Origin of the sequence: Streptomyces sp. B15 (assembly GCF_018070605.1) — a bacterium.
In the GTDB taxonomy this organism is placed as follows: Bacteria; Actinomycetota; Actinomycetes; order Streptomycetales; family Streptomycetaceae; genus Streptomyces; species Streptomyces smyrnaeus.
This window is the reverse complement of the sequence record NZ_JAGPXJ010000025.1, coordinates 1-91,807: the sequence shown is the minus strand read 5'-3', so window position 1 is coordinate 91,807 and position 91,807 is coordinate 1. Positions and strand designations below refer to the sequence as shown.

76 protein-coding genes, 2 tRNA genes and 4 pseudogenes are annotated in these 91,807 nt (G+C 71.3%); 51 read left to right on the top strand and 31 right to left on the bottom strand.

Annotated features, from left to right (window positions below; all coding sequences use genetic code 11):
- Positions 1-80: pseudogene (locus tag KBY19_RS36500) on the bottom strand (IS5/IS1182 family transposase); the annotation flags it as partial.
- 45 nt (positions 81-125) lie between these two features.
- On the opposite strand from KBY19_RS36500, the pseudogene KBY19_RS36495 reads away from it, so the two are divergent.
- The 3 genes and pseudogenes from KBY19_RS36495 to KBY19_RS14470 form a co-directional block, all read left to right on the top strand.
- Positions 126-488 (top strand): annotated as a pseudogene (locus KBY19_RS36495) (UTRA domain-containing protein); the annotation flags it as partial.
- 298 nt (positions 489-786) lie between these two features.
- Positions 787-1,230 carry an ATP-binding protein gene (locus KBY19_RS14475; RefSeq protein WP_210965906.1) on the top strand — a complete coding sequence of 148 codons (444 nt, stop codon included), beginning with the start codon at positions 787-789 and terminating at the stop codon, positions 1,228-1,230.
- A gap of 100 nt (positions 1,231-1,330) precedes the next feature.
- Positions 1,331-2,059 (top strand): GntR family transcriptional regulator, encoded by a 729-nt coding sequence (locus KBY19_RS14470; protein ID WP_185017763.1) that lies wholly within the window; start codon positions 1,331-1,333, stop codon positions 2,057-2,059.
- Between the two features lie 10 nt (positions 2,060-2,069).
- Here KBY19_RS14470 and KBY19_RS14465 read toward each other — a convergent pair whose 3' ends face one another.
- Positions 2,070-2,324, bottom strand: coding sequence for a hypothetical protein (locus KBY19_RS14465; RefSeq protein ID WP_185017764.1), 255 nt, complete (start codon positions 2,322-2,324; stop codon positions 2,070-2,072).
- Between the two features lie 288 nt (positions 2,325-2,612).
- On the opposite strand from KBY19_RS14465, the gene KBY19_RS14460 reads away from it, so the two are divergent.
- Positions 2,613-2,759: a hypothetical protein gene (locus tag KBY19_RS14460; protein WP_210957392.1), complete on the top strand. Its 147-nt coding sequence runs from the start codon at positions 2,613-2,615 to the stop codon at positions 2,757-2,759.
- A 75-nt stretch (positions 2,760-2,834) separates the two neighbouring features.
- Here KBY19_RS14460 and KBY19_RS14455 read toward each other — a convergent pair.
- Positions 2,835-2,908, bottom strand: a tRNA-Pro gene (locus tag KBY19_RS14455).
- Between the two features lie 92 nt (positions 2,909-3,000).
- Positions 3,001-3,945: a metallophosphoesterase gene (locus tag KBY19_RS14450; RefSeq protein WP_210965905.1), complete on the bottom strand. Its 945-nt coding sequence runs from the start codon at positions 3,943-3,945 to the stop codon at positions 3,001-3,003.
- 172 nt (positions 3,946-4,117) lie between these two features.
- Between KBY19_RS14450 and KBY19_RS14445 the strand changes: the two genes are divergently transcribed.
- On the top strand, positions 4,118-4,582 hold the full coding sequence (locus KBY19_RS14445; RefSeq protein WP_185017766.1) for a GatB/YqeY domain-containing protein: 465 nt from the start codon (positions 4,118-4,120) through the stop codon (positions 4,580-4,582).
- A 181-nt stretch (positions 4,583-4,763) separates the two neighbouring features.
- Here the strand turns inward: KBY19_RS14445 and KBY19_RS14440 are convergent, their stop codons facing one another.
- Positions 4,764-7,115 (bottom strand): transglycosylase domain-containing protein, encoded by a 2,352-nt coding sequence (locus KBY19_RS14440; protein WP_099883208.1) that lies wholly within the window; start codon positions 7,113-7,115, stop codon positions 4,764-4,766.
- Positions 7,116-7,460: 345 nt separating this feature from the next.
- On the opposite strand from KBY19_RS14440, the gene KBY19_RS14435 reads away from it, so the two are divergent.
- Positions 7,461-7,811 (top strand): WhiB family transcriptional regulator, encoded by a 351-nt coding sequence (locus KBY19_RS14435; RefSeq protein ID WP_099883209.1) that lies wholly within the window; start codon positions 7,461-7,463, stop codon positions 7,809-7,811.
- Positions 7,812-8,079: 268 nt separating this feature from the next.
- Here the strand turns inward: KBY19_RS14435 and KBY19_RS14430 are convergent, their stop codons facing one another.
- Both KBY19_RS14430 and KBY19_RS14425 read right to left on the bottom strand, forming a co-directional pair.
- Entirely contained in the window at positions 8,080-9,573 is a 1,494-nt protein-coding gene (locus KBY19_RS14430) for an ArsA family ATPase (RefSeq protein ID WP_210965904.1), read from the bottom strand.
- A 155-nt stretch (positions 9,574-9,728) separates the two neighbouring features.
- The gene (locus KBY19_RS14425; RefSeq protein WP_210965903.1) at positions 9,729-10,727 is read right to left on the bottom strand and encodes an ArsA-related P-loop ATPase; all 999 of its coding nucleotides are present in this window, start codon (positions 10,725-10,727) and stop codon (positions 9,729-9,731) included.
- Positions 10,728-10,839: 112 nt separating this feature from the next.
- Here KBY19_RS14425 and KBY19_RS14420 point away from each other — a divergent pair, with 112 nt between their 5' ends.
- The 4 genes from KBY19_RS14420 (at position 10,840) to KBY19_RS14405 (ending at position 13,394) form a co-directional block, all read left to right on the top strand.
- Positions 10,840-11,001 carry a DUF4177 domain-containing protein gene (locus KBY19_RS14420; protein WP_003975360.1) on the top strand — a complete coding sequence of 54 codons (162 nt, stop codon included), beginning with the start codon at positions 10,840-10,842 and terminating at the stop codon, positions 10,999-11,001.
- Complete coding sequence (locus tag KBY19_RS14415) at positions 10,998-11,462, top strand: RidA family protein (RefSeq protein ID WP_099883212.1); 465 nt, start codon at positions 10,998-11,000, stop codon at positions 11,460-11,462. Before KBY19_RS14420 ends, KBY19_RS14415 begins: the two co-directional genes overlap by 4 nt.
- A gap of 223 nt (positions 11,463-11,685) precedes the next feature.
- A complete protein-coding gene (locus KBY19_RS14410) occupies positions 11,686-12,567 on the top strand; it encodes an NUDIX hydrolase (protein ID WP_210957396.1) in 882 nt (293 codons plus the stop codon).
- A complete protein-coding gene (locus tag KBY19_RS14405; RefSeq protein WP_099883214.1) occupies positions 12,564-13,394 on the top strand; it encodes an MBL fold metallo-hydrolase in 831 nt (276 codons plus the stop codon). The genes KBY19_RS14410 and KBY19_RS14405 overlap by 4 nt, the downstream gene beginning before the upstream one ends.
- Positions 13,395-13,491: 97 nt before the next feature.
- On the opposite strand, the gene KBY19_RS14400 is transcribed toward KBY19_RS14405, so the two are convergent.
- A complete protein-coding gene (locus tag KBY19_RS14400) occupies positions 13,492-14,166 on the bottom strand; it encodes a Crp/Fnr family transcriptional regulator (protein WP_019355551.1) in 675 nt (224 codons plus the stop codon).
- A gap of 265 nt (positions 14,167-14,431) precedes the next feature.
- Between KBY19_RS14400 and nth the strand changes: the two genes are divergently transcribed.
- From nth to KBY19_RS14385, 3 genes are all read left to right on the top strand, one after another.
- Positions 14,432-15,565 carry an endonuclease III gene (gene nth / locus KBY19_RS14395; RefSeq protein ID WP_210965902.1) on the top strand — a complete coding sequence of 378 codons (1,134 nt, stop codon included), beginning with the start codon at positions 14,432-14,434 and terminating at the stop codon, positions 15,563-15,565.
- A gap of 128 nt (positions 15,566-15,693) precedes the next feature.
- Positions 15,694-16,362 carry a CoA pyrophosphatase gene (locus KBY19_RS14390; protein ID WP_099886682.1) on the top strand — a complete coding sequence of 223 codons (669 nt, stop codon included), beginning with the start codon at positions 15,694-15,696 and terminating at the stop codon, positions 16,360-16,362.
- 218 nt (positions 16,363-16,580) lie between these two features.
- Complete coding sequence (locus tag KBY19_RS14385) at positions 16,581-17,780, top strand: MarP family serine protease (RefSeq protein ID WP_099883216.1); 1,200 nt, start codon at positions 16,581-16,583, stop codon at positions 17,778-17,780.
- 181 nt (positions 17,781-17,961) lie between these two features.
- Here the strand turns inward: KBY19_RS14385 and KBY19_RS14380 are convergent, their stop codons facing one another.
- The 6 genes from KBY19_RS14380 to KBY19_RS14355 all read right to left on the bottom strand — a co-directional run bounded on the left by KBY19_RS14380 (position 17,962) and on the right by KBY19_RS14355 (position 26,678).
- Positions 17,962-18,147, bottom strand: coding sequence for a hypothetical protein (locus KBY19_RS14380; RefSeq protein ID WP_099883217.1), 186 nt, complete (start codon positions 18,145-18,147; stop codon positions 17,962-17,964).
- Between the two features lie 186 nt (positions 18,148-18,333).
- The gene (locus tag KBY19_RS14375; RefSeq protein WP_210965901.1) at positions 18,334-19,278 is read right to left on the bottom strand and encodes an alpha/beta fold hydrolase; all 945 of its coding nucleotides are present in this window, start codon (positions 19,276-19,278) and stop codon (positions 18,334-18,336) included.
- Positions 19,275-19,745: a phage holin family protein gene (locus KBY19_RS14370; RefSeq protein WP_099883219.1), complete on the bottom strand. Its 471-nt coding sequence runs from the start codon at positions 19,743-19,745 to the stop codon at positions 19,275-19,277. Before KBY19_RS14370 ends, KBY19_RS14375 begins: the two co-directional genes overlap by 4 nt.
- A gap of 252 nt (positions 19,746-19,997) precedes the next feature.
- Entirely contained in the window at positions 19,998-21,413 is a 1,416-nt protein-coding gene (gene nhaA, locus KBY19_RS14365; RefSeq protein ID WP_210965912.1) for a Na+/H+ antiporter NhaA, read from the bottom strand.
- 249 nt (positions 21,414-21,662) lie between these two features.
- Positions 21,663-23,630: an acetate--CoA ligase gene (gene acs / locus KBY19_RS14360; protein ID WP_210965900.1), complete on the bottom strand. Its 1,968-nt coding sequence runs from the start codon at positions 23,628-23,630 to the stop codon at positions 21,663-21,665.
- A gap of 408 nt (positions 23,631-24,038) precedes the next feature.
- The gene (locus KBY19_RS14355) at positions 24,039-26,678 is read right to left on the bottom strand and encodes a bifunctional SulP family inorganic anion transporter/carbonic anhydrase (RefSeq protein WP_210965899.1); all 2,640 of its coding nucleotides are present in this window, start codon (positions 26,676-26,678) and stop codon (positions 24,039-24,041) included.
- A 262-nt stretch (positions 26,679-26,940) separates the two neighbouring features.
- On the opposite strand from KBY19_RS14355, the gene KBY19_RS14350 reads away from it, so the two are divergent.
- Positions 26,941-28,182, top strand: coding sequence for a hypothetical protein (locus KBY19_RS14350; RefSeq protein ID WP_210965898.1), 1,242 nt, complete (start codon positions 26,941-26,943; stop codon positions 28,180-28,182).
- A 244-nt stretch (positions 28,183-28,426) separates the two neighbouring features.
- Here the strand turns inward: KBY19_RS14350 and KBY19_RS14345 are convergent, their stop codons facing one another.
- The gene (locus KBY19_RS14345) at positions 28,427-29,431 is read right to left on the bottom strand and encodes an ATP-binding protein (protein ID WP_185017775.1); all 1,005 of its coding nucleotides are present in this window, start codon (positions 29,429-29,431) and stop codon (positions 28,427-28,429) included.
- A 106-nt stretch (positions 29,432-29,537) separates the two neighbouring features.
- On the opposite strand from KBY19_RS14345, the gene KBY19_RS14340 reads away from it, so the two are divergent.
- Positions 29,538-30,413, top strand: a complete 876-nt coding sequence (locus KBY19_RS14340; protein ID WP_099883224.1) for an oxidoreductase — start codon at positions 29,538-29,540, stop codon at positions 30,411-30,413.
- Positions 30,414-30,930: 517 nt separating this feature from the next.
- On the opposite strand, the gene KBY19_RS14335 is transcribed toward KBY19_RS14340, so the two are convergent.
- A complete protein-coding gene (locus KBY19_RS14335; protein WP_185017777.1) occupies positions 30,931-31,776 on the bottom strand; it encodes an HAD family phosphatase in 846 nt (281 codons plus the stop codon).
- A gap of 453 nt (positions 31,777-32,229) precedes the next feature.
- On the opposite strand from KBY19_RS14335, the gene ssd reads away from it, so the two are divergent.
- The 7 genes and pseudogenes from ssd to KBY19_RS36485 all read left to right on the top strand — a co-directional run.
- The gene (gene ssd / locus KBY19_RS14330; RefSeq protein ID WP_210965897.1) at positions 32,230-33,447 is read left to right on the top strand and encodes a septum site-determining protein Ssd; all 1,218 of its coding nucleotides are present in this window, start codon (positions 32,230-32,232) and stop codon (positions 33,445-33,447) included.
- Between the two features lie 35 nt (positions 33,448-33,482).
- Positions 33,483-34,871, top strand: coding sequence for a TadA family conjugal transfer-associated ATPase (locus tag KBY19_RS14325; RefSeq protein WP_307843513.1), 1,389 nt, complete (start codon positions 33,483-33,485; stop codon positions 34,869-34,871).
- Positions 34,868-35,926 (top strand): type II secretion system F family protein, encoded by a 1,059-nt coding sequence (locus KBY19_RS14320; RefSeq protein ID WP_099883238.1) that lies wholly within the window; start codon positions 34,868-34,870, stop codon positions 35,924-35,926. Before KBY19_RS14325 ends, KBY19_RS14320 begins: the two co-directional genes overlap by 4 nt.
- A 179-nt stretch (positions 35,927-36,105) precedes the next feature.
- Positions 36,106-36,777 (top strand): type II secretion system F family protein, encoded by a 672-nt coding sequence (locus KBY19_RS37230; protein ID WP_307843512.1) that lies wholly within the window; start codon positions 36,106-36,108, stop codon positions 36,775-36,777.
- Between the two features lie 135 nt (positions 36,778-36,912).
- Entirely contained in the window at positions 36,913-37,110 is a 198-nt protein-coding gene (locus KBY19_RS14310) for a DUF4244 domain-containing protein (protein ID WP_247690980.1), read from the top strand.
- A 106-nt stretch (positions 37,111-37,216) separates the two neighbouring features.
- Complete coding sequence (locus tag KBY19_RS14305) at positions 37,217-37,552, top strand: TadE family type IV pilus minor pilin (RefSeq protein WP_210957401.1); 336 nt, start codon at positions 37,217-37,219, stop codon at positions 37,550-37,552.
- A pseudogene (locus KBY19_RS36485) lies at positions 37,536-37,853 on the top strand (Rv3654c family TadE-like protein); the annotation flags it as partial. The gene KBY19_RS14305 and the pseudogene KBY19_RS36485, both read left to right, overlap by 17 nt.
- Before the next feature lie 101 nt (positions 37,854-37,954).
- Here the strand turns inward: KBY19_RS36485 and KBY19_RS14295 are convergent.
- Positions 37,955-40,349, bottom strand: a pseudogene (locus KBY19_RS14295) (DEAD/DEAH box helicase).
- Positions 40,350-40,740: 391 nt separating this feature from the next.
- Here KBY19_RS14295 and bldG point away from each other — a divergent pair.
- From bldG to KBY19_RS14270, 5 genes are all read left to right on the top strand, one after another.
- Positions 40,741-41,082: an anti-sigma factor antagonist BldG gene (bldG, locus tag KBY19_RS14290; protein WP_016473000.1), complete on the top strand. Its 342-nt coding sequence runs from the start codon at positions 40,741-40,743 to the stop codon at positions 41,080-41,082.
- Positions 41,083-41,216: 134 nt separating this feature from the next.
- Positions 41,217-41,801, top strand: coding sequence for an ATP-binding protein (locus KBY19_RS14285; protein ID WP_099883242.1), 585 nt, complete (start codon positions 41,217-41,219; stop codon positions 41,799-41,801).
- An 807-nt stretch (positions 41,802-42,608) separates the two neighbouring features.
- Positions 42,609-45,044: a sodium-translocating pyrophosphatase gene (locus KBY19_RS14280; RefSeq protein WP_099883243.1), complete on the top strand. Its 2,436-nt coding sequence runs from the start codon at positions 42,609-42,611 to the stop codon at positions 45,042-45,044.
- Between the two features lie 424 nt (positions 45,045-45,468).
- Positions 45,469-46,041 carry a small secreted protein gene (locus tag KBY19_RS14275; protein ID WP_210957403.1) on the top strand — a complete coding sequence of 191 codons (573 nt, stop codon included), beginning with the start codon at positions 45,469-45,471 and terminating at the stop codon, positions 46,039-46,041.
- Between the two features lie 164 nt (positions 46,042-46,205).
- Positions 46,206-47,843 (top strand): methyltransferase, encoded by a 1,638-nt coding sequence (locus tag KBY19_RS14270; RefSeq protein WP_210957404.1) that lies wholly within the window; start codon positions 46,206-46,208, stop codon positions 47,841-47,843.
- A 23-nt stretch (positions 47,844-47,866) separates the two neighbouring features.
- On the opposite strand, the gene KBY19_RS14265 is transcribed toward KBY19_RS14270, so the two are convergent.
- Positions 47,867-48,292 (bottom strand): DUF2752 domain-containing protein, encoded by a 426-nt coding sequence (locus tag KBY19_RS14265; RefSeq protein ID WP_185017782.1) that lies wholly within the window; start codon positions 48,290-48,292, stop codon positions 47,867-47,869.
- Positions 48,293-48,346: 54 nt separating this feature from the next.
- Positions 48,347-48,742, bottom strand: coding sequence for a TM2 domain-containing protein (locus tag KBY19_RS14260; RefSeq protein WP_180289719.1), 396 nt, complete (start codon positions 48,740-48,742; stop codon positions 48,347-48,349).
- Positions 48,743-48,981: 239 nt separating this feature from the next.
- Between KBY19_RS14260 and topA the strand changes: the two genes are divergently transcribed.
- The 5 genes from topA (at position 48,982) to KBY19_RS14235 (ending at position 58,645) form a co-directional block, all read left to right on the top strand.
- Positions 48,982-51,882: a type I DNA topoisomerase gene (gene topA / locus KBY19_RS14255; RefSeq protein WP_210965896.1), complete on the top strand. Its 2,901-nt coding sequence runs from the start codon at positions 48,982-48,984 to the stop codon at positions 51,880-51,882.
- 134 nt (positions 51,883-52,016) lie between these two features.
- Positions 52,017-55,400 carry a dTMP kinase gene (tmk, locus tag KBY19_RS14250; protein WP_247690975.1) on the top strand — a complete coding sequence of 1,128 codons (3,384 nt, stop codon included), beginning with the start codon at positions 52,017-52,019 and terminating at the stop codon, positions 55,398-55,400.
- A gap of 146 nt (positions 55,401-55,546) precedes the next feature.
- Complete coding sequence (locus KBY19_RS14245) at positions 55,547-56,758, top strand: DNA polymerase III subunit delta' (protein WP_210965895.1); 1,212 nt, start codon at positions 55,547-55,549, stop codon at positions 56,756-56,758.
- A gap of 85 nt (positions 56,759-56,843) precedes the next feature.
- A complete protein-coding gene (locus KBY19_RS14240) occupies positions 56,844-58,487 on the top strand; it encodes an alpha/beta hydrolase (protein WP_210965894.1) in 1,644 nt (547 codons plus the stop codon).
- 84 nt (positions 58,488-58,571) lie between these two features.
- A tRNA-Thr gene (locus KBY19_RS14235) sits at positions 58,572-58,645 on the top strand.
- Between the two features lie 314 nt (positions 58,646-58,959).
- Here KBY19_RS14235 and KBY19_RS14230 read toward each other — a convergent pair.
- Both KBY19_RS14230 and KBY19_RS14225 read right to left on the bottom strand, forming a co-directional pair.
- Positions 58,960-59,622 carry a response regulator transcription factor gene (locus KBY19_RS14230; protein ID WP_210957406.1) on the bottom strand — a complete coding sequence of 221 codons (663 nt, stop codon included), beginning with the start codon at positions 59,620-59,622 and terminating at the stop codon, positions 58,960-58,962.
- Entirely contained in the window at positions 59,619-60,824 is a 1,206-nt protein-coding gene (locus KBY19_RS14225; protein WP_247690974.1) for a sensor histidine kinase, read from the bottom strand. The genes KBY19_RS14230 and KBY19_RS14225 overlap by 4 nt, the downstream gene beginning before the upstream one ends.
- Positions 60,825-60,957: 133 nt before the next feature.
- Between KBY19_RS14225 and KBY19_RS14220 the strand changes: the two genes are divergently transcribed.
- Together KBY19_RS14220 and KBY19_RS14215 are read left to right on the top strand one after the other, a co-directional pair.
- Positions 60,958-61,869: an ABC transporter ATP-binding protein gene (locus KBY19_RS14220; RefSeq protein ID WP_210965892.1), complete on the top strand. Its 912-nt coding sequence runs from the start codon at positions 60,958-60,960 to the stop codon at positions 61,867-61,869.
- Entirely contained in the window at positions 61,866-62,741 is an 876-nt protein-coding gene (locus tag KBY19_RS14215) for an ABC transporter permease (protein WP_210965891.1), read from the top strand. Before KBY19_RS14220 ends, KBY19_RS14215 begins: the two co-directional genes overlap by 4 nt.
- 308 nt (positions 62,742-63,049) lie before the next feature.
- Here KBY19_RS14215 and KBY19_RS14210 read toward each other — a convergent pair whose 3' ends face one another.
- Both KBY19_RS14210 and KBY19_RS14205 read right to left on the bottom strand, forming a co-directional pair.
- On the bottom strand, positions 63,050-63,823 hold the full coding sequence (locus KBY19_RS14210) for a CPBP family intramembrane glutamic endopeptidase (protein ID WP_185019468.1): 774 nt from the start codon (positions 63,821-63,823) through the stop codon (positions 63,050-63,052).
- Positions 63,824-64,017: 194 nt separating this feature from the next.
- Entirely contained in the window at positions 64,018-64,992 is a 975-nt protein-coding gene (locus tag KBY19_RS14205) for a S9 family peptidase (protein WP_210965890.1), read from the bottom strand.
- Positions 64,993-65,070: 78 nt separating this feature from the next.
- Here KBY19_RS14205 and KBY19_RS14200 point away from each other — a divergent pair, with 78 nt between their 5' ends.
- The 5 genes from KBY19_RS14200 (at position 65,071) to KBY19_RS14185 (ending at position 70,587) form a co-directional block, all read left to right on the top strand.
- On the top strand, positions 65,071-65,622 hold the full coding sequence (locus tag KBY19_RS14200; protein ID WP_210957409.1) for a helix-turn-helix domain-containing protein: 552 nt from the start codon (positions 65,071-65,073) through the stop codon (positions 65,620-65,622).
- A gap of 276 nt (positions 65,623-65,898) precedes the next feature.
- Entirely contained in the window at positions 65,899-66,024 is a 126-nt protein-coding gene (locus tag KBY19_RS37225; RefSeq protein ID WP_282103021.1) for a hypothetical protein, read from the top strand.
- Positions 66,025-66,083: 59 nt separating this feature from the next.
- Complete coding sequence (locus KBY19_RS14195) at positions 66,084-68,129, top strand: NADH:flavin oxidoreductase (RefSeq protein WP_210965889.1); 2,046 nt, start codon at positions 66,084-66,086, stop codon at positions 68,127-68,129.
- Positions 68,130-68,167: 38 nt separating this feature from the next.
- The gene (locus KBY19_RS14190; protein ID WP_180289722.1) at positions 68,168-69,442 is read left to right on the top strand and encodes an aromatic ring-hydroxylating dioxygenase subunit alpha; all 1,275 of its coding nucleotides are present in this window, start codon (positions 68,168-68,170) and stop codon (positions 69,440-69,442) included.
- On the top strand, positions 69,439-70,587 hold the full coding sequence (locus KBY19_RS14185; protein WP_210965888.1) for a hybrid-cluster NAD(P)-dependent oxidoreductase: 1,149 nt from the start codon (positions 69,439-69,441) through the stop codon (positions 70,585-70,587). Before KBY19_RS14190 ends, KBY19_RS14185 begins: the two co-directional genes overlap by 4 nt.
- Here the strand turns inward: KBY19_RS14185 and KBY19_RS14180 are convergent.
- A complete protein-coding gene (locus tag KBY19_RS14180; RefSeq protein ID WP_247690972.1) occupies positions 70,552-71,112 on the bottom strand; it encodes a hypothetical protein in 561 nt (186 codons plus the stop codon). The two genes, KBY19_RS14185 and KBY19_RS14180, sit on opposite strands and share 36 nt — an antisense overlap.
- Entirely contained in the window at positions 71,055-71,249 is a 195-nt protein-coding gene (locus KBY19_RS36475) for a hypothetical protein (protein WP_247690971.1), read from the bottom strand. Before KBY19_RS36475 ends, KBY19_RS14180 begins: the two co-directional genes overlap by 58 nt.
- Before the next feature lie 192 nt (positions 71,250-71,441).
- Here KBY19_RS36475 and KBY19_RS14175 point away from each other — a divergent pair, with 192 nt between their 5' ends.
- Positions 71,442-72,356: a LysR family transcriptional regulator gene (locus KBY19_RS14175; protein ID WP_210965887.1), complete on the top strand. Its 915-nt coding sequence runs from the start codon at positions 71,442-71,444 to the stop codon at positions 72,354-72,356.
- 90 nt (positions 72,357-72,446) lie between these two features.
- Here KBY19_RS14175 and KBY19_RS14170 read toward each other — a convergent pair whose 3' ends face one another.
- From KBY19_RS14170 to KBY19_RS14160, 3 genes are all read right to left on the bottom strand, one after another.
- Positions 72,447-73,835, bottom strand: a complete 1,389-nt coding sequence (locus tag KBY19_RS14170; protein WP_099883265.1) for an SPFH domain-containing protein — start codon at positions 73,833-73,835, stop codon at positions 72,447-72,449.
- Positions 73,832-75,601, bottom strand: coding sequence for an SPFH domain-containing protein (locus tag KBY19_RS14165; protein ID WP_099883266.1), 1,770 nt, complete (start codon positions 75,599-75,601; stop codon positions 73,832-73,834). The genes KBY19_RS14170 and KBY19_RS14165 overlap by 4 nt, the downstream gene beginning before the upstream one ends.
- Before the next feature lie 225 nt (positions 75,602-75,826).
- The gene (locus KBY19_RS14160) at positions 75,827-76,318 is read right to left on the bottom strand and encodes an FBP domain-containing protein (RefSeq protein WP_210965886.1); all 492 of its coding nucleotides are present in this window, start codon (positions 76,316-76,318) and stop codon (positions 75,827-75,829) included.
- Between the two features lie 70 nt (positions 76,319-76,388).
- Here KBY19_RS14160 and KBY19_RS14155 point away from each other — a divergent pair, with 70 nt between their 5' ends.
- The 7 genes from KBY19_RS14155 to KBY19_RS14125 all read left to right on the top strand — a co-directional run bounded on the left by KBY19_RS14155 (position 76,389) and on the right by KBY19_RS14125 (position 84,046).
- Entirely contained in the window at positions 76,389-76,979 is a 591-nt protein-coding gene (locus tag KBY19_RS14155; protein WP_099883268.1) for a TetR/AcrR family transcriptional regulator, read from the top strand.
- A 103-nt stretch (positions 76,980-77,082) separates the two neighbouring features.
- On the top strand, positions 77,083-78,267 hold the full coding sequence (locus KBY19_RS14150; protein ID WP_099883269.1) for a GDSL-type esterase/lipase family protein: 1,185 nt from the start codon (positions 77,083-77,085) through the stop codon (positions 78,265-78,267).
- Between the two features lie 96 nt (positions 78,268-78,363).
- Complete coding sequence (locus KBY19_RS14145; protein WP_099883270.1) at positions 78,364-79,023, top strand: DUF1326 domain-containing protein; 660 nt, start codon at positions 78,364-78,366, stop codon at positions 79,021-79,023.
- Positions 79,020-79,862 carry a DUF2182 domain-containing protein gene (locus KBY19_RS14140; RefSeq protein WP_210957412.1) on the top strand — a complete coding sequence of 281 codons (843 nt, stop codon included), beginning with the start codon at positions 79,020-79,022 and terminating at the stop codon, positions 79,860-79,862. The genes KBY19_RS14145 and KBY19_RS14140 overlap by 4 nt, the downstream gene beginning before the upstream one ends.
- A 154-nt stretch (positions 79,863-80,016) precedes the next feature.
- The gene (locus KBY19_RS14135) at positions 80,017-81,684 is read left to right on the top strand and encodes a tannase/feruloyl esterase family alpha/beta hydrolase (protein WP_307843511.1); all 1,668 of its coding nucleotides are present in this window, start codon (positions 80,017-80,019) and stop codon (positions 81,682-81,684) included.
- An 85-nt stretch (positions 81,685-81,769) separates the two neighbouring features.
- Positions 81,770-83,191: a hypothetical protein gene (locus KBY19_RS14130; protein WP_099883272.1), complete on the top strand. Its 1,422-nt coding sequence runs from the start codon at positions 81,770-81,772 to the stop codon at positions 83,189-83,191.
- A 357-nt stretch (positions 83,192-83,548) separates the two neighbouring features.
- Positions 83,549-84,046, top strand: coding sequence for an ANTAR domain-containing protein (locus KBY19_RS14125; RefSeq protein WP_185017796.1), 498 nt, complete (start codon positions 83,549-83,551; stop codon positions 84,044-84,046).
- A gap of 18 nt (positions 84,047-84,064) precedes the next feature.
- Here KBY19_RS14125 and KBY19_RS14120 read toward each other — a convergent pair whose 3' ends face one another.
- Positions 84,065-84,505: a hypothetical protein gene (locus KBY19_RS14120; RefSeq protein WP_185017797.1), complete on the bottom strand. Its 441-nt coding sequence runs from the start codon at positions 84,503-84,505 to the stop codon at positions 84,065-84,067.
- 472 nt (positions 84,506-84,977) lie between these two features.
- Here KBY19_RS14120 and KBY19_RS14115 point away from each other — a divergent pair, with 472 nt between their 5' ends.
- Positions 84,978-85,883 (top strand): SigB/SigF/SigG family RNA polymerase sigma factor, encoded by a 906-nt coding sequence (locus KBY19_RS14115; protein ID WP_210957414.1) that lies wholly within the window; start codon positions 84,978-84,980, stop codon positions 85,881-85,883.
- A 114-nt stretch (positions 85,884-85,997) separates the two neighbouring features.
- On the opposite strand, the gene KBY19_RS14110 is transcribed toward KBY19_RS14115, so the two are convergent.
- Positions 85,998-86,648 carry a phosphoribosyltransferase gene (locus KBY19_RS14110; RefSeq protein ID WP_210965885.1) on the bottom strand — a complete coding sequence of 217 codons (651 nt, stop codon included), beginning with the start codon at positions 86,646-86,648 and terminating at the stop codon, positions 85,998-86,000.
- Between the two features lie 69 nt (positions 86,649-86,717).
- Entirely contained in the window at positions 86,718-87,386 is a 669-nt protein-coding gene (locus tag KBY19_RS14105) for a dienelactone hydrolase family protein (protein ID WP_180289723.1), read from the bottom strand.
- A 333-nt stretch (positions 87,387-87,719) separates the two neighbouring features.
- Between KBY19_RS14105 and KBY19_RS14100 the strand changes: the two genes are divergently transcribed.
- The 3 genes from KBY19_RS14100 to KBY19_RS14090 all read left to right on the top strand — a co-directional run bounded on the left by KBY19_RS14100 (position 87,720) and on the right by KBY19_RS14090 (position 91,703).
- Complete coding sequence (locus tag KBY19_RS14100) at positions 87,720-89,213, top strand: CitMHS family transporter (protein ID WP_099883277.1); 1,494 nt, start codon at positions 87,720-87,722, stop codon at positions 89,211-89,213.
- Between the two features lie 127 nt (positions 89,214-89,340).
- Positions 89,341-91,017 carry a sensor histidine kinase gene (locus KBY19_RS14095; protein WP_099883278.1) on the top strand — a complete coding sequence of 559 codons (1,677 nt, stop codon included), beginning with the start codon at positions 89,341-89,343 and terminating at the stop codon, positions 91,015-91,017.
- On the top strand, positions 91,014-91,703 hold the full coding sequence (locus tag KBY19_RS14090) for a response regulator (RefSeq protein WP_099883279.1): 690 nt from the start codon (positions 91,014-91,016) through the stop codon (positions 91,701-91,703). The genes KBY19_RS14095 and KBY19_RS14090 overlap by 4 nt, the downstream gene beginning before the upstream one ends.
- Positions 91,704-91,807: the final 104 nt, after the last annotated feature.

Here is a 91,807-nt window from a genome sequence, read left to right as displayed (position 1 = left end):
AGCTTGCCGAACTGGCGCGGGCTCAGCCCGCTGAACGGGGCTATCCAGGAGGGCTGCGACGCCGTGATCACACCAGACACGGCAAGATCATCTCACCCCTGACCAGCAGTTACGGGACAACGCTTAGGGCGGTTCATCGCCGGAGGGTGACGAACAACCAGTCGGGCCCGATCACGCTGTCTACCTCCTGGTTCGGGCCAGACGTGGGGGAGCGGGCACCGAAGCTCCGGGATGCCGACCGCATCCAGGAAGGCACGCTGATGTACGTCGAGAACATGACGGGGCGACAGGGGAGTTACGCAGAGGACCGCATGTGCGCGCGCCTGGCCACTGACGATGAGGCGTCTGATCTCGCGCTCACACCTGGGTCTGCGGTGCTGATCGTTCATCACGTCGTCTACGACCTGCGGGACCGGCCGTTGGAGTTCGCCGAGGCGACGTATCCGCCCGAGCGGTGGGCGTTCGAGCAGGGCTACCCCCTCAACTGAGCTGCCCCTGCGGGCAGATGTTGACGAAGTGCTTGCGCGACCGAAGTGGCTAATGCCAGTATCCACTGAAGTGGCTAATGCCACTTCAGATGGAAGGAGCGCGAGGCATGAGCCGACGGCGACAGGGGTTAGGTGAGGCCGCTCGGTCGGCACCTTCCTGCGGGTGCCGGGGCCGGGGATGGAAGTTCGTCAGCCCTCGTTCCGCCGTGGCCGCCTCTGTGGCTGACGGACATGCTCGCGCCACTCGCAAACGGCGCTGTCTGGACTGTGACGGCACCGGTAGGGAGTAGGTGCGCGAATGGGCGAGACCGCTGGCAACTACACCGCACGCGCAGAGCCGGAACCGCTCGGCTCCATGACGCTGTATCCCGTCCCCGAGTCGGTGTCGCGAGCGCGGCGCTGGTTCCGCAAGTTCATGGCACGTCACGACCTGGCGTGCTCGATGGACGACTGCGTTCTCATGATCTCGGAGCTGGTGACGAACGCGATCCTGTACGGCGAGTCCGAGGAGCCATGGCGTGTACGGGTGGAGTGGTGGCGCGAGGGCGAAGCCCTGCGGGTCGATGTCCATACCCCGGGCTTCCCGCTGGCCGTACGGCTGCGCCACCCTGTCGCAGATGAGGCACACGGCCGTGGGCTGGGCCTGGTCGACGCGCTGTCCGACTCGTGGACGGTGATCCCCAGCCGCTTCGGCGGCACGGCTGTCTCGTTCCGCGTCGACGCCGGGTTCAAGCCTTCCTGACCGAGAGATCAGCCTGACCGTGCACCGTCCTACTCTGGCGGGAGAAGTGTCGGTAGGCTGGTTGACAGGTTGACTTGCCGGATTCGATGAGGCTGGGGATATGGCGTATGAAGTGGCTGCACCGAAGTACGTGCGGTTGGCTCAGACGCTCCAGAGCCGTATCGAGGACGGCACGTACCCTCCCGGCACGCGGGTGCCCAGTGAAAATCAGCTCGTTCAGACCTTCGGTATGTCTCGGCCGACCGTCGTTCGCGCTCTTGAGCTGCTGAAGCGGGACGGCTGGCTGGAGTCTCGTCAGGGCTACGGCACGATCGTGCGAGGTCAGCCCGAGGCCATTCAGAGGAAAGACCAGCGAGGGCGGCAAGCGCTGGAGCGGATCGAAGCGCGTACACCTGGTCGACTGGTTGAGGTGGGGGAAGTGCCCGCCCCGTCCCGGGTCGCCAGCTTGCTCGGGATTCCGAAGAAGAGCACTGTGCTCGTCCGCCGCCTCCTCGTCGAGGATGAGGGAGAGGCCGTCGAGCTGGTCTCCTCGTACTTCCCCCCGTCCTTCGCTGACGGGACCGACCTGGCCGAGGCTTCGCCTCTGTCGGATGGCCTGCGGGAACACCTTGAGTCCCGCAAGCGGGTGCGTTTCGACCACCTCACCGAACGCGTCTCGGCGCGTATGCCGCTCCAGGAGGAGCGGAACCTCCTCTCGGTGCCCAAGAGGGAGCCAACGCTGAGCGTGCTTGTCGTAGCGCGGGACGCTGCGGGACAAGCGTTGCAGGTTATGGACGTATTGCTACCCGCTGACCGCCAGGAGCTGGAAGATACCTACCGGCTGGACTGACCTGTGAGCCTCACTCCCGCGGTCGCCGTTTGGCGAGTCGGTACACCCCGTACGTGGCGACCAGGATGAAGTCCACGGCCGCCCAGATGACGATGATCAGACCCACCCCGATCGCCGTCCCGGCATCAGCGGCGTCCTTGCAGTCCTGAAGTTCCATCCCGGTAAGCCCTCGGCACTGAGCCGGGGTGCCGCTTCCCGACATTCCTCCGGCGATGATCCAGATCAGGAAGATCAGCTGCACTGCCAGAAAGAACCAGAGGAACACCCTGTGCCTCTTTCTGGGCGCTCTGAGCTGGGCCTCTGGCTGGTCGGGACCTGGCGGCCTAGCGGACGGCTGTTGCTCCGCTTGCTGCTCGGGGGCGCTCCTTTCCCGGTTCGGCGGAGGCCCTTCCGTGTGCCGGGTGTGACGAGCCTTGTTCATGGCCGCTACCTCCTCAGTTGCCTCCACTTCCAGATTGCTACTGCTGATTGGGCTCACGAAACTTGACAAGTCAACTTGATAACTCGGTCTGCGAGCTTGCTACGTCTTCGGCACTCCGAGATCGCGGTCACGATGGAGGTCTACACGCACGTGCCCTCGGCCGAGACGCGGCGGGCGCTGCGGAAGCTCGGTACGGCCCTCGGGGGCCAGAGCTCCCAGGAGCCGCAGCCGGGGGAGGACGACGAGGGGTCGGCCGGAGAGGATCAGCGGGAGTCGTAGCGGTTGCTGTACTCCGCTGCTGTACGCACGTCAGAGGGCCCAGTGCAACTATCACACTGGGCCCTCTGACCTCTGTCGGGGTGGCGGGATTTGAACCCACGACCTCTTCGTCCCGAACGAAGCGCGCTGCCAAGCTGCGCTACACCCCGAAGCAACGACGACTACTTTAGCCCAGGTGAGCGCTGAGGCGAAATCGGGTTTCGAGGGGGACGGGGGAGGGCCGGAGGGGAGGGGCTGTGGGTCAGGTCTCGCGGGGGGTGAGGGTGAGGAGGGTGGCCTCCGGGGGGCAGGCGAAGCGGACGGGGGTGTAGCGGTTGGTGCCGCAGCCCGCGCTGACGTGGAGGTAGGACTCGCGGCCGCCCGTGCGGTGGGTGGAGAGGCCCTTCACGCGGTCGGTGTCGATGTCGCAGTTGGTGACGAGGGCGCCGTAGAAGGGGATGCAGAGCTGGCCGCCGTGGGTGTGGCCGGCCAGGATCAGTGGGTAGCGGTCCGCGGTGAACGCGTCGAGTACGCGCAGGTACGGAGCGTGTACGACGGCGAGGGAGAGGTCCGCGTCGGCTTCGGGGCCGCCGGCGACCTCGCCGTAGCGGTCCCGCTTGATGTGCGGGTCGTCCAGTCCGGTCAGGGCGATCTCCTGGCCGCCGTCCAGTTTGAGGCGGCCCCTGGTGTTGGTCAGACCGACCCAGCCGGCGGAGTCGAAGGCGTCCCGCAGCTCTTCCCACGGGTTGTGGACGACGCCGACGGCCGGGGGATTCCCGTTCAGGCCGTGCTTGCCGGTCGCCTTCTCCATGAGGTACTTGGCGGGGTTGCGCAGCTTGGGCCCGTAGTAGTCGTTCGAGCCGAAGACGTAGGCGCCCGGGTACTCCATCAACGGGCCGAGGGCGTCGAGGACTTCGGGGACGCCCTCGGGGTCGGAGAGGTTGTCCCCGGTGTTGATGACGAAGTCGGGCCGCAGTCCGGCCAGCTCCTGCAGCCACCGCCGCTTCTTGCGCTGGCCGCAGACCATGTGGATGTCGGAGATCTGCAGGACGCGCAGCGGGTGCATACCGGGAGGTAGTACGGGTACGGAGACCCGTCGCAAGCGGAACGAACGTACTTCGACACCCGCCGCGTACCCGACGCAGGCCGCGCCGAGCGCTGTGATGCCGACAGCTGTCTTCAAGGGGATCCGGTATCGCGCGCGCATGGCCCCATGGTCGCAGAAGCGGAAGCCCGGTCGCAGATCTGGGAGCTCGGCCCGCAGGCCCCTGTGGAGGCGCCGGCGCAGCCCTTTGAAGCCTTGCCGCGGGCCGGGCCGGAGAGCCGCTCGGTACGGATATGGGGGGCGGTCGGCGGGGCGATCCTGGCACACTGACCCCATGACCACGCTCAAGTCCCGGCTGCAGGACGACCTGACCGCAGCGATCAAGGAGCGCGACGAGCTCCGTTCCGCCACTCTCCGGATGACCCTTGCCGCGATCACGAAGGAGGAGGTCGCGGGCACCAGCGCGCGCGAGCTCTCCGACGACGAGGTGCAGAAGGTGATCACTCGCGAGGCCAAGAAGCGGCGTGAGGCGGCGGAGGCGTTCGCGGGCGGGGGCCGTACCGAGCAGGCGGAGCGGGAGCGGGCCGAGGGCGAGGTGCTGGCGGACTATCTGCCCAAGCAGCTGACGGACGAGGAGCTGGACGCGCTGGTCACCGAGGCCGTCGAGGAGGCCCGCGCTTCCGGTGCCGAGGGGCCGAAGGCGATGGGCGCCGTCATGAAGATCGTGAACCCGAAGGTCGCGGGCCGCGCGGAGGGCGGCCGGGTGGCGGCAGCCGTCAAGAAGCGGCTGGCGGGCTGACGGGTCCCGGTCGGCGGGACGGCCGGCCGTTCTGGTCGCCCCGGCAGCTCGGGGCCCATGAGGGGGCCGCGGATTTGGAGCCCTCCGGGGTGACCGTGGAGACGACCGTACGAGATGTGTAAGGGGCGCCCTCCCCCGGGAGGGCGCCCCTTACACGTGGGCCGTCGGCCCTGTGCGCGTGCTACGGGAAGCCGCCGGCACCCGCGTCCCAGCCGCCTCCCCCGTCGGCGCCACCACCGTCGGCACCGCCGCCTCCGTTGCCGCCTCCGTTCCCGTTGCCGCCGGGCCAGCCGCCGCCCCCGATGCCGCCGGGGTCACCGGTGCCGCCCGGGGTGCCGCCGCCTCCCCCGATGGCGTCACCGCCGCCGATCACGTCCGGCGGTACGGTCACGTCCGGCCACGGGTCGGGCGGTTTGTTGTCTCCTGCGTCGTCGTCGGGTTTCGGCGGGGACGGGGGCTTGGAGGGCGTGCGGGGCTTCTTGCCGCCGTCCCGGATGGGCACGTGGTGGAAGTCCGGCGCGGCCTCGCCGGCCAGTGCGCCCGCCATCGCGTCCCGCCAGATCGGACCGGGTACCTCGCCACCGAAGACCTTGTCGTAGGGGCGTCCGCCGATGGTGATGTCGACCATCCGCACCCGGTGCTCCGGGTCGCCGACCCAGACGGCGCCGGACATGTTCGGGGTGTAGCCCACGAACCAGGCGGCGTAGCGCTGGTCGGTGGTACCCGTCTTGCCGGCGCTGTCGCGGCCGCTGAGGCCCGCCTTCTTACCGGTGCCGTCCTCGACCACGCCGCGCAGCAGCGAGTTGACCGTGTCGGCGGTCTTGGTCTTCATCGCGCGCTTGCACGACGTCTTGGGGACGTCCAGCTTCTTGCCCTGCGCGTCGGTGATCGACTCGATGGCGACGGGGGTGCAGTGCACGCCGCGGTTGGCGAAGGTGGCGTACCCCTCGGCCATCGTCAGCGGCGACATCTCCTGGGTGCCGAGCGAGATCGACGGCACCTGGTCGATCTTCTTGCCGTCGGCGCGCTCGATGCCCATCTTCTGCGCCATGTTCGTCACCGGGCAGATGCCGATGTCGCTTATCAGCTGGACGAAGTAGGTGTTGACCGACTTCGCGGTCGCCTCCTTCATCCGGTAGGGGCCGACCTCGCTGCTGTTCTCGTTCTCCACCGGGGCCTTGCCGCGCCACTTGCCCTTGCACCTGTCGACCGGCGAGGGGTACTGCATGCGGTACGGGGAGGAGTAGGACTTGTAGGGGCTCATCCCCTTGTCCAGTGCGGCCGCGGCGATCACGGGTTTGAACGTCGACCCCGGCTGATAGCCGGCGCCGCCGCCCATGGACCTGTCCACCGAGAGGTTTATCTGCGTCTCGTGCTTCTGGAAGCCGTACGGGCGCGACTGCCCCATGCCCAGGATCTTTCCGGTGCCCGGCTGCACTATCGTCGCGGCGGTGGCGACCTTGTCCGACTTGTTCACATGGGACTCGATCGACTTCTGCACCGACCGCTGCGCCTTCGGGTCGAGCGTGGTCTTGATGGTCAGGCCGCCCCGGTTCCACCGCTTGGCGCGCTCTTTGCGGGTCTTGCCGAACGTCTCGTCGTTCAGGAAGACCTCGCGTACGTAGTCGCAGAAGAAGCCCGCGCCCATGGTGGCGGTGATACAGCCGTTCTTGGGGCGGCTGACGTCCAGCCCGAGCGGCTTCTTCTTCGCGGCCTCGGCCTCCTTGCGGGTGATGTCTTTGTGCGAGGCCATCTTGTTGAGCACGATGTTGCGCCGCTTGGTCGCCTCGTCCTCATGGATGACCGGGTCGTACCGGCTCGGCGACTGGACGATGCCCGCCAGCAGTGCGGACTGCTCCAGGTTCAGGTCCTTGGCCGACTTGGAGAAGTAGCGCTGTGCGGCCGCTTCGACGCCGTACGCCTGCTGGCCGAAGAAGGTGATGTTGAGGTAGTTCTCCAGGATCTTCTTCTTGCCCAGCTCCTCCTCGACCTGGATCGCGTACTTCAGCTCCTTGATCTTGCGGCCGATGGTCTGCTGAGTGGCCTGCGCGACCTTCTCCGGGTCGTTGCCGGCCTCCTCGACGAAGACGTTCTTGACGTACTGCTGGGTGAGCGTCGAGGCGCCCTGGGAGACCTGGCCCGACTGCGCGTTGCGGTTGAGCGCCCGCAGTACGCCCTTGAGGTCGACGGCGCCGTGCTGGTAGAAGCGCGCGTCCTCGATGGCGACGATCGCCTTGCGCATGTGCGGCGAGATGTCCTTGAGGTCGACGACCGTGCGGTCGCGGGAGTAGACCTTGGCGATCTCGCCGCCCTCGTTGTCCAGTATCGTCGTGCGCTGGCTGAGCGGTGGGCGCTTGAGGTTGACCGGCAGCTCGTCGAAGCCCTCGACGGTGCCTTTGGTCGCCAGGCCGAGCGTCCCGACAGCGGGCAGCGCGAGCCCGGCCATCACCATCCCCGCCAGCACACTCACGCCGACGAACTTGGCGATCTGCTGGGGCTTGCCGACTCCGCTGCCCGCGCGCTTCTTAGCCATGAGTAAGAGCGTACGACGTGACGGTGTCAGGGCACCGGTGGGGAAGCGTGGCAAACGCCGGACAGGGCCGCGCGGGGTCGCCTAAGCTGCGGTCGTTGTCACTCTGACACCTCCCATCACCCCTCATCACCCCCCGCTTCCTCCACTCAGAGTCTCCGCAGTGCTTCCGACTCACTCCGTTGGGTGATGTGGCGCGCACGCATAGTCCGTTCGGGCCATTCAAGATTGGGCCCGAAGGGGGTGTTGCGTGCTGTGCGCTCTTCCGTAACGTCCTCAACTGGCAACGGTGAATATGCCGTTCGCCGCCGTGGGGGAGCCTCGATTCGGGAGAGGACGGCACCGGCAATGAGCTGGGTAACAGACTGGAGCGCGCAGGCTGCCTGCCGCTCTACGGATCCGGACGAACTGTTTGTGCAGGGCGCCGCGCAGAACCGCGCGAAGGCCGTGTGCACGGGCTGCCCGGTCCGCACGGAATGTCTCGCCGACGCTCTGGACAACCGCGTGGAGTTCGGAGTGTGGGGAGGAATGACCGAGCGTGAGCGGAGAGCCTTGCTGCGCCGCCGCCCGACGGTCACCTCCTGGCGACGCCTGTTGGAGACGGCGCGCTCGGAGTACGAGCGCAGCACCGGAGTGGTGCTGCCGGTCGATGTGGAGCTCGAGGCGGACGAGCACGAACGGTACGCCGCGGTGGGCTGACCATCTGGCGGAACGGTACTGCGGTACGCCGAACGGTGCCGCGGTACGCCGAACGGTGCCGCGGTACGCCGAGCGTGCTGCGGTAGGTGGAGCGGTACCGCGCATGCGGAGCGGTACCGCGGAACGGAGACGCCGCGCCGGGTCCCGGCCTGATGGCCTCGGCCTCCTGTGGTCGGCGGACGAGCTGCCACCTCGTGCGCCGCGTCGGTGCTGCCGTGTGCCCGGGCGGCCCGGCGGACGAGTGCGGTCCGGGCGGCGCAGTGCGCGGTCAGTCCGTGCCGGTGGAGGAGCGGCGGTGCTGGTCGGCGAGGCGCCCGCCGATGGTGCGCAGGCTGTCCAGATCGTGTACGTCACCGGGCAGCGCGGTCACCTGGGCCAGCGGCACGTCCGGGTGCAGCGCCGTGAAGCGGTCACGGGTGCGCCGCTCGCGGGCCAGCAGCCGCATACGGTCGGCGTGCAACCGCAGCAGCCCCGCAGCCAGCACGGCGACGTCTTCGTCGTCGCCGGTGGCATCCGGAGCGGACGCGCGGTCGGCCGCCGATCGCGCGTCAGGGATCGTTCGCTCTGTCGTCTCGGTCGTCTCGTTCCCCCCAAGTGTGGTGACGGACCGGGCTGGACCGGGACTCTCGGAGGCGGGGGAGCCGTCCTCGGGATCCGCTGGACCGGCCGATGGAGCGTCGCGATCCAGAATCTTCCCCCGCCGGCGATCCACAATGCCGCCTTCTTCAAGATTTTCGGCCGCCGCGACGGCCCGCTCGGCGCTCAGTCCCGCCGCGTCGCTGTCGTGCACCCGGTTGAGCACCAGCCCGGCCAACGGCATCCGGTCCGCGGCCAGCCGTTCCACGAAGTAGGCGGCCTCGCGCAGGGCGTCCCGTTCCGGCGCCGCGACGACGAGGAAGGCGGTGCCGGGGGCCTGCAGCAGCCGGTAGGTCGCGTCCGCGCGGGTGCGGAAGCCGCCGAACATGGTGTCCATGGCGGCCACGAAGGTCTGCACGTCCCGCAGCAGGCCCGCACCCAGCAGTTTGTTGAGGGCGCCGGTGAAGAGGGAGAGCCCGGCCATGCCGAGGTTCACCACCTTCATTCCGGCCCGGCCGCCGACCCGGGCCGGCGCCATCATCAGCTTGATGAACTTCCCGTCCAGGAACGAGCCGAGGCGCTTGGGCGCGTCCAGGAAGTCCAGTGCGGAGCGGGAGGGCGGGGTGTCGACGACGATCAGGTCCCACTCGTCGCCGGCGCGCAGTTGGCCGAGTTTCTCCATCGCCATGTACTCCTGCGTACCGGCGAACCCGGTGGAGAGCGACTGGTAGAACGGGTTCTCCAGGATCGCCTTGGCGCGGTCGGGGTCGGCGTGCGTCTCGACGATCTCGTCGAACGTGCGCTTCATGTCGAGCATCATGGCGTGCAGTTCGCCGCCTGCGGCCTTGTCGATGCCGGGGACCTCGCGCGGGGTGTTGTCCAGTTCGGACAGGCCCATGGACTGTGCGAGCCGCCGTGCGGGGTCGATGGTCAGTACGACGGTCCGGCGGCCGCGCTCGGCGGCGCGTACGCCCAGGGCCGCGGCCGTGGTGGTCTTGCCGACGCCTCCGGAGCCGCAGCAGACGACGATCCGTGTCGTCGGGTCGTCCAGCAGAGGGTCGATCTCCAGCGCTTCGGCGTCCAACACGTCGGCGTTCGGTACCTCGACGTCCGGCACGTCGGCGTCCGGCACGTCGGTGTCCGGAGTGTCGGCGTCCGAAACGTCGGCGTCCAGCGGCGTGGCCATGGATGCCTCTCCTTCCCCGAAGGTCGCGGGTGGCACGGGCGTCTGCCGCGCCTTGGGAGTTCGCGGTGTCCCGGCGGTTCGCAGTGGCCGCGGTGTCTCGGCGGTCCGCGGTGGCTTGGAGGGCCGCTTCCGCGGGGTCTGCGCGGGGTCTGGGCTCACGGGCGCGCGCCGTCCGTCCCGGACGTCTGCCATTGGCCGCGCAGCTCGCGGGCGAGCCCGTACAGGCCCGCGAGCTCGACGCCCTCGCTGAGCAGACCGAGTTCCCGCACCGGCAGCCCCTGCGCGGACAACTCCGCGCGCAGTCCGCGCTCCAGCTCCACCCGCTCGGCGTGCTCCCTGCCCTGCTCCAGCAGCGGGGCGACGAGACGTTCGGCGCGTCCTCCACGGCGCGCGCCCCCGAGCCCGGCGCGTGCGAAGGCGCGCGCTATCTCGTCCGTGCGCTCATGGGCCGACAGCAGCTGCTCCTCGCCCGGCAGCTGGGGGCGCACCATGTTGACCACGACGGAGGTGGCCGGCAGCCCCGTGGCCCGTAGCTCGGCGATGCCGTCGACCGTCTCCTGGACCGGCATCTCCTCCAGCAGCGTCACCAGATGCACTGCCGTCTCCGGCGACTTGAGGAGGCGCATGACGGCCTGCGCCTGGTTGTGCACGGGGCCCACCTTGGCGAGCCCCGCCACCTCCTCGTTGACGCCGAGGAAGCGCGCGATGCGGCCGGTGGGCGGCGCGTCCATCACCACGGCGTCGTAGACGGGTCGCTGCCGCTTGTCCCTGCGGCGCACCGCCTCGCACGCCTTACCGGTCAGCAGTACGTCCCGCAGGCCGGGCGCGATGGTGGTCGCGAAGTCGATGGCCCCCAGTCGTTTGAGGGCGCGGCCGGCGCTGCCGAGCTTGTAGAACATCTGGAGGTAGTCCAGCAACGCCCGCTCGGCGTCGATGGCCAGTGCGTACACCTCGCCGTTGCCGTGGGAGACGGCGATCTTCCGCTCCTCGTACGGCAGCGGCTCCGTCTCGAAGAGTTGTGCGACACCCTGGCGGCCCTCCACCTCGACGAGCAGCGTCCGTCGGCCGCCGTGTGCCAGGGCCAGCGCGAGTGCGGCGGCGACCGTGGTCTTACCGGTCCCGCCCTTGCCGGTCACTACGTGAAGCCTGCTCACGGCTGGGAGCCTAATTCGTTGCCCGGGGCTCCGGCGAGACCGGTCGTCGTCGGCCGTCCGGCCAGTGCTCGCGGCGTCCCCGCGCGCGGCTGTGTTCGTTAGGGTCTTCCCCATGACGAAGTGGGAATACGCAACCGTGCCGCTCCTTGTGCACGCGACCAAGCAGATCCTCGACACCTGGGGCGAGGACGGCTGGGAACTGGTCCAGGTCGTACCCGGGCCGAACAACCCCGAACAGCTGGTGGCCTACCTGAAGCGGGAGAAGCAGGCGTGAGCGCGGCCGAGGACAAGCTAGCCCAGCTCGGACTGGCCCTGCCCGAGACCGCCACCCCCGCCGGGGCGTACGTACCGGCGGTGCAGAGCGGCCGGTACGTGTACACCGCGGGCCAGGTTCCGCTGGTGAACGGCACCCTTCCGACGACCGGCAAGGTCGGCGCGGAGGTCACCCCCGAGGAGGCGAAGGACCTGGCGCGGACGGCGGCGCTGAACGCACTGGCCGCCGTCAAGTCCGTGGCCGGGGACCTCGACCGGATCGCACGCGTCGTCAAGGTCACCGGTTTCGTCGCCTCCGCACCGGACTTCACCGGCCAGCCCGGCGTCATCAACGGTGCCAGCGAGCTGCTGGGCGAGGTGCTGGGCGCCGCCGGCAAGCACGCCCGCAGCGCGGTGGGCGTCGCGGTGCTGCCGCTGGACGCGCCGGTCGAGGTCGAGATGCAGGTCGAGCTCACCGACTGAGCCGGCCCGCTGGAGTCGATGGAGGGGTACTCCTGCTTGCCCGCCGCGAACTCTTCGGCCGAAGGTGCTCAGCCACGGCCGGGACGAGTGACGGTATCGAGCCCACCGGCTGAGGTGGGTGGGTCCGGTACCGCCGGTCAGCCGGTTGTCAGCCGGTCAGCCGGTTGTCAGCAGGGCAGGAGTGCCTCTCGAACATCGGGACGGTGAGCCGTAGCATCCGGCCATGTCGTCCTCGTCGTCCGAACCGCCTGCCGGGAACGGTCAGTGGTACCCGTCCGAGTGGCCCGAGCGCATCCGCGCCCTGGCCGCGGGCGAACTGACCCCGGTGACGCCGCGCAGAGCCGCCACCGTGATGCTCCTGCGGGATTCCCCCGAGGGTCCCGCCGTCCATATGCTGCGCCGCCGTGCCTCCATGGCGTTCGCGGGCGGTGCGTACGCGTATCCGGGCGGCTCCGTCGATCCACGGGACGCCCGCGCCGTCGACGCCGCCGGGCCGGCGGCCATCTGGTGGGCCGAGCGGCTGGGCACCGACGAGGCCACGGCACGGGCGATCGTGTGCGCGGCCGTCAGGGAGACCTTCGAGGAGTCCGGCGTCCTGCTGGCCGGCCCCGACCCGCGCACCGTGGTCGCCGACACCACCGGCGAGGACTGGGAGGCGGACCGCGCCGCACTGGTCGCCCGCGAGCTGTCCTTCGCCGACTTCCTCGACCGCAGAGGGCTCGTCCTGCGCGATGATCTGCTGGGTGCCTGGGCCCGCTGGATCACGCCGGAGTTCGAGGCCCGGCGCTACGACACGTACTTCTTCGTCGCCGCCCTCCCGGAGGGCCAGCGCACCCGCAACGCCTCCACCGAGGCCGACCGCACCGTCTGGGTGCGCCCCGAGGACGCCGCGGCGGGCTACGACCGGGGAGAACTGCTGATGATGCCTCCCACCATCGCCACCCTGCGCCGGCTGACGCCGTACGGGACCGCCGCGGAGGCGCTCGCCGCCGCGGCAGAGCGCGACATGGCGCCCGTACTGGCACGGGCCCGCTTGGAAGACGGTGAGATCGTGCTCAGCTGGCCAGGACACGACGAGTTCACCAAGAGGATCGATCCCGCATGACCGACGCCGAAGCACTTCCGGGCCGGCCGCGAGGCGGCGCCATCGACGGCCAGGCGTCCCCCCGCGCCTACTGCGTGCTGGCGCCCAACCCGTCCCCCATGACGCTGGACGGCACCAACACCTGGATCGTCGCCGAGCCCGGTTCCGACCGCGCCGTCGTCATCGACCCGGGCCCGCTGGACGAAGCACATCTGCGCAACGTCATCGCCACCGCCGAACGGCAGGGCAGGCGGGTCGCACTCACCCTGCTCACCCATGGCCACCCGGACCACGCCGAGGGCGCCGCACGGTTCGCCGAGCTGACGGGCTCACCGGTCCGCGCCCTGGACCCGGCACTGCGACTGGGCGACGAGGGGCTCGGTGCCGGGGACGTCATCACCACGGGCGGCCTGGAGCTGCGCGTCGTCCGCACGCCAGGGCACACCGCCGACTCGCTCTCCTTCCACCTGCCCGCCGACGCCGCCGTGCTCACCGGCGACACGGTGCTGGGGCGCGGCACCACGGTCGTCGCCCACCCGGACGGCAGGCTCGGCGACTATCTCGACTCGCTGCGCTCGCTGCGCTCGCTGACCGTGGACGACGGCGTCACCCGCGTACTGCCCGGCCATGGGCCCGTGCTCGACGACGCACCGGGCGCGATCGAGTACTACTTGGCCCACCGCGCGAAACGGCTCGCCCAGGTGGAGACGGCTGTCGAACAGGGGCACCGGACGGCGGCCGACGTGGTGGCCCATGTCTACGCGGACGTGGACAGATCGCTGTGGCCCGCAGCCGAGCTGTCGGTACGGGCGCAGCTGGACTATCTGGTCGAACACGGACTGGTGTGAGCTGCCCGTGGCCCAGGCCCAGGCCCAGCCCAGGGCCACGGTCATGGCAAGGACGGGCCACGGTCATGGCAAAGGCGGGGGCCTCGGCCAGCTGTGCTCAGCGCGAGCGCTTCGCCAGTCGCTCGATGTCCAGCAGGATCACCGCGCGGGCCTCCAGCCGCAGCCAGCCGCGCCCGGCGAAGTCGGCCAGCGCCTTGTTCACCGTCTCGCGGGAGGCGCCCACCAGCTGGGCAAGCTCCTCCTGGGTCAGGTCGTGGACGACGTGGATGCCCTCCTCGGACTGCACGCCGAAGCGGCGCGACAGATCCAGCAGCTGCTTGGCCACGCGGCCGGGCACGTCGGAGAAGACCAGGTCGGACATGGAGTCGTTGGTACGGCGCAGCCGCCGGGCGATGGCCCGCAGCAGTGCCGAGGCCACCTCGGGACGGGCGTTCAGCCAGGGCTGCAGGTCGCCGTGGCCCAGCCCCAGCAGCCTGACCTCGGTCAGCGCCGAGGCCGTCGCCGTACGCGGGCCCGGATCGAACAGGGACAGCTCCCCGATCAGCTCACCGGGACCGAGCACCGCGAGCATGTTCTCCCGGCCGTCCGGGGAAGTGCGGTGCAGCTTCACCTTGCCTTCGGTCACCACGTAGAGGCGGTCACCCGGGTCACCCTCGTGGAAGAGGGCCTCGCCGCGAGCAAGCGTCGTCTCCGTCATGGAGGCGCGCAGCTCAGCGGCCTGCTCCTCATCGAGCGCCGCGAAGAGCGGGGCGCGCCGCAGAACGTCGTCCACGAGTTCTCTCCTTGTCGACCTGCCCATGGGGTCCGTGGAACCCATGATGCCGGACGGTGAAACCATGCGATCAGTCACAGCAATCAGTCACAAGTTTGACGCACGCATGCTGTGCCTCCCAACGCGGGGCGCGCTAGGGCCCTGGATCCACCGCGTGTGCCACGAATGTCGGTGGCCCCCCTTACGCTGGCCGAGTGTCCAATACCCCGGGAAGCGCACGGACAGAGAGGGGGCTGGGCGGGTGACGGCAACAGAGGATTCTGCTGTGAGCGAACACGAGGCGGAGTCGGCGGAGGCGCCGGCGAAGGCGGCTGCCAAGAAGGCTCCGGTGAAGAAGGCGGCCACGAAGAAGGCGGCTACGAAGAAGGCCGCCGAAGCCGCCAGGAAGGCTCCGGGGAAGAAGACCGCCACCGCGAAGAAGGCCCTGGCCAAGAAGAGCCCCGCCAAGAAGGCTCCCGCGAAGAAGGCCGCCACCGCGAAGAAGGCCCCCGCTGCCGCGACGGCGGCTGCCAAGAAGGCGGCGTCCGGGAGCAGGCCCGAGTCGCAGGCGTCGAAGGCGAAGCGCGCCGCGCAACTGAACGAGGCGCTGGCAGAGGTCTACTACTACGCGCACCCCGAGCTGGATTTCGAGAATCCGTTCGAGCTCCTGGTGGCCACCGTCCTCTCCGCGCAGACCACCGACCTGCGCGTCAATCAGACGACGCCCGCCCTCTTCGCCGCGTACCCCACTCCCGAGGACATGGCGGCGGCCAACCCGGAGGAGCTGGAGGAGCTGATCCGTCCCACCGGCTTCTTCCGCTCCAAGGCGAAGTCCCTGCTGGGTCTCTCGGCGGCGCTGCGGGACGACCACGGCGGCAAGGTCCCCGGCTCGATAGACGAGCTGGTGAAGCTGCCCGGCGTGGGTCGTAAGACGGCGTTCGTGGTGCTCGGCAACGCCTTCGGTGTTCCGGGGCTCACTGTCGACACCCACTTCGGCCGACTGGTGCGGCGCTGGAAGCTCACCGACCAGACGGACGCCGTGAAGGTCGAGCAGGAGATCGACGACCTGCTGCCGGAGAGCGAGTGGACGATGTTCTCGCACCGCACGATCTTCCACGGCCGCCGCATCTGTCACTCACGTAAGCCCGCCTGCGGCGCCTGTCCGATCGCGGAGCTGTGCCCCTCCTACGGCGAGGGCGAGACGGACCCGGAGAAGGCGAAGAAGCTGCTCAAGTACGAGATGGGCGGTCAGCCCGGGCAGCGTCTCAAGCCCCCGGCCAACTACCCGGGCACCCCCGCCCCACCGCTGCCCTCGCGCGACCCGGGCGCCGGGTCGCCGACGACCGGGCCTGGATCCGGGACCGGGGCCGGATCCGAGCCTGGTACGGGGTCGGACGCCGCTGCCGGAGCGGCCCGGTGACGGGTGCCGGTCAGTCCTCGGACCAGGCGGCGGATCGCAGGGCACCGGAGGCGGCGGAGTCTGCGGACCATCGGGCGGCCGACCGCGGGGCTGCGGACGGCTGGGCGGTGGGCCGCCGCGCGGCCTCGGTGTCGACAGAGGTCAGCGGCCGGGGCCTGCCGCAGTGGCTGACCCCCGTGCGGGACGCGGCGGAGACCGTCGAGGCGAGCCAGCTCAGCCGGTACCTGCCGCCGCCCGACGGCGGAGGGCGGCCCTCCGCCGTGCTGGTGCTCTTCGGGGAGGGCTCGCACGGTCCTGAGCTGCTGCTGATCGAGCGCGCCTCCAGCCTGCGCTCGCACGCCGGACAGCCCTCGTTCCCCGGCGGGGCCCTCGACCCGGAGGACGGCGATCCGCAGGGGGACGGCAGGCTGCGGGCCGCGCTGCGCGAGGCCGAGGAGGAGACGGGGCTCGACCCCTCGGGCGTTCAGGTCTTCGGCGTACTGCCCAGCCTCTACATCCCGATCAGCGGCTTCGTCGTCACGCCGGTGCTCGGCTGGTGGCGCCGTCCCACGCCGGTGGCGCCGGTCGACCCGGCGGAGACGGCCCGCGTCTTCACCGTCCCGGTCTCGGACCTCACGGACCCGGCCAACCGCGCCATGGCCGTGCACCCGGCCGGGCACGTGGGACCCGCCTTCATGGTCGGCTCCGCGCTGGTGTGGGGGTTCACGGCCGGGCTGATCGACCGGATCCTGCACTACGCCGGGTGGGAGCGCCCCTGGGACCGGGACCGCCGGGTCCCGCTCGACTGGCACGCTTGACCCTCATATCGGTGGCACGCGTGACCGTCGCATCCGCGCGCACATGAGACGGTGTCTCTTCCGCTCTCCTGGACGGCCCCGCACGGGTGCCGCCGGAGCAAAGCGCGTGGGCGGCTCCCGCACGGGCGCCGCCCGGATCCGGCGCGGACCGTGCGCGGGGCACTGGCGAAGAGCGGTGGAAAGGACTGCCGAGATGGACCCGAGGCGAGGCTGATTCGGTGAACGTGCTGGACGTACTGCTGATCGTGGCTGCCGTATGGTTCGCGATCGTCGGCTACCGCCAGGGCTTCGTCGTCGGCATCCTGTCGGTTCTCGGGTTCCTGGGGGGCGGCCTGGTCGCACTGCTGGTGCTGCCGCTGCTCTGGGACGAGTTCACAGGGGGCGACCGGCCGGGAACGGGGTTGGCGATCGGTGCCGTGATCATTGTGATCATCTGCGCCTCCGTCGGCCAGGCCCTCACCACGCATCTGGGCAACAAGCTGCGGCAGTACATCACCTGGACGCCGGCGCGGGCTCTGGACGCGACGGGGGGCGCGCTCGTCAACGTCCTCGCGATGCTGGTCGTGGCCTGGCTGATCGGCTCCGCGCTGGCCGGTACGTCGCTGCCGACACTGGGCCGGGAGGTACGCGGCTCCAATGTCCTGCTCGGCGTCTCGCGCGTGATGCCGCAGCAGGTCAACACGTGGTTCGCCGATTTTTCCTCCGTTCTGGCCAAGAACGGCTACCCGCAGGTCTTCTCACCCTTCTCCGACGAGCCGATCCGCGATGTCCGGCCGCCCGACCCCGAGTTGGCGGGCAGCCCGGTCGCACAGCGGGCCAAGCGCAGTATCGTCAAGGTCGTGGGTACGGCACCGAGCTGCGGTAAGGAGCTGGAAGGCACCGGGTTCGTCTTCTCACGCGGCAAGGTGATGACGAACGCGCACGTCGTCGGGGGTGTCCGCCACCCGACCGTGCAGGTCGGCGGCGAAGGGCAGCGTTACCGCGCCCGGGTGGTGCTCTACGACTGGAAGCGCGACATCGCCGTTCTCGACGTCCCCGAACTGCAGGCTCCCGCGCTGCGCTTCGCCCAGCAGGACGCGGCCGGTGGCGACGGCGCGATCGTGGCCGGGTTCCCGGAGAACGGCGGCTACGACGTGCGTTCGGCCCGGGTGCGGGGCCGCATCCAGGCCAGCGGCCCCGACATCTATCGCCGGGGCACCGTCGACCGGGACGTCTACTCGCTCTACACCATGATCCGGCAGGGCAACTCCGGTGGCCCGCTGCTCACCCCGGACGGCCGCGTCTACGGTGTGATCTTCGCCAAGTCCCTGGACGACGACCGCACCGGGTACGCCCTCAGCGTGGACGAGATCCGTCAGGACATCACCCGTGGGCGCACCGCCCAGCGCACGGTCAACAGCCAGGGCTGTGCGATCTGACCGGACCGGCGAGCGCCGCTGGGTGAGCCCGCACCGTGCGGGACGCGGGTGCCGTAGGAACGTAGCGCCGCGGAAGACGGGTGCGCAGGTGCCGCAAGTACGCGGGTGCGCAGGTGCCGCGGAACGCAGGTGCCGCCGAACGCGGCTACGTGCCCAGGTGACCGAGCGGGCTCGGGCGGGATCAGGAGCGGTTGTGCCGCAGTCTCGCGCCGACCCAGCGTGCGCGGCGACGCAGGATGCGGGGGATTCCCAGCTCGGCGTCGGCGGGATGCAGCCGGGCCATGGCGCGCGGGGAAGCCTGGCCGCGCGGGTCCCTCGAATGGCTGCGGTTACGTGCCACGTCACGGAAGTCGTGCGTCAACCCCATACCCGGGTCCCTGCCCCCACCTCATGGTCAGTAATCGCCCGCCACCGCCTCGATCGGCCTATGCGGCGGGCACATGTACGGACCGTCCGGGCGCCGCGGCCCGCAGCCCGTGCCGACCGGTGGGCCGCTCGGCCGCTCGGCCGCTCGGCCGGTCGGCCGGTCGGCCGGGCAGACCGATCCGATAGGTCAGCGGTCCGGCTCCGGGTCGCTGAGCCAGTGCACCAGTTCGGAGGTGAAGGTCTCCGGGTCCTCCTCGTGCGGCCAGTGCCCCAGACCGTCGAAAAGCCGCCAGCGGTACGGCGCCTCGACGTACTCACCCGAACCCGCCGCGCTCCGCGTCCGCATCACCGGATCGAGCGAACCGTGCAAGTGCAACGTCGGCACCCGCACCGGCCGCTTCATCCGGCGGTAGAACTGCAGCCCGTCCGGCCGCGCCAGCGACCGCACCAGCCACCGGTACGGCTCCACCGAGCAGTGGGCGGTGGAGGGTACGCACATCGCGCGCCGGTAGTTCTCCACCGCGAGGGCGCCCGTGTCCCCCGCGGGTCCCGGCGGCTTGGGGCCGGCCCAGTCCCGGACCAGCCGCTCCACCAGCGCGCCCCCGTCCGCCACGAGCTGGCGCTCCGGAAGCCACGGCCGCTGGAAGCCCCAGATGTAGGAGCTGGCCGCCGTCTGCCGTACGTCGCCCAGCATGGCGGCCCGCCAGCGGCGGGGGTGCGGCATCGAGGCGACGACCAGGCGGCGGATCAGCTTGGGCCGCATGACCGCCGCCGTCCACGCCAGGTAGCCGCCCAGGTCGTGTCCGACCAGTGCGGCGTCGGGCTCGCCCAGTGAGCGGATGACACCGGTCACATCGAGCGCGAGGTTGGCCGGGTCGTAGCCGCGCGGCGTACGGTCGCTGCCGCCCACCCCGCGCAGGTCCATCGCCACGGCCCGGTAGCCGGCGTCGGCCAGCGCGGGCAGCTGGTGCCGCCAGGCCCACCAGTACTGCGGAAAACCGTGCAGCAGCAGCACCAACGGGCCCTCGCCCATCTCGGCGATGTGGAATCGTGCCCCGTTGGCGGCCACATCCCGGTGCGTCCAGGGGCCCTCGGGACGGATCACGGCCGCGGGACTGTCTGCGAGCGTCATACGGACGAGCGTGTCACACCCTGCAGCTGCGGACGCTCCGTCGCACCGTTCTCCCCCGCGCGGGGGTGCGGCTTGGCGTGCGAGAGGACAGCAGCGCTCTGTTTGGCGGAGGCCACGGACTTCTGCGGGCTCTTGCTCTTGGAGACCTTCTTGAACTTCGCCAGCGCCAGCAGCAGCAGAAGCAGCGCGAGTGCGATGAAGGCGCCACCGACGATCAGGAACGACCAGGCCAGGCCCAGCCCGAGGTTGTGGATACCGAAGGCGGCGGCGAAGCTCAGCACGGGCAGCGCGAAGAGCAGCAGGACCCCCGCGACCAGGGCCGCGCCGCTGCCCAGTACGCCGCGCTTGACGTCCTGTCGCAGTTCGGCCTTGGCCAGTGCGATCTCGTCGTGCACCAGTGCGGACATCTCCGCTGTGGCCGCTGCGACCAACTGGCCCAGGCTGCGGCCGTCGTCGGCTGCGCTCATCGCTGTCTCTCCCTTGCGGTAGTGAGGGGCCCGCCGAGGAGCGGGCCCTGGACTTCCCGGGTTTCGGGAACTTCCTGACTCCGGAGCTTCCTTCCCGGAGCTTTCCGGCTCCGGACCCTTCCGGTTCCGGAGCTGCTCGGCTCCGAAGCCTTCCGGTTGCGGAGCTTCATCACTCCGGTCCCTCCTGGTCCAGGAACTTCCCCGGTTTCGGGACTTCCCAGCTTCCCCTGGCGGTAGCCGGTCAACCTCAGATCATGCCGGACCATCGTCCGCCACGTCGTGGCGAGTGGTCACCTCGGCGAGCCTGCGGTGCTCGGCCGCCTTCGCCTCGTACAGCGCCGCCATGCGCAGATGGAACTCCGGGTTGCCCTCCTCGTACACATCGGGGACGCCGTCGCCGTCCTCGTCCCGGTCCTCGGCCTCCACCAGCGAACGGTACTTACGGGCCCGCACCTTGAGCACGATTCCCGCGAAAACGGCTGCCAGCAGGGAGCCGACCAGTACGGCTGCCTTGGCCTCGTCGGCGAGCACGGCGTCGTCGGTGAAGGCCAGCTCGCTGATGAGCAGGGAGACGGTGAAGCCGATGCCGGACAAGGCCGCGATGGCCAGTACGTCGGCCCAGCCCAGCTCCCGGTTCAGCTCCGCCTTGGTGAAGCGCACCGCCGCCCACGCGCCGCCGAAGACTCCGAGCGTCTTGCCCGCCAGCAGACCGAACACCACGCCCAGCGTCTCCGGCTGGGTGAACACGTCGGTCAGCGCCCCGCCCGACACCGTCACGCCCGCCGCGAAGAGCGCGAAGAGAGGCACCGCGAGTCCCGCCGAGAGCGGCCTGACCAGGTGCTCGATATGCGCGGCCGGTGACGTCTCCTCACCCGGCCGCAGACTGCAGCGCAGCATCAGCCCCATCGCGACCCCGGCGACCGTGGCGTGCACCCCGCTGGCGTGCATCAGCCCCCAGATGACGAGGGCGAGCGGCACGTACACGTACCAGCCGCGTACCCCCCGGTGGTGCAGGAACCAGAAGACGGCCAGCCCGGCGACCGCGCCCGCCAGCGCGCCGAAGCTGATGCCCGCCGAGTAGAAGACGGCGATGATGACGATGGCACCCAGGTCGTCGACGACCGCCAGGGTCAGCAGAAAGGCACGCAGCGCGGAGGGCAGCCCGGTGCCGAGCACGGCCAGCACACCCAGCGCGAAGGCGATGTCGGTCGCCATCGGGATCGCCCAGCCGCCCACGTCACCGCCGCCACCTGCCGCGAAGGCCACATAGACCAGCGCGGGGACGACCATCCCGCACACCGCCGAGACGATCGGCAGCGCGGCGGCCCGCGGGTCGCGGAGCTCGCCCGCGACCAGCTCCCGCTTGAGCTCTATCCCCGCGACGAAGAAGAAGAGGGTGAGCAGGCCGTCCTTGGCCCAGTCGGCGACCGAGAGATGCAGGTGGAGCGCTTCGGGGCCGAAGTGGAAGCCCTTGATGTCGTCGTAGAAGCCGCTCGCGCCGGTGTTGGCGAGCAGCAGGGCGACGATCGCGGCCGCCAGCAGCAGGGTGCCGCCGACGGTTTCGGTGCGCAGCGCGTCCGCGAGGAACTTGCGTTCGCCCAGCGGAAGCCTGCCGAGAAAGACGGAGCGGCGGCTCTGGCCGCTGTCGGGGTCGTGCTGCGGGGGCAGGGGGTGCGGCGGAGTGATGGCGGGCCTCCAGAAGGTGGCATGGACACACCTGTGGTGTGTGCCGACCAGACTTCCCGGCTCGCCCCTACGTCTTGGCAAGTTCTTTACGTGCCCCTGCAAGCCTAACCAAACGAGTGAGGGGCAACCCGGTCCGGTGGCCGGGTGCCCCTCGGTGAGCGGGCATCCGGCCACCGGACCGGATGCCCTCGGCGAGCGTCCAGGTGGCGCCGCTCGCCCCGCGCCGGAGCGTCAGTCCTCGCTGGGCGCGCTCGGCAGCTTGGACTGGATGAGATCCATCACCGAGGAGTCGGTGAGCGTCTGGGTGTCACCCAGCGTCCGGTTCTCCGCCACGTCCCGCAGCAGCCTCCGCATGATCTTGCCGGAGCGGGTCTTGGGCAGCTCCGCGACCGGCAGGATGCGCTTCGGCTTGGCGATCGGGCCGAGCTGCTTGGCGACGTGCGCCCGCAGCTCCTCGACCAGCTCGTCGCCCTCCGCCGCGTCGCCGCGCAGGATGACGAACGCGCAGATCGCCTGGGTCGTCTGCGGGTCGGTCGCCCCCACGACGGCCGCCTCGGCCACCTTCGGGTGGGACACCAGCGCCGACTCGACCTCGGTGGTGGAGATGTTGTGCCCGGAGACGAGCATCACGTCGTCCACCCGGCCGAGCAGCCATACATCGCCGTCGTCGTCCTTCTTGGCACCGTCGCCCGCGAAGTACTTGCCCTCGAACCGCGACCAGTAGGTGTCCAGGAAGCGCTTGTCGTCGCCCCAGATCGTGCGCAGCATCGACGGCCACGGCTCGGTCAGCACGAGGTAGCCGCCGGCGCCGTTGGGCACCTCGTTCGCCTCGTCGTCCACGACCGTCGCAGCGATGCCCGGCAGCGGCACCTGCGCCGAGCCCGGCTTGGCCTCGGTGACGCCAGGCAGTGGGCTGATCATGATGCCGCCGGTCTCCGTCTGCCACCAGGTGTCGACCACGGGGGTGCGGTCGCCACCGATGTGGTGCCGATACCACACCCATGCCTCGGGGTTGATGGGCTCGCCCACCGAACCGAGGATCCGCAGCGATGACAGATCGAACTTCGCGGGGATGTCGTCGCCCCACTTCATGCTCGCGCGGATCGCGGTCGGCGCGGTGTAGAGGATGGTGACGCCGTACTTCTGCACGACCTCCCACCAGCGGCCCTTGTGCGGCGAGTCCGGCGTGCCCTCGTAGAGCACCTCCGTGGCGCCGTTGGCGAGCGGTCCGTAGACGATGTACGAGTGCCCGGTCACCCAGCCGACGTCGGCGGTGCACCAGAACACGTCGCTCTCCGGCTTGAGGTCGAAGACCGCGTGATGGGTGTAGGCGACCTGCGTGAGGTAGCCGCCGGTGGTGTGCAGGATGCCCTTCGGCTTACCCGTGGTACCGGAGGTGTACAGGATGAACAGCGGGTGCTCGGCGTCGAAGTCCTGCGGTGTGTGCTGCTCGGACTGCCGGCCGACCACCTCGTGCCACCACAGGTCGCGCTCCTCGTTCCAGGAGATGTCCTCCTGGCCGGTCCGCTTCACCACCAGCACGTTGCGGACCTTCTCGGTGCCCGGACGGGTCAGCGCCTCGTCGACGGCCGGCTTGAGCGCGGACGGCGCGCCCTTGCGATAGCCGCCGTCGGAGGTGATGACCACCCGCGCGTCGGCGTCCTCGATCCGGGTCGCCAGCGCGTCCGCCGAGAAGCCGCCGAAGACGACCGAGTGCGGGGCGCCGATTCGGGCGCACGCCAGCATCGCGACGACCGTCTCGGGAATCATCGGCATGTAGATGGCGACCCGGTCGCCGGCCTGCACGCCCAGCTCCGTCAGCGCGTTGGCCGCCTGCGAGACCTCGCGCTGGAGGTCCGCGTAGGTGAGCGTACGGGTGTCGCCCGGCTCACCCTCGAAGTTGATGGCGATGCGGTCGCCGTTGCCGGCCTCCACATGGCGGTCGACGCAGTTGTAGGCGACGTTGAGCTTGCCGTCCTTGAACCACTTGGCGAACGGCGGGTTCGACCAGTCCAGCGTCTCGGTGGGCTCGGTCCCCCAGCTCAGCCGCCGTGCCTGCTCGGCCCAGAACCCCAACCGGTCGGTTTTCGCCTGCTCGTACGCCGCAGCGGTGACATTGGCGTTCGCGGCCAGCTCGGCGGGCGGAGCGAACCTCCGCTCCTCCTTGAGCAGGTTGGAGAGGGAAGGACTCTCGTTCATGTCGGCTCCCGTCGGCAAGTGGTGTAGACCAATACCTGTAACTGCATGCTTAGTGATCGCGGGAGCCCGGTCAACCCCCAAGCGATCCTGGCACCTCGGACCCTGCTGGGTACAGCCGCCTTCAGGGAGTCGTTGCGTGTCGCCTCCCGGAATTCTCAACTGGGGCGCACAGCGGGGCGTGCGACGGTGTTCGTGGGGTGACCGCAGTGGTATGCGCAGCAGGGAGCCTGGGCGGGACAGCATGCCCGGAGCGCCGCGCCGTGAGCGCACCGGCAGCGCACTGGCAGCGCGCCCGGAGTGGGGAAGGTGGCACGCCGGGAGCAGGGCGGCAGCAGGGGACGGAGCAGGCCGGGGGGCGCGCCGACAGGAGGGCGGGAGCGGCCCGGTGACGGGCCGCTCCCGCCGCCGTCAGGCGGTGACCGGGTCGGCTCTGACGGCGGTGAACACCGGCTCGGATCCGCGTACGTCGGCAAGCGTGGTGTCCAGCATGTAGGTCTGTGCCTCCCCGACGTGGAAGTACATACCGTGCAGCTCCAGCGTCCCCTCGCGCAGCCGCCGGTCCACACATGAGTGCGCTGCCAGATGCTCCAACTGCTGGAGGACATTGGTCAGACAGAGCGCCTCCAGCTCGTCGGCCGTCTCCCGGTCGGCGAGGCGCGGCGCGGCCCGCCCCGAGGCCCGGAGCCGTTCCAGGCTGGGCCGGCCGTGCCGCAGCCAGCGGCCGAGCGGGGTCGCGTCGGCGCCCGGGGCCGCCGGAGGGCCGTTGCGCAGCGCCTGCATGGCGCCGCAGCCCGAGTGTCCGCACACGGTCACCGATTCGACCCGCAGCACGTCCACGGCGTACTCGATCGCGGCTGCCACCGACTGGTCGCCGCTCTCCTCACCGGGTGGCGGGACGAGATTGCCCACGTTGCGGACGGTGAACAGGTCGCCGGGGCCACTCGAGGTGATCATGCTGGTGACCAGCCGTGAGTCGGCGCAGGCGAGAAACAGCTGCGAGGGCCGCTGCCCCTCGCGGGCCAGCCTCGCCAGTTCGTCCCGTACGAGGGGAGCCGTGGTGCGCTGGAAGTTGCGTACCCCGCCCAGCAGTTGACCGCGCCGGGAGTGGGAGCGGGTGGGGGAGTGCGCGTGTGCGCGCTGCCTCGCCCCGGCTGGTTCGAACGTCCCGGCCCTGGCCGTTTCGCCATCGACCGCGATCACCCCCGACGTCGTGGCCGTCCCGACGGTGCCGACGGTGCCGACGGTGTGGGCTGTGCCGACGGTCGCGCCCGTGCCGGCGTTCGCTGCCGGTCCAGTCGCCCGAGTCGCCTCAGGCGAGTCGGGGCCGGTCGGCGGGGCGTGGTGGCCGCGCGGGCCGTCGCCCGGGGCGCCATCGTCGTCCCGGCACCCGCCGGACACGGGGCTGCCATGGGTGCCGTCCGTTCCGTCGGCCGGCGGGCGGGTGCACTGGTGGTTGCGCCAGGGCGTCCATGGAGTGCAGGTGTGCGCTTTGGACGGCTCCCCGATCTCCTGCCCCGCACGACCTCTGACCTCCGCATCGCCGCCCGTGGCCGCGTGGGCGGTCCGCCAGTCCTCCAGCGCCTCGTACGCCGCGTGGTCCATGAACGATCCCTCCAGTTCCACCACTGCCTCGGCCCTCTCGGGGACCTGCGCCAGCGCTCGGCTCAGCCGGGGCACCGCCAGAAACGTCAACTGCCCCCGTACCACCACCCGGTAGGCCTCGGGCCGGGGGGAGGTGGGACCATCGCTCACGGGGCGCTCCACGGTGATCCGCGCCCAGGCCAGCCGGTGCAGCGCCACGGCCACCGCCACCGCGATCCCGAGCCCCACTCCCTCCAGCACGCCCAGCAGCACCACCGCCACTGCCGTCGCGCCGAACACCAGGGCCTCACCGTGGCGCGCCACGGTTCTGATGTGGCCGGGGTTGATCATCCGCACGCCCACCACCATCACCAGCGCCCCCAGCGCCGCGAGCGGGATCAGCTCCAGCACTCCCACCAGCAGTCCGGCCGCCAGCAGCACCCAGACTCCCTGCAGCAGTGCCGACTTCCGGCTGGTCGCCCCGGCGGCGATGTTCGCCGAGCTCCGCACCGCGACGCCGGTGACGGGCAGTCCGCCCAACCCGCCTGACACCGCGTTCGCCACGCCGTGTGCGCGCAGTTCCCGATCCAGGTCGCTGCGCGGCACCCGGTGCCCGGGGCCGCGTGTGGCCGCGAGTTTGTCGGCGGCGACGGCCGACAGCAGGGCCTGGACGCTGGCCACCAGGGTGAGCGTCAGCACGGCCGTGCCCAGCCCGAGCACCGGGCCCTCCGGCAGTTGGGGCAGCGCGTGCGAGCGCCAGGAGGGGAGGTCGACGCGGGGCAGCCGCATGTCCGACAGCACCGCGGCGAGGGTGGCGAGGCCGATCGCCGCGAGCGCGGCCGGCACTCTTCCGGTGACTGCGCCGAGCGCTCCGCCGTGCTCCTTCAACCGGGGCCAGGCCAGCAGGACCACAACGGTCAGCGCGCTGACCGAGAGAGCGGCCGGCTGGAGAGAGGTGATGCGCCCGGGCAGCTCGAGGGCGTTGGTGAGCGGTGAGCTGTCCGGATCGCCCCCGAGCATCACATGGAGTTGCGCGAGCGCGATGGTGGCGCCGATCCCGGCCAGCATCCCGTGCACGACCGCGGGGCTCACGGCGAGGGCGGAACGCGCGATCCGTAGGGAGCCGAGACCGATCTGGGCCAGCCCTGCCAGGATGGTGATCGCACAGGTGGTCCGCCATCCGTAGCTCTGGATCAGCTCGGCTGAGATCACGGTCAGCCCTGCCGCGGGACCTGTGATCTGCAGCGGAGCTCCGCCGAGCCAGCCGCAGACCAGCCCGCCCACCGCCGCCGCCACCAGGCCGGACTGGAGCGGGGCCCCGGCGGCCAGCGCGATACCGAGGGAGAGCGGTAGCGCGATCAGGAACACCGTGACGGACGCGGACAGGTCGGCGGTCCAGCGCTGACGTGCGTCGGAGTGGGTCGGGCGGGCGGTCGGTCCGGTGCACACAGGGGTGCGGTGGGGCATCGCGACTCCTCCCGAGGGTCGGCACCGTTCGTGATCGTCTGATTACTCCCAGGTGGAAGTAAAAGAACAGTAATGCCAAGTAAAGCCTTGGCGAAGCGCGGAGTGGCGTCTGGCTGCTCGTGTTCCACCCATCGAGTGAACGGTGCCGAAAAAGCCGCTTGTCCTATTTGTCTTATTAACGTCTCATGTCACTTTTATCGGCGTGGCAACGCCGGTCCCGCCCGGTGACCGACGAGACAAGGCGAGAGGACGAGGTGAGCCGATGGCAGCCACGCGAAGAAGACCCGCTCTCACCACCGCGGTCCCGGCGGCACTGGTGCTGTCCCTGGCCGCCGCCGCATGCTCCGGGGGCGGCGAGGCGCAGCGGCCGGAGCAGTCCCCCGGCGGGGCGCCGCAGGCCCGGCCTCAGGTCAAGCCGCAACTCCTGGGGGACGGTTCGACCTCGCTGACGGGGCGGCAGCCCTTCCAGCCGACCCCGCACAAGCTGGCGCCGGGCAAGAAGCCCCCGCAGTTCGTCGTCTTCTCCTGGGACGGTGCCGGCGAGGACAGCAAGAAGCTCTTCTCCCGCTTCCGCAAGGCGGGCAAGAAGTACGGCGCGGCCCAGACGTACTTCCTCAGCGGCATCTACACGCTGCCGGAGGACGAGGCGAAACGTTACTCCCCGCCCGGACACCCGCCCGGCGCGTCCGACATCGGCTACCTCAAGGACAAGAACGTGCGTGCCACGCTCCGCCAGGTCCGCAAGGCCTGGCTGGACGGCAGTGAGATCGGCACCCACTTCAACGGCCACTTCTGCGGTCCGGAAGGTGTGGACTCCTGGTCCGTCGAACAGTGGAAGAGCGAGATCGAGCAGGCCCGCTGGTTCGTCCAGAACTGGAAGACGACCACCGGCTGGAAGAAGGCCCGGGCGCTCCCGTTCGACTACAAGCGGGAACTGGTCGGCGGCCGTACTCCTTGTCTGGAGGGCCAGGAGAACCTGCTGAAGGCGGCCGGCCAGATGGGCTTCCGCTACGACTCCAGCGGCAACGGCACACAGGTGTGGCCGGACAAGCGGCACGGCCTGTGGGACCTGCCGCTGCAGCAGGTTCCCGTCCCCGGGCGGGGGTTCGAGACCCTCGCGATGGACTACAACTTCCTCGCCAACCAGTCCGGCACCGTCGACGGCCCGGTGGAGAAGCGGCCCATGTGGAAGCGCCAGATGAAGAACGGCCTGCTGCAGGGCTTCCAGCGCGCCTACGAGGGAAACCGGGCGCCGATGATCATCGGTAACCACTTCGAGGACTGGAACGGCGGCATCTACATGGACGCTGTCGAGGACGTCATGAAGACGGTCTGCCGCAAGGGCGGCGTCCGCTGCGTCTCGTTCCGCCAACTCGTCGACTGGCTGGACGCACAGGACCCGCGCATGCTCGCCAAGCTGCGCGCCCTGGAGGTGGGGGAGAAGCCGGCGGGCGGCTGGCGTTCCTTCCTCGCAGGTACCTCGACGGCAGCGAAATCAAGCTGACCAGTGTCCCCGTTCCGGGCAGCCGGAGCGGCCCGGAACGGGGACCGGCGGCCGACGCACAACGTCCAGCAGGTGCGCGCATTCTCGGTCGACGCGGCGGTTTACGGTCGACGGGATGAACCTCCGGCCGACGCGATGACTGCCGGCTGCCGAGCACACTCGTGCTCGGGGCCAGGCAGCCTCGGCAGCTTGACGAACGGTTGGCGGGCGGTCGGCGAGAGGTCAGCCGGTGGTCGGCGAGCGGTCAGGCAGGCTGGACAGCGGCAGCGGTCGCGGCTTCCGGGTGGTCCTCGCTCAGCAGGAACGAGGGGTCCACCTGGGCGGCGAGGTCGGCACCGGTCCTGGCATTGCCCCAGCTCTCCGCGTTCCGCAGATGGAAGTGGACCATCTGCCGGGTGTAGCGCTCCCAGTCGCGCAGTTCGTACGAGGCGTCAGCCGTCTCGTAGAGCGCGGCCAGGGAGCGGGAGTTCTCCTCCTCCAACTCGGCGAAGGGGCGGGGGCGGCCCTTCTCCATGGCACGCACCCAGTCGGAGTGGCCGAAGGTCGCCAGCAGGTCGTCGCCCACTTCCTGGCGCAGGAAATCCACGTCATCCGCGCTCTGCACCTTGTTGCCGACGACCCGCAGCAGGACGCCGAAGTCCCGCGCGTACTCCTTGTACTGCCGGTAGACGGAGACGCCCTTGCGGGTCGGCTCGGCCACCAGGAACGTCATGTCGAAGCGGGTGAACATCCCGGAGGCGAAAGAGTCGCTGCCCGCCGTCATGTCGACGACCAGGTACTCCTCGCGACCGTCGACGAGATGGTTCAACAGCAGTTCCACCGCGCCCGTCTTGGAGTGGTAGCAGGCCACCCCCAGGTCCGACTCGGTGAACGGCCCCGTGGCCAACAGCCGGACGCTTCCGCCGTCCAGTGCGACAGGCCGCGCACAGGCGTCGTAAACCGGGTTGTCCTCTTGCAGGCGGAGCAGCCGGGAGCCCTCGCCGGGGGGCGTCGTTTTGATCATCTTCTCGGTGGAGGCGATCCGCGGGTTGCTGCCTCGCAGGTATTCCTTGATGAGCGGCAGGTTGGCACCCATGGCGGGCAGTGCGGCGGCCTCGGCGTCGTCCAGCCCGAGCGCTGCGCCCATGTGCTGGTTGATATCGGCGTCGACGGCAACCACGGGTGTGCCCCGGGCGGTGAGGTGGCGCACGAACAGTGAGGACAGCGTCGTCTTGCCGCTGCCGCCCTTCCCTACGAAAGCGATCTTCATGTTCAATAGCGTAAGCCGCCGGCGGGGGTGGATCGGCGGCAGGGAGTGAAGAAGACCACTCGATCGTGGGGTTGGGGCGCCCGGCCGGGTGCGTAGGGTCGTACGCATGAGTAGCACTGCTCGCCCCGAGGACGGCGGCACGCCGAAGACCTCCGCGCCCGGCACCTCCGCAGCCGACCCGCTGGCCCCCCTCGCCGCGCTGCCGGGCGTTCCGGAGGCCGTCGAATCCGTGCGCAAGTCGGTCGACCGGGTCTACGGGCACCGCATCATGCGCCGCCGCAGCAGCGAAGTCAGTGCGGAGGCCGCGCTGCGCGGAGCACGCGCCACCGCTGCTGTGGAAGGCGTCGACTGGGCACTCGAAGAGGTGCGCCGTCGCAGCGACTTCGGCGCCGAGTCCGAGGCCCGTACGGTCGGCGCGGCGCTCCGCGTCACGGCCGAGGCCGGACATCTGCTCGACATCTGGCAGCAGTCACCGCTTCGCGTACTGGCCCGGCTGCATCTGGTGGCGGCCGGCGGTGTGGCGCCCGAGGGCACGGTCGGCCGCCCACGGCGGCCCGGAGAGCCGGTCGACGGGCCGGACCTGGGCCTGGAGCTTCCAGGAGCGGACGAGGTCGCGGCCCGGCTGGAGGGCCTCGCACAACTCGTCACGGGCAGCACCAAGGCCCCGGCCCTGGTCACCTCGGCAGTGGTGCACGGTGAACTGCAGGTGCTGCGACCCTTCGGCTCGTACAACGGGCAGGTCGCGCGGGCCGCCGAGCGTGTGGCGCTGGTCGGCAGCGGCTTGGACCCGAAGGCCATCTGTCCGGCCGAGGTGGGCCATGCGGAGCTGGGCCGCGAGGCGTATCTGACGGCCCTGGCCGGCTATGCCTCGGGAACACCCGAAGGGATGACCGAATGGATCGCGCACTGCGGACGGGCGATCGAGCTCGGCGCGCGGGAGAGCGCAGCGGTCTGCGAGGCGATGCAACGGGGGGCGGCCTGAGGGGCTGGTGCCCGGAGACCCCGGAGGTCCTGTGGCCCTGAGGGAATCCGAGTGGCCGCTGGGCATCCTCGGCAGAGCAGGCCCGGACGCCCGCATGGCAGTGGGACGACGGAAGAATGCGGCGGCCCCGCCACAGCGGGCGGGGCCGTCACTGGCATGTCCACCGAGTTACCAGTGCGTGCTCTCACATTCCGTCCGGACGTCAGGGTGGGACTTTGCCCGTCCCTGACGGGACCTGCCCGATCGCGGGCTGTGCGTCGCGTGGGTACTCGGTATTCATGCATCCGGTCCGTGGGGCCATATGCGTGAAACGGGATCCTCTCGGATGCCGTCGGTCTCGCGGGCCGTTGTCTCCTTTGTACTCCGCGCGGGAGTCGAACGGAAGCCCTGTCCGCAGATCTTTACTTTTGCCCTCAACTACGGGCGTACGCCTTGAAACCAGACATCACTCAGCAAACCGCGGTGAGGCCCCGCGAGTGGCGTCAGTAGAGCCTGGCGAGGGCGTCGCAAGGGGTGGTCAGAAGGGGCGGAAGGGGGAGGTCGGGCGCCGCCGGTTGTTGAACCAGACGAACCCGGCTGTCGCCGCGGCGGCCCCCACCGCGACGGCTGTCAGCGCCAACGCCGGGCGGGACGGCATCGAGAGCGAGGGGATGCGCTGCTTGAGCCGGACGGGCCGGGAGAACGTCAGCACCGGCCAGTCCCGGGTGAGTGCTTCCTTGCGCAGTGCCCGGTCCGGATTGACGGCGTGCGGGTTGCCGACGGCCTCCAGCATCGGCAGGTCGGTGACCGAGTCGCTGTAGGCGTAGCAGCGCGCGAGGTCGTACCCCTCGGACTCCGCCAGCTCCCGGATGGCCTCCGCCTTGGTCGGGCCGTAGGCGTAGTACTCGATCTCCCCGGTGAAGCGGCCCTCCTCGACGACCATCCGGGTGGCGACCACGCGGTCGGCACCGATCATCCGGCCGATCGGTTCGACCACCTCGGCGCCCGAGGACGAGACGATCACCACGTCACGCCCTGCCAGGTGGTGCTTCTCGATGAGGGAGGCCGCCTCGTCGTAGATGATCGGGTCGATCAAGTCGTGGATGGTCTCCGCGACGATCTCCCTGACCTGCTCGACGTCCCAGCCGCGGGCGAGCCCGGACAGGTACTCGCGCATCCGCTCCATCTGGTCGTGATCGGCGCCTCCGAGAAGATATACGAACTGCGCGTAGGCAGTCCGCAGCACTGCGCGGCGATTGATCAAGCCACCTTGGTAGAAGGACTTGCCGAAGGTGAGCGTGCTCGACTTCGCAATGACCGTCTTGTCCAGATCGAAGAAGGCGGCTGTCCGAGGCATCGCGAGATTTTCCACGTCTCTGAGCATAGGCGCCCACCATTCGGCGTAAGCTGGGGCGCGTGGGTTTGCCTGAGAAGGCTCTCGGGTACACCATGGAAGTCACGGATCGTTCGCGACCGTGCTAACCCGGCCCGACTCCTCCCCCCCCGAGTCGGCCGTGGGGACGACCCCCGCTCTCCCCCCCGGCGGGGGTCGTCGCATGTCCGGAGGGTGTTTTCCGCCTCGGTCCGCAGTGGCCGGGGCTTTTTTGATCTTCCGGTACCGGACTCCCCGATTCCTCAAAATTGTAACAGAGTGTAATCAAAGGGCTGCTCTCCGATAGTCACTGGTTTGGGTGAGCGAGTTATTCACAGACTCAGGGCTGTCCACAGATTTCGACCATGATCCACAAGTTTTTCCGGTTCGCTGCACCGTGAATCCCGTCGGCGTCCGCAACCGTTTGCGGACGCGAGTGCCCAACTGACGGGGAGGGGCCGGAGCATGGCCGAAAACATTCTGATTGTCACCGAGGACGAGGAACTTCTCGATGACCTACTGCGACTGTGCGCAGCCGCCGGGACGGAGCCACACGTCGCGCACGGCGGCCCGACGAGCCGGGCGGGGTGGGCGGCCTGGAGCGGCGCTGCCTCCTGGGAGCGGGCACCCCTGGTGCTCGTCGGCGACGACTGCGCCGGCGCCACCGGTTTCGGCGACACCCCGGACCCCGGACACACCCCGGACCCCGCACACGCCCTTGGCCCCGGCGCCGCCCCTGCCTCCGGACGCGACGGCACGGCGAGCGCGGGTGGAGCGGTGCCACGGCGGCCGGGAGTGCTGCTGGTGGGACGGGACTGGGACGACCCCGGCGTTTGGGAGCGCGGCGTCCGCGTCGGTGCCGAGAGCGTCGTCCTGCTGCCCGACGCGGAGAACTGGCTGACTGGCCGCATCGCCGATGCCCTGGAAGGAGTCGGTCAGGCGGCGCTGACGGTCGGGGTCGTCGGCGGGCGGGGCGGAGCCGGAGCATCCACGCTGGCCTGCGCCCTGGCGCTCACCGCAGCACGCGCCGGAGAACGCACCACGCTCATCGACGCCGATCCGCTCGGCGGTGGCCTGGACATCCTGCTGGGCGCGGAGCGGACACAGGGTTTGCGCTGGCCGGACTTCGTGGAGTCCCGGGGCCGGGTAGGCGGCGCGGCTCTTGCCGAATCCCTGCCGCGCTCGCACGACCTGAGCCTGCTCAGCTGGGACCGGAGCGATTGTGCCCTGGTCCCCGCCGACGCCATGAAGTCGGTGCTCTCCGCCGCGCGGCGGCACGGCGGCGTGGTCGTCGTCGACCTCCCCCGGCAGGTGGACGAGACCGTCGCGGAAGCCCTGGTGCAACTCGACCTCGGGCTGGCCGTCGTCCCGGCCGAGCTGCGCGCGGTCGCAGCGGCGCACCGGGTGGCGGCCCGGACGCAGCTGGTGGTCCGCGATCTGCGGGCGGTGGTGCGTCCCCCCGGCGGCCCCCAGGAAGCCCGCGGCCACGGCTCCGGGCTGGACGACGCGGAGGTCGCCGGTCTTCTCGGGCTGCCACTGGCCGGGGAGCTGCCCTGGGAGCGCGGCCTGCTGGAGGACATCGACCGGGGCAGGCCGCCCGGCTCCGCGAAGGGCGGCCCGCTGGCCCGCTTCTGCGGCGGCTTCTGGGAGCACGTGCTCAGCGGGGGAGGGGTCGCGGCGTGACCGGCGTGGACAAGAACTTGCGGGGCACCGTCGCGGTGCCGGGCGCGGCGCCGCCGTCCACGGACACCACAGGAGCGGGCACTCGGCTGCTGGATTCGGTGCGGCGCAGCCTCGCCGAGGCCGGAGCCGAACCGACCCCGGCGCGGGTGGCAGCCGTACTGCGGGCACAGGGACGGCTGATGGGAGACAGCGCGGTGCTGGGCGTCGTCGAAGCTCTGCGTTCCGAGCTCGTCGGAGCCGGCCCGCTGGAACCACTGCTGGCGGACCCGGAGGTCACCGACGTGCTGGTGACCGCTCCCGACCAGGTTTGGGTCGACAGGGGGCGCGGCCTGGAGCTCACCCGGGTGCGTTTCCCCGACGCCGCCGCCATCCGCAGACTCGCGCAGCGGTTGTCGACCTCGGCAGGACGTCGGCTCGACGACGCCCGCCCCTGGGTCGACGCCCGACTCCCGGACGGCACCCGGCTGCACGCGGTGCTGCCTCCGGTGGCGGTGGGCTCCACCTGCCTGTCCCTGCGGGTGGTGCGCCCCCGGGCGTTCGGCCTGGACGAACTCGTCGCCGCGGGGACGGTGCCACCCGGCGGAGAGCGGCTGCTGCGGGCTGTGCTGGACGCCCGGCTCTCCTTCGTCGTCAGCGGTGGAACGGGCTCCGGCAAGACGACACTGCTGTCCACCCTGCTGGGGCTGGTCGGCCCGGACGAACGCATCGTCCTCGCCGAGGACTCGGCGGAGCTGCGCCCCGACCACCCCCACGTGGTGCGACTGGAGGCACGCCCGGCCAACCAGGAGGGCGTGGGCCGGGTGGAACTGCGCGACCTGGTACGGCAGGCGCTGCGCATGCGGCCCGACAGGCTCGTCGTGGGAGAGGTACGGGGGCCGGAAGTGACGGACCTGCTGGCTGCTTTGAACACCGGCCATGAGGGCGGCTGCGGCACCGTGCACGCGAACGCCGCCACCGATGTCCCGGCCCGCCTCGAGGCCCTGGGCAGCACCGCGGGACTCGACAGGGCGGCGCTGCACAGCCAGTTGGCGGCGGCGCTGGATGTGATCGTGCATCTGGTCCGGGGACGCGACGGCACCCGCCGGATCGCACAGATCCATGTGCTGGAGCGGGATGCCGCCGGGCTGGTGACGACGGTACCGGCCGCCGTATGGAGCGGCCCGCACGACCGTCGGAGCGCAGCCGCAGCCAACGGATTCGTACCCGAACGAGGCTGGCGGCGACTGGAAGAACTGTGCGCACGGCGCCACGCCGACGACGGCGGGGGCAGCGTCCTCCCTCCCACCGACGTCCCCACCGACGGCGGCACCGACAGGCGGTCGCCTGCGGGAGTGGTCGGCGAGTCGGCCCGTGCACGGAGTGGGGCGGCAGCGGGGCCGTGGCAGCGGTGGGCAGCGGCGCCATCTCAAAGGAGCGTTCGATGACGGGGGCGATCGGCGGAACGGCCGGGACGGAGCCCGCTGTGGCATACGCCGCGTACGCGGCGATGGTGTGCGCGGGGGCAGCGGCCTGGTTGATGACGGGACGGCAGAACGGAGTGCGGCGGGCAAGGCTGTTGCTCGCGGGCGGAGGGGAGGCAGCGGCACGACGGTCGGCCTTCGAGCCGCCCGGCTGGTGGCGGCAGGCCACTGCGGCGACGCGTCGCCGCCTGGGCGAGCGGGCCGGTCCCGAGTGGTGGTGTCTGCCGGCAGGACTCCTGGTGGCACTGCTGGGGCGGTCGTGGATTCCGCTGTTGGCCGCGCTGGCCGCTGTTCCCCTGGTGCGCAGCCGACTGCGGCGGCGCGCCGCCGACCGGGCGGCCCAGGAGCGCGAGGGAGCCGTGGTGGAGCTGTGCGCGGCAGCGGCGGGGGAACTGCGGGCGGGACGGCAGCCCGACGGCGCGCTGCTGGCAGTCGACCGCACAGTGGTGCGGCGCTTCGGGGACGAGGGCGCAGCGGTTCTGGCCGCGGCCCGGTTCGGCGGTGACGTACCCGGGGCGCTACGGCAGGCGGCACTGCTGCCCGGCGCCGAGGGGCTGGCCGGGGCAGCAGCCTGCTGGCAGGTGGCGGTCGAAGGCGGGGCGGGTCTGGCCGAGGGGCTGGAGAAAGTGGCCGCAGCAGTGCGCGCCCGAGGAGAGCAGCGCGAGGAGTTGCGGACACAACTGGCCGGTCCCCGCTCCACCGCACTGGTGCTCGCGCTGCTGCCCGTCTTCGGACTGGCCATGGGCGCGGCCATGGAGGCCGATCCGTTGTGGATCCTGCTGCACACCCCTGCCGGTTTCCTCTGTCTGACGGTCGGACTGTTGCTGGAGTGGGCCGGGCTGCTCTGGGTCGCCCGCATCGTGCGCTCCGCCGAAGGCGCCGAGGAACCTGGAAAGACGAGCGAGGCGAAGCCGACGGACCACGGCGCGAAGCCGACGAGGGACGGGGCGGTACCGACGAAGGGCGGGATGGCGTCGACGGAGCGAGCGGCGGGCCCGACGGGGAGTTGGTCGGGGTGAGCGTCGGGTGGGCGGAGGTTGTCCCCAGGGTGTGGATGTGGGGCCCGGCCGTAGTGGCGGTGCTGGCGACGGCCTGGTGCGTGCGGGGGGTTATGGAGGTGGTCCAGCGGGAGAGGGCAGTACGCCGACGAGCACATCTGGTGTGCGGTCCGGCGAGGGAAGCCGCGAGGGGAGGCGTGGTGGCGGGGGAGCCACCGGGCCGGGGCCGCTGGTGGGCGGCCGGACGGAAGTGGGAGGCAGCGCTGGGGACGAGGCGGGTGCGGGAGGGCGCGGGCGTCGCTGGTTCCGGGGTGCTGGGGGTGTTGTTGATCGGTGGCCCGGTGGGGTGGGTGATGGGCGGTGCGGCTGCCTGGGGCACCTGGCGATGGCTGCGGCGGCAGGCCGATGCGGAGGACGCCCGGAGCGCGGCGGAGCGGGCCGCCGAGGCGCAGCTGCCGTTGGCCGCGGAGCTGATGGCCGCCTGCCTGGCGGCGGGTGCCGGCCCGGAACGAGCGGCGGAGGCCGTCGGGGGCTCGCTGGGAGGCACGTTGGGAGATCGGCTGGTGCGGGCCGCGACGGAGCTGCGCCTGGGTGCCGAACCGGCGCTGGTGTGGGGCCGGTTCGCGGAACGGCCGTGGGGAGTGCAGTTCGCCCGGTGCATGGAGCGGGCGGGGGTGGCCGGGGTGCCGGCGGTGGAGTCCGTGACCCGGCTGGCGGCCGAGCTGCGCGGCGGTCGGGCGCGGGCCGCCAGCAGCCGCGCGCGACGGGCGGCGGTGCTGGTCACCGGGCCCCTGGGGCTGTGCTTCCTGCCGGCGTTCCTGACGGTCGGTGTGGTGCCCGTACTGCTGGGGCTCGCACGGTCGCTGTGGTGAGCCTGCCGGAAGAACGCCGGAACCAGATCGGCAGCAGACGCCAGCGGGCCGACGGCAGATCAGCAGAAGAGCCGGCAGAAGAGTGGCAGAAGAGCCGGGTGTGAAGTGAGGAAGGACATGGCGGTGTTGGCGAAGATGCGGCGGCGGTTGCGGGAGAGGGCCCGGGCGGCACGGAGGGCATGCGGGGACAGGGGGATGAGTACGGCGGAGTACGCGATGGGCACGCTCGCGGCGGTCGCCTTGGCCGCGGTGCTCTACAAGGTCGTCAACAGCGGCCCGGTGGGTGCCGAGTTGCAGGGGCTCGTCGAGCGGGCACTCCGTGCGCCGTTCTGAGCGGACCGTGGCCGGTGACGTCGGCCCCGGAGACGTGGGCCGGGGCCCGGGTCGGGACGTGAGGCGGGGCGAACGGTTACGGAGGAGCGATCCGTGCGCGGGCTATGTGACCGCCGAGGCGGCCGTGGTGATTCCGGCACTGGTGCTGCTGGTGGCCGGGCTGCTGTGGGGGCTGATGGCCGCGGTGTCGCGAATCCAATGTGTGGACGCTGCACGAGCCGGGGCCCGGGCGGCGGCCCGGGGCGAGCCCGAGGGCGCCGTGGCGCGAGCTGTGCGGTCGGCGGGGCCGCCCGGTGCCCGGGTGGAGATGACGAGGGAGGGCGAACTGGTGAGGGTCGCGGTGCGGGCGAGAACGGTCGGCCCGGGACCGCTGACGGTGGAGCTGCGGTCGGAGGCGGTCGCCTTGGACGAGAGGAGGGCAGGGGGTGGCGAGGCTCCGTAGCGACCGGGGGTCGGCCTCGGTGTGGGCGGCGCTGAGCGTGGTGGTGCTGTGCGGAGTGTTCGCGGCGGTGCTGGGGTTCGGACAGGCGGTGTACGTACGGCACCGGGCGGGTGCCGTCGCCGATCTGGCGGCGCTCGCGGCAGCCGAGCGGGCGGCGGCGGGCCCCGCACGGGCCTGCGCGGCGGCGCGCCGGGTGGCGCGGGCACAGGATGCGCGGGTGGCCCGGTGCGCGGTCCGGGGAGAGGTCGCGGACCTGGACGCGGGGGTGCGCTGGGGTCCGTACAGCTCACGGGTCCGGTCCCGCGCGGGCCCGGCCGACGAACCGCGTGACGGTCCGCCCCAGCGGGGCGACGGCTCGGAAGGCGAGCTCGGGGACGGTTCGGCCGGGGTGGAGGAGGGACGTCAGGTGGCGGAGCGGAGAAGCTCGGTGAGGAGCCGGATGGCGCCGCGCTTGTGGAGTGGGTCGTTGGCGTTGCCGCACTTGGGCGACTGGATGCAGGAGGGGCAGCCCGCCTCGCACTCGCAGGCGGCGATGGCGTCACGGGTGGCGGTCAACCACGCGCGGGCGGTGTGGAAGGCCCGTTCGGCGAAGCCGGCCCCGCCGGGCTGGCCGTCGTAGACGAAGACGGTGGGAAGGAGGGTGTCGGGATGCAGGGCGATGGAGACACCGCCGATGTCCCAGCGGTCGCAGGTGGCGAACAACGGCAGCATGCCGATGGCGGCGTGCTCCGCGGCGTGCAGCGAGCCGGCGAGGATCTCCGGGTCGATCCGGGCGGCGTCGAGCTGGTCCTCGGTGACGGTCCACCACACGGCGCGGGTGCGCAGGGTGCGGGGCGGCAGGTCCAGCTTGGTCTCGCCGAGCACCTCTCCGGTGATCAGACGGCGGCGCAGATAGGAGACGACCTGGTTGGTGACCTCGACGGAGCCGAAGCACAGCCGGGCCTCGCCCCAGGGGACCTCGGCCTCCGTCTCCAGCACGGCGAGCGAGGTGGTGGCGCGGGCCATCGTGGTCCAGGGCGGGCTGGCTTCCTCGACGAGCGCGGCGCGGTCCTCGAGGTCGAGCTGTCGCACCACATAGGTACGGCCCTGGTGCAGATGGACCGCGCCCTCGTGGACGGTGGTGTGCGCGGCGCCGGCGTCGACGGTGCCCAGCAGTCGGCCCGTGCCGGCCTCCACCACCTGCACCGGCTTTCCGCCGCTGCCGCGGATGTCGGTCAGATCGGCGGCGCGCTCCTTGCGGGTCCAGTGCCAGCCGGAGCTGCGGCGGCGGAGCAGCTTGCGCTGTTCGAGCTTGCTCAGCAGCTGCGCGGTCTCGGGCCCGAAGAGGTCGAAGTCGGCCTCGGTGAGCGGGATCTCGGCTGCGGCTGCGCACAGGTGGGGAGCCAGGACATAGGGGTTGTGCGGGTCCAGGACGGTGGACTCGACGGGGGTGCGGAAGACGGAGTCGGGGTGGTGGACGAGATAGGTGTCCAGCGGTTCGTCCCGGGCGATCATGATGGCCAGCGCCCCCTGACCGGCCCGCCCGGCCCGGCCGGCCTGCTGCCAGAGGGAGGCGCGGGTGCCGGGATAACCGGTGATGAGGACGGCATCCAGCCCTGAGATGTCGATGCCGAGTTCCAGCGCGTTCGTGGCGGCGAGCCCCAGCAGCTCGCCGGTGTGCAGTGCCCGTTCCAGGGCACGCCGTTCCTCGGGCAGGTAGCCGCCGCGGTAGGCCGCGATCCGCGAGGACAGCCCACCTCGCCGACCACCCGCCGACACCACGCCGCCCGGGCCGGACCCTGCGGCCCCGTCCCCGCCCGGGCCGGACCCCGCGGCCCCGTCCCCGTCCGGCACCGCAGCGCCGACCTCGTCCGGCACCGTGGCGGCGACCTCGGCCGCCCCGGCCCCGCCGGCCCCGTCGGCCCCCGTCGGGGCATCCTCGGCGGTGCCGGGTCGGCGGGGGGCGGGGACGGCGGCCAGGCGGTCCTGTGCGATGAGGGAGATCAGCTCGGCACCGCGACGGGAGCGGACGAAGGCGACGGTGCGTACGCCCTGGGTGGCGAGGTCGGTGAGGAGCTCGGCGGCCTCGGCGGTGGCGGTGCGGCGGACGGGGGCGCCGCGCTCGCCCTCCAGCTCGGTCAGCGGCGGCTCCCACAGCGCGAAGACGGTCTCACCACGGGGGGAGGTGTCCTCGGTGATCTCGACGGGCCGTACCCCGGTGAGCCGGGCGGCCACCTCGCCCGGCGCGGCCGAGGTGGCGGAGGCGAGCAGGAAGACGGGCTCGGAGCCGTAGCGGGCACACAGTCGGCGCAGTCGGCGCAGCACCTGGTGCGACGTGGGAGCCGAAGACGCCGCGGTAGGTGTGGCACTCGTCGATGACGACGTAGCGCAGCGCGCGCAGGAAGGAGGACCAACGGCTGTGGCCGGGCAGCAGGCCGCGGTGGAGCATGTCGGGGTTGGTGAGCACGTAGTTGGCGTACAGCCGTACCCATTCGCGCTCTTCGACCGGTGTGTCCCCGTCGAAGACAGCGGCCCGTACCGCCGTGCCCAGGGGGGCGGCCAGATCGGTGACGGCGCGCCGCTGGTCGGCGGCGAGCGCCTTGGTGGGGGCGAGATAGAGCGAGGTGGCGCCGCGGCCGTTCGGGGCCTCCGAGCCGTCCAGCAGAGTGCTCAGTACGGGGACGAGGTAGGAGAGGGATTTCCCGGAGGCGGTGCCTGTGGCAATGATCACCGACTCGCCGTCCAGGGCGTGCGCGGCGGCGCGGGCCTGGTGCTCCCAGGGGCGGTCGATGCCCGCGTGTTGCACGGCATCGATCACTTCCGGACGGATCCGGTCGGGCCATTGCGCATGGCGACCGTTTCGCGGGGGCAAGTGCTCCGTATGGGTGACACGCCCGGCGCGGTCCGGCCCCCTGGTAAGACGAGCCAGCACATCCCGAGGGTCGCCGCTGGAGGCCGAGCGGCGGGGCTCGACTCGCGGGCGTACGCTCGCGGACCGGGTGTGCTGTTCGTTGGCCATCGGTACCGAGTGTGTCACTGGCGAGGCGGACAATGGCCGCAAGGCGTCGTCCTCGCCTGCTGGTAAGTGATTGAATGCCTCTGCGGCTGCCGATCCGTCCCCTGTCCTTTGGGGGTACCTCCCTCCGTCAGGGCAGGGGGAGGGAGAACCGAGGGGGCTGACCGCTCGATAGCAAGGTGCTGGAGGATCCGTGGACCTGTCCCTGTCGACCCGTACCGTCGGCGATCGCACGATCGTCGAGGTCGGTGGCGAGATTGATGTATACACCGCGCCCAAGCTGCGCGAGCAACTGGTCGAGCTCGTAAACGACGGCAGTTACCACCTCGTCGTGGACATGGAGGGCGTCGACTTCCTCGACTCCACCGGGCTCGGCGTGCTCGTCGGCGGGCTCAAGCGGGTGCGTGCCCACGAGGGCTCGCTGCGCCTGGTCTGCAACCAGGAGCGCATTCTCAAGATCTTCCGGATCACCGGTCTGACGAAGGTGTTCCCGATCCACTCCTCGGTCGACGAGGCCGTAGCGGCCACTGACTGATGTGCGGGCCGTCGGTCCGCCCCCGCGTGGGGTGGTCCGGCGGCTTGCCGGTTGACTGGTGGGCGGCCGTCGGGGTCGGGCTCCGAGCCCCGGACGGACCACACAGACACTCAGGGAAGACCGAGGGGGATGGCATGGCCACCGTTGAGCTGCTCTTCAGTGCGCTGCCGGAGCACGTCCGTACGGCGCGGCTGGTGGCCGCCGCCGTGGCGCGGCGGGCCGGGGTCGACGAAGCCGTGCTCGACGAGGTGCGGCTGGCCGTCGGCGAGGCGTGCACGCGTGCCGTGGGGCTGCACATGAGCCATGGCATCGGCAGCCCGGTGCGGGTGTCGCTCATCGAGGACGAGAAGAAGTTCTCGATCGAGGTGGGGGACGAGGCGCCGCACCGGCGTTTCACCCTGCCCGGCGGCACTCTGGGCGCCGGTGCCTCGGGGCCGCCGCAGGCCGGAGCCACGTCCGACGCCAAGGCAAAGGCCACGGCCAACGGGAACGGCAACGGTCCCGTCGGCGGGGGCGGCGGTCTGGTGGAGGCCGAGGGAGCGCTGATGCCCGGTGCGCGGGACGAGATCCCCGAGCCGGTACCCGAGGAGGACGAGGGCGACGGCGAGATGGGCCTCGCGGTGATCAGCGGGCTGGTGGACGACGTCGAGGTGACGACCGACGAGAACGGCGGCGTCATCCGGATGAGCTGGCCCACGACGGAGCCCGTCCTTCCCTGAATCCCCTGAGCCCCCTGAGCCCCCTGAGTCTTTAGTGCCGGGGGCGCCCCTTCGCCGCCCCCTGACCGGGCGCCCTACCCCACCCCGCCGGCAGAAGCGCCGGACTGCTGGCCCGGGACCGCAAGCCCGGGACCGCAAGCCCGGGACCGCAAACCCCGGATCGCGAGCTCCGCATCGCAAGCCCCGGCCCATAGGCGCCGGGTCTACCGTGACGTCCCTGTGCCCCTTACCGGGGCCCCTGTGCCCCTTACCGGGGCCCCTGTGCCCCGTACCGGGGCCGTAGGTGGGCCATGTCCTCGTCCCGGGCCCCGGAGTCCCGGAGCTCCGCAAGCGCGCCCCGAAGCGGGAGGGCCGCAACTCGGGACAGTCTGTGCCGGGCCGAAGCACGTCCTCCCCGGAACTCCCCCTGAAACTCCACATCCTCACCCGTCATACCCCGCCACATCGAGGCGAGCCCTGGGCGGGGTTCTGGATCTTCGGTCACCCCTTCGCGTGCTTTTCCGCGATCTTCATTTCCGATCTTCGTAAGACCTCGTTCGGTATTTCTGACCAGCACCTAAACCAGTCGTACCGGATTTCTTCGTTCACTCGATAGATCGTTTTCCCGGGGTCAGTTGAATTTGCACATTCCCTCGTGCGAGCGAATTACCCGCTTCCCGTACGGCTGATCTTCGCCGATCCCGGCGAATTCTCGCTGCTGCGCTCTGTTTTGATCTAGTGGCGCTCCCTACAATCCGTCCACATCTTTGCAGCAGGACGCCTGAGCGTGCTTGCGCGCGCCCATGTGCCAAACGTCAAGGAGGACGAATGGCGGGGCATCTCAGCCCACTTCACCACCCCCAGCACCTCGCGGACGCCGCAGAACTGACCAGTGGCAACCGGGGACTCGCGATCGTGATCGCGGTTGTCGCGCTCGCAGCGCTCGGCGTCGCCATGGTGTTGGTACGACAAGTGCTCGCCGCGGGCGAAGGCACCGACAGCATGAAGAAGATCGCTGCCGCCGTTCAGGAAGGCGCGAACGCCTACCTGGCGCGGCAGTTGCGCACCCTCGGCGTATTCGCGGTGGTTGTCTTCTTCCTGCTCATGCTGTTGCCGGCCGATGATATGGAACAGCGGATCGGCCGTTCGTTGTTCTTCCTGGTCGGGGCGGGTTTCTCAGCGGCCACCGGTTATATCGGCATGTGGCTCGCGGTACGCAGCAATGTGCGTGTGGCTGCTGCTGCGCGTGAGGCGACCCCGGCGCCGGGTGCGGCGGAACCGTCCGGTGATCTCACCGCCGTTTCCCACAAAGCGATGAAGATCGCTTTTCGTACCGGTGGTGTCGTCGGAATGTTCACCGTCGGGCTCGGCCTGCTCGGTGCCGCGTGCGTGGTGCTCGTCTACGCGGCCGACGCACCGAAGGTGCTGGAGGGCTTCGGTCTCGGTGCCGCGTTGATCGCGATGTTCATGCGAGTCGGCGGCGGCATCTTCACCAAGGCCGCCGATGTCGGCGCCGACCTCGTGGGCAAGGTCGAACAGGGGATTCCCGAGGACGACCCGCGCAACGCCGCCACCATCGCGGACAACGTCGGCGACAACGTCGGTGACTGCGCCGGTATGGCGGCCGACCTGTTCGAGTCGTACGCGGTGACGCTGGTGGCCGCGCTCATCCTGGGCACGGCCGTCTTCGGCAACGAGGGATTGATCTTCCCGCTGATCGTTCCCGCCATCGGGGTGATCACCGCCATGATCGGGGTGTTCGCCGTGGCGCCGCGCCGCACCGACCGCAGCGGGATGACGGCGATCAACCGCGGCTTCTTCATCTCGGCCGTGATCTCGCTGGTGCTGGTGGCCATCGCCGCGTTCGCGTACCTGCCCTCCAGCTACGCGGACCTCAAGGGCGTCTCCGGTGACGACGCGCAGGAGATCCTCGGACACAGCGGTGATCCGCGCGTCCTGGCCATCGTGGCCGTCGCCATCGGCATCGTGCTCGCCGCCGTGATCCAGCAGCTGACCGGCTACTTCACCGAGACCTCCCGCAAGCCCGTACGGGACATCGGCAGGACCTCGCTGACGGGGCCGGCGACCGTCGTGCTGTCCGGCATCTCGCTGGGCCTGGAGTCGGCCGTCTACACGGCCCTGCTGATCGGCCTGAGCGTCTACGGAGCCTTCCTGCTGGGCGGCGGCACCGTGATGCTGGCGCTGTTCGCCGTCGCGCTGGCCGGCACCGGGCTGCTGACCACCGTCGGCGTGATCGTCGCGATGGACACCTTCGGTCCGGTCTCCGACAACGCGCAGGGCATCGCCGAGATGTCCGGCGACGTCGAGGGCGCGGGCGCGCAGGTGCTCACCGACCTGGACGCGGTGGGCAACACCACCAAGGCGATCACCAAGGGCATCGCCATCGCCACGGCCGTGCTCGCCGCCGCCGCGCTCTTCGGGTCGTACCGCACCGAGTTGGCGCACGCGCTGGCCGACGCGGACCAGGAAGCGGGCAAGATGCTGGAGCTGGTGGACATCGCACAGCCCAGCACGCTCGTCGGGCTGATGTTCGGGGCCGCGGTGGTCTTCCTCTTCTCGGGGCTGGCCATCAACGCCGTCTCCCGCTCGGCCGGTTCGGTCGTCTACGAGGTGCGGCGGCAGTTCCGGGAGCGCCCCGGCATCATGGACTACTCCGAGAAGCCGGAGTACGGCCGGGTCGTGGACATCTGCACCAAGGACGCGCTGCGCGAGCTGACGACGCCGGGGCTGCTGGCCGTGATGGCGCCGATCCTGGTCGGCTTCACCTTCGGGGTGGGCGCGCTGGCGGCGTTCCTGGCGGGCGCGATCGGCGCCGGCACCCTGATGGCCGTCTTCCTCGCGAACTCGGGCGGCGCCTGGGACAACGCGAAGAAGCTGGTGGAGGACGGCCACCACGGAGGCAAGGGCAGCGAGGCCCACGAGGCCACGATCATCGGCGACACGGTCGGCGACCCGTTCAAGGACACCGCGGGCCCGGCGATCAACCCGCTGCTGAAGGTGATGAACCTGGTGGCCCTGCTGATCGCGCCCGCCGTGGTGCAGTTCAGCTACGGCCAGGACAAGAGCGTGGGCGTGCGGGTGGTGGTCTCGATGGTGGCCGTGGCGGTCATCGTCGGCGCCGTCTACATCTCCAAGCGCCGGGGTGTCGCCGTGACGGAGGAGAGCCCGGCCGAGCGGACGATCAAGCCGCCTCAGCCTCCGGCCGATCCGGCGGACCCGGTGGATCCGGTGGCTGCCTCCTAGCCACCTGACGGCGTCACCTGACGGCCGCTCACACCGATGGGCCGGCACGGCGACAGCTCGTGGCGGCAGCCGTACGCGGCAGCCGTACGCGGCAGTCGCACAGCGGCAGTCACGTAGGAAAAGTCACACGGCGAAAGCCGCACAGCGGAAGTCGCACAGCGAAAGCCGCACAACGAGAATCGCACAACGAAAGTGGCACAGCGTAAGTCAACCGGTGGGCGGGCGGGGCGTTTTGACGTCCCGCCCGCCGCTGTGTGTGCCCGGCTCGCTCCCGTCGGATGCTCCGCGTGCCCCCGTCGGGTATCGAAGAATGTCTGCAATGTCGCACCACGCTGTTGGTGCAAATGGCTGCAATAGTAGACATAGGGTTCTTCCGGCTCGCCGCCACTCCCTCCCTGGCGTGTATGTTCCGGGCCGAACAGCCATGGAAGGGACCGATCCGGTGAACAAGAAGCTCGCGGCGGCGCTGTCCAGCGGTGCGGCGCTCGTGCTCGCGCTGACTGGTTGCAGCGACGACAGTGGCAAGACGGACGACTGGGCCAAGCAGGTCTGCGACGACCTCCAGCCCCAGCTCAACAAGATCGATCAGGCCAATGCCTCGATCGCGGAGGCCTCACAGGCGAGCAAGCCGCCCGAGGAGGTCAAGAAGGCCGACGCCGCCGGATTCCAGAAGGTCTCCGACGCCTACAAGGCGATGGCACGTGCGGTCAAGAAGGCGGGCGCTCCGCCCGTGGACGACGGCGAGAAGCTCCAGAAGGACGCCGTCAAGGAGCTGAACCGCATCTCCGGCGAGTACCAGGAACTCAAGGTCGCCGCCGAGAAGCTGCCCACGGGCGACAAGTTCGACGAGGGCCTCGACAAGCTGGCGGCCAAACTCAAGTCCCTGGGGCAGAGCGGCGACAAGGCGCTGCAGCGGCTCCAGAAGGGCGAGGTCGGCAAGGCGATGGCCAAGCAGGAGAGCTGCAAGAAGACGGGCGTCACCAAGGACGGGTCCTGAGGACGCGGTCACCCACGCCGTCGAATCCCTGCCTCGTCGAACCCCACGCCGTCGAAGGCTTCTACGTCGTCGAAGGCCCCACAGGCCGTCGAAGGCGTCCTGATGCCCATGAAGGCGCGATCCCCCATGCCCCCGAAGGCAAGGCGGCCCGGGAGCGAAGGAGAATGGCGCGGGTGAGCACTGACGCACTTCCCGAGCCCACGACCGAGAGCACCCGCCGACTGCGGGAGGCGCTGACCGCGGCCGGTTTCACCGCCGACGGCCTCCTCGACGTACTGGGCGCCTCCGCCTACGCGGCGCTCGCCCGTGGTGAGACCGTCCCGGCGCTGCGCGCCACCCGCGGCGGGGGCCCGTTGGAGACGCTGACGCGGCTCTTCCTGCTGCAGCAGGCGGTGCCGTACGGCAGCGCGCGGGCCGTGCTGCCCGTCGACGAGGCGCTGTCCGATCGCTGGCTGGAACGGGCGCCGGGTGCGGACCCGTTCCAGGGCGACGCCGCGGCCGCCGCCGACGGAGCGACCAGCACCCCCGCGGCCGCCGGCACCCCCGCGGCCGCCGGCACCCCCGCCGCCGTACGCGCCACCGTCGATGTGCGCCCCTACAGCGGCCCGGGGGGCGAGGACTGGTGGGTCGTCAGCGACCGGGGATGCGCGGTCGGCGGTGCCGGCGGCGTGGGCGGTCCGCGCGAGGCCGGTGAGGGGAGCCCAGGCCAGGACGTCGTACTCGGCGTCGGGGGCGCTTCCACGACCCTTGCCGGGCTGATGGTCCCCACTCCTGTCGCTCGCGCGCTCGACCTCGGCACCGGGTCGGGGATCCAGGCGCTGCACGCCAGTCGTTTCGCGACGCACGTCACCGCCACGGACGTCAATGCGCGCGCGCTGCGGTTCGCGCGCCTGACCCTGGCGCTGTCGGGTGCCCCGGAACCGGAGTTGCGGGAGGGCTCGCTGTTCGAGCCGGTGGCGGACGAGGAACCGTACGATCTGATCGTCTCCAACCCGCCCTTCGTGATCTCCCCGGGCGCCCGGCTCACCTATCGGGACGGTGGCATGGCGGGGGACGACATGTGCCGCACCCTCGTCCAGCAGGCGGCCCGCCAGCTGGCCCCGGGCGGCTACTGCCAGCTGCTGGCCAACTGGGAGCACCAGGAGGGTGCGGACTGGCGCGAGCGCGTCTGCGGATGGGTGCCGCCCGGGTGCGACGCGTGGATCGTCCAGCGGGAGGTCCAGGACGTCACCCAGTACGCGGAGCTGTGGCTGCGCGACGCGGGGGACCACCAGGGCGACCCGGCCGCGTACGCGGCGCGCTACGACGCCTGGCTGGAGGAGTTCGCGGCGCGGGGCACCACGGCCGTCGGTTTCGGCTGGGTCGTGCTGCGGCGCTCGGACGCCGAGCGCCCCTCGGTGCTCGCCGAGGAGTGGCCGCACCCGGTCGAGCAGCCTCTCGGCGAGGTGATCCGGGACCACTTCGAGCGGCAGGACTTTCTGCGCCGTACGCACGACGGGGCGCTGCTGGAGCACCGCTTCGTGCTCGCGGACGAGGTGGTGCAGGAACAGGTGGGAGCGCCGGGCGCGGAGGACCCCGAGTACGTGGTGCTGCGGCAGAACCGCGGGATGCGGCGGGCGACGACGGTGGACACGGTCGGTGCCGGGTTCGCCGGGGTGTGCGACGGGACGCTGAGCGCGGGGCGGATCCTGGACGCCATCGGCCAGTTGCTCGGCGAGGACCCGGCCGAGCTGCGGGCGCGGACGCCGGAGTCGATCAGGCTCCTGGTCGAGCAGGGGTTCCTGTCGCCGGTGCTGGACTGACGGCGGCCGTACCGCGGTACGGGTCAGAGCAGATTGCGGGCCACCGTCCAGGCGACGGCCGCACTCAGTACGGCCACTTTGCCGCGGGTGGTCATACGGGGCGCGTAGCGGCGTCCGCGCAGCCCTTCGTAGAGCCAGCGCCCCGACAGATAGCAGGCGACGGGCAGGCCGACCGTGAGCAGTGCGGCGTTGTCGTGCAGGGCGGCCGCCAGGTCGCCGTGCATCAGGTCGTAGGCCATACGCGTGCCCCCGCAGGCCGGGCAGAGCAGCCCGGTGGCCCAGTTGAAGGGGCAGCGCGGCAGCCAGGCGCCGGACTCGTGGGGGTTGGTGCCCCACAGGTAGCAGGCGCCCGCCAGGCCCGCCGCCGCCGTGGCGAGCGGCGGGGCGGCCGGGTGGGAGAGGGCGGCGCGGAGTCGGCCCACGGCAGCAGGGACGTTGGTTATCGCCATGTGGCCAGTGCCTCCCCTCGTGTCGCGTCGCCCTCCCCCGGGGCGTGCGAAGCCTCAGCCACGCAGAATACGGCCCTGGGCGTCGGTGCGGCTGTCGCTGGTCAGGAACATGATTCCGTCGACCAGCGCCCAGATGCCCATCCCACCGCAGGTGAACAGCTGGGCTATGCCCATGCCGATGTGACCGGTGTAGAAGCGGCCGATGCCCAGACCGCCGATGAACAGCTGGAGCACACCGGCGACGATCTTGGACTTGTCGGAGAGCGGACGCCCGTACGGGTCGTAACCGTACGGCGCGTTCGGATCTCCGGTGTACTGGCCGGGAGGGACGGCGCCCATCGGCTGCTGCTGCGGGTAGCCGTAGCCCGGCTGGCCGGGCTGCTGCTGGCTGTACGGGTTCTGGCCCGGCTGCTGCGGGTAACCGTAGCCGGGCTGATTCGGGTCGGACACAAGACCTCCGAGGTCGAGCGGTACCTGGTGATGTGCCCCCGACATGTTGCCAGAGCCTTCCGGCGGCGGGACGGCTGGTTGTCGGGTTACCGTTCGAGTGGCGTTGCGGACTTTTCCCGTTTGACATGGGGGCGGGAGGTACCGTCACACTCCGCAGCGATAGCAATGCAGCGATATTGATACCGACTCATACCGAACCTGATACCGAACCCGATACCGACCGGAGAGAAGAGCAGAAGTTGTCCCCGACCCACGAGACAGCAAATGGGGGGCGCCGACTTGTGATCGTCGAGTCGCCTGCCAAGGCCAAGACGATCAAGGGCTATCTCGGCCCCGGCTACGTTGTCGAGGCCAGTGTCGGGCACATCCGCGACCTCCCGGGCGGTGCGGCCGAGGTTCCCGCGAAGTACAAGGGCGAGCCCTGGGCCCGCCTCGGCGTCAATGTCGACCACGATTTCGAGCCGCTGTACGTCGTCAACAGCGACAAGAAGGACCAGGTCAAGAAGCTCAAGGAGCTGCTGGCCGAATCCGACGAGCTGCTGCTGGCCACTGACGAGGACCGCGAGGGCGAGGCCATCGCCTGGCATCTGCAAGAGGTGCTCAAGCCCAAGGTCCCGGTCAAGCGGATGGTCTTCCACGAGATCACCAAGGACGCCATCCAAAACGCCGTCCGTAACCCTCGCGACCTCAACCAGCGGCTGGTCGACGCACAGGAGACCCGCCGCATCCTCGACCGGCTGTACGGGTACGAGGTCTCACCCGTGCTGTGGAAGAAGGTCATGCCGCGGCTGTCGGCGGGCCGGGTGCAGTCCGTGGCCACCCGGCTGGTCGTGGAGCGGGAGCGCGAGCGCATGGCGTTCCGCTCCGCCGAGTACTGGGACCTGACCGGCACGTTCGCGACGGGGCACGCGGGGGATGCCTCGGCGGGAACGGGTGCCGCGGGAGACCCGGGTACGTTCGGCGCCCGGCTGACGACGGTGGACGGCCGCCGCGTCGCACAGGGCCGCGACTTCGGCTCCGACGGGCAGCTCAAGGACCCGTCCGCGGTGCTCCACCTGGACGAGGAGGGCGCCCGCGGCCTGGCCGCCGCGCTGGAGGACACCGACTTCGCGGTCCGCTCCGTCGAGTCCAAGCCCTACCGCCGCTCCCCGTACGCGCCCTTCCGTACGACCACCCTCCAGCAGGAGGCGAGCCGCAAGCTCGGGTTCGGCGCCAAGTCCACCATGCAGGTGGCGCAGAAGCTGTACGAGAACGGCTTCATCACCTATATGCGTACGGACTCCACGACGCTCTCCGACACCGCCGTGTCCGCGGCCCGCGCCCAGGTGACCCAGCTCTACGGCGCCGACTACCTGCCGGACAAGCCGCGCACCTACGCCGGCAAGGTCAAGAACGCGCAGGAGGCGCACGAGGCGATCCGCCCCTCCGGCGACCGCTTCCGTACGCCCGCCGAGACGGGGCTGACCGGCGACCAGTTCAGGCTCTACGAGCTGATCTGGAAGCGGACCGTCGCCTCGCAGATGAAGGACGCCGTGGGCCAGTCGGTGACGGTGAAGGTCGGCGGTCGCTCCGCCGACGGCCGGGACGCCGAGTTCAGCGCCACCGGCAAGATCATCACTTTCCACGGCTTCCTCAAGGCCTACGTGGAAGGCGCCGACGACCCCAACGCGGAGCTCGACGACCGCGAGCGGCGGCTGCCCCAGGTCGCCGAGGGCGACCCGCTGCGCGCCGCGGAGATGTCCGTCGACGGCCACGCCACCAAGCCGCCGGCCCGCTATACCGAGGCCACGCTGGTCAAGGAGCTGGAAGAGCGGGAGATCGGGCGTCCGTCCACCTACGCCTCCATCATCAGCACCATCCTGGACCGGCGCTACGTCTTCAAGAAGGGCACCGCGCTGGTGCCGTCCTTCCTGAGCTTCGCCGTGGTCGGGCTGCTGGAGAAGCACTTCGGCCGGCTCGTCGACTACGACTTCACCGCCAAGATGGAGGACGACCTCGACCGCATCGCGGCGGGCAGCGCCGAGGCCGTGCCGTGGCTGCGGCGCTTCTACTTCGGCGAGGGCGGCGAGTCCGCGACCGGTGAGGCCGCGGCAGCGGGCAACGGCGACGGCGACCACCTCGGCGGGCTCAAGGAGCTCGTCTCCGACCTCGGCGCGATCGACGCCAAGGGCGTCTCCTCCTTCCCCGTCGGCGAAGGCATCACCCTGCGTGTCGGCCGCTACGGTCCGTATGTGGAGGGGCCCAGCGAGAAGGAGGGCGAGCCGGGCCGGCGCGCGGACGTCCCCGACGACCTGCCCCCGGACGAGCTGACGGTCGACTACGCCAAGGAACTGCTGGACAAGCCCAGCGGCGACTTCGAACTGGGAACCGACCCGGAGTCCGGCCGCCCGATCGTCGCGCGGGACGGGCGGTACGGGCCGTACGTCACCGAGGTGCTGCCCGAGGGCACGCCGAAGACGGGCAAGAACGCGGTCAAGCCGCGGACCGCCTCCCTGTTCCGCTCGATGTCGCTGGACACCGTCACGCTGCAGGACGCGCTCAAGCTGCTGTCGCTGCCGCGTGTCGTCGGCGTCGACCCCGAGTCCGGCAACGAGATCACCGCTCAGAACGGGCGCTACGGGCCCTATCTGAAGAAGGGCACCGACTCGCGCTCGCTGGAGAGCGAGGAACAGATCTTCAACATCACGCTGGACGAGGCGCTGGAGATCTACTCCAAGCCGAAGCAGCGCGGCCGTGCTGCGGCCAAGCCGCCGCTCAAGGAGCTGGGGAACGATCCGGAGACGGAGCGCCCCGTGGTGGTCAAGGACGGCCGTTTCGGTCCGTATGTGACGGACGGCGAGACGAACGCGACGCTGCGGCGGGACGACGACGTCGAGACGATCACCCCGGAGCGGGGCTTCGAGCTGCTGGCCGACAAGCGGGCGAAGGGCCCCGCGAAGAAGAAGACCGCAGCCAAGAAGACCACCGCGAAGAAGACCACCGCGAAGAAGACGGCCAGCAAGAAGACGGCTGCGAAGAAGACCGCGGCGAAGAAAACCACGGCGACGAAGACGGCGGCCAAGAAGACGGCTGCGAAGAAGACGGCCACCAAGAAGACGGCCACCAAGAAGACCGCCACCAAGAAGTCGGCCGCCGAGTAGTCGGCCGCCGAGAAGTCCGCTTCTTCGGAGAACACTTCACAGGAGTGACCCCGAAGGCGCCGCTGAGCAGCGGCGCGCATACAGATGTTCGGGTACGGAGCCGGGGTGTCGGTCGCTCCCTATACGCTGGCGGGATGAAGTCTTCGCCCCCAACTGCCCCGGACGACGCCCTCGCCGCGGAATCCCGAGAGGGTGCCGTGACCGCGTTGCTGCGTTTCCCCCCGCTGCGGCGGCTGTGGACCGCGCAGTTCACCAGTGGGATCGGCGACATGCTTGGTCTCCTGGTGCTGCTGTTGCTGGCGATGCAGGCGGCAGCCGTGCGTGGCGTGGCGGGGGACCCGGTGTTCGGCGGCGGGTACCGCGGGATGGCACTCGTCGTGGCCGCCGTCTTCGGCTTGCGGCTGCTGTCCACGCTGCTGTTCGGCGCCGTTCTGCTGGGTCCGATCTCCGCGCTGGTCAGCGGTGCCCAGGAGAGCGGCAAGAACGCGAAGGACGAGAAGACCCCGGAGAGCGCACAGAGTGCTCAAGCCCCGGAGAGCGCACAGAGCGCTCGCAGCGGGAGCGGGAGCGGGACCGGTGAAAAGGCCGCAGCGAGCGAGAGCGGCAGCGGGAAGAAGGTCCTCGACCGGCGCTGGACGCTGTTCGGAGCCGACGCGCTGCGCGCGCTCGCGCTGATCGTCGCCCCGCTGTGGATCGACTGGACGCCCGGCAGCGCGTTCTTCGTACTCCTCGCCTCCGTCTTCGTGGCGGGCGCGGCCGAGCGGATCTCCACCGTCACCAGGGACAGCGCGGCCCCCGCACTGCTGCCGGCCACGCCGCCCGAGGGCGCCGCCGTACGGCCGCTGCCGGACCACCACGAGGCGCTGCGCCGACTGTGGCTGCGGTCGGGCTTCGTCGCGCTGCCGATCGCGGCCGCCGGACTCGTCGTCGTCACGCTGATCAGCAACCTGTTCGGTACGGGTATCGACTGGTTCGGCTCGCACCAGGCCGCCCTCGCCTCGTACGTGGCGGCCGGGCTCTTCGCGGCCGCCGCCGCCATCGTCTACTTCCTCGAACTGCCGGACGGGCGGACCCCGCGCCCCCGCTCCCCGCTGGAGGGGCTGCGCAGGCCCAGGACGACCGAGGGCGGACCGGACAAGGGCCGCACCGGAGCCGTACCGCTTCTCGTCGCCGCGGGCGGGGCGATCGGCGGCGCCGTCGCGGCGGCTGTCGCGCTCGCTCCGCTGCACGCCGCCGACCTCGGCGGTGGCCCCGTCGCCTTCGGACTGCTGGCGCTGATGCTGACCGGCGGCACCGTCGCGGGCATCCGGATGGCGCCGTACACGGTGCCGTCGCTCTCCCGGCGCCGGCTCCTCGCACTCACCATCGGGCTGACCGGCATCGTGCTGCTGGCGGCCGGACTCGTTCCCGACACCGCGACCGTCATCGGGCTGGCACTGCTGGCCGGGCTGGGTGGCGGCATCGCGGCGAACACCCTGCACACCCTGCTCGATCAGGAGACCGAGGAGTTCCGTCGCGTCCGTACGACCGAGCACCTGCAGGCGGTGGTACGGCTGTCGCTGGCGGTGAGCGCGATCGTGGCGCCCGTGGTGGCCGCGCTGATCGGGCCGCACCGGGTGGAGAACGGCTCGTTCGTCTTCGACCACGGCGGCGCCTCGTTCACGCTGATGCTGGTGGGCGCGCTGCTGCTGCCCGTCGGCGCGATCCTGCTCGGCCGCACCGACGACCGGCAGGGCGTACCGCTGCGGCGGGACCTGCTGGAGGCGTTCGGCGGCGGCCCGCTGCGGCAGGCACCTGCCAAGAACGGCTTCTTCCTGGTGCTGGAGGGCGGCGACGGCGCGGGCAAGACCACACAGGTGGAGGCGCTGGCCGAGTGGATCAGGGCCAAGGGGCACGAGGTCGTCGTCACCAAGGAGCCCGGCTCCACACCGGTGGGCAAGCGGCTGCGCTCCATCCTGCTGGACGTCTCCTCGGCCGGGCTCTCGCACCGCGCGGAGGCACTGCTGTACGCCGCGGACCGCGCCGAGCACGTGGACACGGTGGTCCGCCCGGCGCTGGAGCGCGGGGCCGTGGTGATCTCCGACCGGTACGTCGACTCCTCCGTCGCCTACCAGGGCGCCGGACGCGACCTGTCCCCGAGCGAGATCGCCCGTATCAACCGCTGGGCGACCGAGGGACTGGTGCCGCATCTGACCGTGCTGCTCGACGTACCGCCCGAGACGGCGCGTGAACGGTTCACCGAGGCGCCGGACCGACTGGAATCCGAGCCGGCCGAGTTCCACCAGCGGGTGCGCGCCGGATTCCTCACCCTCGCCGCCGCCGACCCGGCCCGCTATCTGGTCGTCGACGCCGCGCAGGAGCCGCAGACCGTCACCACGGCCGTCCGGCACCGCCTCGACCAGGTGCTTCCGCTCTCCGAGGCCGAGAAGAAGGCCCAGGAAGAGGCTCGTAAGCGGGCCGAGGAGGAAGCGCGCAAGCGGGCCGAGGAAGAGGCCCGCCGCAAGGCGGAGGAAGAGCGCAAGGAGCGCGAGCGCAAGGAACAACTGGAAAAGCTCCGCCGCGAGGAGGAGGAGCGCAAGCGCCGCGAGGCCGAGTTGGCGCGCCAGTTGGAAGAGGCCCGGCGCGCCGAGGAGGCCCGTAAGCGGGCCGAGGAAGCCCGCCGGATCGCCGAGGAGGAGCGCGAGCGCCGCGAGGCCGAGCAGCGCGCTTACGAGGAGGAGCAGGAGCGGCTGCGCAAGCGTGCCGAGGAGGAGAAGCGGCTGCGGGCCGAGGCCGAGGAGCGCCGTCGGGAACGGCAGCGCAAGGCCGAGGAAGCGCTGCTGAAGGCCGAGCAGGCGCGGGCGGCGGCTGCCGCGGAGGCGGCGGCCAAGGCCGAGGCGGAAGCGGCGGCCAAGGCCGAGGCGGAGGCGGAGGCTGCCGAGCGGGCGCAGCGGGAGACGGCGGAGGCTGCGGAAGCAGCGGAGGCCGCGAAGGCTGCGCAGGCGTCGAAGGCAACGAAGGCAACGAAGGCTGCCGGGGCCGCGAAGGCTGCTGGGGCCGCGAAGGCTGCGGAGGCTGCCCAGGCTGCGGAGCTCGCTGAGGCGGCGGAGGGGGCGGAGCCTCCCGAGGCCGGAGCTGCGGCCGAGGAGGCCGCACCCTCGCCCGACGGGTCGGAGGCCGACACGGCGCAGATCCCCCAGGTCCGTCCGCAGGACGAGAAGGCCGCCGGACCGGACGCGGAGGACACCACCCAGTTGCCGCGCCCCGAGGTGGCGTCGCCCGAGGACGAGACGACGGTGCTGCCGCGCGTCTCCGAGGCGGACGACACCCGCGAGACGGCGGTTCTCCCACAGGTGCCCGAGTCCGCCTCCGATCCCGACGACCGCACGCGCGAACTGCCGCAGGTCGAGGAGACGGAGCGGCGCCCTCGCCCCTCCTGGGCGGAGGACCCGCTCGACGACGCGCCCACCCTCGCGGACAAGCTGCTGGGCCCGCGCGAGGACGACGGCGACGGCGGCGAGGACCACCGACGCCGATAGAGCGCTGACGGTCCGGCCAGGCGCCACAGCACCTGGCCGGACCACCTGCACCACCTGCACCACCTGTCACCGGTGCCCGGTGTGCGCCACACGGCACCATCACCGGCCCGTCCCGGGCTGTCACCGGTATCCGCGACAATGGCTCCATGGCGGTGTGGGACGACCTGGTGGGTCAGGACAGGGCAGCGCAGCAGCTCATCGCTGCCGCGCGCGATGCCGACGCGTATGTGACGGCGGAGGCCGAGGCGCACGGCTCCGCCGACCTCTCCGGCTCCTCGATGACCCACGCCTGGCTCTTCACGGGCCCGCCCGGCGCCGGCCGGGAGCACGCGGCCCGCGCGTTCGCGGCGGCGCTCCAGTGCGTGAGTCCGGACCGGGCGCTGGGCGGCAGCCCGGGGTGCGGCTTCTGCGAGGGGTGTCATACGACGATGGTCGGCACCCACGCGGATGTGGAGGTCGTCCGCACGGACCTGCTGTCCATCGGCGTGAAGGAGACGCGCGCGCTGGTGCGCGGGGCGCAGATGTCGCCGTCGGGCGGGCGCTGGCAGGTGATCGTCCTGGAGGACGCCGACCGGCTGACGGAGGGCGCGGGGAACGTGCTGCTGAAGGCTGTCGAGGAGCCCGCGTCGCGTACGGTGTGGCTGCTGTGCGCGCCGTCGACGGAGGACGTGCTGCCGACGATCCGGTCGCGCTGTCGGCACCTGGCGCTGCGTACGCCTCCGGTGGACGCCGTGGCGGACCTGCTGGTGCGGCGGGACGGGATCGAGCCGGAGATGGCCGCGTTCGCGGCGCGGGCCACGCAGGGGCACATCGACCGGGCGCTGCGGCTGGCGACGGACGAACGGGCCCGTGCCAGACGGCAGGCGGTGCTCAAGCTGCCGACGCGGGTCGACGATGTCGGCAGCGCCCTCCGTGCGGCGCAGGAGCTGATCGACGCCGCGACGGAGGACGCCAAGCAGGTGGCCGAGGAGCTGGACGCCAAGGAGACCGAGAATCTGAGGGCAGCCCTCGGCGCGACGGAGGGCAAGCGGCTGCCACGCGGTACGGCGGGTGCGATGAAGGAGCTGGAGGACAAGCAGAAGCGCCGGTCCACCCGCACCCAGCGCGACTCGCTGGAGTTGGCCCTGTCGGACCTGACGGCCTACTACCGTGACGTGCTGGCCCGCCAGTTGGGCTCGGCCGTCGCCCTGTCGCACGACGAGGCGGCCGGCCCGATCGGGCAACTGGCCGCGACCTCGCGTCCGGAGCAGACGCTGCGCCGTATCGAGGCGGTGCTGGACTGCCGCCGGGCGCTGGACCGCAACGTCGCCCCGCTGCTGGCGGTGGAGGCGATGACGATGGCGCTGCGCGCGGGCTGACGCGCCACAGCGCCCCCCGCGGGCGACGGGCCGATGTCCGGCTGGGTACGCTCCCAGCACGTGCAGGACGGCGGAGGGATGCCCCATGAGTCAGTCACACGCCTCCCGTATCCGCTACGGGGGCGCGTCCCGGGTCCGCCACGGGAGCGCGGCGGTGCTCACGGCCACGGCCCTGCTGCTTGCCGGCTGCTCGAACGGGGATTCGTCCGGAGAGCCGGAGACCGACCCCTCCGCGAAGGGCACCCACGCGGGCGCCGACGCACCTCCGCTCAAGCCGCTGCCCGCGAAGATCCCCGACGATCTGCGCCCCTTCTACGACCAGAAGCTGTCGTGGCACAGCTGCGGCCCGGCCGAGTTCGAGTGCGCGACGCTGCGGGTGCCGCTGGACTACGACAAGCCGGGCGACGACCTCAAGGACGCCGCCGAGACCGTGGGCCTGGCGGTGACCCGCACCAAACCGCAGGACGGAAAGGGCAAGCCCGCGGGCGGTTCGCTGCACGTCAACCCGGGCGGTCCGGGCGGCTCGGCGATCGAGTACGTGCAGCAGTCGGCGGCCCTCGCGTATCCACCGCAGGTGCGGGAGCACTACTCGCTGGTCGGCATGGACCCGCGCGGGGTCGGCCGCAGCGAGCCCGTCGCATGCCTGAGCGACAAGCAGATGGACGCGTACACGCGGGTCGACCAGACACCGGACGACGCGAAGGAGACCGACGCGCTCACCGCCGCGTACGGGCGCTTCGCCGAGGGCTGCGAGAAGCGCACCGGCAAGCTCCTCGGCCATGTCTCGACGACCGAGGCGGCACGCGACATGGACGTACTCCGTGCGGCGCTCGGCGACAAGAAGCTCAACTACGTCGGCGCCTCCTACGGCACCTACCTGGGGGCCACCTACGCGGGCCTGTTCCCGCAGCGCTCCGGCCGGCTCGTCCTGGACGGCGCCATGGACCCCTCCCTCTCAGCGCGCCGGGTCAACCGGGAGCAGACGGCGGGCTTCGAGACGGCGTTCAAGGCGTTCGCGCGCGACTGCGTCGCCATGTCCGACTGCCCCCTTGGCACGGACGGCGTCAAGGAGGCCGGCAAGAACCTCAGCGCCCTCTTGGCGCGGGTGGACCGCAAGCCCCTCAAGACCGACGACCCCTCGCGCACCCTCACCGAGTCGCTGGCCACCACGGGCGTGATCCGCGCCATGTACGACGAGGGCTCCTGGCCCGGCCTGCGCGAGGCGCTGACGGCGGCCAAGAAGGGCGACGGGGCACCCCTGCTGGCGCTCTCCGACGACTACTACGAGCGCGGCCCGGACGGCTCGTACAGCAACATCATGTACGCCAACCCGGCCGTGAACTGCATCGATCTTCCCCCCGCCTTCTCCGGCGCCGCCGAGGCCCGCAAGTCCGTGCCCTCCTTCGAGAAGGCCAGTCCTGTCTTCGGCCGCGGCTTCGCCTGGGCGGCGCTGAACTGCGCCGAATGGCCGGTCGACCCCACCGGGGAACCCCACCGCATCGCCGCCAAGGGTGCCGACCCGATCGTCGTCGTCGGCACCACCCGCGACCCGGCCACCCCCTACCGCTGGGCCCAGGGCCTGGCCGGCCAGCTGACCCCGGCCCGCCTCCTCACCTACAAGGGCGACGGCCACACCGCCTACCTGCGCGGCAGCGACTGCGTCGACAGCGCCGTCAACGCCTACCTCGTCCATGGCAAGGCCCCCAAGGACGGCACCACCTGCGGCTGACCCCTCCCACCCCCGTCCCGACCACCCCCGCAAACCCTGTAGACTTATCGCCGCAGCGGCCCCCAAACTGGCCGCACGCACCATGCCGCCTTAGCTCAGTCGGCCAGAGCGACGCACTCGTAATGCGTAGGTCAAGGGTTCGATTCCCTTAGGCGGCTCTTCTGAAGCCCAGGTCACATCTTTAGTGACCTGGGTTTTTTCGTACTCGGGGTCGGGATCGGACGAGAAACCGGATGCATCCGCCGACATGACATGGATTCGGGCCCGGGCTTCACCCCTGTCCGACAGGCTTACCCGCTGGTCAGGGCGCGTGCGACGGCATCGGGTCGTCCGTGGGTCGGCAGTGGGGCGGCCCCGGACGGACATGTGGGGCGGAGTCTTCGGCACGGTGCCGAGGGGATGTGCCCCTGGACCGGCTCCGGCTCCGGCAACGGCTCCCGTGCTGGTCGGAGCCCTACCCCCTCGGAGACACCTACCCCCGCGTCGTCGGCGTCACCAGTCCCAGCTCGTAGGCCAGGATGACCAGCTGCACCCGGTCTCGTGCGTCCAGCTTTGTCAGCAGCCTGCCCACATGGGCCTTGGCCGTGGCCATGCTGATGTGCAGCCGCGTGGCGATCTCCGCGTTGGACAGTCCGCGGCCGACCAGGGTGAGCACTTCCCGTTCGCGGACGGTGACTCCCTCCACCGGTCGCGGGGGCGGTGGGGCATCGGGGCGGGCCGCGAACTCCGCGATCAGGCGGCGTGTCACGCTCGGTGCGATGAGGGCGTCGCCCGCGGCGACGACCTCGATCGCGGTGAGGATCTGGTCCATGTCCATGTCCTTGACGAGGAAGCCGCTCGCTCCTGCGCGCAGCGAGCCGTAGACGTACTCGTCGTCGTCGAACGTGGTGAGGACGAGGACCTTCGGTGGCGTGCTGGAGCACGCGGTGATCCGCCGGGTGGCCTCGATGCCGTTCATTCCGGGCATTCGGATGTCCATCACCACCACATCCGGCGCCGACTGGTCCGCGAGCCGCACCGCCTCCTCCCCGTTCGCCGCCTCGCCCGCCACCTCCATTCCGGGGCGGTCGGCGATCAGCACCCGCAGCCCGTGCCGGACCAGCGGCTGGTCGTCGGTGAGCAGCACCCGGATCATGTGACTGCCACCGGCAGCGGGAGGCGTGCCGCAACACGGAAGCCGCCCTCGGGGCGCGGTCCGGCCGTGAACTCGCCGTGCAGCAGCGCCGCCCGTTCCCGCATGCCGGTCAGCCCGTAGCCGGCCGCACCGGGCAGACCGGACAGGCCGCGGCCCTCGTCGGTGATCTCGATGGACAGGTCGCCCTCCCGGCAGTCGATGGCCACCCGGCAGGCGGGGGCGCCCGAGTGGCGGACCACGTTGGTGATCGCTTCCTGCATGATGCGATACGCGGACAGTTCGATATCCGTCGGCAGCGACCGTCGCTCCCCGCGCCACTCGATGTCCACCCGCACTCCCGCGTCCTGGGCCCGCTCCACCAGCACGTCGAGTTCGGCGAGCCCCGGCGCCGGGTCGAGTGGTGCGCCGTCCCCGGGCACCGTCTGCCGTAGCGCGCCGAGCATCCGGCGTAGGCCCGCCAAGGTGTCGCGGCTGGTGTCCTCGATGGCGGCGAGGGCGTTGCGGGCCTCCGACGGCTGGGTGCCGATGACGCGCCGACCCACCCCGGCCTGGATGGCGATGACGCCGATGCTGTGCGCCACCATGTCATGCAACTCCCGGGCGATCCGCAGCCGCTCCGCGACGACGGCCTGCTCGGCGGCTCTGGCCCGCAGGTCGGCTGTGTGCTGGTGGCGTTCGCGGACCGAGCGGCCGACCGTCCAGGCGGTGACCATCATCAGAGTCAGGAAGACCAGGGCGGTGAGGAATGACGAGGAGCCCTCCCGGTAGTAACCGGCACCCCCGATCTGCACGCCGAGCGCCACCAGCGCGGCGACGATCGCGGTCCGCCTCGACCGGGTGGCGGCGATCCATCCGACGGTGAGATCGGTGAGGACCGCCTGCAGGGACGCGATCTGCCATGCCTGCGTCTGCACGAGCGGCACGATGCCCATCACGCGCTGGCCCGCAGCCATCGCCGATTCCGCTCGGACGGTCGCCGCGAAGGAGACGGTGGACAGCAGCGCCAGGGCGGGCAGCGGCCGACGCAGTGCGAGGGGCAGCAGCAGGACGGCGAGCAGCGCGGCCGGCAGCAGGCGCATGCCGGTCAGTTCGCGACCGGTGCTCAGCACGACGATGTACAGCAGGAGGACGTATGCGATGCCTGAGCACCAGGCCAGGGCCTCGCCAAGGAGCGACCGCGGAGCATCCAGCGGGGCTTTCATGCGCCGATGATAGGTAAGCCGCCCGCACCTCGGCATTGGCCCACGGGCTTACTCCCACGGGCTACTTGCAGCCTTCCGATTGCGGCCGGTGGCCCGACGCCCGAGTGGGTCCCGTCCCGGCAGCGTGGACGACGTGATCGAAGCAACCGAACTCACCAAGCGCTACGGCAAGACCACCGCCGTCGACCGGCTGTCCTTCACGGTGCGCCCTGGCGTGGTCACCGGGTTCCTGGGCCCGAACGGAGCCGGGAAGACCACCACGCTGCGGATGGCCCTCGGGTTGAACCAGCCCACTGGCGGCACCGTCACCGTCGACGGGCAACCGTTCGGTGACCGCCCCCGCGGCCTGCGACACGTCGGCGCCCTGCTCGACGCCCACGACGTGCACGGTGGCCGCACGCCCCGCGCGCATCTGACGGCGCTGGCGGTCAGCAACGGCCTGCCGCGCAGGCGGGTTGCGGAGGTGCTGGCGGAGGTGGGCTTGGCAGACGCGGCCGGCCGTAGGATCGACGGGTTCTCCCTGGGGATGAAACAGCGGCTCGGGATCGCCGCCGCCCTGCTCGGCGATCCACCCGTACTGATCTTCGACGAACCGCTCAACGGCCTCGATCCCGAGGGGGTGCGCTGGATGCGCGGCCTCTGCAAGCAGCTCGCGGACGAGGGCCGCACCGTGCTCGTCTCCAGCCATCTGATGCGGGAGATGGAACAGACCGCCGAGGAGCTGATCGTGATCGGTCGCGGCAGGCTGATCGCGGCACAGGACCTGCGGGACTTCGCGGCCCGCAACACACAGCCGCGGGTGAGTGTCCGTACCCCCGACACGGATGTCCTCCCCGGACTGCTGACGGGCGAGGGCGCGAAGGTGCGGCGGGAGGGCGACGGGTCGTACACCGTGACCGGTCTGCCTGCGGAGCGCATCGGCGAACTCGCCTTCACACACCGGGTGCGGTTGTACGAGCTCAGCACGCAGTCGGCCTCCCTGGAGGAGGCGTTCATGGAACTCACCCAGGAGAGCGCCGAATACTGCGCAGGAGCTGCCCGATGACCGCAGTACTCGACAAGACGCCCGCCCGCCTTCCGGCTCGGGAATCTGCCCGGTTTCGTCATCTCCTCATCGCCGAGTGGATCAAGCTCTGGTCACTGCGCTCCACCTGTTGGGTGCTCGGTGTCGGCGCGCTGACCGTGATCGGCATCAATGTGAACTCCGCCGCCTCCAACGCGGACCGGCTGGCGCACCGGTCCCTGATGCCGCCGGAGCCGCCGCCGGGCGGTCCGGCCCGCCCCGAGCCGTTGTTCGATCCGCTGCACACGGCCTTCGTCGATCCCGCCTGGCAGCTGCTCGTGATCATCGCCGCGACGGTGGGAGGGATCGCGGTCTTCGGCGAACACTCCAGCGGACTGATCCGGACGACCTTCGCCGCAGTGCCCGACCGGCAGGCAGTGATCGCCGCCAAGGTGACGGTGGTGTCGGCGGTCATGCTGGCACTCGGCACGCTGGTCTCCGGCACCTCTTTCGGCGTAACCCAGATGCTGCTGAGGGAGTACGGTGGCCTGTCGCTCGGCGATCCCGGCGCGCTGCGCGCCGTTGCCGCAGCCGCTGTGCTGGCACCGCTGTGTGCGCTGGTGGGTATGGCGGTGGGGGCGGCCGTTCGGCACGCCGCCGGTTCCATCGTCACCGTCATCGCCCTGCTGTTGCTGATTCCAGCGCTGCTCCAGGGCGAGCGCTACCGCTGGGTCAAGGAAGTCGGCAACGCCATGCCGCTCAGTGCCTGGGAACGGCTGGTGACGAACCCGGAGCGGGCGCACGACCTTGGCAAGTACCCGCTGACGATCACCGAGGCCTGGATCGTCTACGGCGCGTGGATCACCGCGGCAGTGGCCATCGCGCTGCTCGTCGTACGACGCCGGGACGTATGACTGAAGCGGTGTTCTCCACATCTGTGCGCATGCACGAACGAGCCGGCGTGCGCACGCCGCGATGAAGAACAGAAGATAGGGCGACCTTTTCCGGCGGTCCGGCAGCGCTCTGGCCCGATGCCCGCCTCCGACTTCACCGTGCCGGCGAGGCAGCGTGCCGGCGAGGGAGGCGAGCAGCCGTCAGGGACCGGGGGGCCGGGTCGGCATGAGAGTGGTCTTCGGGGCGTACGCACCGGAACCCCTGGTGCCGTGGGGCGCCAGGGGGGTCGGGGGCCGGGGGTTCGCGTCAGGTCTTCGGCCGGTGCTTCTCAGAGCTTCACGGTGTCCTGGGTGCGGCGGCCGGTGAGCAGGAGCAGGGCGATCAGGAGTATCTGGCAGCCCGTGATCAGGGCCTGGGTCGCGGGGGTGTGCACGTTCAGCAGGACCATCGTCGTGTTGACGGCGAAGTGCACGGCGATCGAGGCGAGGATGCCGGCGCGCTCGTAGGCGCAGGTGACCAGCATGGCCATGGGGATGTTGCCGACGGCGAAGAGCACACCGCTCGGGGTGGCGAGGCCGAGGTCGTTCTGGACGGTGCCGTCGATGAAGAACAGCGGCAGGTGCCACACGGCCCAGACGACACCGAGCACGAGAGCGATCTGGAAGCGGCCCATCGTGGCGCGCATCCGGGGGTAGGCGGTACCGCGCCAGCCGGGCTCCTCGGAGAGCGGACCGGAGATGATCATGCTCACCAGGAACGCGGCGGGGCCGCCCATGTCCTTCATGACGTCTTGTGCGTCCGACCAGCTCAGCGTGGTGTCGCCGGCCGCGTGCCCGAGCGCCGCGGCGGCCAGTACGGCTCCCGAGGCAGCGAGCATCAGCAGCGGCGCCTGGAGCAGGGCCGCCGGGCGGAAGCGGACCGCGTGTGCCGGGACCGGCTCACCCCGCCGCTTGCGCCGGACGCGGATGACCAGGGCGCCTGTCAGCGGGCCGAAGGCGCCGAGCAGGAAGGGGGTGTAGGTGGGTGTGCCGGGGGTCGCCGGTCCGCCGAGGCCGATCGCCGTGCCCCAGCATGCCCAGCTTACCCCGAAGGTGATGACCATGAAGAGCGTCAGGTCGGTGCGGCGGCGATCGGGATGCGCGGGGGTTGTGGGACGCGTGGGGGTCGCGGGGGTTGTGGGGCTCGCGGGGTTTGCGGTCACAGGTGTGTGTGTTGTGGGCATGCCAAGCTGACCTTTGTGTGAGCGTCGTGCGGTGAGAGGGAGGAGAGAGCGGAGCCGTCCGGGAGAGCTGGAGGTCAGGACGAGGTGAGCCGTCCGCCGGCGGATGTCTCACAAGCGGCCCCGGCCAACTGGCGGGTGAGCCACTCGGCGACGAGGTCGAGCAGTTCGGGGTCGACCGGATCGCGCAGCAGGCGACGGTAGTTGTTCAGGGTGGGACGTCCGGGGTCGCGCCGCAGGACGTGGGTGAGGCCGTCGACGCGGTGGGTCTCCGCGCCGCCGGGGACCAGCCGGGCGATCTCCTTCAGGTCGTCCGGGTCGACCTGAAGGTCTTTGTCGCCGGTGATGGCGAGGACCGCGGCGTCGACGGCGGCGAGGTCGCCCCGGGTGTCGTGGGCGAGCATCTCCCGCAGCCAGCGGGCGTTGACCTTGGCTCCCGCCACGCGCGCCACATCCGTACGGGTCTTCTTCACTCGTGCGAGTATCTGGCCGCCCAGTGCTCCCAACGGCCGGCGCAGCAGCCGAACGGGAGCCGGCATGCTGCCGACGAGCGAGCGACCCTGCCAACGGAAGGCGTTTTCGCCCAGGTCGGCGAAGCCTGCCAGCAGCACCACGGCCCGAACGTCCGTCCGGGCCGTCCGGGCCGTCCGGGTCGTCCCGGCTGCCAGGGCCATGGCATGCAGCGAGCCCTCGCTGTGGCCGATCACACCGATCGCGTCCGCGCGGATGTCGGCCCGGTCCGCCACAGTGCGCACGGCCGCCGCGGCGTCCCGGCGATTGTCGGTGAAGCCGGCGGCCCGCCAGTCGCCGGGGGTGGCGCCGGTCCCGCGCCGGTCATGGCGCAAGGTGGCGATCCCCCGCGCCGCGAGGGCGTCGGCCACCGGCCGCGCCAGGTTCATGTGGAGCTTCGGGGTGTTGCCGTCGCGGTCGAGCGGGCCGGAGCCGTGCAGCAGCAGGACGGCCGGATGCGGGCCGGGGCCGGCGGGCAGCGTCAGGGTGCCGGCCAGTGGGGTCCCGTCGTCCGCGGTGACCGTCATGTCGATGTCGGGCAAGGCTCCGCCTCTTTCGTCGCACGCTCGGGCGTTCGTTCTCAACTTCGAGAACGTTATCAGATGTGAGATCATGACGGCATGGCAACCGCGAATCTCCTCCTCCACCCGGTCCGGATGCGCATCCTCCAGACCCTGGTCGGCGCCGGTGAACTGACCACCGCACAGCTCCGGGAACGCCTTCCGGACGTCGCACCGGCGACCATGTACCGGCACGTCGCGACGCTCACCAAGGCCGGCATCCTGGAAGTGGTCCAGGAAAGGCCCGTACGCGGGACGGTCGAACGCAGCTACCGGGTCCGGCAGGACGAGGCCCTCGTCGACGAGGAAGCCCGCGCCGAGATGACCAAGGACGACCACCGGCAGGCCTTCACCGTCTTCACCGGGGCGATGATGGCCGACCTCGACCGCTACCTCTCCCGCGACGACGCCGACCCTCCGCGCGAAGGCGTCCTCTACCGGCAGGGGGCGGTGTGGGCGACCCCCGAAGAGTTCGCCGAACTGGTGGAGGAGCTGGAGGCACTGGTCGCCCGCCGTACGGGGCACACCCCCGGCGACGGCCGTGTCCGGCACATCATCAGCCTCGCCCTGGTACCCGACAAGGCGACCGGGGAGGAGGGCGAGGTCCCCTGAGCCCGCTGAGTTCGCTGCGGCCAGTGCGGTCGGTGGGGTCACTGCGGCTGGTGCGGCTGGTGCGGCTGGTGCGGCTGGTGTGGCCGGTGCGGCCACTGCGGTCGGTGTGGCCGGGCCGGGTGGCTTCGGGGTAGCAGGGATCGGGGGGTGGGGGAAGGGGGCGACGGCTGTCGATCTTGCAGGTGGTTTGCGCGGTTCCCTGCGACTTCGCTTGATTGTGCGCGCCGTACGGGGGCTCCACGCTTGTGGTGTACCGCACGAGGGCTTCCGACTCCCGTGTCGGTGCTGTCGATTTCGGCCTGCACGCACCCGGACGGCTTCCGTGTGCGGGGGCCGGACAAAGACCGGTTCCTGTCTTTCGAGTTCGAGCAACTGCTGCGGCGCAGCACCGTGCTGCCGTGACGGCGCCGTAGGCGAGGACCCCATTCCCCAGGCCGCCTGGTCGGTTCAGGAGGAGCGCCATGCGTACGTCAGTGACGGATCCTTTGCTCCAGCCTTTCACCCTGAAGAGCCTCACTTTGCGCAACAGGGTGGTCAGTACGTCGCACGAACCGGCGTTCGGAGAAGGCGGGCTGCCCCGGGACCGGTACCGGAGGTACCACTTGGAGAAGGCCCGGGGCGGGGTGGGGCTGACGATGATCGGGGGTTCGGCGGTCGTGTCGCCCGACAGCCCGCCGTCGTTCGGCAATCTGCTGCTCTACCGCGACGATGTGGTGCCCTGGCTCCGGCGGTTGGCCGACGACGTGCACGCAGCCGGGGCCGCGGTCATGTGCCAGGTCACCCATCTGGGACGGCGCACCAGCAACTACGCGGGCGACTGGCTGCCCGTCCTCTCGGCGTCGCCGTTGCGGGAGCCCGCCCATCGGGCCTTTCCGAAGGAGGCCGAGCCGTGGGACTTGGACCGCATCGTGCGGGACTACGCCGACGCGGCCGCGCGCTGCGCGGAAGGCGGGCTGGACGGGATAGAGATCCAGTCGTACGGGCATTTCCTGGACAGCTTCCTCTCCCCGGCGACCAATGAACGCAGCGACGCATTCGGTGGGAGCCTGGCGAACCGACTGGCCTTTCCGCGGCGGGTGATCCGGGCGATCCGCTCCGCGGTCGGCGACGCATTCATCGTCGGTATCCGGATGTCGATGGACGAGGACCGGCCGGGCGGGTTGGCTCTCGACGAGGCGCTGGTCGCGGCCCGCAGGTATATCGAGGACGGCATCGACTTCGTCAGCACCGTCCGGGGCTCGATCGAGAGCGACGCGTCCTTGGCGAGGGCGATTCCGTCCATGGGGACGCCCTCGGCGCCCTTCCTGGAATTCACCGCCGGGATCAAGCGCGCACTCGATGTCCCGGTGATGCACGCGGGCCGTATCGCGGACGTCGCCACCGCACGGCATGCCGTGCGGGAAGGCCTGCTCGATCTGGTCGGTATGACGCGGGCCCAGATCGCCGATCCTCATCTGGTGGCCAAGGTGGCGGCCGGCGCCGAGGACCGTGTCCGGCCCTGCGTCGGCGCGAGTTACTGCCTCGATGCGATCTACGACTCCGGTGACACCAAATGTGTGCACAACCCGGCCACGGGGCGGGAGCTTCAGCTGCCGCACACGGTGGCGCGCGCTGCCGAGCGGAAGAAGGCGGTGGTCGTCGGCGCTGGGCCGGCCGGGCTGGAAGCGGCTCGGGTGCTGGGCGAACGCGGGCACGAGGTCGTCGTCCTCGAGGCGGGCGAGCTGCCCGGTGGCCAGATACGCATCGCCGCCGCGAACAGCCGGCGACGGGACCTCCTCGGCATCGTCGACTGGCGCGTCGACGAGTGCAAGGTGCTCGGCGTCGAGCTGCGGCTCGGGGTGCTGGCCGAGGCGGCGGACGTGCTCGCGGAGGACCCCGACATCGTGCTGATCGCCACGGGCGGACTGCCCGATGTCTCCGTCCTCGCGGAGGGCGCCGAGGTGGTGGCCGACACCTGGGATGTTCTGGGCGGAGCCCTGCGCCCCCGGGGACGGGTGCTGGTCTACGACGACAACGGCGCCTATCCGGGCCTGGACGCGGTGGAGGTGCTGGCGCGCCAGGGCGTCCCGGTCGAGTACGTGACGCCGGAGCGCACGCTGGCCCCCGATGTGGGCAGCATGAATTCCCCCGCCTATCTGCGGGTCTTCGCCGAGCACGAAGTGAACACCACCCTGGCGCACCGGCTGCGGTCCGTGCGCCGCGCGGAGGGCGGGCGCCTGGTCGCGACGCTGCGCAGCGAGTACGCGGATACCGAGGCGGAGCGCGTCGTGGACCACGTGGTGGTCGAGCACGGGACGTTGCCCAACGCGGATCTGTACCGGGACCTGCTTGCCGGGTCGAGCAACCACGGCCGACTGGACCACCGCGCGCTGCTGGCCGGCGCTCCGCAGCGGGAGGTCGCCGATCCGGCGGGCCGCTACCAGCTGTTCCGCATCGGGGACGCCGTCACCAGCCGCAACATCCATGCCGCGGTGCTCGACGCACTGCGGCTGTGCCTGCCGATGTGACCCGGAACCGCGGACCGCACCATCGAGAGGGGAAGAGCGTGACAGCACTGGCACTGGTGAACACCGAGTCGGCCGAGAACGCACGGACGTGGAGCGCGGTGACGCGGCGGGTCGCCGGCCGCAGTCTGGAGGGGCCGTTCTACACCGACCGGGACTTCTTCGACCTCGACATCGCGGCGATCTTCGCCCGACAGTGGATCTTCGTGGCCGTGGAGGCCGAGCTGCCGGAGCCGGGCGATTACGCCACGGTGGAGGTCGGACCGTACTCGGTGATCGTCCTGCGGGACGACGAGGAGGAACTGCGGGCGTTCCACAACGTCTGCCGGCACCGTGGCGCCCGCATTCTGGAGGCGGGGAACGGTTCGGTCGGAAACCTGGTCTGCGGCTATCACAAGTGGACGTACGGAACGGACGGCGCGCTCCGGCACGCCCCGTCGCAGCCGCCGGGGTTCGACCGCGGCTGCTTCGGCCTCAAGGCGGTGCATGTGCGCAGCGTCGGCGGGCTGGTGTTCGTCTGTCTCGCCGAGGAGCCGCCCGCCGACTTCGCCGAGGTCGCCGCCCGCGTCGAGCCGTACCTTCTCCCGCACCAGCTGCGCCGGGCCAAGGTGGCGGCCCGCACCGACCTCGTCGAGGAGGGCAACTGGAAACTGGTGATGGAGAACAACCGGGAGTGCTACCACTGCGACGGCCACCCCGAGCTGCTGCGCTCCTTCTTCCCCACGTACGGCTACACCGAGGAGAACCTGCCCGCGCGGCTGCGTCCGGCGCACGAACGCTATCTGCGGGCCGACGCCGAGATGCGGGAGACGTACGAGAGGCTCGGTCTGCCGTACGCGCTCATCGAGGAACTGGACGGCCGCACCACCGGTTTCCGTATCCAACGGGACGCGCTCGATCTGGCCGGTGAGTCGTTCACCCCGGACGGCACAGCCGCATGCCGGCGGCTGCTGGGCGAGCTGCCCACACCACGGCTCGGGCATCTGGCCCTGCATCTGCAGCCCAACTCGTGGTTCCACGTACTCGGTGATCACGCGATCACCTTCAGCGTCCTCCCTCTCGCCCCGGACAGGACGCTGCTGCGCACCACCTGGCTCGTCCATCCGGAGGCCGAGGAGGGCGTGGACTACGACCTGGAGACGCTGCTCAAGGTCTGGACGGCGACGAACGAGCAGGACGCGCGCCTTGTCGCCCGTGCTCAGCAGGGTGTCCGCAGCCCGGCGTACGAGCCGGGCCCGTACGCCGAGACGGAGTACCAGGTCGAGGCGTTCTGCGCCTGGTACATCGACCGCCTCCGTGAGGAGTTGCAGCGATGAACGACGTACTCACCCTCCCCGGCCCCGACCTCTCGCGGTCGGCCACGGCGCTCGGCGAGGAGGACGGCGCCGTCGACCAGGTGCTGGTCTGCAAGCGGATCCACCAGGTCACCGCCGATATGAAGACGTTCGTCTTCGAGCCGACCGGGCCAGGTCTGTTCCGGCACGACCCGGGCCAGTACCTCGCGTTCACCTTCGACATCGACGGCCGGGAGAGCAACCGCTGCTACACGCTCTCCTCCCCGCCGTCCCGTCCCGACCTCGCCGCGATCACCGTGAAACGGGTGCCGGGGGGACGGGTCTCGAACTGGCTGCACGACCAGCTGACCGTGGGGGACGTGGTCCGCGCCCGGGGGCCGCTGGGCCGGTTCTCGACGGTCCGGCACCCGGCGCCCGCGTATCTGTTCCTCTCGGGCGGAAGCGGGGTGACGCCCCTGCTCTCCATGACCAGGACGCTGTACGACCTCGCCGCACCGGTGGACGTGGTCTTCGTGCACAGCGCCCGCACCCCCGAGGACATCCCCTTCCGGCACGAGCTGGAGATGTTCGCGGCGACCTCGCCGAACATCCGGGTCACCCACGTCTGCGAGGACGACGGGGCGCGGGAACGGTGGAACGGCTACCGGGGCCGCCTCACCCTGGGCATGCTGCGGGAGATCGCTCCGGACTTCCGTACGCGCGAAGTGTTCACCTGCGGCCCACCGGGCTATATGCGGGCGGTGCGCAAGCTGCTCCTCGGGGCGGGTCTCCCGGAGGGCCGCTACCACCAGGAGAGCTTCGAGGCCCCGGCGCCGCCGTCGGGCCAGGCCCCGCAGCCGGGCTCTGGGCCCGCCCCCGCCCCTGCCCCTGCCTCTGGCCCGGGTTCGGGCGCGGGTCGGGGTACCGGGTTCACGGTGGAGCTGACCCGCAGCGGGACGACCATCGAATGCGACGCCGGCACCCCGGTGCTGGAGGCCGCGGCCCGAGCGGGCCTCACCCTGCCTTCCTCCTGCGGGCAGGGCCTGTGCGGCACGTGCCTGACGACCCTTGAAAAGGGGTCGGTCGACATGCGGGACAACGGCGGTATCCGTCCCCGGGACCGGGCACGGAACAAGATCCTGCTGTGCTGCTCAACGCCGTTGGAGGACCTGGTGATCGACGCCTGAGACGGGCAACGTCCGCCGCCGGGTCCGGCGCCGCGCGGAGATGGTGGTGAGGCAGCAGGTGACCGACAGGGCGAGGACGCCCAGGGCCGTGCCCGTCCAGCTGAGTCCGGTCACCGCGTCGGTGAGCGGCATCCAGGTGGTCAGCAGCCCGACAGCGACAGCGGGTGCCCCGGAGCCCAGGTAGAAGAGCAGATACAGCGCCGCCCCCACCCCGGCGCGCTGTCCGGCCGGTGTGCGGGCGTCCACCGCCCTGGCGGCGCCGCTGAAGGCCGCCCCGTGTCCGGCGCCGGCGAGGACGGCGGAACCGAGCGTGGCGGGAAGGGAGGTGGCTCCGGTGGTCGCGAGCAGCAGCAGGCTTGCGGTGAGCGCGGCGACACCGAACTGCTGGGCGGTGTGCGCGACGCGGCGCGCCCCGACGAGTTGCGACAGCAGGGAGCATGCCAGGACACCTCCCAGCACCGCACCGCTCAGGGCCGGGTTGTCGTGCAGGGTCCGCTGGAGGAGTGCCGGGAGGCCGGGCCGCACAGCAGCAGCGCCGGTCCGCTCACCAGCGCGAACATTGCGAACAGCAGGGTCATGACCAGGTCGTCGAAGCCGAACAGCCGCTGGTAGTCGGGGTAGAGCGGACTGGGGAGGTAGGCGCCCGCGGTCAGCACCACCACGAGGAGTCCGGCCGTGCGTACCGCCTCGCGGTCGGCCCGCCCCTCCTTCCGGCCACGGCGGGGGGCACGCGGAGCTCCCGGTATGTGTTCCCTTCCTGCACAGCACGCTGTTCAGCCACGTCAGCCAGTGTGCGGGCGACAAGAGGAGAAGAAAATCAAACGGTCTTCGGATCAACCGTGCAAACTGTTCGCATGATTGATTCCCGGCTCCGCATCCTGCAGATGGTCGCCGAGCACGGCACGGTGACCGCTGCGGCCCGGGTGCTGCACTACACGCCCTCGGCCGTCTCCTACCAGCTGCGCCAGCTCGCCGCCGAGGTCGGCGCGGAGCTGGTGGTGCAGCAGGGCCGGGGCATCCGGCTGACGAACGCGGCCCGCGTACTGCTGCGCCACGCGGAACGCCTTCACGAGCAGTGGGAACTCGCCCGCGCCGAGTTGGCCGCCGTGGGGACCGAGCCCACGGGCCAGATCACGCTCTGCGGCTTCTCCACCGCCGCCAGCCGGCTGCTGCCGCCCGCCGCGGCCGGACTCCGCGACACCTATCCGCACCTGACGGTCCGGATCATCGAGGCCGAGCCGGACCGCTGCTTCGATCTGCTGCTCTCGGAGGAGGCCGACCTCGCGCTGCTGGTGGTCACCGCCGACTCGCCGCCGATGACCGACCACCGCTTCGACCAGCGGCCCCTGCTGGACGACCCGCTGGACCTGGTGGTGCCGCGGGACCACCCGCTCGCCGGGCAGCAGCGGGTGACCCTGGCCGACGCCGCTCGGGAACCGTGGATCCTGGGCAATCCGGGCACCACCTACCACCAGTTGGTGCTCACCGCCTGTATGAGCGCGGGCTTCACCCCGCACATCGCCCACTACGCGGACGAGTGGGACACCGGTACCGCGCTGGTCGCCCACGGCTTCGGCGTGATCCTCGTACCCCGTCTGGCGCAGTTGCGCGAGGACTCACCGCTGGCGCGCCTTCCGCTCCACGGGGAGCCGGCTCCGGCCCGCCGCATCATGTCCGTCACCCGGCCAGGGGCCCGGCAGATCCCCACTCTGACCCGCGCGCTGGAGACCATCACCGCGACCGCCACCCAGCTGCTGCCGCGACAGTGACCGGGGCCGTCCGACGGACGGAGCGGCCCCGCGCCACCGACGTGGTCTCGCGCTGTCGACCCGGCCTCGCGCTGTCGACCCGGCTCCGCGCTATCGGCGCGGCCACACCCCCTCGACGGCTCCCTCCACCGCGGAGTGCAGCACGTCACCGGAGCGGTCGCCGTCGGTACCGGTCTGGGAACGGGGCGAGGTGCCCTGGCCGTTGCGGGCGGACGGCACCGCCGCGGCGCCCGGCAGCAGCTGGGCGGCCAGCAGGGTGGACAGGGCGGAGGTGTCGCCGCCGGCGTTGCTGTCGGTCCGCAGGACGACGGGCCGCGGAGCGCGGCCGGCGAGGGCGGCTCCCACCTCCAGCCGCCGCCGTGCCAGTTCGTACTGCAGCACGGCCCGGTTGTCCCGGTACGCCTGGGCCAGCCGGCGCTGGGCCCGCGCCTCGTTCTCGGCGGCGATCAGTCCGCTGCGTCCCCGCGTCTCGATCTCGAACCGCACCTTCTGCGCCTGCGTCTCCTGCTCCTCCAGCAGCTGGGCGACCTGCTCGCGTGCCTTGTTGAGCGCGGCCTTGACCTCGACGAGCCGTGCGTCCCGCACCTTCTTCGCCCGTTCGATGTCCATCTGGAGGCTGTCGATGCGGCGCTTGCGGGTGAGGCCCCAGTCCTGCTCGTAGGCCGTGTACTCCTTGGCGACCCGTTCGCGGGTGGCCAGGTGCTGCTGGTACTGCGTGGGCAGCTGGACGTCCGGGATGTTGGCGCCGGTGATGCGTACGCCGTAGCGGGAGAGCTGGCGGTTCAGCAGGTCCTGCATGTCGGCGACGTCCGAGCCGCGCAGATCGTAGGCGCGCTCGGTCCGCACCCGGCGACCGCGCTGCCGGATGGCGTCCTGGACGGCGCTGGAGAGGACGAGGTCGAAGTTGCCCGCGCCGATGGTGCGCACGAACAGTACGGCGTCGGTGATGCGGAACTTCAGGAAGAAGTCGATGGCGCGCAGCGGCACGTTCTCCTGCGTCGGGCAGGCGACGACCGGCGCCGAGTACGGAATCTCGGTGGCGGTGTCCACCACGAAGTCGACGCGGGACCAGGGGTGCCACAGATAGTGCCGGCCCGGGTCCAGGGTGCGGACGATGGCGCCGTACCGGGTGAGGATGCCGGTGGTGCCCTGCTCGATCTCGACGATCGAGGAGCGCCACCACCACAGCGCCCCTGCCACCAGGAAGACCAGGCCGAGGATGTAGCCGGTGACGGCGAAGGCCTCCCAGGCCGCGCCGCTCGCTCCGCCGTCGCCGCGGGCCGTGGCCATGAGGCCGCTGGTCACCGCGAGCAGCCCCAGCCAGAACGGGACCATCCACCAGACGCGGCGGCGGTGCCGCGGGATGATGACCGGCACGAGGGTGCCGGCCTCACCGCCGCGCAGCAGATGCGGGATGTCGCTCCAGGGCGCCACCTCCTCCGTGATGACGGACCTGTGGTTCGCGCGTGCGCTGCTCACTGACCGGCCTCCCCGTCCTGGTTGTTCTCCTCGTGCTGGTGGGCCTGCGCCTGCGCGTGCCCCGCGCCCGGGGCGGAAGCGCCCTCCGGGGCGGAAGCCGCGCCCGGGGCGGGGGTGCCACCCGGGGTGGTCGTGTCGGTCGTGTCACCTGGGGCGGTGGGTGCGCCTGCCGGGACCGTCGGCTGCTCGGCCTCCCGCAGCGCGCTGATCTCCGCCTCCCGCTCCTCGATCCGCGCGGCGACCTCGGCGAGCCGCTCCCGTACGGCCGCCACGTCCTGCGCGGAGAACAGCTCGGTGTCCCGTTCGCCCACCAGTTCGCGGGCCAGCGCCAGGAAGTCGACACCGGCCGCGGCGCCGTTCCCTGCGCCGTCCCCGCCGCCGACCCGGATCAGCCGCGGCAGGTGGTCGGCGACCTGCTCCAGGGTGTCGAGCACCTGCTGCTCGTAGCGGTACTCCAGGATCTCGGGGGCCTCGGCCGCCGTCACCGCGCGGATGTCCAGGGCCTGCGCCTCCAGCAGCGCCGCGTTGGCCTTCGCCTCCGACTCGGCCTGGACGTAGCGCTGGCGGGCCAGTGCCTCGGCACGGTTGGTCTCACGTTCCACGGCGGTGTCCATCTGCGCCTGGTACTGGGCGATGTCGGCCTGGATGGCGGACAGCTCCTCCTGCCGGGTCGCCAACTCCTTGCTCAGATCGCCCTCGTCCTGCTCCTTGCGCAGTTGGAGCGCGTACTCGTGGGTGTACGCCTCCTTGGCGACGCGCACCATCTCGGGTGCGGCCAGGTCCATCCGGTAGCCCCGGTCGGAGGGCTCGGCATGGGTGATGTTGGCGTTCGTCAGTTCGACGGCGGGGCGGAACTGCTGGTTGAGCTGCTCCAGCAGCCGCCCGGTGTCCTCGCCCACCATGTCGTAGATCCCGGCGGCCTCCTGCTCGTAGATGAGGCTGCGGATCGTCTCGCTGACCGCGTTGCCCAGCTTCTCCTCGAAGCCGCGCACCGCGCCGAGCGTGTAGACGAACTCCACCGGGTCGCTGATCCGGAACTGGATGAACAGGTCGATGGACGCCTTCACCCCGCCCCGGGTCGGTGCCTCGCGCACGGGCGCGTTGAAGGGGTACTCACGGGTGGTGTTGAGGATGTACGAGACGCGCTTCCACGGGTTGAGCAGGATCACCCTTCCCGGGCCCACCACCTGTTCGAGCTTGCCGAACCTGGTGATCAGCGCCTGGCAGCCGTCGGGGACCATCACCATCCCCTGCCGCCACCACACGAACGCCACCGCGCCGATCGCCAGCACCCAGTAGTGCACTCCGAACAGCGGGTTGGTCAGCGCGCTGCTGTCGGTGAAGGACGAGAGGGCGGAGGTGATCGCCAGCCCGACCGCCCCGACGACCAGCAGCATCGACACCGGCAGCATGCTCAGGAACGAACGGCCGCGCGGCAGCACCATCGGGCAGATGGTGTGCACCTTCTGCAGCCCCTCGCGGCTTTGACCGCTGTGGTTCAGTTCCTCGCCCGCCTCGTCCAGCGGAACGGACGTCTGCTCCATCACCGTCTCGATGGAGCCGCCCTGCTCCCGTGCGGCGGGGAAGTCGGACGGGTCCATGCCGTCCTCGCGCAACTGGTCACCGGCGTCTTCGGCGCCTCCTTGGGAGCGCCGTCGCACCTCTTCCTCCGCCGCCTCACGTGCGTCGCTGCCGGAAGCGACAGCACGGGCAGCTCTGCGCACGCTCTCACGAGCACTTCCCGCGCGCCGCGGACCCTGTGCCATGGGTTCCCCCCTTCGTGTGCCGGACGACGGCGCACCGTGCCCGGGTCCTGCTGTGCTGCGGACAATCCCTGCCCGCGGACGTCAAGACCGTATACGTGGGGGACTCGGCAGCAACCGTCCCGGTTCCCTGCCGGATCCCGGCAAGGAACCGGGCGGCGGATCGCCGCCTTCGGCCGGTGGCACCGGCACCGGCAGCGGGGCCGGCACCGGGGCCGGGGCCAGGACTCAGGAGGTCACCTTGGTGAGGAAGGCGGCGAGGTTGTCCCTGGTGCGCCGGATCTTCTCCTCGACGGTGAGGGACTCGCGGAACCGTACGGCGAGGCCGGTGTCCTTCTTGCCGCGTACGTAGAGCGAGCAGGAGAGGTCACCGCATATGTAGGTGCCCACCGAGTTGCCCTGCTGCCCGGCCTTGCCGGCTTTCGGAGCGACCATCAGGGCGACGCCGCCGGTGTGGTCGGTCAGGCACAGCGAGCACATGCTGCGCCGCGTCTGCCAGGAAGCGGGGGCGGGGCAGCGCAGCGCGAGGGCGCGGGGGCGGTCGGCGAGTTCGGTGACGAGGTAGGCGCGGTCGGCGGCCTGGGGGTCGCGCCAGCCGAGGTAGTCCAGGTCGTCCCAGGGGCGGTCGGCCAGGTCACGGGGTACCGAGAGGCGCTTCGCCTCGCCTTTTGTGCAGTTCACGAAGGCGGCACGGATCTCTCGCTCAGTCAGCGGCTTCATAACAGCGAGGCTAATTTGCCTAAAACCTTTAGGCAAATGCATAATCGATACGGTGGAAGAGGGGATGACTATGGTGCGTGCCGGAGTAACCACGGAGCGGCTGACCCGGGCCGGAGCCGAACTGGCCGACGAGGTCGGCTTCGAGCAGGTGACCGTCTCGGAGCTCGCCAGACGGTTCGAGGTGAAGGTCGCGAGCCTGTACTCGCACGTCAAGAACTCGCAGGACCTCAAGACCAAGATCTCCCTGCTCGCCCTGGAGGAGCTCGCCGACCGGGCCGCCGAAGCCCTGGCCGGACGGTCCGGCAAGGAGGCGCTGACCGCGTTCGCGAACGTCTACCGCGACTACGCCCGGGAGCATCCCGGCCGCTACGCCGCCGCCCAGGCCAGGCTCGACCCCGAGACCGCCGCGGCCAGCGCCGGAGTCCGGCACGCCCGGATGACCAGGGCGCTGCTGCGCGGCTACGACCTGAGCGAGCCGGACCAGACGCACGCGGTCCGGATGCTGGGCAGTGTCTTCCACGGCTACGTCAGCCTGGAGATGGGCGGCGGGTTCAGCCACAGCGCCCCCGACACGCAGCAGACCTGGGACCGGGTGCTGGACGCCCTCGACGCCCTGCTGCGGAACTGGCCCGCACCCCCCGATCCGGCCCCCACCCCCTGAGGGCTCCACCGCCGACGCCGTGCCGCCGACATGCGCCGCCGAGCGCGGACACGTGCGGCCGACACGCGATGCCGACATCTTCCGAGACGACAGGTTGAGGCCGATGAACGCCGAGAACCACATGCTCACCACCCCCCTCACAGCCGACCTGCTGCGCGGTGCCCTCGATCTGGAGCGCACCGAACGCGGTCTGCTGCCGCACCGGCTGCCCGCTCGGGCCCGTGCGCAGTGCGACGACGGGCAGCTGGCCATGGCCGAGTCCCAGCCCTCCGGCGTACGGGTGGTCTTCCGTACCCGGGCCACCGTCGTCGAACTGGACACGCTGCCCACCAAGCGGGTCTACGTGGGCGTGCCGCCCCGGCCGGACGGCGTGTACGACCTGCTCGTGGACGGCCGCCTGGTCGACCAGGGCGGGGTGCGAGGCGGCGACACCCTGACCCTCGACATGGTCACCGGGGACGCCCGGACCGAGCCCGGCCCGGTCGGCACCCTCCGCTTCGACGGGCTGCCCGGCCGGGAGAAGGATGTCGAGATCTGGCTGCCGCACAACGAGACCACCCAACTGGTCGCCCTGCGTACCGACGCCCCCGTCGAACCCGTCGTGGACCAGGGGCGCAAGGTGTGGCTGCACCACGGCAGTTCGATCAGCCACGGCTCCGACGCCGCGAGCCCCACCACCACCTGGCCCGCGCTCGCCGCCTCGCTCGGTGGCGTGGAGCTGATCAACCTGGGGCTGGGTGGCAGCGCCCTGCTCGATCCGTTCACCGCCCGGGCGATGCGGGACACCCCGGCGGACCTGATCAGCGTCAAGATCGGCATCAACCTGGTCAACGCCGATCTGATGCGGCTGCGTGCCTTCGCCCCGGCCGTCCACGGCTTTCTGGACACCGTTCGGGAAGGCCACCCGACCACGCCGCTGCTGGTCGTCTCGCCCGTGCTGTGTCCGATCCACGAGGACACACCCGGGCCGAGCGCACCGGACCTCGAGGAGCTGGCCGCCGGGCGACTGCTGTTCCGGGCCACGGGCGATCCGGCGGAGCGTGCGAGCGGGAAGCTGACGCTGGGGGTCGTCCGCCGGGAGCTGTCCCGCCTGGTGCGACAGCGGGCGGTCGACGACCCGCATCTGTACCACCTCGACGGCCGGGACCTCTACGGCGAGGCCGACGCAGCCGAGCTCCCGCTCCCCGACCAGCTGCACCCGGACGCCGCCACCCACCGCCGCATCGGCACCCGCTTCGCCGAACTGGTCTTCGGCAGCGGCGGGCCCTTCGCGGCCGAGGGCGCGTGACGACGCCCGTGCCGCTGCCGCTGTCTGCGGTGACGAAAAGGGGGCAGAGGTAGCAGAATTGTAGTATCTGGACATACTCCATGAGGAGTGGTCGTCATGACGACCAGCACCACGCAGAAGTGGCACCTCAAGGGCGCATGGTTCGATGCCTGCAAGTGCGCGGTGCCCTGCCCCTGCTCGTTCGCCCAACCACCGACGTACGGCGACTGCGACGGCATCCTGCTGTGGCAGATCCGCGAGGGCAATTACGGGGACACCCGGCTGGACGGTCTGAACGTGGCGATGCTCGGCTCGTTCACCGGCAACCCCTGGGCAGGTGAGCACAAGGACGCCTACGCGGCTTTCTTCATCGACGACCGTGCGGACGACACGCAGCGCACCGCACTCCAGGCGATCTTCGCCGGCGAGGCGGGCGGCTGGCCCGCCCAGTTCGGCGCGATGCTCTCCCCCGAGATGCGGGGGCTGGAGACCGCGTCGATCGAGGCGTCCGTCGACGACGACCTCGGTACCTGGCGGATGCGCATCCCCGGCAAGGCCGAAGCCGTCGTCGAAGCGCTGACCGGACCCACGACCCAGGAGGGGGAGCGGGTGCAGGTGCACCATCTGCCCGGTTCCGAGACCGGACCCGGTCAGGGGCCCGCGACCTGGGGCAAGGCCTCCACCGACCGGGCCGACGCCTACGGCTTCCAGTGGGACCGCTCCGGGCGTTCGAGCAAGCTCATCCCCTTCGACTGGTACGGTCCGGACGCCGCATGACCACCGCAGGCGCGCACTCCCGAGCGGGCCCGCGGCAGCAGGAGCGGGGCATCCCCTCGCCCCGTACCTGGACACGGCTGGAGTTCCTGCTCGCGGGGCTGCTGCTGGCGCTCGCGGCGGCGGCCTGGCTGCTGACCGGCGCGCTGGCCATGCCGGAGATGAGCTCCGGCATCCTCACCGGCATGCAGCCGATGGGGGACGGGGCCGGGGCCGTCGTGCCCCCGGCGGCCTTCGGATTCTTCCTGCTCACCTGGGTGGTGATGATGGCGGCGATGATGCTGCCCGCCATCACCCCCTTCATGGTCGGAATGCGACGGCTGCTCGGCGCCCGCGCCACCACCGGCACCCTGGCCGCGCTGACCGCCGGCTATCTGGCCGTATGGGGCGGCGCGGGGCTTCTCGGCTACGCCGTCGTCCGCGCCTTCGAGACCACCGCCATGGGCGGGGGCCCGGTGGCCGCACGGGTGGGTGCGGTGGTCCTTCTCGTCGCGGGCGGCTATCAGTTCACGCCCCTCAAACGCTGGTGCCTGGTGCGCTGCCGGTCCCCGCTGGCCCTGGTGATGCGGTACGCCGAACCGACGGCCGACAGCCGCTTCGGCGCCTTCACGGTGGGCGTACGGCACGGCGGATACTGCCTCGGCTGCTGCTGGGCGCTGATGGCGGTGCTGCTGGCCGCGGGTGTGATGAGCCTGCTGTGGATGGCGGCCGTCGCCGCGGTCATCACCGTGGAGAAGACCGTGCCCCGCCCCGAACTCACCGGCCGCGTGCTGGGCGCTCTTCTCGTCGGGCTCGGCGTGACCCTCCTGGTGTCCCCGGGGCTGGTCCCGACGATGGCGTGACCGCGCGCGAAGCGGCCGGGCAGAGCGCGCGCGGCGGGTATCCCCCCACACAGGCGGACCCGCCGACTGTGTGGGAGCTGCACATGGCCGGGCCCTGAAGCGAGCCCTAGCGTGCGGACGTGCTGTGTCGGCATCGAGGGCGGGAGGGCCCGGCGTGGCGGGGAGACGGACGGTGGCGGTCGGGCTGGCGGCGGTCGGCGTGGTGGCGGCCACCATGGCTCCCGCCCCACACGGTTCGGCGGCGGCCGACGGCGGGAGGGCGTGTGCACGGTTGCGGGGGCTGGAGATCCCCCGGGAGGTGATCGGTCTGCCGACCCGCGGCGGCGCGGTCACCTCGGCGCAGCAGGTGGCCCCCGCCGCTTCCGGGGCGACCGGCGGGTACTGCAGGGTGGAAGCGAGGCTGCGCCCGATGGACGCCGCGGCCCCGTCCATCCGGCTGCGCGTCGCGCTGCCCGACCGCTGGAACCGCAAGGCGATGATGTTCGGTGGGGGCGGCTACGACGGCACGATCCCGGATGTCACCGGGCAGGTGCCGTTCGCGCTCGCGGACATGCCGACCCCGCTGGAGCGCGGCTACGCGGTCTTCGCGAGCGACTCCGGGCACCAGGCGCCGCCCGACCACCGGCCCACCCCCTCGCTGGACGGCTCGTTCGGCACCAACGACGAGGCGCTGCGGAACTTCGCCGGTGACGCCCTGAAGAAGACGCGGGACGCGGCGCTGTTCGTACTGGGCGAGCAGTACCCCGGGCAGCGGCCGCGGCACAGCTTCTTCGCGGGCGGGTCGAGCGGCGGGCGGGAGGCGCTGGCCGTCGCGCAGCGCTGGCCCCGCGATTTCGACGGGGTGCTCGCCGCCTACCCGGCGTGGAACGCGGCGAGTCTGAATCTGTTCTTCGGCCACGCGGCCCGGGTGCTCTCGCGTCCGGGCGCGTTCCCGGGCCCGGCGAAGCAGCGGCTGCTGCACCGGGCGGTGCTGGACGCCTGCGACGGGGACGACGGACTGCGGGACGGGGTGGTCTCGCACGAGGCGGGCTGCCGCTTCGATCCCCGTACGCTGCGCTGCCCCGGCGGCGCCGACCGCGGCGACCACTGCCTGTCCGACCGGCAGTCGAGCGCCGTACGGGCGCTGTCGTCACCGCTGCGCTGGAAGTACCGGCCGGCGAGCGGGGAGCGCGGATATCCAGGATTCCCGTTCCTCTCCGGCGCCGATATGGCCACCCCGCTGCTGGGCATGGGCACCGAGGCCCCCGCGCACCCCATGCCCCTCGACAGCGGCTACGGCGCCCAGTTCTGGGAGCAGTGGGTGCGGTATTTCGTCACCCGGGACGCCGACTACCCCGCCTTGACCCTCGACCCGCTGCGTCCGGGCCGCTGGCAGCGGCGGGTGAGCCGGCTGTCGGCCCTGCAGGACGTCAACGATCCGGACCTGCGGCCGTTCGCGCGGGCGGGAGGCAAGCTGCTGCTGCTCCACGGGACGGCGGACGAGCTGGTCAGCCACCGTTCGACCGTCCAGTACTTCCAGCGGGTGCGGAAGGTGGTGGGGGAGCGGGCCACGGACCGGTTCGCCCGGTTCTATCTCGTGCCAGGGGCCAACCACGCCAACGTCGAGACGGCGTTCGCGGCCGGCTGGGACGCGGTGGCCGCGCTGGAGGAGTGGACCGAGCGCGGGAGGGCGCCGCGCGGGCCGGTCGTCACCGACACCGATCCGGGTGCCGGGGGCAGGACCCGACCGCTGTGCGCCTATCCCGGATGGCCTCGGTACGACGGCTCCGGGGACCCGGACGACGCGGACGCTTTCAGCTGCCGCACCGGAGCCTCCGGCTGACCGCGGCCGCCGGCTGAGCCGTGCGGCTGGTCGGGCGGAGCCGCTCGCTCGGCCCTGAATGTCTGTTTTGCGCTACTGTGATCGTATGAAGACCATACGAGGGGTCTTTCGTCTCGCCTCAGTACTCGCGACGGTGGTGGCGGCGCTGCTGCTGGTGGTCGCGACCGCTTCCGGGCCGCGTGCGGCGGTCGGTGGCATCGACGACGCCGCCGACGCGCTGCGGGACGGCCCCGTCTATGTCGACCCCCGGGCCCGCGACGTACTGCCGCCCTCCGCGGCCGAGTCGCTGGAGGACAGGATCGAACGGGCCGACAAGCCCGTCCTGGTCGCCGTCCTGCCCGCCGACGGCGACTTCGACCGGCAGACGCTGCTGCGGGACCTGCGGACCGAGACCGGCATCACCGGTGTCTACGCGGTCGCGCTCGGGGACCGCTTCGACGCGGGCGCCGACCGCCAGGTCATGCCGCGCAACGCGGTGCAGAACGTGGTCGGCGCGGTGGAACGCGCCCACCCGGGCGATCCGCGCGCGATGGTCACCGACTTCGCCGACCAGGCGATCGAGCAGGCGGACGGAGTGGCTCCGGCGGCCTGGGACGGAGGCGGCGCGGGCGAGGACGGCGGCCGTACCGGCGGCGGCACCGGCGCGATCCTCACCCTGGGCATCCTCTTCCTGCTCGCCGCGGGCAGCGCCTTCCTGGTCAGCAGGGGCGGGCGCAGACGACGGCAGCGGCAGGACCGGGCCGGACTGGAGAAGCTGCGTCCGGTGGTGGACGAGGACATCACCGCGTTCGGTGAGGAACTGGGACGGATCGGCTTCGACCCCGTCGCGGCCCGCGCCACGGGTGTCGGCCCGGCCGACACCGCACCGGCCGGTTCTACGGCTGACGCCTCGGCCGGTGAGGCGGCCGGACAGAACGCCGACGCGGCGCGCGAGGACTACGCGCGCGCCCTCGACGCGTACGAGGACGCCAAGTCGACCATGGCGTCCGCCCGCCGCCCGCAGGACGTACAGCGGGTGAGCGAGGCGCTGGCGGACGGCCGCTTCGCCCTCGCCACCCTGGAGGCGCGACTGCGGGGTGAGCCGCTGCCCGAGCGCCGTCCGCCCTGCTTCTTCGACCCCCGGCACGGGCCCTCGGTCGAGGACGTGGAGTGGGCCCCGCCGGGCGGCACACGGCGGACGGTGCCGGTGTGCGCTGCCGACGCCACCCGGCTGGCCGACGGCGAGGACCCGTCGGTCCGCGAGGTCGGCACCCCGCAAGGTCCGCGGCCGTACTGGGAGGCCGGTCCGGTGTACGCCCCGTGGGCCGCCGGGTACTTCGGCGGGGCCCTGCTGCCCGGCCTGCTGATGGGCACCATGCTGGGCAGCGCGCTCGGCGGCCCGAACGCGTGGGGCGCGGACGGCGGCGACTTCTCCGGCGGTGACTTCTCCGGAGGCGACTTCGGCGGCGGCTTCGGGGACGGCGGTGGCGGCTTCGGTGGCGGTGACTTCGGCGGCGGCGGCTTCTGACCGCCCCGGGCCCGGTGGCGTGGCGGGCCCGAACCGCCGGTTCCCGGCCCGCCGGCGGCCGACCTTCACCGAGTGTTCACCCCAACGGATCACCAAGGCGGCCGAGCGGAAAGAAGAGGGTTTCACCTGCCACGTCTCCGGATACGAGCATCAGTGCGCGGGTACGAGCTCGCCCTGCGTAGGCGCCGGTGGGTTGGGGAAACAGCCCCCGGTGCCGTTTTTGTTCGGAAACGCGGAAATGGGGCGGGGTTGCTGGCGCAGGGGCAGTGGGTTCAGTCTCGGAAGTGCCCGGAGAGCGAGAGCTTCGAGGTAGAGGTTTCTCGCGATGAAGGACCGTCCGAGCACTGGGAGACGAGGATGAGTGCCGCAACCGGCTTTGTGCGTACCTCTGTTGCCACGGAGTGTCCGCGGCGCAGAGCTGTGCCGCCGGCCGAAGCGGCGGCTTCGCCCACGGAGACGGGGACCCGGGCCACGGAGCACGCGCGTGTCGACGCGGTGGGAACCGAGGGCTCGGCGGAGTCCGAGGACCCGGTGGAATCCGCGGAATCGGCCGACGCCGAACGGGAGCAGTTGGCCGCGCGGGTCGAGGAGTTGAGCGCGGAGGTCGGGCAGCTGCGGCAGGCCCTGGAGACCCGCCCGGTCATCGACCAGGCCCGGGGCATGGTGATGGCCCTGGCGCCGTGCGACGCGGACACCGCCTGGCAGGTCCTGGTGCGGGTCTCCCAGCACTCCAACGTCAAGCTGCGGAGCGTGGCCGCCGCGCTGGTGGCCGGCGCCGAGGGGACCCCGGTCCCCAAGCCGGTGCGCAAGAACCTGGCCGCTGCCCTGCACGGAGTGCGGACCACGCGCGGCTGACGCGGGGCGGCTGCTCGGCTATTCGGCCGCGTCCGCGTAGTCGTGGTGCCGCTCCGGTGCCTGCGCCCCGCCCTGCTGCGGGGGCCGCGGGGCCTGCTGTCCGGTCTGCTGCGGTGGCTGTTGCGCAACTTGCTGTCCGGTCTGCTGCAGGGCCTGCGGCCTGCCGTGCTGCTGCTGGGGGGCCTGCGGCCTGCCCTGCTGGAGGCCGGGCTGTGCGGGACGGGACCCGGGCGCCTGCGGGGGCCGGAACTGCTCGGGGGCCGGGCCGGGCGCCGGAGGCTCGGCGGACTCCGGTCTTCCGGTACTGGGGTGGCGGTGGTGCACGGGGGAGAAGTCCACCGCCTGCTCGGCCTCCTGCTGAAGCTCCTCGGCGGCCTGGCGTACATCGCCGGGCACGTCGCCGTGCTCCTCGATCAGGCTGTTGTAGATGGGCGGACCGGTGCCGTTGTCGATCGGCATGAGGCAGCTCTCCTGGTGAGGGTTCGGACATACAACCGGCCACCCGCGTGGTGCCTGCGGGCGGCCAGACGCCGACCTTACGCCCTCCGCACGCGGCGCCCCCGGGTGGGTCTGCCGCCCCCGGTACCCCGATCCAGGAATCGCAATCCAGCGGTTGCAAGACGGGCTGTTTGCCGTGGCGCTGAGTGGTTACGCACACCGGTACGTGTGGCGACGTCGCCGCGCGGAGGCACCGGCAGGTTGGAAGAACAGCCGCCGGTGCCGCCTCTTTCGTGGCCGTTTCACGAGACGCGGCGGTCCCACCCGATCGGGGGGTTTACCAACTCCCGACTCGGTTACACAAGAGACCACGTGCTTGGGAGGACAGGCACATCCGCGGGAGGCGACCCGAGAAGGTCACCCCGGGTGTGTCACCCGATCCGCTCTCCCGCGGTTGTCCACGTGTCAGCGACACCGGGAGGAGCCAGATCCCATGTGCCCCGTACGGTACCGGCCCCAGCGAGCCCGCCACAGCCACGATGACGCTCCCGACACCGCGCAGGACTTCGCACGGCTGGCCACGCTGCCGGAGGGGCCCGAGCGCGAGGAGCTGAGCAGTCGCCTGGTCGAGGCGTGGCTGCCGATGGCTCACCGGCTGGCGGCCAAGTACCGCAACCGCGGCGAGTCCCTGGAGGACCTGGAGCAGGTCGCCGCACTCGGTCTGGTCAAGGCCGTCGACCGCTACGACCCCGCCCTGGGCACCCCGTTCGTGCCGTTCGCGGTACCGACGATCACGGGGGAGATCCGCCGCCACTTCCGCGACCACACCTGGGACGTGCACGTACCGCGCCGGGTGCAGGAGCTGCGCAACAAGGTGCGGGCGGCGGTGCGGGACCTGAGCACCACGGTCGAGGACCGCGGGCCCTCCGTGGAGCAGATCGCCGAACACACCGGTATGCCTCAGGAGGATGTGGCGGCCGGGCTGGAAGCCCTCGGCAGTTTCCGCTCGCTGTCGCTGGACGCCTCGTTGTCGGCCGGCTCCGACGACGGCTTCTCGCTGGCGGACACGTTCGGCGAGCCGGAGGCCGAGTACGACACCGTGGTGGCCCGCGAGGCGGTCAAGCCGTGCCTGCGCGAGCTGCCCGAGCGTCAGCGGCGTGTGCTGTATCTGCGGTTCTTCCGGGACATGTCGCAGTCGAGCATCGGCCAGGAGCTGGGCATCTCCCAGATGCATGTCTCCCGGCTGCTGTCCAAGAGCTTCGAGCGGGTCCGCCGTCAGGTCGAGCACGAGCGCCGGGGCGTACGCCGGTCCCCGAGCGAGCGCCCGGGGCACGCCCACGGCACCGTGCGCACCGCGCACCGGCACGCGGCCGTGCCCGGCGGAGCGGCAGCCGCCTGAACGCCTCGCCGTCCTCGCTCCGCCCGCCCCGGTCGGGCCGTCATGGCCGTACCGGGGCGGGGATGACGGGAGGAGCCGCGGGCACGGAGGGGCGAGACCGACGGCACCGACGGCTCAGTGCGCTGTCGTCATGTGCAGGGCCTCGGTCACCTCGTCGTCGCTGATCTGCGGGAAGTCTTCGTACCAGAGGCCGACGGCCTCGAAGACGGCAGGCTGGTGCAGACACACCACCGTGTCCGCCTCATGGCCGAGCGCCGTGACCGCCTGCGGCGAGCCCACCGGGGCCGCCAGCACCAGGCGGGCGGGCCGCTGCCGACGGAGGTGCCGCAGCGCGGCGCGGGCCGTGACCCCGGTGGCCAGCCCGTCGTCCACGACGATGACGGCGCGGCCCTCGATCCGCGGCTCCGGGCGGTTGCCGCGGTAGAGGCTCTGGCGGCGGTGCATCTCGGTCCGCTCGTGGGCGACCGTCGAGGAGAGCCGGTCCTCGGTGAGACCGAGCATCTCCAGCGCAGTCGCGTCGTAGACCGGCGGGTCCTCCCCGGCGATGGCTCCGACGCCGTACTCCGGCCGGCCCGGCAGACCGATCTTGCGGGCGACGAGCACGTCCAGCGGCGCGTGCAGCGCGCGCGCCACCTCGGCCGCGACGGGGACGCCGCCCCGGGGCAGCGCCAGGACCAGCGGGACCGGCAGGTCTTCCGTGCGCTGCATCTCGCTGAGGGCCGCGGCGAGTTCGCGGCCTGCCTGGATGCGGTCTGCGAAACGCATCAGGGGCTCCCTTCTGCGGTCTTCTGCCATGCGAGGTGTTCCGGTTCGTTCCCAGTCCTCATTCGGCCCTCATTCGCCGTCCGTGGTGGGCGGGAGCGCGAACCACTTGGCCGCCTCTCGCGCGGCCTCCTCCAACGTGCCCGGTTCCTCGAACAAGTGGGTGGCGCCCGGGACGACATGGATCCGGTGCGGGGCGCGCAGCCGGTCGGCGGCGGCCTCGTTCAGCCGCAGCACTTGGTGGTCGTTGCCGCCGACGATCAGCAGCACGGACGCCAGCACCTGGGGGAGGGCATCACCCGCCAGGTCGGGTCGGCCGCCGCGGGAGACCACCGCGTACACGGTGCCCGGGCGTTGGGCCGCGGCCGTCAGGGCTGCCGCCGCCCCGGTGGAAGCCCCGAACAGCCCCACCGGAAGCCCCGATGTGCCCCGGTGCCGGGTCAACTCGTCGACGGCCGCCACCAGCCGGCGCCCCAGCAGCGGGATGTCGAACCGGTGCTCCGCCGTCGCCGCGTCGATCTCCTCCTCGTCCTCGGTCAGCAGATCCAGCAGCAGGGTGGCAAGCCCCTCCTCGCGCAGCGCCGCGGCGACAGCGCGGTTACGGGGACTGAACCGGGAGCTGCCGCTGCCGTGCGCGAACAGCACGGCGCCGGTCACCCGGTCGGGCATCTGGAGGTCACCGATCAGGACCGCTCCGTCATCGGCCCTCACGTGCACGGTTTCCATGGTTGCCGTGGCCATGCGTTCTCACTTCCCCTCACGCCTCGCCACCCGGGTGCCCATGGCCGCGGCGGCCCAACCAGCTCAGGGCTGTCCCCGTGCGTGGGGTGCCCGAGGCCGTGCCCGGGACCCGCCTCCCCCACCTTGAGCTGGGGTTTCGCTCATATTGCTCGCGGATGACGCTCTTGTGACGGGTGTGTCGCGCTGCTTACGGTCGGGCGACCGCAGGGCACCGGAGCCCCGATCGCAGGGCCGCCGTGTGCTCCGTCACCGGGCACCGGGACTCCGCCGCGAGGCGACGGAGGTCCGGGCGGGTCCCCCGTCGCGTCGCGGCGGGCGAGAGATTGGGTATCCATGCTGACGATCCTCGGCTTTGTCATGATCGCTACCTTCCTGGTGCTGATCATGACCAAGAAGATGTCCCCCATAGCCGCGCTCGTGCTGATCCCCGCGCTGTTCTGCGTCCTGGTCGGCCAGGGCGCCCACCTGGGGAAGTACGTGCTCGACGGCGTCGGCGACCTCGCGCCCACGGCCGCCATGCTGATGTTCGCCATCATCTACTTCGGCATCATGATCGACGTCGGGCTCTTCGACCCGATCGTGCGGGGCATCCTGCGCTTCTGCAGGGCGGACCCGCTGCGGATCGTGGTGGGTACGGCGGTGCTCGCCGCGATCGTCTCGCTGGACGGGGACGGTTCGACGACGTTCATGATCACGGTCTCCGCGATGCTGCCCCTCTACCGGCGGCTGGGGATGAGCGTGGTCGTACTGACGGGCGTCGCCGCCACGGCCAACGGTGTGATGAACACCCTGCCCTGGGGCGGGCCGACCGCGCGGGCCGCGACCGCGCTGCACCTGGACGCGGGCGACATCTTCGTCCCGATGATCCCCGCGCTCGCCGTCGGCCTGCTCTGCGTCCTGGTCCTCTCCTACGCCCTCGGCCTGCGGGAGCGGCGCCGCCTGGGCACGCTGACCTTCGAAGGGGCGGACGACCGCGAGCCGCAGCCCGAGCCGACGGACGAAACCGAAACCGCGCTGGTCGGCGCGGGCGCGGGGGCCGCGGCAGCGGGAACAGGACGACTCTCGCTCCGTAAGAGCGGCGGTCGCGCCGACAGCCGGCCCACGCCGGCAGCCGGCGGCGGCGCCCCGGGCCTCTCCACCCCCTCGCAAGGGGCTTCCAGCTCCGACTCCGCCTCCGGAGCCGAATCCGCGGTCCTCGACCCGGACCGCGCGACCCTCCGCCCCAAGCTGTACTGGTTCAACGCGGCCCTCACTGTCGCCCTCCTGGTCCTGCTGATCACCCAGCTCCTCCCCATTCCGGTGCTGTTCCTGCTGGGTGCAGCCATCGCACTGACCGTGAACTTCCGCGACATGGCCGATCAGAAGGCCCGGATCGCGGCACACTCCGAGAATGTGCTCAACGTGGCGGGCATGGTCTTCGCCGCCGCCGTCTTCACCGGCGTACTGACCGGCACGGGCATGGTGGACGAGATGGCCCGCACCGTGGTGAACGCGATCCCCGACGCGCTCGGGCCGCACATGGCGGTGGTCACCGGGATCCTCAGCATCCCGTTCACCTATCTGATGTCCAACGACGGCTTCTACTTCGGTATCGTCCCGATCCTCTCCGAGGCCGGGGCCGCGCACGGGGTCAGCTCGCTGGAGATCGCCCGCGCCTCGCTGGTCGGCCAGCCGCTGCACATGTCGAGCCCGCTGGTCCCCGCCGTCTACGTACTGGTCGGGATGGCCAAGGTGGAGTTCGGCGAGCACACCAGGTTCACGATCAAGTGGGCGGTGCTGACCTCGCTGGTGGTGCTCGGTGCCGGGCTGCTCTTCGGGATCGTGTAACCGCAGATCCTGGACAGCCGAGGGCGGCGGTCCTCTACTCTTCCTGGCAGGAGCCAACCGGAACGGACGATTCCAGACAGTTTCCCCACAGCCCTGAGGACCGGGCCGGACGAGAGGAGGCGGGGCCATGCGCGTAGGGCGGCCCCGCCGCGTCTCCTCCCATGTACTGGCGGCCCAGCTCGCGCTCGTCATCGGGGTGACGGCGCTGGTCAGCGGCCTGTTCCTGGCGCCGCTCAGCGACCAGCTCGACCGTCAGGCCATGCGGCGCGCTCTCGCCATCGCCCAGACCACGGCCGCCCGGCCGGAACTGGCGGCACAGCTGACGGCAGCGGCCCACGCCGCCGACCGCCCCACCGCCCGCGGTCCGCTGCAGACCGAGGCGGAACGCATCCGCCGCGCCACCGGCGCCGAGTACGTCGTGATCATGGACGAGCGCGGAATCCGCTGGTCCCACCCCTCGCCCTCGGCCCTGGGACACCACGTCTCCACCGACCCCGGTGAGGTGCTGGCCGGGCACGACGTCACCCAGATCGACGAAGGCACCCTCGGCCGCTCCGCACGCGGCAAGGTCCCGCTGCGGGACCCCGACGGGCGCGTCGTCGGCGCGGTCTCCGTCGGCATCGACTACGCCAACGTCCGTGAGGGCCTGCTGGCGCTCGTGCCCAAGCTGCTGATGTACGCGGGTGGCGCACTGGCCGCCGGCGCGCTGGCCGCCTACCTCCTCGCCCGGCGGCTGCGGCGCCGCACCCACGCGCTGGCCTTCTCCGACATCTCCGCACTGCTCGCCGAGCGCGAGGCCATGCTGCACGGCCTCGCCGAGGGCGTCGTGGCGCTGGACTCGGGCGGCAGAGTACGGCTCGTCAACGACGAGGCCCAGCGGCTCCTCGGCCTCGGCCCCGAAGCCCTCGGCCGCCCGGTGACCGAGGCACTCGGCCCGGGCCGTACGGCGGACGTGCTCACGGGCCGGGTGACCGGCCGCGACCTGGTGACCGTGCGCGGCACCCGCGTCCTGGTCGCCAACCGCATGCCCACGGCGGACGGCGGCGCCGTCGCAACCCTGCGCGACCGCACCGAACTCGAACGCCTCGGCCGCGAACTGGAGGGCACCCGCGGCCTGCTGGACGCGCTGCGCGCCCAGGACCACGAGCACGCCAACCGGCTGCACACCCTGCTCGGACTGCTGGAACTGGGCCTCTACGAGGAGGCCGCGCAGTTCGTCACGGACGCGCTGGGCGTGCACCGCGCGACCGCCGAGGAAGTCACCGAACGGGTGCACGACCCGCTGGTGTCGGCGCTGCTGGTCGGCAAGTCGGCGGTGGCCGCCGAACGCGGCGTCGCGCTCCGTCTCGCCCCCCACTCCCTCCTCCCCGACCGCCTCGTCGACCCCGGCGGCCTGGTCACCGTCGTCGGCAACCTGGTCGACAACGCGCTGGACGCGGCGGCGGGCAGCGCGGACCCCGCGGTCGAGGTGGAACTGCGCGGCCAGGACGACCGCACGGTCGTCCTCGCCGTACGCGACACCGGGCCCGGCGTCCCGCCCGAGCACCGGGAGCTGGTGTTCGAAGAAGGCTGGTCCACCAAGGCCGCCGGCCCGGCGGCGGACGGCCCGGACGAGGCCGGCCCGGCACACCGAGGTCTCGGCCTCGCCCTGATACGGCGCTTCGCACAGCGCGCCGGCGGCGAGGTCCGGGTCGGCACCTCCCCGGAAGGCGGCGCCGAGTTCCGCGTCGTCCTGCCGGAGGCTCTGGTCTCCGACACCGGCCAACGAGCCACCGAACCCGCGCGGACGGGAGCACGGGCATGATCGAAGTGCTCGTCGTGGACGACGACCCCAACGTGGCACGCATCAACGCCGCGTACGTGGCGAAGGTCGACGGCTTCCACGTCGCCGGAACCGCCCACAGCGCAGCCGAAGCCCTGCTCTTCCTCCGGGAACATCCCGTCGATCTGGTGCTGCTCGACCACTATCTGCCCGACGAATCCGGCCTCGCTCTGCTGCGCCGGCTGCACGCCCTCGGCATGGAGACGGAAGTCATCATGGTGACCGCGGCCCGGGACACTGCCACCGTACGCGCGGCCCAACGGCACGGCGCCCTGCAGTACGTGGTGAAGCCGTTCACCTTCGCCCATCTGCGCGGCAAGCTCGACAGCTACGCCGCCCTCCGCCACGAGCTGTCCACGGCGCCCCGCTCCGGCGCCACCCAGGAAACGGTTGACCGCGTCTTCGGCTCCCCGACGCCGCCCGGCGGCACGGAGACCCTGCCCAAGGGGCACTCCGTGCTGACCGCCGACCTGGTCGGAGAAGTCCTGCGCGGCGCGGCCGCCCCGCTGTCGGCGCAGGAGGTCGCCGATCGGGCGGGGCTCAGTCGGCAGACCGCACAGCGCTACCTGAAGTTGCTGGAGGGGGCCGGGTTGGTGCGGCGGCGCCTCAAGCACGGTGAGACGGGGCGCCCCGTGCACCTCTACCACTGGCCCCGCCCCCCAAACTGAGGGCTCCAGCCCTCGTACCCACCTGCTTGTGGGGGCACGCCCCCTGGGTTCTTCGGCTGTCGCCGAGGGGTCGTGTGGGGGGGGGGGGGGGGGGGGGGGGGGGG

Coding starts and splice junctions, on each gene's coding strand:
- KBY19_RS14410 (WP_210957396.1), top strand. CDS start 11,686: ATGTCGTCCTCGTCGTCCGAACCGCCTGCCGGGAACGGTCAGTGGTAC.
- KBY19_RS14440 (WP_099883208.1), bottom strand. CDS start 7,115: ATGGCTAAGAAGCGCGCGGGCAGCGGAGTCGGCAAGCCCCAGCAGATC.
- KBY19_RS14215 (WP_210965891.1), top strand. CDS start 61,866: ATGACCGCAGTACTCGACAAGACGCCCGCCCGCCTTCCGGCTCGGGAA.
- KBY19_RS14140 (WP_210957412.1), top strand. CDS start 79,020: ATGACCACCGCAGGCGCGCACTCCCGAGCGGGCCCGCGGCAGCAGGAG.
- KBY19_RS14420 (WP_003975360.1), top strand. CDS start 10,840: ATGACGAAGTGGGAATACGCAACCGTGCCGCTCCTTGTGCACGCGACC.
- KBY19_RS14130 (WP_099883272.1), top strand. CDS start 81,770: ATGAAGACCATACGAGGGGTCTTTCGTCTCGCCTCAGTACTCGCGACG.
- KBY19_RS14350 (WP_210965898.1), top strand. CDS start 26,941: ATGGCAGCCACGCGAAGAAGACCCGCTCTCACCACCGCGGTCCCGGCG.
- KBY19_RS14145 (WP_099883270.1), top strand. CDS start 78,364: ATGACGACCAGCACCACGCAGAAGTGGCACCTCAAGGGCGCATGGTTC.
- KBY19_RS14200 (WP_210957409.1), top strand. CDS start 65,071: ATGGCAACCGCGAATCTCCTCCTCCACCCGGTCCGGATGCGCATCCTC.
- KBY19_RS14355 (WP_210965899.1), bottom strand. CDS start 26,678: ATGCCCCACCGCACCCCTGTGTGCACCGGACCGACCGCCCGCCCGACC.
- KBY19_RS14310 (WP_247690980.1), top strand. CDS start 36,913: ATGCGGCGGCGGTTGCGGGAGAGGGCCCGGGCGGCACGGAGGGCATGC.
- acs (WP_210965900.1), bottom strand. CDS start 23,630: ATGAACGAGAGTCCTTCCCTCTCCAACCTGCTCAAGGAGGAGCGGAGG.
- KBY19_RS14450 (WP_210965905.1), bottom strand. CDS start 3,945: ATGCGCGCGCGATACCGGATCCCCTTGAAGACAGCTGTCGGCATCACA.
- KBY19_RS14370 (WP_099883219.1), bottom strand. CDS start 19,745: ATGAGCGCAGCCGACGACGGCCGCAGCCTGGGCCAGTTGGTCGCAGCG.
- KBY19_RS14340 (WP_099883224.1), top strand. CDS start 29,538: ATGAGTAGCACTGCTCGCCCCGAGGACGGCGGCACGCCGAAGACCTCC.
- ssd (WP_210965897.1), top strand. CDS start 32,230: ATGGCCGAAAACATTCTGATTGTCACCGAGGACGAGGAACTTCTCGAT.
- KBY19_RS14375 (WP_210965901.1), bottom strand. CDS start 19,278: ATGACGCTCGCAGACAGTCCCGCGGCCGTGATCCGTCCCGAGGGCCCC.
- KBY19_RS14470 (WP_185017763.1), top strand. CDS start 1,331: ATGGCGTATGAAGTGGCTGCACCGAAGTACGTGCGGTTGGCTCAGACG.
- KBY19_RS14225 (WP_247690974.1), bottom strand. CDS start 60,824: ATGAAAGCCCCGCTGGATGCTCCGCGGTCGCTCCTTGGCGAGGCCCTG.
- KBY19_RS14320 (WP_099883238.1), top strand. CDS start 34,868: ATGACGGGGGCGATCGGCGGAACGGCCGGGACGGAGCCCGCTGTGGCA.
- KBY19_RS14335 (WP_185017777.1), bottom strand. CDS start 31,776: ATGCTCAGAGACGTGGAAAATCTCGCGATGCCTCGGACAGCCGCCTTC.
- KBY19_RS14460 (WP_210957392.1), top strand. CDS start 2,613: ATGGAGGTCTACACGCACGTGCCCTCGGCCGAGACGCGGCGGGCGCTG.
- KBY19_RS14210 (WP_185019468.1), bottom strand. CDS start 63,823: ATGGTCATCACCTTCGGGGTAAGCTGGGCATGCTGGGGCACGGCGATC.
- KBY19_RS14090 (WP_099883279.1), top strand. CDS start 91,014: ATGATCGAAGTGCTCGTCGTGGACGACGACCCCAACGTGGCACGCATC.
- KBY19_RS14405 (WP_099883214.1), top strand. CDS start 12,564: ATGACCGACGCCGAAGCACTTCCGGGCCGGCCGCGAGGCGGCGCCATC.
- KBY19_RS14275 (WP_210957403.1), top strand. CDS start 45,469: ATGGAAGGGACCGATCCGGTGAACAAGAAGCTCGCGGCGGCGCTGTCC.
- KBY19_RS14475 (WP_210965906.1), top strand. CDS start 787: ATGGGCGAGACCGCTGGCAACTACACCGCACGCGCAGAGCCGGAACCG.
- KBY19_RS14175 (WP_210965887.1), top strand. CDS start 71,442: ATGATTGATTCCCGGCTCCGCATCCTGCAGATGGTCGCCGAGCACGGC.
- KBY19_RS14240 (WP_210965894.1), top strand. CDS start 56,844: ATGAGTCAGTCACACGCCTCCCGTATCCGCTACGGGGGCGCGTCCCGG.
- KBY19_RS14155 (WP_099883268.1), top strand. CDS start 76,389: ATGGTGCGTGCCGGAGTAACCACGGAGCGGCTGACCCGGGCCGGAGCC.
- KBY19_RS14115 (WP_210957414.1), top strand. CDS start 84,978: ATGTGCCCCGTACGGTACCGGCCCCAGCGAGCCCGCCACAGCCACGAT.
- tmk (WP_247690975.1), top strand. CDS start 52,017: ATGAAGTCTTCGCCCCCAACTGCCCCGGACGACGCCCTCGCCGCGGAA.
- KBY19_RS14195 (WP_210965889.1), top strand. CDS start 66,084: ATGCGTACGTCAGTGACGGATCCTTTGCTCCAGCCTTTCACCCTGAAG.
- KBY19_RS14110 (WP_210965885.1), bottom strand. CDS start 86,648: ATGCGTTTCGCAGACCGCATCCAGGCAGGCCGCGAACTCGCCGCGGCC.
- KBY19_RS14430 (WP_210965904.1), bottom strand. CDS start 9,573: ATGGCCACGCCGCTGGACGCCGACGTTTCGGACGCCGACACTCCGGAC.
- KBY19_RS14185 (WP_210965888.1), top strand. CDS start 69,439: ATGAACGACGTACTCACCCTCCCCGGCCCCGACCTCTCGCGGTCGGCC.
- KBY19_RS14345 (WP_185017775.1), bottom strand. CDS start 29,431: ATGAAGATCGCTTTCGTAGGGAAGGGCGGCAGCGGCAAGACGACGCTG.
- KBY19_RS14120 (WP_185017797.1), bottom strand. CDS start 84,505: ATGCCGATCGACAACGGCACCGGTCCGCCCATCTACAACAGCCTGATC.
- KBY19_RS14265 (WP_185017782.1), bottom strand. CDS start 48,292: ATGGCGATAACCAACGTCCCTGCTGCCGTGGGCCGACTCCGCGCCGCC.
- KBY19_RS14280 (WP_099883243.1), top strand. CDS start 42,609: ATGGCGGGGCATCTCAGCCCACTTCACCACCCCCAGCACCTCGCGGAC.
- KBY19_RS14230 (WP_210957406.1), bottom strand. CDS start 59,622: ATGATCCGGGTGCTGCTCACCGACGACCAGCCGCTGGTCCGGCACGGG.
- KBY19_RS14165 (WP_099883266.1), bottom strand. CDS start 75,601: ATGGCACAGGGTCCGCGGCGCGCGGGAAGTGCTCGTGAGAGCGTGCGC.
- KBY19_RS14125 (WP_185017796.1), top strand. CDS start 83,549: ATGAGTGCCGCAACCGGCTTTGTGCGTACCTCTGTTGCCACGGAGTGT.
- KBY19_RS14105 (WP_180289723.1), bottom strand. CDS start 87,386: ATGGCCACGGCAACCATGGAAACCGTGCACGTGAGGGCCGATGACGGA.
- KBY19_RS14285 (WP_099883242.1), top strand. CDS start 41,217: ATGGCCACCGTTGAGCTGCTCTTCAGTGCGCTGCCGGAGCACGTCCGT.
- KBY19_RS14445 (WP_185017766.1), top strand. CDS start 4,118: ATGACCACGCTCAAGTCCCGGCTGCAGGACGACCTGACCGCAGCGATC.
- KBY19_RS14095 (WP_099883278.1), top strand. CDS start 89,341: ATGCGCGTAGGGCGGCCCCGCCGCGTCTCCTCCCATGTACTGGCGGCC.
- KBY19_RS14435 (WP_099883209.1), top strand. CDS start 7,461: ATGAGCTGGGTAACAGACTGGAGCGCGCAGGCTGCCTGCCGCTCTACG.
- KBY19_RS14270 (WP_210957404.1), top strand. CDS start 46,206: ATGGCGCGGGTGAGCACTGACGCACTTCCCGAGCCCACGACCGAGAGC.
- KBY19_RS14245 (WP_210965895.1), top strand. CDS start 55,547: ATGGCGGTGTGGGACGACCTGGTGGGTCAGGACAGGGCAGCGCAGCAG.
- KBY19_RS14150 (WP_099883269.1), top strand. CDS start 77,083: ATGAACGCCGAGAACCACATGCTCACCACCCCCCTCACAGCCGACCTG.
- KBY19_RS14100 (WP_099883277.1), top strand. CDS start 87,720: ATGCTGACGATCCTCGGCTTTGTCATGATCGCTACCTTCCTGGTGCTG.
- KBY19_RS14160 (WP_210965886.1), bottom strand. CDS start 76,318: ATGAAGCCGCTGACTGAGCGAGAGATCCGTGCCGCCTTCGTGAACTGC.
- KBY19_RS14380 (WP_099883217.1), bottom strand. CDS start 18,147: ATGGGGTTGACGCACGACTTCCGTGACGTGGCACGTAACCGCAGCCAT.